Source organism: Microbulbifer maximicatervae (SeqCode), from assembly GCF_052467065.1.
On record NZ_CP174299.1, the window covers coordinates 1,527,501 to 1,642,843 of the forward strand.

Sequence of the window (115,343 nt, forward strand, 5' to 3'; positions counted from 1 at the left end):
TAACAAAAGCTACTCGGTACATGGTATCTGGGTAGTTCTTCGCAAGAATTACTCCTAGCAAATAGATAACCCCAGCTATGGCAAAAAGATATTCAAAAGCGACCACCAATCGCATTCGTCGCTCCTGGCGACGCACCCAATTCAGCACTGTAATTGGGATTTCTGCGCTAGTCTGTTGCCCCTTCCAGATACTTTCCAGCTCTAGCCACTGTTTTTCTGTGTCTGCTTCATTCATTTTTCACTTCCCAAAAGGCAGATATTGAGACGCTCTTTTGCCCGGTTGAGCCGCACTGCAATATTGGACTCGGTAATACCCAGAACTTCAGAGATTTCCGCATAGCTCAGGCCCTCCAGGCGAAGAGTCAATGTCTGCCGGAGTCCTAAGGGTAATTTCTGCACTGCACGAACCAGCTGTTCGGACTTGCGTTCGGCTACCAGTCGCTCTGCCGGGCCCGGCTGGCGGTCCTCAAGCTCCAGTAATTCATCATCACTCCCATGATAAGGTTTCCTACGGGTCAGCTCGGTCACACAGCGGTTATGTGCGATACGATATACAAAGGTTTTTAAGCTAGCATCACCGCGAAATGTCGGGAGAGCCCGCCAGAGCCCCAGCCAGATTTCCTGTAACAGGTCATCATGCTCGGCTTTTGATCGCACATAGCTATGTACCAGCCGGGAAACCCCTTCGGTATATTCCGTAGTCGCTTGTTGAAATAATTGATCCCGTAATTCCACCGGCCACTCCATCGTCTATGCAAATTACTGTACCGGCTTCAAATAAAACCTTACAAAAAGTTTCGCTGCTCTCGATTGGCAGTATGTGTCGGTTCTGGAACAATGAAGGAGCGTGGTAAGTCCATACTTGCGCTACACTGGCGCAAAACTGCCACCGGTAAGTAGGGTGTGCCTATGGCCAAGTCCATAAACGAAGACCAAAAACTCGATAACCAACTTTGCTTTAGCCTTTATTCTGCCTCCCTGGCAATGAGCAAGATGTACAAGCCTCTATTGGAGACACTGGGAATAACCTACCCCCAGTACTTGATGATGCTGGTGCTCTGGGAAGACGACGGAATCACCGCTACGGAGCTGAGTCTGCGGCTCGGCCAGGATAAGGGTGCCCTAACGCCAGTTATCAAACGACTGGAGAATCAAAAGCTGATCAACCGGCACCGAGACCCGGAGGACGAGCGTCGAGTCATTATCGAGCTGACTGATGCCGGTAGGTCGATGCAAAAAGAAGCTGCTTCAATTCCCACTCAGGTGCTGAATGCCTGTGGCTTGAATCCTCAGTCTGCACGGGCGCTAAAGACGCAAATAGAGGCGCTTCGCCAATATTTAGCGAACCCCTAATCTTTCCCTCTTTTTATCGCCCCACCATTAGCGGGGCCCCCGCTTTGGCTCCATTTGTTATAGCTATCGTCCTTATAGCAACATTTAATTATCGCAATAATAGTTATCACAATAACTTTATCTGGCGTCCAAGCTGAGGCGCTGTTTAGAAGCTGACTTAGAAATCCGGACTACTACCCCAAGCTCAATAAATCCAGAGGGAAAAGGACTGGACTCCATTCCAGGCGGCTTCTGACAGACAAACACACATCAATGAGGACAGGTTAATGCAAACAGTTTACACCGCAGTAGCAACCGCAAGTGGTGGCCGTGATGGCGAAGCTCAATCATCAGATGGAAAGTTAAGCGTCAAGCTCAGTATTCCCAAAGAGCTTGGCGGCCCCGGTGGCGATGGCACCAACCCAGAGCAACTGTTTGCTGCGGGTTACTCTGCCTGCTTTATTGGCGCTCTTAAGTTTGTCGCCGGTAAAGAGAAAGTAAAAGTCCCGGAAGAAACCACTGTGCGCGCTGAAGTTGGAATCGGTCCCCAGGGTAAGGGGTTCGGTCTGGATATTGACCTCTACATCGATCTTCCTGGCCTGGATCAGGCGACGGCAGAAAAAATTGCCAACACCGCTCACGAAGAAGTTTGCCCTTATTCCAATGCAACCCGAGGCAATGTTGATGTGCGCCTGCACATATCCGCTTAAGCAACCGGTAGAGAGTTGAAGGTATCCGTTATGAATGGCTTAAAAATTTCCAAGCTGGCACTACCCCTTTTCTTTACTCTTGGTATGACTTCTGCGTCTGCTTCTATTTCCCCTGGTGTTGAGCAAAATACCCAGGGGTTCCTTCAAGCACTGGCACAAGGTGGCGGCAAACCCATTGAGCAACTATCACCAAAAGCTGCCCGCGCCGTCCTGGTCGTAGCCCAAGAGGGTGCGCAATTGCCGCCCGCTGAAGTCAGCAAGAAAACCATTACGGTTAATGGCGAAAAGCTGGAACTGACTATCGTTAAACCGAAAAACACCCGGGGCCAGATTCCCGCCTTTATGTATTTCCACGGCGGAGGCTGGGTCTTGGGTGACTACCCAACCCACGAACGCTTGATCCGCGATCTGGTTCAACGCTCCGGCGCCGCTGCGGTGTATGTGGATTACACCCCATCTCCAGAGGCCAAGTACCCGACTGCAATTAACCAGGCTTATGCGGCTACCCAGTGGGTCGCGGAGAATGGCGAAAAGATCGGTGTCGATGGCTCCCGTCTTGCCGTGGCCGGTAACAGTGTCGGTGGCAATATGGCAGCCGTGGTTGCCTTGATGGCGAAAGAGAAAGGAACACCGGATCTGCAATTCCAACTGCTGCTCTGGCCGGTTACCGATGCCAACTTCAACAACGCTTCTTATAAGCAGTTCGCCCAGGATCACTTCCTGACACGGGATATGATGAAGTGGTTCTGGGATAACTACACTACCGACCCCAAACAGCGCAACGAGATCTATGCTTCACCTCTGCGCGCAAGCAAATCCCAGTTGGTCGGCTTGCCTCCCGCTCTGGTGCAGACTGCTGAGATGGATGTGCTGAGAGATGAAGGGGAAGCTTACGCCCGCAAACTTAACGAAGCTGGTGTGACCGTAACCGCTGTTCGCTATAACGGCATGATTCACGACTACGGCCTACTAAATGCCCTGAGTGACGTGCCCGCAGTGCAGGATGCTCTTGATCAAGCAGGCTCCGAGCTTAGGGAACACCTCAAGTAAAACTTAAAAGCCCTGCAATGCAGGGCTTTTTTTATTCAGGTACTTAAAGCAGCGTTTTAGCCACTGCCTCAATTTCTATCAATGTCTCTGGCGACGCCAGGGATGTGACTCCCACTCCCGTGATTGCCGGGCGAGTAGTACCCAAATATTTAGATAGCACGGGGACTATTTCCCCCAGATGCTCACTGACTTCTCCACGCACATAGATACGTAACTGCAAAAGATTCTCTACCGACGATCCGGCCTCATCCAATACTGTCAATAAGTTTTGCATGGCGCTTTCCGCCTGAGCACCAACCCCTATGTTTTTAACTTCACAATTACTATCCCAATCCACCTGACCCGATACAAATACCAAGCCTGTTTTAGTATCGACTCGGGCGTGGGATAGGCAGGAAGAACTGCCATCATAAAGTGAAGAAGGATTAATATTCAGAATACTCATAACAGACCTGTACGCTTTCTAGCTTTTGAAAAAATCATAGTAGAAAGGCAGCTTTGCCAAAGCTATGGAGTAAAGCTTGTTACGGATACAATCAGGAAGCCATTGACTTAGAAAACCGTTGGTGCAGATCATTGAGAATCCAACTTACCAATGGATCATTTTCCACTCGGGGATGAAAAGCGGCTACAACTTCGTAGCCAGGTGGATACTTGTCCAAGGTAATTTCCACCAAGCCCTCACAAGGCATCAACCTAGAGGGAATAAAGGCCAGGGTATTCGTCCTTTTCAAGAACTCCTGGGCTATATAAAAAGAGGGCGCCGAAACAACAATCTCTCTTTTTAGACCTTGCCCCTCTAGCCAACGATCGGCTGAACCGCGCAAGCCTCCAACCCCTGGCGATGTAATCACAAAATCAGATTGCATCAACTGATCAATAGGGACCAACTCATCTAAACTATACATAGGATTAGCCGATACACAGACATAACGCTCATTAAAGAGCACCTGTGTATTAATTCCATCAGGCACATACCCCGTCGATGTGAAAGCTAAGTCAATTTCTCCCTGATGCATTTTCTGGGTGAGCGAGACGCTTTCAATATTAGTGACAATAAATTTCACTTTCGGCGCATATTGCCTGACCCTTTGGATCAACTCGGCAACAACCACTTTTTGCGCGTAATCTGTAGCAGAGATCACCAGGGTCCGGGAAGTCTGGCTTGAATCAAGAGAACCCGGAGCGGGAATTTCACTGAGTAACATCAGCACCTGTCGAATCTGTGGCTCTATAAATTTTGCATAACTGGTGGGAGCCATCCCATGCCCAGTGCGCACAAATAGATCATCCCCAACTATTTTTCTAATCTTCTTCAGCTGCAAACTGACAGCTTGCTGCGAAACCTGCAGATGCTCTGCGGCAAGGGAGATACTTTCAACCCTGAATAGTATTTCCAGGGTTTTTAAGTGATTAATTTCAAGATCTTTGATCATATCAACTACAAAAGCGGAGCTTTCTGCCAGTCACTTACGGCTGTAGATAAAGATTAAAATAGTGGTTTCTAATACTGAAGTTAACGCGACCTCCAAAGCCATAGTGGCCGCGCTGTATTATTAAAAATACTCAGGGGATTTTTCTGGCCGCACGATTTGCAATTTGAAATCCCAGGCGGGCCGCGGTACGCGCACCATGATCCTCAATATCAAAATAGGGATTAAATTCAGCGATATCCGCCAAACAAACTTTATTGGATTCCAAAACGGTATCCAGCAAGACTTCCAGAAACTCCATGGAAACCCCCCTGCCAGAGGGGGCACTCACCGCTGGCATAACTGCTGCCGGCAATACATCCAGACATACCGTCAGATAGACAAAATCCACCTTTTCAATAAAGTCGCGGATTCGCGCCTGAACCGTATTCAGATTCCAGCTACTGATTTCACGATCCCGAATAACCTGGGCACCCAGCTCATCAGCTCTCTGGTAGAGAGCAGGTGTGTTGGCGTTATCCGCCGCACCCACACAGAGATAATTAAATTCGCGACCATTTATCCTGCACTGCTCCGCAATCTGGAAAAATGGCGTACCCGATGACCCCTTTGGCGCAGGTGTGCGTAAATCCAAATGCGCATCAAAATTGATAATACCCAGGCTGCTCTCGCGGTGATGCTCGCGCATCCAGCGGGCAATCCCCTGATAACTGCCAAAAGCAATTTCATGGCCGCCTCCCAATACCAGTGGAAAGTGACCGGCACCGAGCAACTCATTGATACGGGCACCCAATAGCGATTGGGCAGACTCCAAGTCTTCCCGCTCTACTCTGACATTGCCCGCATCGTATAAGGGCGCATCGAAAGTGGCCGGCAGGTTAGCCATGGCCAAACGCAATATTCTCGGTCCCTTGGCCGCGCCAATTCGCCCTTTATTTCGACGCACACCCTCATCAGAAGCGAAGCCGAGAACAGTCAGGCCGGGAGGGTCATCCAATTGCAAAGGAGAAATCCGCTGGTGCCAGCGCTCACCTGCACGTCCATCCTCAGAGTCGGTGCGACCACTCCATAACTGCATATCAGCAAGTTGTAACATCAATACCTCCGAGGAAGATCTTTATTGGCTTCAAGCCCCCACTTTGTAGGCAAGTTGAACCGGAATATCCATTGGCCGTGCGCAATATGCGCGCGCAAACCTTCGCACAGTGGGCTGTGGGAACTGTAAAGCCCCAACGCGAGAGCTGCCGATACTTTTGGAAGTAGACGATCAAGCAATGCCCTCTGCGAGTACCTTAAAATATGTCACGAAAAAGAAGCATTTAAGTTGCGCTTCTACAACACTAACGTGCCGCATTTTTCAACAGCACGTGTTGCATGTCGGTACTATACCGCAGACGCTGCAGGCTGCTCCATAGCTTTCCCTTTATGGGAACGGAAATTAACCCAAGCTCGAGTCCCAAAATGAGAAAGCAGGAGTACGATAAACATTGCTATTAACGTACTGGCCATACCAAGCTGCTGGGAACCAACTAACATTAATCCCCATCCAATTATCAACCACTGAGCGATATAGAACGGAGTTATGTTTTTACCCCAAAACACCATTACGTCAATGAGCCTTCTTTTCTTTACTTTGTTTAAGAGGAAATTACTAATCCAAAGCCAAAGGAAAGTATAGCCAATAAGCAGAATAATTAGACCTGGGCCACCTCTCATGTTTTCGGCAAAAAAGTATTGCGTATTCAACATGATTAGAAGGCCACCTATGCTCATTAGGGCTAAGCCAATCCATATGCTGTGTGAGAACAATGCATCTATATTTTTTGTATTTTTAAACCAGTAGCCAACTGCCATGCCTGCGAGGGGATAGGCAAGCCAGGAAAATAACGGGAACATTACCCCTTCGCGCTTATTGCCAAAAAACAACTGTAAAATTTCGTCAATAACAACGGAGTTACTGCCGATATCCCAGACGAGTGAGGAGCCGAATGCTACGATAGCTGCCGCAGCTAGCCAGTATATAGGATGAGGCAAGAAGTGCCTGACTAGTGCACAAATAGCGAGCGCAAGGCCAGCAAACTGAAAAATATCGACCATAAGAAATTCACTCAGCGGTGTGTATTCTCCCAGTTGTTCTTGTGTGACAAGGCCAAACTGTAAAGAAAGCCACATAGGCACTGTGCCACGGGCGAAATTAAGTAAATACCCTATTGCAAAAAGACCAGCAGCACGAAACAAATCCTGTTTCAGACTCGGCTTCGAACTATAGCCAATGAAAATCCCCATAATCAGCATAAATGCTGAAGCTGCCGGAGTTCCCGCAGATACCTGGATAGCAACACCAATAGCACTGTCTGCCACGTCTGTTCGTCCATAATGATATAAGACGTGAATAGCAATCATAAATAGTACGGCAATGCCTCGGGTCAGATCAAAGGCCAAAATACGAGGATTTTCTTGCGGGAGCACCAGTGCTCCTGAAAGTTTGGAATTACTCATTTTCAAGAGCTCCTAGCTGAAGAGTAATGAATTTAGTGTGCATTAACTGATATAGAGATATTGCAAAGGCAAGATGCACTTCCTGTGAAAATGTAAGATATACAATAATCCTTATCACTTATTTATCGGTTACAGCCCCCTGATCATTAATGTTAAGAGGGGACCGTTTATTTATTCCGATTGTAAATACAAAGCGGCACTCATGAACTAAAAATAAAGCCCACGATAGATGCTAAACAAAGATCAACATTCCAAATCTCGGATAATAATGGGCGCAAAAACCTTATAAAAATTGTTGATAATATTGTTACTCATTTAGCACCAACTTATCCTTAATTCCGATGTACATCCACCCTAAGAATCAACGTACCCGATTCTCAGTTGCATATCAGCAAGCTGTAATATCGCGCCCCTCCAGGAAAATTCTTGCAGGCTTTAAGGCGCCCACTTCATAAGCGAGTTGATCCGGGGTATCCATCGGCCAAAGAACAATATCTGCTCGCAGCCCCTCGCGCAGTACACCGCGAGAACAACACAAACCCAATGCCCGAGCGGCTGCACGGGTAACACCAGCGAGAGCTTCTGCCGGAGTTAAGCCAAACAGCTGACAACCCATGTTCATCATCAAACGCAGGGAAGCGATTGGACAACTCCCGGGATTAAGGTCTGTTGCCAATGCCATACAAACTCCTGCCTCGCGTAACTTTTCAATAGGCGGAACCTGGGTTTCGTGCAGAGTGTAGAAAGCTCCTGGTAGAAGCACTGCCACGGTGCCGCTTTCCGCCATCGCCAGTACATCGGCATCACTGATATATTCAATATGATCTACCGATAATGCCCCGGACTTTGCCGCCATTTCAGTAGCCCCTGTACGCGCCAACTGCTCGGCGTGCACTTTTACTGGCAGGTCCAGTTTTTTCGCTGCATCGATAACTCTCTGGCACTGATCGACAGTAAATCCAATCGTCTCGCAAAACATATCCACGGCATCAGCCAGTTGCTCGCGGGCTACAGCGGGCAATATCTGCTCGCAGATAAGGTCGATATATTCATCGGCACGACCGTCGTATTCCGGTGGCAGAGCGTGAGCTGCCAGACAGGTCGTTACTATTTCCACTGAGTTGTGTTGCGCCAGGCGTCTCGCGGTGCGCAATTGCTTTAGTTCAGTATCCAGGTCCAGGCCATAACCGGATTTAATTTCCACGGTTGTAACGCCTTCGGCCATCAGGGCGTGCAGACGGGGCTCAGCCAACTTATACAGGTTCTCGGCACTCGCACCCCTTGTCGCCCGCACGGTAGAAATAATACCCCCGCCAGAGCGAGCCACTTCTTCGTAACTCTCTCCCCCCAGGCGACGGGCAAACTCCCCTGCGCGATGACCTCCATATACGAGATGCGTGTGGCAATCGATCAGGCCCGGAGTTGCCCATTGACCTTCGCCATCAACAATGCGGTCTGGGGTGCACTCGGGCAGATCCCGGCGGGGACCAATCCAAACGATCCGACCTTTGGTTACCGCAATTGCAGCATCCTCGATAACACCGTAACCACCGGCAATGGATGGGTCCATTGTGGCGGCATTCAAATTGGTAATCAGCAAATCACAGCGTTCTGACATAAGCTTTTAGCGGCACGCTTTTCCTTTTAAACCATAGATGCTCGGCCCGATGACCGAAAAACCAGTAACGGGCAGGATACAGCTCCCCTCTTCGACTTGACAGCCCGCAGCAGGGAAACCATAGTAGCTGTAACTACTCTTGTATATACAACAATATACAAGCCACGGAAGCACTGTACCTGAGTCTATGAATACTGCAAGTGAACCCCGATACGCGGCCATCAAGCGCCATATCCGCCAACAAATTGAGTCTGGCGAGTGGCCAGTTCACTCCCAGGTGCCCTCGGAGAACCAACTGGCACAGCAATTCAGTGTGAGCCGGATGACCGCAAGGCGGGCACTCACCGAGTTAACCGATGAGCGCGTTCTGATGCGCTCCCAGGGGCTGGGTACTTTTGTCGCCGAGCCGGTGCCCGCCAGCTCACTGTTGGAAGTGCGCAATATCGCCGACGAGATCTCGGCCCGGGGGCACAGTTACAGCAACCGCATTCTGTTAGCTCAGCCCTGTGTCGCCAGCGCCGATGTAGCCCTGGCATTGGAAGTGCCCGAACAGGCAAAAGTGTTTCACTCCATTATTGTGCACTGTGACAACGGCTTGCCGGTGCAGTGGGAAGAGCGGTTTACCAACCCAGCCTTGGCTCCGGATTACCTGGACCAGGACTTCGCCCACACCACCCCCAACGCCTATCTTTCCAAAGTCGCACCGCTGACCGAGGCCGATACAACCGTCGAGGCCATAGCTGCGGAAGCCGCTATCGCCCACGCTCTGGAAATTGCCCCCGGAGATGCGTGCCTCCAGGTTTGGCGGCGCACTAAATGCAGTGCCGGCACCGTGAGCTTCGCGCGCCTGGTTCACCCAGGCAATCGATACCGCCTCGGTGCACAACTGAGATTCTAGTTATTGATTTATCCCGCGCGCCCTGGGAAAAGAAACAATCAAGTCCGGGACGTGTGAATTTTTTTACGAGAAAAATTGACGAGGAAGCTATGTCTACCGACAAACGCCACGATCCCAGCCGCAAAATCCGCGCGCCTCGCGGCAGTGAGCTCAATGCCAAAAGCTGGCTCACCGAAGCTCCCCTGCGCATGTTGATGAACAACCTGGACGCCGAGGTAGCTGAACGCCCGGAGGACCTGGTGGTGTACGGTGGTATCGGCCGCGCCGCGCGGGATTGGGAGTGCTACGACAAGATTGTCGAAGTGCTGAAGCGCCTGGAAGACGACGAAACCCTGCTGGTGCAGTCCGGCAAGCCTGTCGGAGTCTTTAAAACCCACGCCGATGCACCCCGGGTATTAATTGCCAACTCCAACCTGGTACCCCACTGGGCCAACTGGGAACACTTTAACGAGCTGGATAAAAAAGGCCTGGCCATGTACGGCCAGATGACTGCCGGCTCTTGGATTTATATCGGCTCCCAAGGCATCGTCCAGGGCACCTATGAAACCTTTGCCGCCGTCGCACGCAAACATTTTAATGGCGAAGCGAAAGGCAAATGGATTCTTACCGGTGGCCTCGGCGGCATGGGTGGCGCTCAGCCACTGGCGGCGACGATGGCTGGTTTCAGCATGATCGCAGTAGAGTGCGACGAAACCCGTATCGACTTCCGTCTGCGCACTGGCTATGTAGACAAAAAAGCCACCAGCCTCGACGAAGCCCTGCAAATGATTGAAGCCGCGATGGAAAAAGGCGAAGCCATTTCCGTTGGCCTGCTGGGCAACGCAGCAGATATCTTCCCGGAAATTGTAAAACGCAATATTCTGCCGGATTCGGTTACCGACCAGACTTCCGCACACGATCCTTTAAATGGCTACCTGCCCCAGGGCTGGACCATGGAATACGCTGCGGAGATGCGCAAGAAAGATGAAGCCGCAGTAGTAAAGGCAGCCAAACAGTCTATGGCGGTTCAGGTTGAAGCCATGCTGGAGCTGCAAAAGCGCGGCGCCGCAACCCTCGACTACGGCAACAATATTCGTCAGATGGCTCTCGAGGAAGGTGTGGAAAATGCCTTTGATTTCCCCGGCTTTGTACCCGCTTATATTCGCCCGCTGTTCTGCGAAGGTGTCGGTCCTTTCCGCTGGGCGGCCCTGTCCGGCAACCCGGAAGATATCTACAAAACCGATGCCAAGGTTAAAGAACTGATTCCCGATAATCCGCAGCTGCACAACTGGCTCGATATGGCCCGCGAGCGGATTCACTTCCAGGGACTGCCCGCACGTATCTGTTGGGTGGGCCTGAAAGATCGCGCGCGCCTGGCACTGGCATTTAACGAGATGGTAGCCAACGGTGAATTGGAAGCACCGGTAGTGATCGGCCGCGACCACCTCGACAGCGGCTCTGTAGCGAGCCCCAACCGCGAAACTGAAGCCATGATGGATGGTTCCGACGCTGTCTCCGACTGGCCGCTGATGAATGCCCTGCTGAACACTGCCTCCGGCGCTACCTGGGTATCTCTGCATCACGGTGGTGGCGTAGGCATGGGCTTCTCCCAGCACTCTGGTGTGGTCATTGTCTGTGACGGTACCGAAGCTGCGCGCAAACGTATCGAACGGGTTCTCTGGAATGATCCCGCCACCGGCGTAATGCGCCACGCCGATGCCGGTTACGAGATCGCAAAAAAATGCGCAAAAGAGCAGGGCTTGGACCTGCCTATGCTGAACGACTGATTTTTTACCGCAATAAAAATACCGCCGGCGGAAATCTTTTACAGCCCGAATAATTTTTATCGGGCTGCGCCGCCGGCGCCTAACAGGGTGTTGAAAAAGCCAACAAGCAACTTTTTCAAGCCACCTTTGCGGCAGGCGCTTTCGCACCGCCCGCGCAGGCTGTTTTTCAACAGCCTGCTAAGCAGTAAATATTTTTTGGTGAATGAATTTATGTATCAATTGGAAATCGATCCCGGTCAATTGAGCCTTGCGCAACTGCGCCGCGTAGCCCGCGAGTCGGTGCAGCTGTCCCTGGCGAAAAGCGCCTACCCCGCTATTGAAGCCTCTGCCCACACTGTTGCCCAGGTTATTACCGAGGGGCGCACGGTTTACGGAATTAATACCGGTTTTGGTTTATTGGCCAACACCCGCATTGAAAAGCACGACCTGGAAAACCTGCAGCGCGCTATCGTACTGAGCCATGCCGCCGGTACCGGCAACTTTATGAGTGAAGCCACCGTGCGTCTGCTGATGGTGTTGAAAATCAATTCGCTCGCGCGCGGCTTCTCCGGTGTGCGCCCACAGGTTATCGAAGCTTTAATGCAACTGGTCAATGCCGGTGTCTACCCCGCCATCCCTGAGAAAGGCTCTGTCGGCGCTTCTGGCGATTTGGCGCCGCTGGCTCATATGAGCGTGGTACTTCTCGGTGAAGGGGAAGTATTTATCAAGGGCGAGCGCAAGAGTGCTCACGAAGGCCTCAAAGCTGCGGGGCTAGAGCCCATTACCCTGGCTCCCAAAGAGGGGCTCGCCCTGCTAAATGGCACCCAGGCTTCTACCGCCTTTGCCCTGCTCGGCCTGTTCGCCAGTGAAGACCTGTTCGCCGGCGCCCTGGTAACCGGTGCTATTACCCTCGAAGCCGCCAAGGGCTCACGCCGCCCCTTCGATGATCGTATTCACAACGCCCGCGGCCAACAGGCTCAGCGCGACGTAGCGGCAATTTATCGGGACCTGCTCGGTGAAACCAGCCAGATCGGTGATTCCCACCAGTTCTGTGAAAAAGTGCAGGACCCCTACTCCCTGCGCTGTCAGCCCCAGGTAATGGGTGCCTGTCTGCAGCAGATGCGCTTCGCTGCCGAAGTATTGTTGGCCGAGGCAAATGGTGTTTCCGATAACCCGCTGGTATTTACCGACGAGGAAAATCCGGATAACTCCGACATTATTTCCGGCGGTAACTTCCACGCGGAGCCTGTTGCTATGGTCGCCGACAACCTGGCGCTGGCATTGGCAGAAATCGGCTCCCTGTCCGAGCGTCGTATGGCGCTGTTGATCGATAGCAACCTATCCGGCCTGCCTCCCTTCCTAGTGGAAAATGGCGGGGTGAACTCCGGCTTTATGATCGCCCAGGTCACCTCAGCGGCGCTTGCCAGTGAGAACAAATCCATGGCGCACCCAGCCTGCGTGGACTCACTGCCCACCTCCGCCAACCAGGAAGACCATGTATCCATGGCCACCTTTGCTGGCCGTCGCCTGCGGGATATGGCCGACAATACCTGTGGCATCCTGGCGGTGGAGCTACTCGCTGCCTGTCAGGGACTGGATTTCCGCGCGCCGTTAAAATCCACGGAAAAACTGGAGGCCGCCAAGGCAAAACTTCGCGCCCGAGTACCTTTCTATGACAAGGACCGCTACTTTGCCCCGGATATTGAAGAGGCAAAGCAGTTGCTGAGCAGCGGCGCCTACTTAGAGTCAATAAACCCCAACCTCCTGCCCAGCAGTCACTAGGTTAAAAAACCTTCATGGCTTGATTCGCGCATTGCGAGAGAACCATTTTTCTCACAATGTGCGAATTTTTAGTGGTTTCACCCGCCTGCCGACCTTACCTTTTTTGACTCCGAACAAGTGGGTCTATCAAATTGAAACTGAAGAGTTTCCATCAACCAATACAGACCTGCCTCGGTATTCAGCTTTGCTAGAACATTTACTCTGCCCCGTGATGATTCACGCGCCAAAAATGCTAGGCTGAATGTAGAAGTGTTACCCGCCAATAGGTGTGGAGGTCTTGATGAAACCGCTGCCCACTAGATTGCTGCGAGGCTCAGGTTGTGCGCTCGCCATCGCAGCAGGACTGGCTCTATCGGCCTGTAATGGAACATCCGGCTATCCCTGCGGAGGCAACGATTGTTCCGCCAGTTATTACGGATACAGCCCTTATTACAACAAGACGTATTACAACCTGCGTGGCCGCTATGCCCACTGCCACCCGGATGGCACCTGTCACAATATGCAGCACTGTAACTTCTACTGGGACGGCAACTTTTATCGCCTGAGACCGCCTGCGGTTGTAAATACCCAGTATCAAATTGTCGATCCACCGCCGCGCGCAAGACCTTACTAAGTCTGAGATTCTGTGCTCGCCTAGTTGGCGCGCCTAGGGGCTTGGCCCCTGCCGGGCCTCTCCGGGGGGAAATTCCACTTACCGGAGAAAGCACTATGAATAGAGCTGTAAAAACGGTGATTCTCACCGCCACGGTGTGCACAGCCCTAGCCCTGGGTGCCTGTGCCACCGATGGTTACTACACCACCTACACCAGTTACGGTGGCCCAAGTGGAGGGCAAGTCGCTTACACCTCCTCCTACGCTTATCCCTATGCCACGCCCAACTATTACGCTTCGAGTAATGTCTATTTAACTTCCTACAGGACACCGGTTTACCAAACCGTTGGTTTCACACCGGTGAATACCTATTATTACCGCGGTGGCTACGCCAGTTACCGATCCGCATCATTCCGCGGCCACCCTCGCTACCGGGCTCGCTATTACTATCGCGGAATGCCCTACTACAACCGTTTCTATTACCCTCGGTCGCCCCATGCCCGCTACCGGGCCCATCACCGAGGCTATAGAAGTTATCACCGCGGCGGTTATCGCGGCTACCGGGGCCATAGAGGCCACTATCGTGTTCGCGGTGGACACCATCGCGGTAGACGCTAACTCCAAGCTTTATTAGGTAACTAACCCCGCTGTAGCAAACCATCAAAAAACGCAGCGGGGTTAGTTAATCGCCAACCTCAATACAACCGTCCGTTTAATTAGCCTTCTCCCTCCAATATCACTGTCGCCACTTTTAACAAATTGGCGCGCTATACATCTCAATGACGGCTATTACCTCTACCCTGAATAAACAAGTTATTCGGGAATGCGTCACTCACACTACTCAAAGAGGTAACTGCGGTGCAGAAAATACTACTTATTCTGCTTGCCGTGGCCCTGGCGACAGGAGTTGCCGGTTGTTCGACAACCGCGCCCCAGGGAAGCCCAAAGTCATTAACCCTTGACGGGCAGAAGTTTCGCTGTGTTGAGCAGGAATTGGAGACCAAGGTACTAGTTAGATGTGTTCGTGCGGGGTAAGTTATTTGCACTGTGAAAATTTTTAATTTAATCGTTTGTATCAGGGCACGCGGACAATACGCAGGGTATCGGTGTGACCACCAATATCCTGTTGATAGCCCCGGGATATCAACACGAAGTCCCCTGAAATTAGCAGTTCCTGATCCAATAAATAAGAAATTGCTTTTTGATCTCGCAGCGGGCCGTCCATGTTGGATACATCCATTAATACGGGGTCAACGCCGCTGTAGAGGGCTACACGATTGCAGCACTTTTGGTGCCGACAAAAAGCGTAAATAGGAATTAATGCACATACTCTCGACATCAATAACGCAGTATTTCCAGTTTCGGTCTGGCAAATAATGGCTTTAATTTCTCGGCAATGATTCGCGATGATCATGGCGGCCATGGCGATACACGCATCACCCGCAGGGTAATCGCCGCGAAGGCTTTCCGGCGTGGAATAAATTTTACGGTGTTTTTCTGCCCCAAGAATCACTTCAGCCATATGCTTAACGGTTTCAATAGGATATTCACCTGCCGCTGTCTCAGCAGATAACATTACCGCATCAGTACCATCCAGTACTGCATTCGCCACATCGCAGACTTCTGCTCGAGTAGGTACCGGACTCGAAATCATCGACTCCATCATTTGTGTCGCAGTAATAACTACCCGATTGAGATAGCGGGCATAGCTGATTAAATGTTTTTGTACCCCCATTAATTCTGCATCACCAATCTCCACGGCGAGATCACCGCGCGCTACCATAATGGCATCACTGGCCAAGATGAGCTTCTCCAGGCGAGCATCATTGGATACCGCTTCAGCCCTTTCAATTTTGGCAATAATATGTGCTGTGCCACCCGCCTCTCTGAGTAACTTTCTCGCTTTGTGAATATCGCGAGCATCGCGAGGGAAAGAAACGGCTAAATAATCTACCTGTAACTCGGCGGCAACTTTGATATCCCGGTGGTCTTTTTCTGTCAGTGCCGGCGCAGTAAGGCCACCTCCCTGCTTATTTATTCCCTTTCTATCAGATAACCAGCCACCATTTTCAACTTCAGTTTTTAACGACAGACCAATAATTTTTTTGATGCGCAAACTCAATCGGCCGTCATCCAGTAACAGGCGGTCTCCCTCATTACAGTCTTCTGCGAGTGCTTCATAATCAACCCAGACACCTTCAGGACTGCCACTATCTTTATCCCAATCCGGGTCCAAAATAAATTCTTCACCTTTGCGCAGATATATACGCCCATCAGTGAATTTTCCGACACGAATTTTGGGCCCCTGCAAATCTCCCAGCAGGGCAATATGTCTGCACTGACGCTCGGCTTCCTCGCGGACAAATTTTGCCCGGCGCCTGTGATCATCAATTTTTCCATGAGAGAAGTTCAGGCGAACCATATCCACACCGGCCTTGATTAATTGCCGAAGTGTTTCTTCTTTATCGGTAGCTGGACCCAGGGTGGCAACAATTTTGGTGCGCCTGATCATATCGACGACCGTCCTTTAATCGATGGCCAAATACTATTTTTTTACATCAGTGCAAGCATAGCTTGTCACTGCTGTCGTCTCGTCACGGCAGCCAACAACTAAGCTTTTGTGAAAGCCGAAAAGTGGCTGGCTTGGGTGTGGGCTGGAGAAGGGTTTGTGTTTGGGAGTTATTCGTCGATGAGTAGGTTGGTACAAATATGGCTTCTGGGAGCCCTATTAGTTGTCGGCGGATGTCTAACAAACCGAATAGAAGAAGCCCAAGTTGTTCAATCTTCAGGCAGTATGGGAGCGGTCTGTGGTAAGAAGTGGCAGCTGGTACGCTTGCGCGTCAATGGTGGGGTGGTCGACATCCAGAGGCCTGCGGACTTTACCTTTGTGTGCAATCTCCAAGGCAATGTCATGGGGAGGAGTGGCATAAACACCTATCGGGGAGAGGTGCAGGTAACCGATAACGGGCAGTTACTTTGGGATACCTCCAGCTTTGTCTCTACCAAGATGGGCGGCCCCGAACCCTTGCTGCGGCAAGAACATGCCTACCTCGGTGCCCTCGCCGCCACTCGCCAGGCATTTACCAAATCGCGCGGGAATCGTTTGATACTTCGTGACCCCTCCGGTGATATCTATATAGAATACGTAAAGGCCGGACCTTGAACGCCGCCACAGAAGACCTGTAAATTTTTAGGTTAAATGTCGCAAAATCAATGAGAACGACATCATGCCACGTCGTGCTTTTTACTTACTACTGAGTATTATCGTATGCAACCTGGTGCTTGCAGGCTGCAGCACCCCCAATCCCCCTATTCCCCAACTCCAACGATCGGCTTGGTCTGCCTGTGAACACGAGTGGGTGCTATCGAGCTTGTACTACTCCGGGCGCACTTATGATTCAACCCTGAGCTGGAGCAGGTTTTGGCGGGATAGACCCTTTTTCAAATGCGATCAATTTGGTTACGTTAGGGGCAACAGTGGCACCAACCCATACCTGGGGCGCTTTTCTCTCACTAGCAGCGGTGCTTTCACCTGGGAGCGGATTCCCGCTATTGCGCGCATGGGGGGAGCACACCCCAGCGATGAACTGGAGATCGATTACCTCAATGCCCTGAGAAAGTCTGATTTGATTGTTATCGTGGGTAACAAGATGATGATCAGCAATACCGATGGCAGTGCCTATATTGAGTTTGAACAAGTAGACCGCAGCTACCGCCAGGCCCAACCCTATAAAAAAGGCGACCCATTGGGTCGCCAGAATGACAATCAAGAAGAATCAAAAAGATGAGCTTTAGGAGTCTAAAAAAGCACTCTTGAGGGGAAAGCCTCAGCGGCGCATCTTAATTTGCATAAGTGACAGAAAAGTTACAAAAGAACCTTAACGGCGTTTTTGATGTATCTCCAGATTCTCCTGCCGCTTGCGTTCACTCTTTCTCAGCAGCAGATAAGTCGCTCCCAAGCCCCCGTGTTGGGGTTGCGCACTGTGAAAAGCCAGTACTTCATGCAGCTGCGGTAACCAGTGATTGATACAGCTTTTCAATAACGCCGGCTGCTTACGCCCCTCACCCTTACCGTGGGTAATCAGGGCACAGCGCACATCCGCTTCAACACAATCACGGATAAATTCCATCACGGCCCTGCGCGCCATCTCCACAGAGTGGCGATGTAAATCCAGGCGCGCATCTATGCTGTATTTGCCCAGGCGCAAATTGCGATAGACCCCGTTTTGCACACCATCGCGCTTGAATTCCAACGGATCCCATGGCTCTACCAGATCAATATATTCACCGGACAGGGGGTTCATTTCCCGCTCTGTCAGGCGCGTGGCAGCGGCGCGGCGCTCCCGCAACATAGACTCAGATTGCTTCGGCTCCTTGCGCAAATTGACGCGGCGCTCCTGCGCCAGCGGTTTAACGTCTCCCATTTCACCGAGAGCGTCTTTAAATAATTTGCTGTCGCTGCTCACAAATACCCCCTGCCAGCGTCAGTCGAGAAATAAATCCTTGGTTAAATTGTCTGCATTGGCTGGATTGTGGGCATAACCGGTGAAATCCTTCACACCGCGCTCTGCCAACAGCTCTTCATCGATTAGCTGGCGACCGCTCAAGGCGACATCTTTAGTCGTCAGTATCTCGTAGGCCGCATCGGCCATAATCGAGGGCTTGCGGCTCTGCTCAAACATATCACGACTACCCACCGCAAATTCAATCGCGGCGGTGGCCACCAGTGTGCGCGGCCACAAGGTGTTCACGCTGATCCCCGCCTCACGCAGCTCTTCTGCCAAACCCAGGCTGAGAATGGTCATACCAAATTTTGACAGGGCGTAAGGAGCGAAGGGCCCCAACCACTTGGGCTGGATATTCAGCGGTGGGCACAGGCTGAGAATATGAGCGTTGTCAGCTTTTTTCAGATAGGGAGTCGCCAAGTGGGCGGTGAGATACACCGCGCGACTATTGATACTCTGCATCAGGTCGTAGCGCTTGGGTGGTGTCGACTCAACATTGGTCAGGTTGATCGCGCCCGCATTATTAATCACAGCGTCGATGCCGCCAAATTTTTCGGCAGCCTCCGACATAGCCTGCTCTACTCGCTGCTCATCGCGCACATCCACCTGCAGGGCCAGGGCATTGCCGCCGGCTTTCTCCACTTCCTCTGCCACCGAGAAGATGGTTCCCGGAAGCTTGGGATGTGGCTCTGCCGACTTAGCGGCAATCACGATATTGGCACCATCCGCCGCGCATTTAAGGGCAATCGCCCGGCCAATGCCGCGACTGGCACCAGTGATAAAGATGGTCTTGTCCTTAAGCGCCCCTGAATTGTTGGTCAGGGATACAAACTCTTCACTCATTTTTTTCAGCCTCCGGGGCAGTCACTGCCGGACTGTAAATTTCCTTGAAGATCGCCGGCATACGTTTTGGCTTGCCAGTGGAAAGCTCAATGCACACCATCCGCCATTCGGCCCGCAATACCAATGCCTTATCGGCGGCGCGAAACACCTGAAAGCGGCGAGTCATATTCAGACGCCCGTCCACCTCAGTGAGCCAGGTGCCAAACAGCAATTCCTCCCCCTCTCTGGCCGCCAGTATATAGTCATACTCGCCATGACGAATTGCCATTCCCCGGTCAAGCTGCTGATAATTCGTGACATCCAGACCCAGGGCTGCGCTGTGCGCCCAGGCGGTAGCCTCACACCAGCGCACATATTCCGCATTGTTGGCATGACTCAGACCATCCACATGTTTGGCGCCAACCGTCACTGTGGTGATAAATGGGTTTGGCAGATCCCACTGCATAAGCGGCTCCAGGTTTGTGCTGCGGTTGCGGAGGGATAGTCAGTAAAATGGACGCTATCCCCAAGGAGATTACAGATATAAAAAAAGGCCCCGCTAAGGGACCTTTTTATCGTGCCAGCTGGGCTAAAGCGAATTAAGCGTTCGCTTGAGCGCCCTCTGCTTCTTTCTGTGCCTTATCGAGGGCAGCAGCGAACAGAGCGTCGAAGTTCACCGGCGGCAACATCAGTGCCGGGAAAGAACCTTTAACTACGGCGTTATCGATCACTTCGCGAGCGTAGGGGAACAGAATTTGCGGGCAGGCAGTATTCAGGGCCTGGGCCAGCTGTTGACCTTCCAGACCTTTGATACCGAACAGGCCAGCTTGTTTTACTTCCACCAGGAAAGCGGTGTCTTCTTCCAGCTTTACGGTGATAGTCAGGGTCAGAGCCACTTCGTACAGATCGTCTTCGATCTTCGCGGTCTTGGTGTTCAGCTCCTGATTAACCTGGGGCTTCCACTGCTTTTTGAAGACCTCGGCACCCATCGGGGTTTCGAAGGAGAGGTCTTTCAGGTAGATGCGTTGCATCGCAAATTGTACTTGTGGAGCCTCTGCGTTTGCCGCTGCGCCATTTAATTCTTCAGCCATGTTACAGCCTGTTCATTATAAAAAGTTTATTGATGCCTTCCGTGAGAAAGACTCCGGTAATAACTCAACAGTTGGGGCCTCGATAAAACGTTTCAAGGCCCAGACCGGATAAATAGCAAAAATTGGGGACCGCATGTTGGCGGCCGCGTCAGTTTTCCGCTTATCCCGCTGCTTTCAGCAATTTGTCGAGTCGGCCACCGCGCTCCAACGCCATCAGGTCGTCGCAACCACCTACATGCTTATCGCCAATCCAAATCTGCGGCACCGAGCGGCGCCCCGCCTTGTCAGCCATTTCTGCGCGCAAGCCGGGATTATTGTCCACAGGGATTTCGCGATAAGCGACACCCTTGCTATCCAGTAGCTGCTTGGCGCGAATACAGTAGGGGCAGAAACGGGTGGTATAAATGACAACATTCTGCATGACAAAACTCCGTCAAACTGATACTTCAGGTTAACCTTTGCCTTTAACGACAGGCAGGTTCTGGTTAGCCCACTCGCTCATTCCGCCCTGCAGGCGACGCACTTGGAAACCTTTCTGTTTCAGCATGCGCCCCACCGGACCTGCGTGCTGCCCCATCTTGTCAGCGACAATAATGGTCTTGTCTTTAAACGGTTCCAGCTCGGCAATGCGCTCAGCCACATCCCCGTGGGGAATATGCAGGGAGTCGACAATATGACCGGCAGTGAACTCGCTGCGATCGCGAATATCCAGCACCTTGGCCCCGTCGCTATTGATCAGCTTGGTCACTTCATGAAGTGATGCCGGCTCGCCAGACTTGAATCGCTCAGTCAAAACAAATGCGTAAAGCAATGCCACAAGCAGGCCGACCAACAGCCACTGCTCAGCTAAAAAGTCGAGAAAATCCACTTCGCCCCCAAAATCCTCAAGTGGTAATCAATAGGGCGCTACGGCGCCCAATGCCGGCGGGAGTATACACGATCATGGCGAAATTCTAATCAACCAAATCCCTCCGCCCCAGCCTCTTTGTAATCCGGCTTAAGCTAAATAACATGGTGAAATACCAGCCCCACAGGTTAAAATCCGCGTCCGCAATTTAACCCTTGGAAGAGGAATACTGTCGCTATGGCCGCTACGCAAGCCCCGCAAAAACGCCCCCTGGTCCTGCTGATTCTGGACGGCTTCGGCCACAGCGACAATCCCGAGCACAATGCGATTCACGCAGCCAAGTCTCCGGTTTGGGACAATATCTGGTCGACCCGCCCAAAAACCCTGATCCAGACATCCGGGATGGCGGTGGGCCTGCCCGATGGACAAATGGGCAACTCGGAAGTCGGCCATATGACACTGGGTGCCGGTCGAGTGGTCTACCAGAACTTCACCCGGATCAACAAAGCCATCCAGGACGGCGACTTCTTCCGCAATACCGCTTACACCACTGCGGTCGATAAGGCTATCGCCAACAACGGCGCCGTCCATATTATGGGACTCCTATCCGAAGGCGGCGTACACAGCCACGAAGATCATATTGTCGCCATGATAACCCTGGCGGCACAGCGCGGCGCCCGCGCTATTTATGTACACGCATTTCTCGATGGCCGCGACACCCCACCGCGCAGTGCCGAACCCTCCCTGGCGCGCCTGATGCAGGTGTGTGACTCCGTCGGCAATGCCCATATGGCTACCCTGGCCGGGCGCTACTTCGCCATGGATCGCGACCAGCGCTGGGAGCGCACCGAGTCCGTTTACGACATGCTGGCCCTGGGTACAGCAGAGCACAGTGCCAGTGACGCCCTGGCAGGACTGACCTCGGCCTATGAGCGCGGTGAAAACGATGAATTTGTCGCGCCAACGGTGATTGGCGAGCCCGCTCCGATCCAAGACGGCGATGCCCTTATCTTTATGAATTTCCGCCCGGATCGCGCGCGCCAGTTAACCCGCGCTTTTACCGAGCAGGACTTCAGCGGCTTCGAACGCAAAGCCAAGCCGCAGCTGGCGGACTTCGTCATGACGACCGAATACGCTGCCGATATCCACGCCAGCTGTGCCTTCCCGCCAGAAAACCTGGTCAACTCCCTCGGCGAGTACTTGTCTGCAGAGGGCAAAACCCAGCTGCGCATCGCCGAGACAGAGAAGTACGCCCACGTTACCTTCTTCTTTAGCGGCGGCCGCGAAGAGCCCTACAACGGCGAAACCCGCGAACTGATCAAGTCACCGGATGTGGCCACCTACGACCTGCAACCGGAAATGAATGCGCCAATCGTCACTGACAAACTGGTAGCGGCGATTGAGAGCGGCGAGTACGACGCCATTATCTGCAACTACGCCAACGGCGATATGGTCGGCCATACCGGTGTTTTCGAGGCGGCAGTAAAAGCCGTCGAAGCCCTGGACCAGTGTGTAGAGCGCGTCGTAAACGCCGCTCTGGCTGCCGGCGGCGAGGTGCTGATTACTGCCGATCACGGCAATGTGGAAGAGATGTTCGACGCCAACTCCGGCCAGGTCAGCACCCAGCACTCCACTCTGCCGGTGCCTTTTGTTTATATCGGCGAGCGCAATGTGCAAATGTGTGACGGAGGTAGTCTGGCGGATGTAGCACCAACCATGTTAGCGTTGATGGATCTGCCACAGCCGACGGAAATGACCGGCCAAAGTTTGGTCAAAATGGACTGATGAAAACTCTCGTACTCTTCCTGATCACACTGATTTCCCTACCCGCCTGGAGCCAGGCAGAGGGAGATGAGCAGGCGCGCCTGGCGCAAATCAAGCAACGCATTGAGTCCCTGCAACAGGAACTCAATCAGGTGCGGGGCCAGCGCGACCAATTGCTCAAGGATTTGGAAGAGAACGAGAAAGATATTTCCGGGCTGCACCAGCGCATAGACAAGATCAAACAGGATATGCGCAGCCGCTCGGACAAGTTGCGCGAACTCCAGCAGGAACAACAGCAACTGCAAGAGTCGCGACGAAGTATGCAGCGGCGGGTCGAGCAGGAGATCGCCGCCGCATACCGACTAGGCCGACAGGAGCAGATCAAGCTCCTGCTCAACCAGCAAGATCCACAGAACGTCGCCCGCCATCTCCGCTACCACGATTACTTCCTCCAAGAACGCAGCCGCATCATAGACACTTACCTGGAAACCCTCACCTCACTGGAAACCGTATCCGCCTCCATTGAGCGCGAGCGCGAGACCCTGAAAGCGGAGCGAGAGCAACTGCAGAAACGCCAGAGCAAACTGCGCGTCGCACAGCAGAATCGCAAGGACACGCTGGATAAACTTGCGGCGCGGCTCTCCGATGGCAGCGGTGAACTCAAGCAGCTCCAAGGAGATCGCACACGCCTGCAAAAATTGATCGACGAAGTAGGTCGCGCCATCGCCTCACTGGTAAACCCCAGCGAGCAAAAGCCCTTTGCGCGCCAGCGGGGCAAGATGCAGTGGCCTGTTGATGGCCGCCGCGCCAATGCCTATGGACAGCGCCGCGCCAATGGCATCACTTGGAAAGGTGTCACCTTGCGCGCCAATGAAGGGGAGCCGGTGCGGGCAATCCACCGCGGCCGCGTGGTTTTCTCCGATTACCTGCGCGGCCACGGCATGCTGGTTATCCTGGATCATGGAGAGGAGTACATGAGTCTCTACGCCCACAACCAGTCCCTCACCCGCAATATTGGCGAGTGGGTGGAAAGTGGTGACACCATCGCTCGGGTTGGCAATAGCGGTGGACTCAGCCATAGCGGTGTTTACTTCGAAATTCGCCACCGGGGTAAAGCGCAGGACCCTACAGTTTGGTGCCGCTTCTGATCGGAGCTGGCACAGAGGGCATAATACGAGGCGTAAAATCCCGGGCATTTTCCACGCACCCGTTATAGAGCCCCCTCGCAAATCACAGCGATCGGGATTACACACCCGCCTAATGCTCTCCACTTCATCTCACGACTCCCGCCGCTGTGCTAATTAAATGAAAAAGCACCACGACGAAAAGCTGCGGAGTAGCGGCTTTTTTATCGCCAAAAGAGAATAAGAGCGGGAGCCAACCCAGGTGTAAGACCCCTGGGCTTATGACGACTAAGATCGTGACACTGTAGAATTTGGCGTCCGCTTAGAATCCCTGCCAATCTCTGCGGTCTACACTTTCGCAAAGCAGCGAAGAAATAAGGCAGAGGTCACAACAACATGTTTATCCCCAAGGCGCTGACAACCTTGATCGGCGCAGCCGCTCTGACAGCCTTGCCTTTAATGGGTTTGACCGACGGCGATAGCCATTCCCAGGTGGCTGCAGACACTGAAGCCCGCCTGCCACTGGAAGATCTGCGCAGCTTTGCCAAAGTTTTCGAGCAAATTCGCCAGGGCTATATCGAGGAAGTGGACGACCGCACCCTGCTGGAATACGCCATCAAGGGCATGCTGCAAGGCCTAGACCCGCACTCCTCCTACCTTGATCGCCGATCCTTTGACGATTTACAAGCCAACACCACCGGTGAGTTTGCCGGCCTCGGGATCGAGGTGGGCATCGAAAACGACCATATCACCGTCGTCACCCCCATGGACGACACCCCCGCCTCCCGCGCTGGCCTCAAGGCCGGCGATGTCATACTGCGCTTGTCGGGCAAATCCATGAAGGGCGTGAGCCTGGATGAAGCGGTGGAGTGGATGCGTGGGCCCAAGGGCAGCAGTGTCACCCTGACCATCGCTCGCAAAGGTTTTAAAGAACCTTTCGATGTAACTCTCAAGCGGGACACCGTGCGCGTGCGCAGTGTGCGCAGCAAAGTCCTCGACGATGGCTACGGTTATCTGCGCATCAGCCAGTTCCAGCTGGACACCGGCGCCGATGTGGCCGACGAGCTGATCAAGTTGCAGAAGAAAGGCGCACTGAAAGGGCTGGTTATCGACCTGCGCAACAACCCCGGTGGCGTGCTGCAATCCTCGGTGGAAGTAGCGGATGCATTTTTGGAAGAGGGCCTGGTGGTCTACACCGAAGGTCGCAATGAAGCCGCCAACCTGAGCTATTCCGCCGAGCCGGGCGATTTAACCGAAGGCGCTCCGCTGGTTGTATTAATCAACGCGGGCTCCGCCTCTGCAGCGGAAATTGTCGCCGGCGCCCTACAGGACCACCGCCGCGCAGTGGTGATGGGCACCGACAGCTTCGGCAAGGGCTCGGTCCAAACGGTGATCCCTATCAATAATGAACGCGCCATTAAGCTGACAACTGCGCTCTACTTCACTCCCAATGGCCGCTCAATCCAGGCCCAGGGCATCACACCGGATATCGTGGTAGAGCGGGTAAAAGTTACCCGCTTGGACGACTCTCCCAGACCCACTGAAGCGGATTTGGCAGGGCATCTGGACAACGGTAACGGTGGTGCCGACCGGACTTCTGAAGACCGCTCGAGAGAACAGGAAGAACGGGAAGACTGGATGGATCGCGACAACCAAATCTTCGAAGCCCTCAATGTACTCAAGGGCCTCAATCTCTACGCTCACAGGGACAGGGGTTTGCGCGAGCGCCTTGCCCGCGCAGACGAACAGCAGTAAGCAAAGTACGGCGGGCCCAGGGCCCGCCGTGCAAGACTACCCCACCATTACCTACAACCGCATTTCAATCCCTGCGTTGTGCATAAACGCTTTCGCTTCGGCAATGGTGTATTCGCCGAAGTGAAAAATACTCGCAGCCAATACCGCATCCGCACCGCCGTGCAATACGCCATCCGCCAGGTGCTGTAGATCTCCCACACCACCGGAAGCAATGACTGGCACTTGAACCGCCTCAGTAACCGCCCGGGTCAGGGCCAGGTCAAAACCGTTCTTGGTGCCGTCGCGATCCATACTGGTCAGCAGGATTTCACCGGCACCGTATTCGGCCATTTGCCGGGCCCAGGCCACAGCATCAATGCCAGTGGGCTGGCGCCCGCCATGGGTGAAGATCTCCCAGCGCCCCTCTCCCACCTGTTTGGCATCAATGGCTACCACAATACACTGGCTGCCAAAGCGCTCGGCGGCCTCGCGTACAAACTCGGGATTTTTCACCGCCGCTGAATTGATTGCAGTCTTGTCCGCACCGGCATTCAGCAGATTGCGGATATCTTGCAAGGTGCGCACACCGCCGCCGACAGTGAGGGGGATAAACACCTCGTGGGCCATTTTCTCCACGGTGTGCAGGATGGTATCGCGCTGCTCATGGGTGGCGGTGATATCGAGGAAAGTGACTTCATCCGCGCCCGCTTCGTTGTAGCGGCGGGCAATTTCCACCGGGTCGCCGGCATCGCGGATATCGACAAAGTTAACGCCCTTCACCACGCGGCCGTTGTCCACATCCAGACAGGGAATAATACGTTTCGCCAGAGCCATTATTTGTTCCGTTGGTCGCAAAGCTGCTGCGCTTCGCGCAGGTTCAACTTGTCTTCGTAGATCGCCCGGCCGGTAATCGCACCGTAGATTTCACCGGCATCCAACAGCTGTTCGATATCCTCGATGCTGCTGACACCGCCGGAGGCAATAATGGGCACCTGCACTGCGCGGGCCATTTCCAGAGTCGCCTCAATATTGACGCCTTGCATCATGCCGTCGCGGGCAATATCTGTATAAACAATAGAGCTGACGCCACAATCGGCAAAGCGCTTGGCCAGTTCTGTCGCCTTCAGCTCGGAGACCTCAGCCCAGCCCTCAGTAGCCACCAAGCCATCTTTGGCATCGAGCCCGACAATAATATGGCCCTCAAACTCGCGACACGCCTCTTCCACCAGCTTGGGATTTTTTACCGCCGCAGTGCCGATAATCCCCCACTGCACACCGGCATCCAGATAGCGCTCGATAGTGTGCAAATCGCGAATGCCTCCGCCAATTTGCACCGGTAAATCGGGAAACTGTTTGGCGATAGCAGTTACCGCTTCACCGTTCACCGGGTTGCCGGCGAAGGCGCCATTCAGGTCCACCAGGTGCAGGCGCTTGGCTCCCTCGTTCACCCAGTGCTGTGCTGTCGCCAGGGGATCATCGGAAAATACAGTGGCGTCATCCATCTCGCCCTGGCGCAGGCGCACGCATTGGCCGTCTTTTAAATCAATCGCGGGAATTACAATCATGTCTTTTCTTACGTCGGCAGTAATTTCAGTGTGATCGGTGAGCTGGGTTTATTGGGCCCGGCCGTTCCAGTGGACAAAATTCTTTAGTAGCTGCAAGCCAGCCTCAGCACTCTTCTCTGGGTGGAACTGGGTGGCAAAGATATTCTCCCTGGCAACTGCGGCAGCCAGAGGGACACCGTATTCAGTTTGCCCGGCAATATCCGGGTTTTCAGCAGCCGGCACATAGTAGCTGTGGACAAAGTAGAAACGGCTGCCATCGGCAATATCGGCCCACAGGGGATGCGGCTGCCGCTGCTGAACGCTGTTCCAACCCATATGGGGCACCTTGAGCCGTTCAGCACTCTGCGCCGAGGGAATGTTGTCGCCGAAGAATTTCACCGGCTCCGGGAAAATCGCCAGGCAATCAACGCCATTATTCTCCTCGCTGTGGTGCATCATAATCTGCATACCCACACAGATACCCAGCACCGGGGTGCCCGTACTGATGGCCTCTCGAAGCAGCGGCGAAAAACCCGCTTCGACAAACCCTGCCATACAATCCCGAATGGCACCCACACCGGGCACCACCAAGCGCTCTGCGCCCGCAGCCTGCTCCGGCGTCTGCGCCAGCACCACCTCGGCCTCCGGCGCCACCTTGTTCAGGGCGCTGGCCACCGAGTGCAGGTTGCCCATACCGTAATCGAGTACCGCAATCTTACCCATCACAAGACTCCTTTGGTGGAGGGCATGGTGCCGGCCATACGGGGGTCCGGGGTCAACGCCATACGCAGGGCGCGGCCAAAGGCTTTAAATACAGTTTCCACCTGATGGTGAGCGTTGTGGCCACGCAGGCAGTCAATATGTACGGTTACCAGCGCGTGATTGACGAAGCCCTGGAAGAACTCAAAAAACAGTTCGGTATCAAAGTTGCCGATCCTCTTCTGGGTGAAAGGCACATCCATAACCAGGCCTGGCCGGCCGGAGAAGTCGATTACTACCCGGGAGAGCGCCTCATCCAAGGGGACATAGCTGTGGCCGTAACGGGTCATCCCCTTTTTATCCCCCAGCGCTTCAGTAATGGCTTTGCCCAGGGTAATGCCAATATCTTCCACCGTATGGTGGTCGTCGATATGGATATCGCCATCGCAGCTAATGTCCATGTCGATCATGCCGTGGCGGGCAATTTGATCGAGCATATGCTCCAGGAAAGGAACCCCAGTCGCGAACTTGCCATGACCTTGGCCGTCCAGGTTAACGCTGACTTGAATCTTGGTTTCCAGGGTGTCACGGGTGACGCTAGCTGTACGCATCGAAAGCGATCCTTATTTGCACGATAAGACAGAGGGCGCAAATTATAGGATGAATGACATCCCCTGTGGCTCTCTAGTGTCAGATGAAACTTGATTCGTAATTGTTTAGCCCTATCATGCTCCGCATGGTTACTCTAAAGCGCCGAAAATCCCATTACTGGGCCAGCCTGTTCCTGTTACTCGCCGTAGTAGCAGCTCAGCCGCTGTGGGCGGAGCACTTTCACCTGGGCAATACCCAGGTAGAGATGTGTGACCTGTGTTGCATGCATTCACCTGCAGCACTCGGCAGCGAGCCATTGCTCGTACAGGCTGAGCCCCAAAGTCACTATGAACGGCCCTCTGCGCCAACCGCGCGCGATTGCCAGCCAGAGCGCCAGAGTGCGCGCGCCCCTCCCTTCTTCCTGTCACTCAGCTAACACCCAAAAACCGATATTTTTTTAATGAATGCCCGCGCTGGAGCGCGTATGGCATTGTCCGCCTGTGACAGGAATAAAAAACAATGACTAAGTTCAATACTTTGGCCCTGGCTATTGCCAGCTTGGCCGTGCCCGCTATTTGCGCCGCAGAAGACAGCAACAAACTGGAAGAAGTTAACGTCACCGTATCTCCCCTGGATAAGCCCGCCGACGCAGTAGCTGCGCCGGTATCGGTGCTCTCCGGCGAGACCCTGCGCAAAGCCGCTTCCGCCACCCTGGGCGAAACCCTGAAGAACCAGCCGGGAGTGGCCAACGCCTCCTTCGGCAGTGGCGTGGGCCTGCCGGTTATTCGCGGCCAGAGCGCCAACCGGGTGAAGATCCTGAACGACAACCTGGATGTCTCTGACGCCTCCAACACCAGCGCCGATCACGCTGCCAGTATCGAACCTCTACTGGCGGAGCGCATCGAAATACTGCGCGGACCGGCGGCACTGCGCTACGGCAGCGGCGCTATCGGTGGGGTGGTAAATATTATCGACGGTCGCATCCCCACTGAGGTACCCGAGGAAGTTGAAGGCGCGGTTGAGATGCGCCACGACACTGCCAACAGCCAGGATGCCTCGGTATTCCGCTTTACCGGCGGTGCCGGGCAGCTGGCCTGGTACTTCGACGGTGTCTATCGCGAAAATGACGATACCGAAATCCCCGGCCTCGCTATTGTCGAGCACGAGGAACACGAAGAGCACGACGAGGACGAAGGCGAGCACGAGGAAGAATTCAACACCGACGGCTACGTCGGCAACACCAACGCCCGCGCCCACAGCTACAGCGGTGGAGTTTCCTGGATTACTGAAAGTGGCTATATCGGTCTGTCAGTAAACAAGCTTGAGAACGACTACGGCATTCCCCTCGGCACTCACGAGCACCACCATGAAGAGGAGGAGCACGACGAGGACGATCACGAGGAACACGAAGAGCATGAGGAGGAGAGCGAAGTCGAAGCTGTGCGTATCGATATGGCGCAGACTCGCTACGACCTCAAAGGCGAGCACCGCTTCAACAGCAACTATTGGGACAAGCTGCGCCTGCGTATCGGCTATAACGACTATGAGCACGTAGAGCTGGAAGAAGGTGAACCCGGTACCCGCTTTACCAATGAAGCCTGGGAAAGTCGCTTGGAGATCACCCACGACAACGATAGTGAGTGGCGTGGTGCCTACGGCCTGCAATTGTCCGACAAAGACTTTGCTGCAGTGGGCGACGAAGCCTTTATCCAGCCCTCCCGCACCCGCAGCGCCGGCCTCTTCACCATGAAGGAACGCGAGTGGGGCAACTGGCACCTGGACCTGGGCGCGCGTATTGAGCTTGTCGATATCGATCCGGAGACCGCAGAGGATCGTGACTTCAATCTGTTCAGCACCAGTGCCACTCTGCAGTACTTCCTGCAAGAGCACCAACACATCAGCGTCGGCGCCACCCACTCCGAGCGCGCCCCGGTAGCCGAAGAGCTGTTCGCCGACGGTGAGCACCTGGCCGAGTCGCGCTACCTGATCGGTAACAGCGACCTGGACAAAGAACGCTCTTTAAACCTGGAACTGGGCTATCACCACCACAACGAAGCAGCCAGCGGCTGGCATGCAGCGCAGATTGAAGCCAGCGTCTTCTACAACCACATCGGCGACTACATCTATTCGCAGAATACCGGTCTTGAGTACGAAGAAGAGCTGCCCATCTACGCCTATGCCAATCGCGATGCCACCTTCTACGGTGCTGAAGCCTCGGTGAAATTTCCCCTGCGCAGCAACTTCTACCTAACTCTGTTTGGCGATGTTGTGCGCGCGAGCTTCGACGAAGATATCGCCGGTGAGAGTTCCGATGTGCCGCGCATGCCTCCCCTGCGCCTGGGTCTCGCCCTGGGAGCAGAGTACGACCAGTGGGGTTGGGAATGGCGCACAGTCGAAGCTGCGGACCAGGATCGCGCCGGCGCCTACGAAGAGGAAACCGACGGCTATACCCGCATGGACCTGAGTGCCCACTACAACTTCAACATCGGCAGCAGCGACGCGGTGATCTTCGCCAGCGCCCGCAACCTGCTCGACGAAGAAATTCGCAACTCCACCTCACTACTGCGCGACTACGCTCCTGAAGGTGGTCGCAGCGTCGAAGCCGGTGTGCGGTTTATTTTCTAATAAACACCTGCTTCAATGGCCCCGCAGCGCTTTCCCAGCCTCGCGGGGCTGCATCTCCTACAATTCCGGCATAACCTATTTGTAGAAGTGCGCGGGAACATCGAGCCGCGCTGCGGCGTCATATGCGTGACACCACACGACAAATACACAGGGACAATGCTCTCCATGGCCTGGATAAAGCGCACTTTTATCGCACTTTTAATCGTTTTCCTGCTACTCGCTGGCGCCGTCGCCTGGCTGTTAGCAGGACTCGACATCAACCAATACAAACCCCAGTTAGAAAAACTCGCTGCCAAACAGGGCATCTCCCTGCAACTGGAAGGTGATATCGGCTGGCAGCTGTGGCCCAAGCTCGGCCTGCAACTTGAAGATGTACAGCTGGCACCATTAAAGCTACCAAAACAAACTCTGGTGAAAGCAGAAAAAATTGCCATTGGCGTAGCCCTCAAGCCACTACTGCAACGCAAAGTAGAGGCTGAGGAGATAGTCCTGGTAGCTCCACAAATTGAGCTCACTGTCGACAAAGAAGGGCGCGGCAACTGGGAGCTGATCAGCGAGGCCCTGGAAGCGCAGAGCAAGCAACCTCCCAAACTCTCCATCCCCAAGGAACAGGAAGAACCTTCACAACAACAGGTCGACCTGAGCCTGCAAAAGCTGCGTATCGAGAAGGGCATGGTGCTCTACAGCGATGCCCAGACTAACAAAGAGTACAAAGTCCAAGACCTGCAGGTAAGCGTTATTAACCTGGTGCCGGGTGGCGAGCCGGGCAAACTCACTGCAGCAGCAAATCTTACCGGTAGCGACCTCAAACACCCGCTGAAGCTAAAAATTGATAGCACCCTCGCCCTGGATGAGGGCCTCAATGGGCTGCGCCTGCAACCGCTACAAGTAGACCTCACCTCTGAGAACAGCGCCAAGGCCAGCCTGCATATGCGCGGCTACCTGCGCAGGGACAGCAACACCCAGCCCTGGCGTATACAACTAAACGTCAACGCCAATGCCGACCCTCTGCGCCCCTGGTTTGAACTGACGGGCAGCGAAATCGATACCCGCGATAAAGCGGCACTGCAAAAGCTGAGTATCGAAGCGAGTGTGGAAGGCACAGAGCAAAAACTCGACCTGACACCGCTGCAACTGAAACTGGACGACGTCACCTTTAGCGGCAACGCCCAGTTGCGCAACGCAGAAATGCCCGGGCTGGACCTGAACCTGCGCGGCGGCGCCTTTAACCTGGATAACTATCTGCCCCCTTCGAACGAAGATGAGGCTGGAGCCGCTTCGGCGGAACAAACCGAGGGAGTGGAAGCACAGAGTGCGCAGGCTCCCGCCGCTGAAGGCAAAAAGCAGGGAGAGCAGGCGGCACAGAGCGATCAAACTGAAACCGCAGAAAAACCAAAGAGAACAGTAGCTGCCAAGCCGCCCGCGACAGAACCCCTGCCTCTGAGCGACCTGCGCGGCTTCAACGCCAATATCAGCCTGGCACTGGACCAACTGCAAGCCGCTGACCTGCAAATGGACAGCCCGGAAATCCAACTCACTGTAGATAACGGCCTCTACCGACTGCAAAAATTGAGCGCCGATATCTATGGTGGCCAGCTGAACACGAATGGCCAGCTCAACGCTCGCGCCCAGTCCGCCGAGGCGCAGATGCGCGGCGGTCTCACCAATGTGGATATCGGCAAGGTCCAAGCTGCCCTCTTCCCCAGTGAAGACGTCCAGCTGGCTGGGGAAGCCAGCGTTAACTGGAGTGCCAGCACCAAAGGTAAAACATCCACAGCCTTAGAGAAAAACCTGCGCGCCTCCGTTGAGGTTTCCAGTAAGGAAATGTCGATTTCTCCATTCAATCTGGAGAAAAACATGTGCCAGCTGTTTAGCTATGCGGAAAATACCGAAATGCCCACCCGGGACTGGCCCAACAGCACCGGACTGCAGGACCTTCGCGCCACCATCGCGGTGAAGGGCGACCAGGTAGATGTGAGCGAAATTCTCGCCGGTATCGAAAATATCGCCCTGACCGGTGACGGAGAGGTGGACCTGAAGAAACAGGACTTCGACTTCAAGCTCGGCCTGGCCCTGGTGGGCGAGAGCACCTCCGCCGACGGCTGTACCGTGCGCAACAAGCGCTGGCGCAATCGCCCGCTGCCGCTGCGCTGCAAGGGCGACTTCGACGATGTGAACATCAGCACCTGTAAACCCGACAGCCGCCGCCTCGACGACTTGCTGCGGGAAGAACTGAAGCACAAAGCCGAAAAGAAATATGGCGATAAAGTTGAAGAAAAGGTCGACGAACTGAAAGAAAAATTGAAAAATCTCTTCGGCCGCTAAGGCCCCGCTAAAGTGCACCGGGGTCCACCCGGTGCACAACTCCAGCGTTCAACCACAGATTCCAGCCCGCAGTATCCCCATGACCCCAAAGCAGTTCCAAAATGCCGTCCTGAAATGGTTCGACAAACACGGGCGCAAAGACCTGCCCTGGCAGCAGGACATCAACCCCTATCGGGTTTGGGTGTCCGAGATCATGCTGCAACAGACCCAGGTCACCACGGTGATTCCCTACTTTGAGCGCTTTATGCAGAGCTTCCCCACCCTGGAAAGCCTCGCCCGCGCGCCCCAGGACAAAGTCCTGGCTCACTGGAGCGGCCTCGGCTACTACGCCCGCGCCCGCAACCTGCACAAGTGTGCCCAGACGGTGCTGGAGGAATACGGCGGGGAGTTTCCCCAGGACGTAGAGGAACTGACCGAATTGAGCGGCATAGGCCGCTCCACCGCTGGCGCTATTGCCAGTATCAGTATGGGACTCAGGGCACCGATCCTCGATGGCAACGTCAAACGGGTGCTGGCCCGTTTTCACGCCGTGGAGGGCTGGCCCGGACAGACAGCGGTTGCCAATCAACTGTGGCAACTGGCCGAGACCTACACCCCAAACCAACGCGTTAACGACTACACCCAGGTGATGATGGACCTGGGTGCCACCCTGTGCACCCGCTCGAAACCACGCTGCGAGGAGTGCCCGGTGAAAAAATCCTGTGTGGCTCACGCCCAGGGCAATCCACAGGATTTCCCCGGCAAGAAACCGCGCAAGGAAAAGCCGGTGCGCAGCGCCACCCTGCTCTTGCTTGAACACAAAGGTGAGATCTACCTGGAACAGCGCCCGCCCAGCGGCATCTGGGGCGGACTCTGGAGCCCGCCTGAAGCCGACAATAGCAGCGACTGGCTCAAGGCAAAGCGCTGGCGTGCCAGTGACGTCCAAACCCTGCCGACCCTGCGACACACCTTCACTCACTTTCACCTGGATATTTCCCCGGTGTGGGTACAACTGAGCAAAGTCCCAGCACAGGTGGCGGAGAGCGGCGCTGGCTGGTATAAACTGCGGCGTTTAAACCGCCCTCGTGCGGCCCAGGAACTGGGGCTACCCGCCCCTATCGTCAAGCTGGCAAAACAACTACTGGCGCTGCAGGCTCCCCTGCTCACGCCGACCACTGCCGACTAAAACCAGGAGGAGTCCATGTCCAGAACCGTATTCTGCCGCAAGTACCAAGAGGAATTGGAAGGTCTGGATGCACCGCCCTTTCCCGGCCCCAAAGGCATGGATATCTTCGAGAACGTTTCCAAAAAAGCCTGGCTGGAGTGGATGTCCCACCAGACCATGCTGATTAACGAAAAGCACCTGAACATGATGGAACCCTCAAGCCGCGCCTACTTGAGCGAGCAGATGATGAAGTTCTTAAGCGGCGAGGAATACGACGCAGCCGACGGTTACGTTCCGCCGGAACAGCAGTAACACAAGGCCCCGAAGCTTCCCCGGCAAAGAAAAAAAACTTTTTTATAATCAAGGGGTTGACTCTGACCCGGGGAAGGGCTTTAATACGCGCCTCGCGACGCAGGGGAAGCCCAGCAAGATCGCAAAGCCCGGATAGCTCAGTCGGTAGAGCAGGGGATTGAAAATCCCCGTGTCGGTGGTTCGATTCCGCCTCCGGGCACCATTTTTAAACCCGCGCAAGCACACGCTTTCGCGGGTTTTTTATTATCCCTGTCATGTGCCAATAAACGCCAAAAACCACTAAAGTGTCCACATAGAAATTTTTTGGTCCAGCGCCGTTCCCCCCTCCAGTGGCCACAATTGCCCCTCTTCAGCTTTAGTGAACTACGGCTTCAAAAGTATTCATTCTGTGAAATCCTGGTTAGCTCTTAACCCCGCACCAGCTCAGGCCAGGGCCGCTAGTCTCATTTCATCAACTAAAAGAGTGCCAAAAATCGGCAGGCGTGGGGAGGAGTGACCGGCACTAATTTTTCTATACAAATAACAACCAGCAAGGATTAGCTGGGGGCGCCAACAACTATTTTTAATAGGGTTCTCCATTAAGAATACTGAGTTAGCACCCCCGTACATAAAAAAATAACTGATTAAAAAAAAGAAAAGTTAGTCCGCTCCATAGCAATAGATTCAGACAGATTGGTATCGACTGGCGCTATACATTTACGGATTAGTTAAACTTTGATGTAAAGGAAGAAAGTAGGAAATAATTAAATATAATTTATTAAGATATGCACCACTTCAAAGTAATTTACAAGCGGGATTAAAAGGCTGTATAAACTGAAGAAATTAAAACTTCCTTTTAAGCAGGCGTTCAAATTACACGGAGCAAGTATGAGCAACAAATTTATATCCAGCTGGTTTATTTCTTCTTTAGCGCATGACAATGTAGTAAAGGGAATGATTAGAAAGAAAGTCGAAAAACAGTACAATCAAAGAATTGTAGATATAGATGAGTTCTCAAACACCTTAAGAAAAATGTATGAAGACTTTGATGCTGATGGTTACGACGTAATTAATGTTGTTCCAATTCAGCAGGGGCAATCTGAGCAATCAATAGGGCATACTAAAGAAGTTTTTTCAGAGTCAACCTATCTCGGTGATGTTGGCTTCTCTATCACAAGAGGCGCGGTTGTTATAGGTAAGAAGCGAGATTAAGAGCTTTATCACTATAAACAATGCTTACAGTTAGGCAATAGGTCTTTGAAATTTTAATGACAGTCAAAGCATGAGGGAAAAATGCCAGAGATATGTAGATTTATGGGAATCGTAATTTATATGTACAGGGAAATAGGGGGAAAGCATCATTTCCCACATGTACATGTAGATTACTCAGGGAGAAAAGCAGTTTTTAATATAGCTACAGCTGAATTAATGGAAGGCAACTTCCCTCGCAGGGAAAAGAAATTAGTCGAAGCCTGGATTGAGCTTAGAAAAACCGAACTGCATACAAACTGGAATAAACTTAATGTGCCTACTGGCACTCCAAGCTTCTTTAAGATAGAACCACTGAAGTAAAGGTAAAATATGTCTGATTTAGAAAAATGGGTTATTAAGAGCTTTAATATTATAGGCGACTATACAATTGAATTACATTTTGCCGATGGAAAAAAGCAAACAATTAATTTTGAGCCAGTTATAGGTAAGGGATGGATGACCAGCCTTAAAGATCAGGCGTATTTCAAGAAAGTTAAACTTAATGACGGTGGCAATCTTGAATGGCCTGAAGGTCAAGATTTTAATCCAGAAGCACTTTATGACTGGCCTAGATTCGAGCAAGCATATATTGATGATTTAAACTCAATGTAGAGCTACTAAGCTTTTTTATCCAATGCAAAAGTGCCAGCACAAACTGGCACTTTAACTGAAACTAAGGGCAAGACTGTCACTAGCAAAGCGATTTTGATCCTTCATCAACTTCAATCCAAGCTCTACCTTCTTAGCTTTATCCTTCAGCACAGATTTTCTACTTTTTAATTGTGACTGAATATCTCTAATCTCATCTATCTTCATTTCGCTTTAAAATCCTTTTTACATGTATCTCAATAGGGTTTGTAAGCTTGCCTCTCGGCTCATTATCGACATCTTTTTTTGCAAGCTCTTTCAGCTCTTCTATCTCTGGACGTAGTTTTTTAAGAGATCTTTTTATCTCTTCTCGCCCTTCTTTTGTTGTTGGATCATGTTTCATAACAACCTTCTCTTTTTCATCTGTCCGGGCATCTTTTGATGGTAGTAGGTGCGAGGACCAAAACCTACTGACTTATACTAAAAAGGGAGAAGGAAAGAATACACCGCGCTTGGGACCCTATGAGGCATGGATGCCGATTAGGAGCTTACAGGGATGTATTCACAGCGTGTCTCGAGTGCGGTGTATTCTTTCCTTCCACCCGAGTAGTGAGCCTCTTCTAAATGGGCAAAAGGCTCAATTACCCATATTTCATCTGCACCGACAATATCAGCGAACAGGGTCGCGGCAGCAGAGATTACCGGAAGAGATCTCATCCCCAAAGGACTAGGCCTTACCGGTGTTGATTCAATAAAATCCAAGCGTACTTTTGAGCCGGCTCTAGAAGTTTGGCCATATGCCAGCGCACCCAATGTCCCAGCTGAAGTAAGAGCAATTTCAAACCGATTTGGCTTATTCTGATAAGATTTAAATAGCTCAACCCAATCCCAACCACCCCTATCTCTTCTATATCCTTTGCCCTGAAGGTTCTCCCAATTATTTGCAAGCTGGCAATCTCGCAATGTCACTCCTTTTGCGTTAACACCAAAATCATTTCGAATTTCTTCAAATACAATTTCCCGGATAGCATTATATTTCTGCTCCTTTACATTGTGATCATGGCGACGTGGATACACGCATACTCTCCTTTATATAATTAACCCATGGTGCTTCTTGCAGGGATAAGACTTACAAGTTTATCCAGGAGTATGAGGAGCTAGAATCATAAAGAAATTTAAAAAATAGTTTTATGACCACCTTGAGAACCAGACCTCATCCAAGTATACATACAATAATTAATAGGCTAATTACTTATACGCAACGTACGTACCATCTAAGTGTGTTTATCACTTTTATTTTCAGTTCAAGAATACAATTCTCCGCAATCAGGGAAAGCTATGGACTCACCCCCGCACGGAAGGTAAATGGAAAAAAACGTACAATTTATAATTCAATACGTGGTTAATAGGTTTATTTATGGGTATTTAAAAATACATTCCAGAAAAATTTAAAGACTTAACTGATTATAAGTGCCTGAAAAAATTATTGAAAATGGATAGGGAGGGTCACCAAAACAGCTCCTGAAGCACTCACACCATCTAAAGAAGATTTAAAAATATGAAGAAAAATGAAAATCTTGGGCTATTTAGCACAGTGCAAAAATAACAGCATAAACTGATGTCTTTGCTAATATGAGGAGACAATACCGTTCCTTCAATACTCCACCCCACTATATTGAATAGCGCTCAATTTTCTCCACTCAAACATCCAAAATATTTGACTACGAGAAAAATACTGCCATTTAGACCTGGCAATTTATTCTGCAAGCACCATTATTTCTTACTCTGTAGGCGCCGTAACTTGAAAGCCGTTTGCACTCTCATTCATCAAGCGGGCTCCACCAGCAATGTAAAGCTTACGCAGGCCCTCACTCTAGCTAAGTGGGCTTTGCTGTAATGGCTCCACCCTAACCCGTCGCTCAGGAGCAACAAGCCACTGCCGCAGCACGCAGTAATCCACGTCTCCAAATACCCCAACCTTCCCCAAAAATTTATGGTATTTTCTATCGCTTAAAACGGCGTCACAAAATCAAAATGCCTATTCCAAGTTATCAACAACTCTTCCGCCCGCTCTTAGCAGCCATAGAAGATGGCCGTGCTCACCAAATGGCCGACCTGCACGAGCGCCTAAGTACATTTTTTGAGCTAACCCAGGAAGAAATCCAGAGGCGTCTCCCCAGCGGCCGCCAAACCTATTTCCGCAACCGCCTCGGCTGGGCCCGCACTTATCTAGGCAAAGCAGGACTTATCGAAATCCCCGCACGCGGTAGCTGCAAAATTACCGACCGTGGCCGGCAAGCATTGGTCGACTGCCCTAATGCCATTAGCAACGCCTACCTGCGCCAATATCCGGAGTTTCTAGAATTCACCCGCGGCTCCCGTGAAACCGCTGATAGATCCCAGGCAACCACCACCGACAACGACCTAACCCCAGAAGAACGGCTACGCAGCGCCCACGCCGAGCTCAAAGACACCCTGGCAGACCAGTTGCTTACCCATATCAAGCAGTGCAGCCCGCAGTTCTTTGAGCGTTTAGTCGTCGACCTGATGCTCGCTATGGGCTACGGGGGAACCGCCGAAGACGCGGGCCTTGCCACCCAATACAGCGCCGATGGCGGTATTGATGGCATTATTAAGCAAGATCCGCTGGGACTAGACAGTATCTACCTGCAAGCCAAGCGCTACACCGAAAACACCATTGGCCGCCCAGAGATACAAAAATTCTGCGGCGCACTGGATATGTGCCGCGCAAAGAAAGGGGTATTTATAACCACCAGCCGCTTTAGCCAGGAAGCCCAAGCCTTTGTGGGCATGATTGAAAAGAAAATTATCCTGATCGACGGTGACAAACTCGCCGACCTAATGATCACCTATGGACTAGGTACTAGCGTCAAAGAAACCCTGACCCTACAAGCCATAGACTCCGATTACTTTAGTGAAGACGATTAATACGGGCTCAAGCAAGCCCCAACAATCGATGCAAGTACTGGCGAACACACCGAACAACCACAAGATTTAACCAATAGCCGTAACTCCATGACCAACAGCGAAGAACAACAGTTTCTCAACGACCTCGAGAAAAAGCTCTGGAATGCCGCCGACAAGCTGCGCTCCACCCTGGATGCCGCCCAATACAAACACACCGTACTGGGCCTGATCTTCCTCAAATATGTCTCCGATGCCTTCGATATCCGCCGCGATGAACTCAAGCAGCAGCTCACCGACGCAGACCACGACTACTTCCTCGACCCAGAGGACTTTGGCGGTGCCGACAGTGAAGAATACGCAGCAGAAATCGATATCGAACTGGAAGTGCGCGACTACTACCTGGAAACCAATACCTTCTGGGTGCCGCATCAGGCCCGCTGGCAGTTTCTGCAAGACAACAACAAGGCCGTAATCGGCGGTGCCGAACTCAGCTTTCAGGACGAGAAAGGCCAGGACAAAACCCTCAAAATCAGCTCCGTCGGCCACCTGATTGATAACGCTCTGGAGGCCATCGAAGCCGACAACCCCAAGCTCAAAGGGGTACTCGACAAGCGCTACACCCAGCTGCAAATCGACCAATCCAAACTGGGCGAGCTGATCGACCTGATCGCCACGGTGCCGTTCAACCACGCCAGCCTGAACAGCAAAGATATTCTCGGCCACGTCTACGAATATATGCTCGGCCAGTTTGCCTTGGCCGAAGGCAAGAAGGGTGGCCAGTTCTATACGCCCAAGTCTATCGTCAGCCTGATCGTGCAAATGCTCGAACCCTTCAAGGGCCGTGTATACGACCCGGCCATGGGTTCCGGCGGTTTCTTTGTGCAGTCCGAGCACTTTATTACCGAGCATCGGGGTAAGATTGGCGAAGTCTCTATCTACGGCCAGGAATACAACCACACCACCTGGCAGTTGGCTGCGATGAATATGGCCATTCGCGGTATCGACTTTAACTTTGGTAAAGAGCCGGCCAACACCTACACCAACGACCAGCACCCGGACCTGCGCGCCGACTTCGTTATGGCCAACCCGCCGTTCAATATGAAGGAGTGGGATACCGGCGTGGCCGAGGATGACAAGCGCTGGCAATACGGCAGGCCGCCGTCGGGCAATGCCAACTTCGCCTGGCTGCAACATATGCTCTACCACCTGGCCCCCAACGGCAGTATGGGCCTGCTGTTGGCCAACGGCTCCATGAGTTCCAACACCAATAACGAAGGGGAAATCCGCAAGCGCCTGATCGAGGCCGACCTGGTGGAATGTATGGTGGCCCTGCCCGGCCAGCTGTTTACCAATACCCAGATCCCCGCTTGTATCTGGTTTCTGAGCAAAAACAAAGGGGCGCGCACCTCCGCCGCCGGTAGAAAACTGCGCGACCGCCAAGGCGAAGTGCTGTTTATCGACGCCCGCAACCTGGGTTATATGAAAGATCGCGTACTGCGGGATTTCACCCAGGAAGATTTAAACCAAGTTACCGAGACCTACCACAACTGGCAGACCGGCGAAAACTACGAAGACGTACCGGGCTTTGTAAAAGCCGCTAAGTTGGAAGAGCTGCAAAAGCACGATTTTGTGCTGACTCCAGGCCGCTATGTGGGCGCCGCTGCGGAAGAAGATGATGGTGAGCCCTTTGCCGAAAAGATGGCGCGTTTAACCGGCCAGCTGAAAACGCAGTTTGCAGAATCGGATCGTTTAGAAGCGGAGATTAAAAAGAACTTGGCGGGGTTAGGTTTCGATGTCTGATTGGCCAGTTGTTACCATCGAAGAGATAACTTCAAAAGACAAGTATAGTTGTGTCGGTGGCCCCTTTGGATCATCGCTTTCAAGAAAGCATTACGTTGAAGAGGAAGCTGTACCTGTAATTCGTGGGACAAACTTGAATGGAGACAAATTCATAGACGAAGGTTTTGTCTATGTTAGCGAAGAAAAGGGTGACCAGCTCCATAGAAATATGGCATACCCAGGTGAAATTGTATTCACTCAGCGTGGAACACTCGGGCAAGTAGCGATCATCCCTAGAAACGTGAAACATGAACGTTACGTCGTATCTCAAAGTCAAATGAAACTCAAGGTCGATGATTCTTTAGCCGATCCCTACTACGTCTATTCTTTTTTCAGAACTCAAAAAGCTAAAGCGGAAATAGAAAACCGCGCGATCATAGGCGGAGTCCCTCATATAAATCTTGGTATATTAAAGGCATTCGAGATCCCCCTACCTCCTTTAAATATCCAGAAAGATATTGCAAAAAAGATTAAAGATTTAGACAAAAAAATCGAACTGAACCGCCAAACCAACCAAACCCTGGAACAGATCGCCCAGGCCCTATTTAAAAGCTGGTTTGTCGATTTCGAACCCACCCGCGCCAAAATCGCGGCGAATCAGGCCGCCCAGCTGCGCCAGCAAGGCCAAAGCGACAGCGAGATTGTAAACAAAATCCAGCAAGACCCGCGCTGGAGCAGCGCCCAGGCCGCCATCATCGCCCAAGGCAACCCCGAACAAGCCGCCATCGCCGCCCTTAACGGGGGCCAAACCTTCGATACCCTAAGCGAAGCGCAACAAAACCAACTTCAAACCACCGCTGCTTTGTTTCCGGATACGCTGGTGGACTCTGAGCTGGGTGATATACCAAAGAACTGGGAAGTAAAACCTCTATCAAAAGTGATCGAATTGATAGGTGGAGGCACCCCAAAAAAATCAGAGGCTAGCTATTGGAATGGCAATATCCCATGGTTCTCTGTCAAAGATGCACCTGCAAATGCTGACGTATTCGTTATAGATACAGAGTTAAAAATTACCGAGCTTGGATTAAAAAAGAGTTCTACAAAATTATTGCCAGAAGGTGTAACAATTATATCGGCTAGAGGCACAGTTGGACGTTTAGCCTTGGTGGGCACACCGACAGCAATGAATCAATCTTGTTATGGTGTTAAAGGAACGGAAGGTTTTGGACCTTACTTAAACTATTTCAACTTGAAACAAGCGGTATCAACTCTTCAGCAGAATACGCATGGAGCTGTGTTTGATACTATCACACGAGTTACTTTTGACACTGTATTTATTGTTGACTCCCATGAAGAAATTAAAGCAGCTTTTGAAAAAGTAGTGGCTGATAGCTTTGAAAAAATAAAAACCAATCTCTTTGAAAACGGTATTTTAGAGAACCTCCGCGATAAGTTACTTCCTAAACTTTTATCCGGGAAGTAGATATTACTCGTAATATGTTACCAGGGATGGCGCAACAAGTTATGGCTAAGCTAGAAAAAATAGAAATAACAAATATAAAAGGCATCTCATATAAGCTGTTCGACTTGCAATTATTTCCAAATAAACCCTCTATATTAGTAGCACCTAATGGATTTGGAAAAAGCTCTATAGCTTGCGCTTTCAAATCAATGAATAATGCCAGGGTTGATCTAGCCGACAGCAATCACTTTAACAAGGACACGACAAAAAGTCCTTCAATAGCGATCACGTATGATGGTACCAAATATATCGCCACAAACTCATCAAATGAAATTTCTAGCATTTTCGATATTTCAGTTATAAACAATCATGTAGTACCGGACGCAAAAAAAAAGAGAATTGGTAACTTCACCACAGTAAGCACATCCCTTAAAGTTACCTCTGTTGTTTTGATAGATAACATTCCTGCTAACGTTGCGTTTTCGTATAAATATACCAACATAAAATCAAGCTTTGGAAGTGGGGGAAAAGCTTTACCGAATGCGACACACTTGCTCTCAGACACTGACTTTCTTCGCCTTATAGATAGAGAAATCAACTTCACTGAATACACTAAAAAAAGGACATATATAAGACTAATAGAGCCTTTAGTTAATACTATAAATTCATACAAAGGAACCTCAGCTCAAATACGGGACTATATTAATGCCAATTTGATAAGCCAGTTGAGGGCTATAGGACCTCTAAAAGCTCTTGCAAGCCTTGTTCAAAAATCAAATGGACACACAGAAGTAGAGGCTTTTTTGATTGCTTGGCAGATAGCTTTTATATCAAATACAGCAAGTTTCAAGTCAGCCATGCAATATCAACTTTATATTGGAGAAAAGAAATTCTTTGATGACCTATTGTCATCAGCTGACACAACTAGACACAAGATTAAAACAAAAGAAGAGAAGGCAACCGGCACCAAGAAAAGACTTGTTGTGAATTTTCCCGATGCAGATGAAATCTCAAATGGACAAAGGGATATCCTGTCGTTTATTGCACAAATTCAACGCTCACTTAAAAAGTTAAAAAAACAAAATTGCATTCTGATCATCGATGAAATATTTGATTACTTGGATGATGCCAACCTTGTTGCCTTTCAATACTATGTGACGCAAGTAATAGATGGATTCAAGAAACAAGGACGGAGTATATTTCCATTACTGTTAACTCACCTTGATCCCGCATGCTTCAAGCACTTTTGTTTCAACAAACACCGTTTACAAACTAAACACCTAAATCGCAATACATCCTCATCGGAATCAGTATTTTTAAAGCTTGTAAAAAACAGAACTGATCCTTCTATAGAAGATGATTTAAGTAAACATCACTTTCATTATCACCCGACTGACAAAGACCTGGAAACAGATTTTACTAGGCTTTCGATGCGTAAAGCTTGGGGAAAATCCCATTCTTTTTATAGTGTTGTTTATAAGGAAGCCGAGAAATATTTAAAAGGTGCCGCTTTCGACGCGATCGCTGTACTGTTCGCGATTAGAATAAAAATTGAAGAGCTTGCTTTCGCAAGATTAGCTGGCCAAGCTCAAAAAGATGAATTTCTAGATGGTCAACACGGAACTTCTAATAAACTAGATTACTGTGAAAGCATAGGAGTTTCCATTCCTGAAACTCATTATCTATTAGGATTAATATACAACGACAATTTGCACTGGAACCCGTATCGTGATTATGAAACCCCTCTAATATCAAAACTAGAGAATTTTACGATCAAGAAAATGATTAGGGAGGTGTTTTCATGATCACGGAAGACCAACTAGAACAACTCTGCTTAGAATGGTTTAACGCCCTAGGCTACAACTATGCCTGCGGCTACGATATCGCCCCCGATAGCGATACCCCGGAGCGCAACGACTACCGCCAGATTATCCTGTACGAACGCCTGCTGAGCCAGTTGGAAGTTATCAACCCCCAGGTACCGCTATCCACCCTTGAGCGAGTCACCCAGCAGATCGCCACACCCGAAACACCCATCCTGATCAAAAACAACAAACAGTTTCACCAGTGGTTACAGGAAGGGGTCAAGGTCGAGTTTAAGGATAACAACGGCGAAGTAGTAACCGACTATGTGAGGCTAGTGGACTTCGCAAACACCGAGCGCAACGAATTCCTGGTGGTCAACCAGTACACCATTATGGGTACCAAGGGGAGCCGCCGCCCGGACCTTATCGTATTTATCAATGGCTTGCCGCTGGCGGTGATTGAGTTAAAAAATCCCGCCGATAGCAGCGCCGATATCTGGTCCGCCTACCAGCAGCTGCAAACCTACAAAGAAGAAATCCCCGACCTGTTTATCTTTAACCAGGCGCTGGTCATCAGCGATGGCCTCAACGCCCGCGTCGGCTCCCTCACCGCCAGCAAAGAGCGCTTTTTGCCCTGGCGGGTGGTCAATAACGAGCACGACAAACCGCACTTTGAGTATTTCTTAGAAACCCTGGTAAAAGGCTTCTTTAAGCCCGAACTGTTGTTGGACTATATACGCCACTTTGTGCTGTTTGAGCAGGACGGCGATCAAATCGTTAAAAAGATCGCCGGCTATCACCAGTTCCACGCGGTGCGCCAGGCGGTGAAAGCGACCGTGATTGCCGCCGAGCGATCAAACATGGTGGCCCAGCCCCGAGCGAACTATGCCGATAAAGTAATACCCGGTTCCGGCAAGGCCGGGGTGGTTTGGCACACCCAGGGCTCCGGCAAGTCCATCTCCATGGTGTGTTACGCCGGCAAGTTGCTGGCACAGCCCGCCATGAATAATCCCACCATCGTGGTGGTCACCGACCGCAACGATCTGGATGGCCAGCTGTACAACACCTTCTGTATGGCCGCCGATGCCCTCAAGCAGACCCCGGTACAGGCCGGCGACAGAGACGAGCTGCGCCAGATACTCGCCGCGCGCCAGTCCGGCGGTATCGTGTTTACCACGGTGCAAAAATTTGCCCTACTCGGCGAGGAAACCAGCCACCCGGAGTTGAGCCGCCGCCACAATATCGTCGTGGTCAGCGACGAAGCCCACCGCAGCCAGTATGGCGACAAGGCCAAGTTCAACACCAAAAAGGGCACTTACACCTTCGGCTATTCCAAGCATATGCGCGATGCCTTGCCGGCGGCCTCATTTATCGGCTTTACCGGTACCCCGGTCGACTCGGCCGATAAAGATACCCGCGCGGTATTTGGTGAGTATGTCTCCATCTACGATATTCAGGATGCCGTAGACGATGGCGCCACGGTGCCGATCTACTATGAATCGCGCCTGGCCAAGCTGGATATCCACGCGGCCGATATCGAGGCGCTGAATGAGAATGTCGAGGAGGTTATTGAGGACGAAGAAGATGTGGCCGAGCGGGAGAAAACCAAATCCCACTGGGCCACGCTGGAAAAACTCGTCGGCAGCAAGCCCCGGGTGGAGCAGGTGGCCAAAGACTTAATCCGGCATTTCGACAGCCGCACCGCCTCCATGCCCGGCAAGGCCATGATCGTGGCTATGAGCCGCGAGATCTGTGTCGACCTCTACGATGCCATCGTCGCCATCAAGCCCGAGTGGCACCACCCAGATACCGACAAAGGCGCGATCAAGATCGTGATGACCGGTTCGGCGTCGGACAAAGCCAAGTTGCAGCCGCATATCTACAACAAAGAAACCAAGAAAGCATTTGAAAAGCGCTTTAAGGATGTGAACGACCCGTTACAGCTGGTGATTGTGCGGGATATGTGGCTGACCGGCTTCGATGCCCCCATCTGCCACACCATGTATATCGACAAACCCATGAAGGGCCACAACCTGATGCAGGCCATTGCGCGGGTTAACCGGGTGTTTAAAGACAAGCCCGGCGGCTTGGTGGTGGACTACATCGGCATTGCCAATGAGCTGAAGCAGGCACTCAAGACCTATACCGGTTCTAACGGTAAGGGCAAACCCACCCACGACGCCCATGAAGCCTACGCCATTCTGCTGGAAAAGCTCGGCGTACTGCACGATATGATGCACGGCTTTGATTACAGTCAGTACGAGACCCAGGCCCTGCAACTGTTGCCAGGCGCCATGAACCATATCCTCAGCCTGAAAAACCCCGGCAGCGGCGAGCTGGATGGTAAACGGCGCTTTCTCGATGTGATGGCCGCGCTCAGCAAGGCTTACACCCTGTGCAGCACCCTGGAGGACGCCACGCCCTACAAGAAAGAGATCGCCTTCTGGGGTGCGGTGAAAAACGCCATCACCAAGTTCACCACCATCGACAAGCGCCGCACCGATGAGGAAAAGAACTCCGCACTCAAGCAGATTATCGACAATGCCATTGTCGCCGACGGTGTGGATGATATCTTCAGCATGGTGGGCCTGGACCGCCCGAATATCGGCTTGCTGTCTCCTGAATTTATGGAAGACGTCGCCAACCTTAAGGAAAAAAACCTGGCCGTTGAGCTGCTCGAACGGCTACTGCGCGACGAAGTAAAAGCGCGAATGAAAACTGATGTGGTGTCGGAGAAAAAATACTCCGACCGCATTATGGAAGCCCTGCGTAAATACCACAATCGCGCCATCGAAACCGCCCAGGTGATTGAAGAGCTGATCCAGATGGCCAAGGACATGGCCGACGATGCGCAGATGGCGGAAAACTCCGGCCTCAATACCGACGAAATCGCCTTCTACCGCGCTTTGATCCAAAACCAGTCGGCGGTAAAAGAGCTGGGGGATAACAATCTGCGCGAACTCGCCAAATACGTTACCCAGCAGCTGCGCAAATCCACCACCGTGGACTGGCAGGTGCGCGACAGCGTGCGCGCCAAACTGCGCAACCTGGTGCGCCGCGCACTGCGCAAATGGAAGTACCCACCGGATGGGGCAGATGAGGCGGTGCAACTGTGCTTAAAGCAGGCGGAGACCTTGAGCCATAGCTGGAGTGCTTAGGTCTATCACCCGGGTGAACCGGGGGTCTACGGCAAAGTGGAACCTGAAAAGGCTTATGGCAGCCTCTTGGGCAACGCCTCTTAAATAGGCGTAAGAAAAAGCGGCCAGAACATAGGAAAATTGGTGGGGGACTCTGAGCCAAGCAGCCTGTACTTGCCGTAATTATGATGAATATTGATTAACTAGTGAAAGGTCTGCCGTCAGGCAGTTCATCCTCTAGCATTCATCCTTATTACTGCTAACCTTGGGCCTGCAAAGGAATAAGAATAAAGGGAATCAAAGCATGGCCCAACCATTTCACCTTGAGCGTTTTGTGACGGCGCAAGAAAGCTCTTATGAAAGTGCCCTGAGTGAGTTGCATAGCGGCCATAAGCGCTCCCACTGGATGTGGTATATATTCCCCCAGATATCCGGCCTGGGGCACAGCGCAACATCCGAACATTTTGCAATTAAAAACCTGGATGAAGCCCGGGCTTACCTGGAGCACCCTGTGCTCGGCCCCAGGCTCAAAGAGTGCTGCAAGGAGTTATTGCAACTGAATAATTACTCCGCCTACCAGATATTCGGCTCACCGGATGATGTAAAACTTAAGTCATCCATGACGCTATTTTCTATCGCCGATCCCAAAGACAAGCTATTTGAAGAGGTGCTGGAAAAATACTATGAAGGACAGAAGGACCTTCGTACTTTCGAGATACTGAAGGTTCCTGTTCAACATTAGTTCGTACCCAAGTTAAGCGGTTTGGGTAGTCCCTTCCTCCAACCTATCGCTACCCAGCAACTTGTCCATTACCAAACAGGCAGTCAGGTCACCAGTGACGTTCACGGCGGTACGGCACATATCGAGAATCCGATCCACCCCCAGAATCAGCGCAATACCTTCCGGCGGGACACCAATACCGGCCAGAATTGTCGCCAGGATTACGATACCGACGCCCGGCGTACTGGGAGAACCAATTGAAGCGCCAACGGTAGTCACGGTGAGACCCACCAACTGTGCAGTGGTTAAGTCAATACCATATACCTGAGTTAAAAATACCGCAGCGATTACCTGATAGAGCGCCGTGCCATCCATATTCACAGTAGCGCCCAGGGGCACAATAAATTTGGCGATGGATGGTTTTACTCCCAGGGGACTTTCTGCAACTTTCATTGACAGCGGCATTACCGCAGCAGAGCTGGATGTGGAGAATGCCAGTAGCTGCACTCCGCTAATTCTCTGCAAAAATGTGATCGGGCCGACGGAGGTCACCAGGGAAACAATGATCAGGTAAAAACTGAGAAGAATAAGTAACCCCAGAATTACGGTGCCCACATACACAGACATTCCCAGAATTGCAGTGAGACCAACGCGAATGGCGATATCTGCCAGAAGGCCAAATACGGCCAGGGGTGCAAACAGCATGGCCCAACCAACCACCTTAAGTGCCACCTCCTGAATAATGCCAAAAGCGTATACTGCGGTTTCCCGCTGCTTTTGCGGCAACAGCATCACTGCAACACCAATAAAAATCGCGTAGACCACCAGCTGCAACATATTGCGCATGGCGATACTTTCATTGAGGTTGGCGGGAATCAATTCAGCAATACGCTCGGGAAGCGGTTTGGTCTCCATCACCTGGGGGGCGCTCGCAACCTGTAACTCAGTGGCGGCGCTGAGCAGGGACTCATCGATATAGTCGCCGGGTTGGATCAACTGGACCAGGATAATGCCGATAATCACCGCAACAGTGGTAGTGCCGACAAAGTAGGGAGCGATGCGCAGCCCGACCCGTTTAAGCTGACTGACATTCCCGCTGCCACTGAGCCCCAGGATGATTGAAGACATAATCAGCGGTATCACCACCATTTGGATCATATTCAGAAAGATGGAGCCCGGCAGCTTAAACCAGCTGGCCAATGCCGCACTGAGATCCTGGCTCACCAGCGCGGCCCCTTCAGGAGATAGCAGCAGGCCGACAGCTAGCCCCAGGATCATGGCGACCACTATCTGCATCCACAGGCGAGTGCGCACCAGCACACCGAGGGATTCCACCATTCGGATCAGATAGAAATTTGTACCATTGCTCATTGTTGGTATTCCGGATTACCTGAAATAGTTAGAGGCATTATCTCCCAGGGCCATTAAGGAAACCTGACGGTCAGATCAAGTCCTGGGCTTATAAGACAGTTATTCGACGCCATTTATTGATATCAATACCAAAGAGAGCGCTGAGGCTCTCTTCATCTTTCACTATTTAAAGCAACAATTGGGCCTGAGTTAACGCCTGGGTGGTCCGGGAGGTCCCCGGTGGGAGAAATCGCACTGGCTTTGATTGCCGGTCAGGGCACAACCTCTCTCCCCTTTTAGGCAATGCAAGATATCGTTTTCTGCAGCGAGGTTGGCGTGGTAGTGGTAGCCCAGGTCTGCAAACTCATGGCCACGACATTCGTCCAGGTCATCGGGCTCGCGGCCATCGGCATTCTCCCGCGCATAGATCAGGTAGCCATCTATGGCGACACCGACAATCGCTGCATGGCTTGCGGCAGACGGGTAGGCTTGGCTGCAACCCAGGGCAGCATGGTAGTGATAGCCCACATGGGGGTTTACATGACCACCACAGGCATCCACTGGCGCTAAGGTGTGTGCACCTAAAATTGCGCCGATAGGCGCGGCGATATCAAATTTAACCCCATTAAAAGCGACTCCATAACCGGAAAAACCATCGGGATTCTGCTTTGACTTGGCCTTCTCAGGCTGTACGGGGATCAGGTAGCGGGTATGAAAATCCGGGCCCATATAGCTGGCCAGGCACTCCACGCAGTAATTGTTGTATTGCGGTGCCACATCAGGCCGCGCGGCCATCTCGCAGGCCTGCTTCGAATCGGTAACCTTTATCGCCCCGGTTTTGGGATCATATAGGCTCCATTTTGGATCAGAGAAAAAGGTCGCGGCATTTTTAACGAAAGGTCCATCAATCGGCACTATCTGCTGCTTGATAAACATCATGCCGCCAGACGTAATTGGGTCGACAACATTGTGTGGGCACCAGGGCCCCATTTTATGTTTGGGTTCAGCCTTTACCACAATCATCCAGCATTGGGTCTTGCGCCCCTCAGAGAGGGTGCAATCCACTTTTTTAATTTCCTCAACCAGTGCGTCTTTGGCAAATAAGTGGGGGATACCCATTTGCTCGGTAAAATCGGTATGAGCGTAAACAGAAGCGCTTAAAAATATCAGCAGAAAAAATGCTGCACGCATGACGATCACCACTTGAATCCTTGGAATGCTCAAGTTTAGCAGCGCTGCCTCCCTCACTAATTAGTGGGAAATTGTTGTGCTAACAGGGTGCGAATCCACTTGTGCAAAGGGTCCTGACTGCTGCGGGTATGCCAGGCGGCAATCACATCAAACCCCGGGGGCTGTTCGACAATAGGCAGTGTTTTTAGTCGGGGATCAGGCAACAGTCGCGAGGGCAAAAAGGCAACGGTATTGGTAGAGGCAATGCACTCGGCTGCGGCAGCAAAAGAGGGGACAGACAGCACCACATTGCGCTCCAAACCAAACTGCTCAAACCAACTATCCGCCATGCCCCGCAGATCTCCCCTGGAAGGTGATACCACCAGCTGTGGCAAAGCCGCCAACTCTTCCATTTCCAAAGGCTGATTGGCGCTGTGCAGCATATCGGTGTGCTGACAACATACACAGACGTAGTGCTCTCGATACAACAACATGCTGGGGCTGTTATCCGGCACAAATCCCGGCGTGCTAAACACGAGATCCACTTCACCGGTTTGCAGTTGCTGGGCCATGCGATCAATCTCCAACTTAAGCACCACGACTTTTATATCTGGAGCCTGCTGACGCAGCTGCTTGAGGAGAACCGGCAGTACCACCCGCTGCTCAAAGTCCGTTGCACTGATGGTAAAGATGCCCCGATGCTGTGCCGGATCAAATTCATCCGTACGCAGCAGCGCCGCGACATTATTCAGGATCTCATCCAATTTGGGAGCCAGGCGCTCGGCCAGGGGGGTGGGAATAACACCGTTGCTGGTGCGAATAAAAAGCCGGTCATCAAAGATTTCCCGCAGGCGTTTCAATTGTTCACTGACTGTTTGCTGGCTCACACCCAGCTGGTCAGCCACCCGGGATAAGTTCAGTTCCCGCAAGATAGCGTTCATTAAGCGAAGTTGACGTAACTCCAGCCTCTCCAGTGGGTTCGCCCGATGATTTCTGCTCAAACCTGTATCACTCACAACTGTTACTTGGTTTTCATTGTATCCACGTAACCCTAGCATTGTGAGTAGATTGGCCCGTATGGCATCCACTTCGGTGGGGGGAGAGTTCACTATGCAAACCGCAGCCCGATCCTCCTTTCAGGATCAATTAGTTACAGCAATTATTCACTACGCTGATCCCAGTAGCGATCTGGTGTACGACAAGCGTTCAGAGGGCCCAGGGCCCGCCAATCTGGTCGAGAATGTTATTTCCCAGCAGGTTCACATCTACGATGGTCGCGCCCTGAAAACCGCCGGGGAGCGTTTTCGTATCGATACCCAGGGATTTGAGCTGGTACGCCCTATGCTCGGCATTAACCTGCGCCAGCTGGATGATGCGCTACACGCGCTGGACCAACCCTCAGGGAGTGGCCCCAGCCCTGAGGAGCGCGACCAGTTGATTCGCACCCAATGGTATCCAGCTATTGAATCCTGGATAGGCGCTCACCTGGGTGCAGCAAAGGTACTGACCTTTGACCACACATTGCGAGCCCAGCCATCGACTGATGCGACACCGGAGCTGAGCCGCAGTCGCCGATCCCCGGTGAAACTGGTGCACAACGATTACACGCCCTGGTCCGCAGAGCGCCAGCTAAAGGAAACCCTGGAGGCCCGGGGGTACAAGCCATCAGATTATCCGCGCTACCAGTTTATTAATCTCTGGCTGCCCCTATTGCGCCCGGTGCAGGAGTCACCGTTGGCAATGGTGGACCTGCGCACTGTCGCCGCCAGTGATTTCCACAATATGCGATTAATTTACCCGGAGCGAAAAGGGCAGATTTCGGTGTTGAGTTTCAACCCGGTTCACCGCTGGATTTGGTTTAGCGATATGCAGCCCGGCGAAGGCATTTTACTGCGGGTCTTCGATAGCCAGCACCGAGGCGATGTAACCGGTGTTCCCCACTGCGCTTTCGACCTGCCGGGAAGTGCAAGGGCACCCCGCAGAACCAGCTTGGAAATTCGCACTATTGTCCTGTTTGACCAATAACACCAACGCTTTTAAAAAAACACCCGGCCACTCAATAAAGTGGCCGGATTGAGTGAGACCTCATTATGGAAAATATACTTCGATCGATTGATCCACTAACCGGAGAGGCCATCGGATCGCTACCTGTCAGCAAGCCCCAAGATATTCAGGACATGGTGGAGAAAGCCCACAAAGCGCAGCTAGTGTGGTCGAGTAAATCTCTTCAGGAGCGAGTACAACTACTTCAGCAGGCTTACACAAAACTGAATGCGGAAGAGGGAGAGCTGGCACAACTTATCAGCCGTGAAATGGGCAAAGATGCCCGGCGAGCACAGTATGAAGCCGGCGGCGTAGTTCAAGGCGGTGCCTGGTTAGCGGGGGATGCCGGAGAGTCCCTGCGGACAAAACGCAGTGGCGGTAGCGAAATTCAATATCGGCCACTGGGCGTTGTTGCGGTTATCTCCCCCTGGAACTATCCACTGGCCATGGCCAATAACCTGATTGTTCCCGCGCTGGTCGCCGGCAACGCTGTGATTTTAAAACCTTCAGAAGAGTCGCCATTGGTCGCTGACTTATTGGTGAAAACACTCAATCAAACCCTGCCTCAGGACATTTTACAAATTGCTCACGGCGATGGCGCCACCGGTGAAGCCCTGGTGAAATCCCCCATCAATATGGTCGCCTTTACCGGATCGCGAACAACGGGCCAAAAAATTATGGCCAATGCCGCTCCGGCATTGAAACGCCTGGTTATGGAATTGGGTGGCAATGACCCGATGATCGTGTTGCAGAGCGCCAATATTCCCCAGGCTGCACAATTTGCCGTTGGCTCCAGTTTTGAGAATTCTGGCCAGATGTGCACCTCCACAGAGCGTATTTATGTGGACGAAAAAATTGCCGATAAATTCGAAAATGCCGTGGTGGCATTGGCGAAGCAATATCGTGTCGGCGGGTGGCAGGAGCCACAGGTGGATATCGGCCCCTTGGTTAATCACCGCCAACATCAAAAGGTAGTGGAGCATATCCACGATGCCCTGAATAAAGGCGCAAAGCTTCTTCTAGGGGAGCGCGATCCACAGGTGCCGTTTATTCCGCCCACAGTTATCAGCGGTATTCGACCGGGCATGCTGGTGGAAGATGATGAGACTTTTGGGCCTATCGTAGCCATCGACCGCTTTAGCTCAGTAGACGATGTGGTCGAGCGGGCCAATAACTCTGTTTACGGTCTCGGTGCGGTTGTGTTTGGTGAAAGCAAACAGGCCGAGCAAGTCGCCAGCCAGCTGCAAGCGGGAATGATTGGCATCAACCAGGGCGCCGGCGGGTCACCTTGGGTGGGCGCCAAGCAAAGTGGCTTTGGCTTCCACGGTGGAGCTGAAGGGCACCGGCAGTTTGCACAAATTACCGTTTTAAACCGCTAAGTCTTTTAAAAGTTTTTCTATAGAAGTACAGCAGATGTCCACGACTGAAAGTATTGATACTGTCACCCACTTGAATGACTTCTTTGTTATCGCCCGTGAACCCGGAGCAGAGCACCCGGCTCTACCCACCTGGGCTACTCGCAGTAAAAACCCGGCGGCCCTGGCCGAGCAAGCGCCACTGCCGGTTTCACGACGAGATATCGCCGAGGTACCCGGAGCCTTCCAATTGCTCAATGTCTTTTCAAAAGACGAGTGCCAACGGCTCATTGATATCACTGAAGCGGTGGGTTATTTACCGGATGCAGCCGTCTCCCTGCCCCGGGAGGTCCGCCACAACGACAACCTGACCTGGGTGGTTGACGAGGTTACAGAGCGACAGATCTGGCAGCGATGCCGAGACCTGGCGCAGGACTTAAATGGTTACTTTGGTGGAAGAGAGGCTGTCGGCATCAATCAGCGTTTCCGCTTTTATCGCTATGGTGAGGGAGATTTCTTCCAGTACCACACCGATGGCGCCTGGCCCGGTAGCCGGATTGACAACAACCAGTTGATCACCAATGGCTACCCCGATCGCTATAGTGAAATGACGTTTTTAGTACTGCTGAGTGAAGATTTTGAAGGTGGTGCAACCCGATTCAGGGTGAATGCAGATGACCCGCTAAAACAACCCAGTCGGGACTCTTTATTAGACATCGATGTCCGCACACCTGCCGGAGCCGTACTGTGCTTCCCCCATGGGATGCACCCCTTACACAGAATTCACAGCTCTACTCCAATCACCCGAGGAATCAAATATATTATTAGAACGGATATTCTCTTCCTGCAGGAATAAATTCTCCAAGACTTATCAAGAGTGAAAAGATGCTTCGGCTCACATCGAAGTATTAAGTGCTCCAGGCGCTAGAATTCCATTCGATTTCTACCTTGGAGCACATTCAGTGGAATTGCTTAATTATTTGGATAAACACTTCCTAACCAAAGAACAGCTTATTCAGGCTACTCAAATCAGCGAACTACAATTGCAGCGCTACCAGGATGAGGGTGTTATGCCAAAGCCCTCCTATAAGCTCAATATTCAATGGGACTGTGAATCCTTTTTTGGAGCCCACTCCGAAAAACAGGCAGTTGAGTACTTTGCAAAAGGCTATACCAGCTGGATCGATGTCATAGAGGCTAAGCAAGACTTTAACTCTATTTATCAGTGCTTTGGTGATCGATACATGGATAAAATAGCTCAATTGCGAAATTTAGGATACGAATCCAGCAACCCAAAATTTTCATCCGAAATTTCTCAATATATCGAAGAGGAATGGCAACACTTTATTGAGGGGACTTATGGATTATGTACTCGCAGTGGTCTGCCAGAAGATATAGCAGCAAAGGAGCTGGCTAGCACAGAAATCAATGCACTTCTTGCTCAAGATAATTTAAACCAAAAACAAATACATCGGCTTAATCGCTTTGTAGATCTTCTAGATGAAACCGGCGCATATTTTGCACCTCACGAAAGAAGTATAAGTTCAAGGCAGAAGCTAATTGATACGCCGCGCAGGAAATATAATTTAGATTGCTCTGTATCAAAAAGTAAATAATTATCCAATTACGGGGATAGGATCATCGATATACTCAGTCGAAGTTGCCCGCAGCAAAGGGTGGGCTGTCAGTATTTTCCCCGAGTACTCAATGGATGGTTTTAAGAAAGGGCTAAAATCTTCTGTCGCCGCCGCACAATTTAACCAGGATGCTACAAAATCTGGGCGATTGGGCGCAATCATGGGAAGTGACTTTTCATGGTAGCGCTTAGTGGCTGGGTGGGAGTCCAAAGTAATGATTGAGCAACTGAGTAAATTTCCCCAGATTTTATACAAACCACAAAAGAAAAAAGGTTCACCATAACTGAATTCTACCGGGTACTTGCCACCTTGGCTTTCCACCCAGGCGGTAGCGGGTATTAAGCAACGGGACTTGCGATATTCCGGTCTGGAGTCCAGTTTCTTCCAATTACTGTTGATGGACCAGTATTTTTTATGGGGCCGCCAAGTATCACCATGCCTTTCAAGATAGAGATGCCAAATGGCATTTTCTATTTCAGCAGAACCCTTCCGAGTAGTTACAATAGACACCTGCTGGGTGGGCCTCCGGCGTCTACCGTAAATCATATGTCCGGCGCCCCGAATGCCATAGGTATCGAGAAAACGCTCCATACCCGCATGATCACTGACATCAAAGACACTACACACCCAGAGCCTCCCACTTATCCCGCTGAACTGGTTTTTTCAGTATATTCGGACAGCCACCTTAAATTACTCTCGATCCCTCTCATCTGGCACAAGGTTAACTCCAATTCCTTGCGCAAATCCACTCCCACAGCAACAGAAAACCGACGTACGTACTTTTCATAGTTCAAAATACTAATCGCGTACATAGGGCGATTGTCATAACTGGACCTATAGCGGCAGATACGAATCGGTTCACTATCAAAAACTATAACTCTGGGGCGCATAATTAAACACCTACGACACTGTACAAAAATACAGTATATCTTCATTTGACGTGAACCTGTCAAGGAAACAGAAGACTGACGTCACTGTCACCATTACACGAACGCAATACTTTCCTTAGGAATTCGACATAAATAATTGGCGCGCCAGCCACCAAACAAAAAAATAAATAAATCTAAAATTATGATATAAAACAGAAAATAGATTCCAATTATATATTACAAAATTGAAATTAATTCCTATAAATTCGCAATTGGAACATAAAGAATGTCATAGGAATACTCTCCACTTAAAAGGTACACATAATGAAAATACGTAACATTTACGCAACAGTTTTATTTTCAGGATTATTGAGTCCATTTTCTGTTTGGGCTATTGACTGTGGAGATATTATTACAACACCAACCACTCTGGATAGGGATTTGCTCTGTGTGATAACGGAACAAAATGAAGTCGCTTTAACCATAGAGGGTCCTAGTGGAAGCCTGAATATGGACGGCTTTCAGCTTACCTGTGATGATGAAGAGGCAACGGGGCAGGCCGGAATACTGTTAACTGGTATTGGAGCCCAGGTATATGGTGGGATCATTGCGGCCTGTCGAGACGGGGTCAATGCGGAAGGGGAAGGCTCACACAGTATTTATTCTATGGAAATCATTGATACGATATTCGATGCCATCTACATAGAATCCAATAACTGTATTGCCAGGGATAATATTATCACCAACAGCGATCGCGGCGATGGCATAGAATTAAATGGTAACACTAATACCGTAACTCGAAATACCATAACGGGTATTGATAACTCGGGCATTGAATTAAGAGGATCCTTTAACAATATTAGTTTTAATGAGATAAGTGGAAGTGGCAATCAGGGAATCGAAGTAAATGGGCAATTTACCAATGTCTTCTCTAATATAGTGACCAACGGATTAAATGATGGTATTGCCGTAGGGGAAGGAGATGAATCTGACAATGCTGATTTTTCTACCATCTCACTAAATAACGTCTCAGGAAATTCTGGTTTAGGTATTCCGATTAGGCTTTCCTCAAATACTCTAGTAACTCAAAATACCGTAGAGAGTAATGGCGAAGGAGGTATCGGTATCTTTGTTGAGGGTAGTGAATTTAACAAGATTGTTCGAAATACCTCTCTCAATAACTCACCTTACGATTTGGAAGATGATACCGATCCGGGCGATTGCAGCGGCACCAATACTTGGGTCTTTAACACGTTTACCGCAGCAGAACCTGCATGCCTGGATTAAAATATCTATTGAAAACAGTGGGTAGCGAAAATGTAAAGTGTCTCGCTACCCATTGCTATCTACCTAACGATCACTAATTGGCCGCTATTTAATCTTAGAAGATCTCTCTTCATCCCTAAGCGTTAACACTTCATAGCCGTCACCGGTTACCAAAATCGTATGCTCCCATTGAGCCGATAGCTTTTTATCCTTAGTTACTACAGTCCAGCCATCTTTCTTAAGTTTAGTTTTACGATTTCCCTGATTGATCATGGGCTCAATGGTAAATGTCATTCCCTCCTGCAAAACTTCACCGGAACCAGGCCGCCCAAAGTGAAGAACCTGCGGGGCCTCGTGCATTTCCCGGCCAATACCATGACCACAATATTCCCGTACGACACTGAATCCGTTGCGCTCGGTATGGCGCTGGATTGCATTGCCGATATCACCAAAAGTAACTCCCGGCTTTACCGTGGCAATACCGGCCCACATAGCTTCATAGCAGGTGGTTACCAGTTTTCTGGCAATAGGGGTCACGGTACCGATGCTATACATTTTGCTGGAATCCGCAATATAGCCAGATTTCTCCAGGGTAATATCCACATTGATGATATCTCCCTCCCGCAGTAGCTGCTTATCGCTCGGCATGCCGTGACAGACTACTTCATTGACTGAGGTGTTCAGGGCGTAGGGATAATCATATTGCCCCTTGCTGGCGGGGCGGGCATTGAGTTCATTGACAATAAATTCTTCTACCCGCTCATTAATTTGCATTGTCGAGACCCCCGGTTCAATAAAGGAGTCCAGCATGGCAAATACACGGCTCAACAATTGACCCGATTGGCGCATTAACTCCTGCTCATCAGGAGTCTTTATTTTTATTTCACTCACGTGTCAGCTCTTCCAGGGTTAATGCCTGATTGCGCAGCAACTTCTTACACAAGTCGCTGTAGCTTAATTCCGGGTTCAGCTCCGCCAGCATCCCAATCTTGATCCAGTACTCCGCCTGGGAATTAATTGAACGGGCCATCACCGTGCTGGCCTTGCGAATCTCATCGTGTAGCTCATCGGAAATCTTGACGATGCCCATAACTATTACCTTGATATGTTTAATATACAAATTGTATACGCTATATATAAAGGCGCACAATAGATATACAGAATATTAATATGCAACTTATTGCATAGCTCGATAGGGGGCGCTATGGTTGAGGAATAAAAACAATAGTGGCGAGGCCATCATGACAGAGACCCCTGAGAAGAAGCGCAGTGCCCCAAAACCAAGCCGGCTGCGTATTGGTCGGCGCTATCGCCCGAGCCGCCTGGAGGGCAATTACGACGCCATTATCATTGGCTCAGGCATTGGCGGCCTGACTTGTGCTGCGATGCTCAGTGCCATGGGCAAGAAAGCCCTTGTCCTTGAGCAACACTACACTGCCGGGGGATACACCCACGCCTATGACCGCAATGGTTATGAGTGGGATGTCGGCGTCCACTATATCGGCGATGTGGGTGAACACCCCACCATGACCCGCAAGATCTTCGACTTTATTTCCAATAACCAGTTGCACTGGGCGCCAATGGACAGCACCTATGACCGCATCTGTATTGGCGATAAACAATACGACCTGAAAGCCGGCCGCCAGCAATTTATCGATGAGTTGGTCAGCCACTTCCCCGATGAGCGCGCGAATATCGAGGAGTACCTGCAACGGCTGAATGTGGTTGCCAAAGCCATGCAGCGACTGGCAATGGAAAAAATGCTGCCCTCCTGGTGTGGACCTTTTATTCGTCTGTGGAGAAAACTGCGCGAACCCGCCTGGCTCAATAAAACCACCCGCGAAGTTCTCAGTGGAATCACCAGCAATGAAAAGCTGATCTCTGTGCTGACAGGGCAGTGGGGTGATAATGGCATGACCCCATCCGAGGGCAGCTTTATTATTCACGCCCTGATCGCCAAACATTATCTCTATGGCGGTTACTATCCTGTCGGTGGCGCCAGCAAAATCTCCGAAACGATTATTCCCCAAATCCAGGCCAGTGGTGGAGATGTATTTACCTATGCCAAGGTGGAAACCATCCTGATGAATGGGGATCAGGTTCGCGGTGTAAGAATGTCCGACGGACATGAAATCGAAGCGCCATTAGTTGTCTCCGGCGCAGGGGTATTTAATACCTTCGAGAAGCTGTTACCGCGCAGCACCAGTGAGCGCATGGGATATATCCGCGACCTGGACACCGTCAACCGCTCCATGTCTCACCTATGTCTGTATATTGGCTTGGAGAAAACTGCGGAAGAATTAAACCTGCCCAAGACCAATTACTGGATCTATTCCAGCGATCAGTACGAAGAGGATATGCAGGCCTTTATCGACGATCAGGATAAGGAAATACCGCTAGTCTATATTTCGTTCCCGTCTGCGAAAGACCCCACCTTTACCCAGCGCTACCCGGGCCGCGCCACTATCGAAATTGTGGCACCGGCCAACTACGATTGGTTTGCCCAGTGGCACGACAAGCCTTGGGGCAAGCGAGGAGATGATTACGAGGACCTGAAGGAGGCATTTAGCCAGCGCCTGCTGGAGCATTTGTATAAGCACATGCCGCAGTTGCGTGGGGAAATCGATTACTACGAGCTTTCAACCCCGTTATCCACGGATTATTTCTGCTTCTATCCACGGGGAGAGATCTACGGACTGGATCACGATCCCAACCGCTTTGAGCAATCCTGGCTGAGACCCAAAAGCCGGGTCAAAGGGCTCTACCTTACAGGGCAGGATGTGATGAGCTGCGGCGTAGCCGGTGCAATGATCTCCGGTATGCTCACAGCGCAGAGTATTATTGGATTGCGTCAAACTGGAAAATTAATGAAGAAAATATTTTCCAACCAAGCCCCAAAGACGCCGGTAAATTCCAGTGAGGAACTGGGTAATGCCTCTAGCTGAGACACTATCCTAAGCTAGCTCTTCACCTGCAAGCTGTTCGGGGTTAGCGCCTCGGCAGTTTGCTGGGAACACGATCAAAATTTAGTACCCGGATCATCAGGCGGCGGTTCTCCCGCTTGCCTTTCTCTGTCTCATTATCCGCAATCGGATCAGTATCGCCGTAGCCCTGGGCTTCCATACGGTCAGCGGAGACGCCTCGCTCTATCAGGAAATGCTTTACCCAATCCGCTCTGCGCTGGGACAGGCTGAGATTCTCTTTCGCATCGCCGCCACTGTCTGTATGCCCCTCAATGGAGATTCGCATCTCTGAAAAATCGCGCATGATCACCAGCAAGGCTTCCAGATCGGCAATGGTTTCTATGCGGGGGGCAAAACCGCCGGGATCGAACTCCAGGCGCAGGCGGAATGTGTCCCCGATGGACCGGTTATTTCCCCGTAAAAACCTCACCAGCTCATCGGCAAAGGGGGCCGCTGCTCGGGCAGTCTTCTCACTGTCACCTGACTGTATTCCATCGACAGGTTCGAGCGTATATTTCTTTGGGGATTCGGACTGGTCACAGCCCACCAGAGTAAAGGCCAATAAGAATAGGCAACTGGCAGACAAGAATTTACCCGCCATAGGTACAGCTTCCGGTTTCTCGACGTCAAATTCAGTGTAGAACAGCGAAAGCGCTGATCAACCGGAAGTCTCGGCCACTGTGGCCATTAAATAAAGTTGAGAACTGCCATCATGTCTGTGACTACCCGGGCACCCTGCTGTTCAAGCTGGGGACCCCTTACTGGATGGGCACTGTAGCCAACCACGCGCATACCTGCAGAGACGGCCGCAGAGACACCGGCAATGGAGTCCTCCACTACCAGACAGCGCTCCGGCGCCACCCCCATGGCATCTGCCGCGTGCAGGAATAGCTCTGGCCAGGGCTTGCCCCGGGATACATCGTCGGCACTGAAAATCCGCCCGTCGAAATAATCGTACAAGCCGGTCTTATTCAGTGTCAGCTGCATTTTCTGGTGAGAGCCCGAGGAGGCCACGCAGCTGCGCAGACCCAGCTGTTGAAGTTGATCGAGCAGGCCTTCGATACCCACAACCGGCTGCAATTCCTGCTGGAACGCCTCGCGGATACGCCGCTCCGTATTGCCAAAATAATTATCCGGTAGTGGTCCGCCAAAGCGCTTCTCGATTTCCACCAAGCAGTCCCTGGCCGGGCGACCGCTGAATTGCTCGTCCAGCTCCTCGGCGGTGGTCTGCAAGCCCAGGCGATTCATTTCTTCTGCCAATATGCGACAGACGATGCTCTCGCTGTCTACCAGCACACCATCACAGTCAAAAATAATTAAATCGGTAGAAGACATGGGAACCTACATCGTTAACGCGCAGAGAGCAGCATCAGGCCGAGGATGACACCGATGACGCCGCTAATACGCAGGAAATTTTCATTGCCACGGGAAATTTTAACCGCTAATTCTTTGCCCCGTTCAAAACCAATTTGCAGCATATAGGCACCACTCAATAGCACCAGTACGCCGAGGGCATTGAACAAAATATACCAGTGGCGAGTGTCTGCAATTAGTAAAAGGATCAGGCCAATAATAATTCGCGCCCAGGCGGAGAGGGCATAGCCAGTTTCGTTAAGCCGTTCGCTGAGGCTTTGTGCCAGCTTCGGCTTGGCAATAATCGCCAGTGATAACACAACGATGACAATGCCCAACAACCAGATAAATGCTTTTATCATGCTCTTCTCTCCCTGAATACTCTCGAGTCCAATCCTTCAGTGACTTACAAATCACCCCATTGAAATTGCAATACCGACAATGCCGCTATCGGCGCTGTCTCAGTGCGCATCACCCTTGGTCCCAAACGCAGAGGCATAAAATCCTGCGCCAGTGCCGCATCGATTTCCACTTGCGATAGCCCGCCTTCTGGACCTACCAGTAGCAGGGCGGATTCCGGTGTACCGCGCTCCGCCTGCCATTGGCGCAGATCCAGCTCGGTGCGGTGATGCAGTACTAACTTGGCTTGGGGGTCAGCTTCAGCAGATTCACTCTGTAAATACTGCGCCAGCTTTATCGGTTCGGCAATCTCCGGCACCCGGTTGCGCTCACACTGCTCACAGGCACTGATAGCAATCTGGCGCCAGTGACCCAGTTTTTTCTGTAAGCGGTCCCCGGACAGCTTCACTTCACAACGTTCGGTAAACAGCGGCTGTATCGCCGCCACTCCCAGCTCAGTGGCTTTCTGAATCACCCAATCGAAGCGATCGCCACGGGAAATACCGATCGCCAGGGTCAGTGCCAACGGTGACTGGCGATCCTCTGCACAGTACTCTCCCGTGCGCGCGCGCGCCCGTTTGCCGATCTCGATCAACTCCGCCGTGTACTCACCGCCATTGCCGTCAAAAAGAACTAAAGGGTGGCCCGCATTCAAGCGAAGTACTTTTACCAGGTGACGGGAAGCCAGCTCATCCAGGTCTACTTCTTGATCGGAAGCCAGAGGCTGCTTGGAAAAAATACGCGGGATGCGCATGGGAGAATCCTATTCAAACACCATAAAAAAGCCGACAGGAATGTCGGCATTTTGCTGGCAGTTAGTTTAGGCATTTATACCCCAAAGGCGCAATGGTGAAGGCGATCCACCATTGTGCCTGGATACCCGCGCTACACAGTCTCCAATGAGACCGGGGTATCGTCTTCGACTGCAACTTTGTGCTTCGGGCGTAACTTCTCAATAACTTTGTACAGGTTGGGGACCAAGATCAAAGTCACTGCCGTTGCAAACAGAACGCCGAATGCCAGGCTGATCACCATCGGGATCAGGAACTGGGCCTGGATTGAACGCTCGAACATAATCGGTACCAGACCGATAAAGGTAGTAATCGAAGTCAGGATAATCGGGCGGAAACGATCCCGGCCCGCGTGTACTACCGCATCCATCACCGCCATACCCTGAGCGCGCAGCTGATTAATACGATCCATCAATACCAGATTGTCGTTCACAACCACGCCCGCCGCTGCGAGGAAGCCGAGCATCGACATAATGCTGATGTTGTGTCCCATCAACAGGTGGCCAACTAAAGCACCGAAGAACCCAAACGGCACAGCAGTAAGGATCAGCAGCGGCTGAGAGTAGGAGCGGAAAGCAATCGCCAGCAGCGCATAAATGCCGAACAGGGACAATACGAAGAAGGCCAGGATAGCACCGTTAAACTCTTCCTCTTCCTGCATTTCCCCAGCGGTTCTCAGGGAGAAACCGGGGAACTGGCGCTCCAGCTCAGGTACCAGGGTCTCGCGCATATCCTTAAGGATATCCTGCGCGCTGGAAGTATTTGGCGTTATTTCGGCAAATACCCGCACGGTGCGCTCGCGATCGTTGCGGCGAATCGTGGTATAGCCCGGCACGTAAACTGCCTCGGCCACCGCTGAGAAGGGTACCTCCCCATCGTTGGTACGAATACGGATGCGGTCCATCTGCTCTTCGCTGGCGCGCTCCTCCATGGGGTAGCGAACCATTACGCGAACATCTTCACGACCACGTGGGATACGTTGAACCTCCTCACCGTAGAAACCCTGACGAACCTGCCTGGCCACATCTGACAGGTTAATACCCATCGTAGTGGCGTAGGGTTTCAGCTGGATCTCAATATCGCGACGGGCACTGGTCAGGTTATCCCGCACATCATAAACACCGACATAACTATCCAGTTTTTCCTTAACCAAATCAGCAGCAGCGCGCAGTTCACCCATATCCCCTGAGGCAGTGCTCAGGTTCAGGCTCATACCATTACTGCTATTGTTGATGCTCGCATCAATATTCATGTCCTCGACGCTAGCCGGCAACTCGCCAATCAATTCGCGCCAGCGCAACGCTAAAGACTCGGAGGTGACATCGCGCATCTCTCCATCGGTAAGCTGCAAGGTTACATAAATATTGCCACGCCAATTGAAAACCAGGGAGTTTTGCAAGAAAGACTCACCCTTGTTCTGCTCCAGCATTCCCTCATCGGTTTCCAACTTATCAGCGGCAGTGAGTACCTGCTCCATTACCCGTTCAGCTTCACTGAAGGGTTCACCTGAGGCCATAGAAATTCGCAATTGCAATAAATCGGAGGGGACCTGGGGTGAGAATGAAGAGCCCACATAACCACTCTGGAAAACAGCGATCGACAAACCCAGTGCCAACATAAAGCTCATCACTGTGGTGCGGCTATTGCTAAGGGACTTTTCCAGCAAAGGTAGGTAGTACTTATCTCCAGCCGTCTTCATCGCACCGGCAAAACTTCTACGTACGTTTTGTAATTTAATTCCCAAAGTCGATTTGGCAGGTTTCTCTGGCTTCATGCCCACCAAGTGAGCCGGCAGGATCAACAGGGATTCCACCAGGGAGAAGACCAGACACAACAGTACCACCACCGGCAGGGCCAGCATCATCTGTGCGGTAATGCCGGGTAGAAACAGCATAGGGATAAAGAACACCATGGTGGAGGTCACGGCGAAAATTACCGGGGAAGCTACCTGCTTCACCCCTTGCTCAGCTGCAGCTAAGCCAGATTCACCTCTATCGTGGGCAGCATGCACTGCCTCCCCCACAATGATGGCATCGTCCACCACAATCCCGAGTATTAACAGGAAGGCGAACAGTGACAGCATATTTAGGCTGACGCCGGTCACCGGCAACAGCCAGAAAGCACCCAGGAAAGCGACAACAATGCCCACGGTTACCCACATGGCCAGTGCCGGGCGCAGGAACAGCATCAGCATGATAAACACCATGGCAAAACCGCTCAGGGCATTGGTAGTCAGCAGATTCATGCGGCCTTCAAATGCCTTGGAGAAGTCGAACCAGACATCCAGTTCCATGCCCGGTGGCAATTGCTCGCGAGTCTCCTCCAAGAACGCTTTGATTCGCTCAGCGGTTTTCACCACATCCAGGGGCTCGCCCTGAATAATGCGAAGGTTCATGGCTGGATTGCCATTAAAGCGGATGACGTTGTTGTATTCCTCAAAGCCATCACGCACTGTCGCTACATCGCGCAGCAACAATACAGAGCCATCGGCACGGCTAACTACGGGGATACGCTCGAAGTCTTCAGCGGTATAGGCCTGGCCACGAGTTTGCACCTGAATATCACCGCGGTCCGAGCGCACCATGCCGGCAGGCAAATCCAGGGAGGAGCGGCGCACTGCGTCGGCAACCTGGTTAAAGCTCAGGTTGTAACGGCGTAAATCCAGCTCGGAAACTTCAATGGATAACTCGTCTGGTCGATCACCCCAAACATCAACTCTGCGTACACCGGAAATCAGGTTGAGCTTATCACGCAAATCCAGGGTGGTTTCCTTGAGCTGACGCTCAGAAACTGGCCCACCAATGGCGATCATCATTAACTCGGCGTTGGCTTCAATCAAGCGAATAACGGGACGCTCAATACCGTCGGGAAAGGTGTTGATACTATCCACCTGAACCTTAATATCGTTGAGCAATCGCAGCTCGTCGTAGCCATCCATCGCCTGGATTTCAATAGAGGCACTACCCCGTCGGGAAGCAGAATTTACCTCCTTAATACCCTTTACTTCAGAGATAGCCTCCTCAACCCGAACGGTTACCTGCTGCTCCACCTCTGCCGGACCGGCGCCGGGGTAAGAGATGTTAACCTCTACAATTCCCAGCTGCAGCGTGGGAAACACCTCCCGGTCGATACTCATAAGGCCAAAAATTCCGCCGATGATTATCATAATCATCAGCAGGTTTGCGGCTTTGCTATTGCGCGCAAACCACGGGATGATTCCGCTCATTACTTGCCTCCCTGGGAAGCATTGCTAACACCACCGGCATCACCAGCAGCGGATACTGTAGAGGGATCTGCTGAATCCTCAGGAAGACTCCCCAGGCCCGCTGGCCGCTCATTGAGGGGGTTAGCGGTAAGTACCATACCCTCACGGGAGTAGCCCAAGCTTGAAACAATCACTCGGTCACCCATAGCAATATCCCCGCGGAGCCAGATTCTGTCACCGATGGTTTGCAACAGCTCAACAGTTTTGTAGATCAGCTGACTTTCGTCATTCAGAACCAACAGGTGATCTCCTTCATGTAGTGCCTGACGGGGCAGCTCCACAACATCATCAAAGGTTCTACCGGCAATATCTGCCTCAACAAACAGGCCATTCATCAGCGGTACATCCCCTTCATAGGGTTTCTGTACCTGGGCAACAGCAAAAATAAAGCGGCTGTTGGGATCGATACTCGCTTCGGTTCGCACCAATTGCGCACGCCACTCGTGTTCACGTCCAGCCACAACAGCTTTCAGACGCACAGCGGGGCCATTCTCAATAGTTTTACCCAGGGGAAGATCGAGCAACGCCAGTTGCTGGTCGGTCAGAGGGAGGCGGACTTCAGCGATACCGGTGCTGTGAATTTTTGCCAGAGGGGTGCCGGGGGTAATGTACTGTCCCAGGTCGACAAAAGTCTCAACTACACGACCTGCAAAGGGGGCTTTGAGTGATGTGCGCTCCAAATCCAGCTTTGCCTGGTCGCGGTCAGCTCTCGCGGCTTCCACTGCAGCCTGGGCAGCTTCGAGATGGGGTTTGCGCAGGAACAGGGCATTGGCCGCTTCAGATCCCAGGTCACGCCACTCGCGCTTAGCTTGCTTGGCATGGCCCTGCTCCTGAGCCAGGGTGGACTTGGCATTTGCCAGTTGCGATTCCGCGCGAGTGACCTGGTAGCGATAGTCTGCTTGCTCAAGCTGTAATAAACGGGCGTCTTTATTGAAGAAGCCACCGGGAACAAATGCCTCATCCACGCTTTCGATCACACCGCCGACTCGCGCGATCACATCGATTTCATGGCGGGCATGAACGGTTCCCTGGCTGGGTACCAATAGTGTCTGGCGACGGGGTTCTATATAGAGAACATCGGCCATTGGCGGTACCACCACCTCTGGCGGTTTTTCCTCCGGCTTCGGTTTCAATACAACCACCGCAGCAATAACAGCCACCCCGACTAACAATACAATGAATAACAGCTTGTTTTTACTCGAGACTTTCACAGGTACCCTCTACCCCGTTCCCTGACCTGAATTGGTCAAATTTTAGTTAGTACGCATTCTACTGGAGTTCGACGCACATAAGAGGCAATTTGGATGCAGACTGCCGCACAAGTTTGTGTCCTGCCGCAAACCTTCCTCGCTGCGCTCGGGTAACGCATAATGCCGACCCCAAATTACTCCTGTAAGGGCCCTCTCGTTTACCCGCCAAATACCACGGAAACTGAAAGGCTACTTACTGGTCCAACATCGCCCTTAACGGTACGAAATTTCCCGGAAAACGGATGTAAACATCAAATGCTGGATATCAACGTTCGCATCGCCGAAGAACTCAATGTCAGACCACAACAGGTTACCGCCGCAGTATCCCTGCTCGATGAAGGAGCCACAGTCCCATTTATTGCGCGCTACCGGAAAGAAGTGACAGGGGCCCTGGACGACACCCAGCTGCGCACCCTGGAAGACCGACTGCGCTATCTGCGCGAACTGGAAGAGCGCCGCGCTGCCATCCTGAAAAGCATCGATGAGCAGGGCAAGCTGACTCCAGAGTTGTCACAACAAATTAACAGTGCCGACACCAAGAATCGCCTCGAAGACCTCTACCTCCCCTACAAACCCAAGCGCCGCACCAAAGGGCAAATCGCCATTGAGGCTGGTCTGGAACCGCTGGCCGATGCACTGATCAACAACCCCTCCCTCGACCCCGCAGCCGAAGCAGAGCAATACCTCAACACCGACAACGAAGACGCCTCCCTTCACGTCAAAGACATCAAAGCCGCTCTGGATGGAGCCAAATTTATCCTGATGGAACGCTTTGCCGAAGACGCCGAGCTGCTGGGCAAGCTGCGTGAATTCCTCAAGCGCGACGGACAGGTGAAATCCAAACTGCTCGAAGGCAAAGAAGAGGAAGGGGCCAAGTTCCGCGACTATTTTGAATACGCCGAAGATTGGTCCAAGGTGCCCTCCCACCGCGCCCTGGCTATTTTCCGCGGCCGCAACGAGGGCGTGCTCGCCATCAGTGTGGGCCTCGCTGAAGAAGAAGGGGCCTCCCCAACCGCCAGCCATCCCTGCGAAGCCATGATTGCCCGCCATGTGGATATCACCGACGAGGGACGACCTGCAGACAAATGGCTCGGCGAAGTGGTGCGCTGGACCTGGCGAATCAAGCTGCTGACCGCACTGGAAACTGATCTGATGGGTGAGCTGCGTGAGAAAGCAGAGGAGGAGGCCATCAAGGTATTCTCCCGCAACTTGAAAGACCTGCTGCTGGCAGCTCCGGCCGGGCAAAAGGCCACTATCGGCCTCGACCCGGGCCTGCGCACCGGGGTCAAAGTCGCCGTGGTCGATGCCACCGGCAAGATACTCGATCACACCGCTATCTTCCCCAACCCGCCACAGAATCGTCACCAGGAGTCTGCAGCGGTTATTGCTGCCCTGTGTAATAAATACAATGTGGGCCTGATCGCCATTGGCAACGGCACCGCCAGCCGCGAAACCGACAAATTCGTCGGGGAAACCATTAAGCAATATAAGCTGACAGCTCAAAAAGTTGTGGTTAACGAAGCCGGTGCTTCCGTTTACTCCGCCTCTGAATATGCTGCGCGGGAATTCCCGGATCTTGACGTGACTATCCGTGGAGCCATCTCCATCGCCCGTCGCCTGCAGGACCCGCTGGCAGAATTGGTGAAAATCGAACCCAAATCCATTGGTGTTGGCCAGTATCAGCACGACGTTTCCCAGACTCAACTGGCCCGCTCATTGGACGCAGTGGTTGAGGACTGTGTAAACGGTGTCGGCGCTGAGCTGAACTCCGCCTCTGCACCGCTGCTGGCTCGGGTTTCCGGCCTGACTGCATCTATTGCCAACAATATCGTCAGCTACCGCGACCAGAACGGCGCTTTCAAAAATCGTAAGCAACTGATGGAAGTTCCGCGTTTAGGGCCCAAGGCATTTGAACAGGCCGCCGGCTTCCTGCGTATTAATAACGGTGAAAATCCGCTGGATAAATCCGGTGTGCACCCCGAGTCCTATATCGTGGTTAAACGCATTGCCGAAAAAAATAGCCGTGAAATTAACAGCCTTATCGGCGACTCCGGCTTCCTGCGCCGACTGAATCCGGCAGACTATACCGACGAAAAATTCGGTGTACCTACCGTTACCGATATTATCGCCGAACTGGAAAAACCTGGCCGTGACCCGCGCCCGGAATTCCGCACGGCCAAATTTGAAGAGGGCGTAGAGGAAATTAAAGATCTACGCCCGGCAATGGTACTCGAGGGGACAGTCACCAACGTTACCAACTTCGGTGCCTTCGTGGATATCGGTGTTCACCAGGATGGCCTGGTACATATCTCTGCACTCTCAGAGAAGTTCGTTAAAGACCCTCACGAAATCGTAAAAGCCGGTGATATTGTCAAAGTTAAAGTGATGGAAGTGGACGTTGCCCGCAAGCGTATCGGCCTTTCCATGCGTTTATCTGACGAGCCCGGTGAGCAGGGCAGTGGCGGTATCAAAAAGGGTGATCAGCGCGAAAACCGCCAAGCCCAGCGCTACAACAAGCAGCAGGGCAACCGCTCCCAGAAAGGGGGCCAAGGTAATGGCCGTGGCAGCATGGGTGATATTTTGATGGCTGCGATGAAGAATAAAAAATAAAACTTTATTATTCTTCATCAATGAAAAGGCCCCGGTGATAACCGGGGCCTTTTACTAGAGCAGTTTAGAACCGGTACACAACATCAGCAAATACTTCTCTTCCGATCGCATTATATTGACCGCGGTAGAAGTATGGCCACGTATCATAAGTCGGATCATTAGGAGGACGCTTATTTGTTAAGTTGCTAACACTTAGCGCTAATCCCAAATTATCAGAAACGCTATAACTCATATTTAAGTTATAAGTAGTCCAACTAGAAATACGTCCAGTTTCAGCATAATTGGGCAGACTGCCAATACGCGAAGCAAACAGGGTGGTACCAAAATCACCATAACGCCAAGTTAAAGCACCGCCAAACTTAGATCTTGGATCATAATTATCAAGTGCATCGAGCAGATCTTTGGGATCATCACCCGCGAATACAGTTTCCTCGTATTTTGTGAGGATCGTATAAGTCATTTCGAGTTCAAACTCACCAAAAGATTCTGTTAGGTAAGTATATTCAAAAGAAGTATCAATACCTTCCTGCAGAAGTTTTGACTGGTTGATTGGTGTGGTATTAATCCTTTCAAGCTCAAGGTCCTGATCAAGAGCATCATTTGTTACACGCTCAATTTTTGTATAAAGCGATTGGCAGTAGTCACTGTCACTATCCACTAGACCAAGGCGACACTCTGCCTCGTCACGCATTAACTCGCGCTCATCCTGATCAAGCACGATGTTATCCAGTTCAATCCGATACCAGTCAATCGCTACCTGAAGGTTATCCACAGGAGAGAAAACAAATCCGAAGTTAAGGTTCTCACCAGTTTCTTCTTGCAGTTCTAGGCTGCCTGAACGACTACCAGCAACTTGCTCTGCATCGCAAGTACCCCAATCTGCAGGATCAATTCCCTCATCGACTGTACACTTATAAAAATCTTCGACCGTCGTGAAATAGCCTGATTCTCCGGCATATAGGTAGTGCATATCGGGAGCTCGGAAACTCTGAGACCAGCCACCACGCACTGCTACCGTATCAGTAATGTCATAGCGGGTCTTAACTTGAGAGGAAACCCTTCCACCTACGTCGGAGTCATCATTGTAGTGATCGTAACGACTTGCTAAAGATACTTCCCAGTTGCTCAAGATTGGCAAAGAAAACTCAACACCTAATGCTGTGCGGGCTCTATCGCCACCACCTTCGGTGCCAGTAAGTCCCCACCAGCCCATACCATCCTGATTAAGGGTTCTATCATCCTGAATCATTTCATAGCTTTGATCGGCAAATTCAAATTGAACTGCGATCGCTGCCGGCATGCCCGAAGTCGGCATCTCAAACAAGTCACCTACGATATTGGCCGTAAACTGCTGACTTTCGGAATTCGCTTCAAGCTTTTTAAGGCCCATGAGTGCTTGCGCATCTTCACGAGACATCAAGTTATAAATGGAATTATCTGAATTACCGGATAGAATCCCATAACCCCATAAATCGGTTGTCCCTAAGAACCACTCATTAATTGCTTCTTCTTTAAAGCGCATTTGAGAGTCTTCGTAGTCGTAGGAACCATAGGTGTAGGCAACTTCCCAACGGAAATCTTTTTCAGCTATTGTCAGGTCGCCATTAAATCCAGCTGTAATATTCCAGGTGCTTTCATCATATTCGGAATCTTGGGATCCCGTTTCTGCCGGAGTGAAAATTTTCTGAAGATAAGTGTAATTAAAATCTTCATCTAAAGTGTCATCCCCCCACCAGAGTCGAAAGTTTTGATTCGTGGCACTGGAATTCCAATACATAGTATTTGCAAAGAACTCAATGCTATCAGTAACTTGATAGCGCCCATCTGCAAACAGGCTCCAACGCTCTCTGTAGTTTCTCAGGCTTTCCTCACCGTCTCCATCGTGTCCACAATAGTAGCCACGCTCAGGGCGGTATGAGTAGGTATAGCCAGTATTGGACGCGTCACAAACTTCTTCTGTTGGATCAATATAGAGAGTCTCGAATCGATCTAAAGCAAGAATGGCACGATCAGCGTACCTAAACTCTTCCGGTCGATCCATGTATGAATCCATGAAATCACGGTCTTTACCGAAAATAGGCTTCTGCTCTTGATACTCAGCGGTAAGAGTTACAGCTCCACGATCAAAGGTAAACCCTGTAACAGCCTGCAGCTTTGTTGAGTCACCACCACCTTCGGTGGTTGTACCTGCTTGCAGGGAAACAACGGTCTCATCAAGATCTTTCTTGGTGATAATGTTCACTACACCTGCGATAGCATCAGAGCCGTAAATCGCAGATGCACCATCTGTCATCACTTCAACATGCTCAACCGCAGCAAGAGGTATAGTTGCAAAGTTGAAGAAGTTACTTTGTCCATTATTTGGCGTCGGGTTGTCAGGTAAACGGCGACCATTTAACAGAACCAAGGTACGCCCTGATCCCATACCACGTAAATTCACTTGTTGCGCATTTGGAGTAAATGAGCTTGCATATTGCTCACCACCAACGCCTCCCGTGGACTGGGAAATTGAGCGCAAAACATCTGACAGGTTGGTAAAGCCACGCTCTTGAATGGCAGCACTATCGATAACGGTTATCGGGCTAGGACCGTCGTAATTAGTTCTGGGAATCAAAGATCCAGTTACAACGACTTCCTCCGTAACTTTCTCTTCTATACTCTCACTAGCGGTATCTTGTGCAAAGACCCCCCCAGAAATAGCTGAAAGTACAGCTACGCTAAGTATTTTCTTTTGCATATTTATCATCATTGTCCCCTATTTTACAAAAGGCTTAATTTTAGTTGCTTTTAAATCCGCCTATAACTAGCTAGGCATCTCCAATATGCTCATCAAAGAATTGTAATAATTTATTATATAACTCTTCCCTATTTTTATTTTTTATAAAGCCGTGTGCCTCCTTCTTCTTGGTCAGCCACTCATACTCATAATCAATTTCGTCAAGAGCTTTTCGCAATACTAAAGCATGCTTAAAGTGAGCCCTAATATCCTTTTCACCATGGACAATCATCAGAGGGGCTTTGAGTTTGTCTACGTTATATACTGGGGATCTCTCCAGCAAAGATTTCTTATCAGTACCAAGTGCATCACGCAGATAATTAATTCCTGACTGCCGCTGAGATATATCCCCCACTTCGAACATCATGTCCAAATCATATACCCCCACGTAACCAACAACACACTTATAAAGATCGGGCTCTCTTATCCCTCCCATAAGGGCTGCATACCCACCATATGATGCACCGTAGATGCAGATCTTGTCTTTGTTGGCAATCCCCGCATTAATCGCCCAATTAGTGGCATCAGTGAGGTCATCTTGCATTTCTGCTCCCCACTTACCATATCCGCTATACAAGAACTTTCGACCGTAACCGCCGGAGCCACGGTAGTTGATTTGAAGCACTGCATAACCTCGATCAGCCAGTAACTGTGCCTCGTGGTCAAAACCCCACTCATCTCTCACCCCATGAGGACCACCATGAGCGATGACAATCATTGGGTGTCCATTTGCCCTATCTTTTTTCGGAGTTGTCAAATAGCCCTGTAATTTTACACCATCTCTAGCTTCAATAGTAACGGCATCTACTGGAGACAGCTCAACATCTTTCAGCAATGGAAATGGATCAAGTATTTTCTTAACAGAATTTTTTTTAGGTTCATATAGATAAAATGCGGGGGAAAATTTATCTGTTTCAATTGAGGCAACTACTTTTGTCCCATCATCACTAGCACTAGTGATATTGACCAACGCACCCTTAAAAGCTGTGCTTAGATCCTGATGCCACTTTGAATAATGAGAGTTTGGGTCAACAATTATTGACTGAGGGTAATTAGGCATAATTTCAATCGAATAGAGACTTCCATTTCGATCAAAATTAAAAGAATTTATATCAACTTCAGGGTGGTTATAGAGTAACTTCGGCTCTTCTGATTCCAGATCCCATTTAACCAAACTACTAGTATCATTTAACCTGGTATCCAAAACATAAAAAGAGTTTTTTCCCGCAAATGAAATTGGCTCTACTGTCCCTTTAGAGTCATCTATAAATGAGTCAACTCTCTCCCATGCTGCTCCATCACTTTTCTTGTAGATATCAAAATAGTTTTCCTTATCGTCTGATCGACTGGCTTTAGCGTATATTGGATTTCCATCAATATCGACTACAACCTGAGAATTTTCTCCTGGCAGCCTTGAAACACGCTTGCTTCTTCCACTATAGACATCTAATTTAATTAAGCGTGCGCGTTTTCCATTACGAACAGTCATCAATACCTTATTTGGCTCTTTGGGTAAAAGGGAGCTAAGGACAGCGAAACCACTATCTGCCTGTAGAGTTGCACTACCAGAGCCTTTCCCTTGACCAAAAATAAATCCTTTATTTTTTCCCTTTACACTTAACCCTATCCACTCTCCCGTTGGAATAGGCATATCCAAGAAGCCATAATTTCTTATTAAACTTGCAATAATTCGATCGCTATTCGCCCAATAAATACTACCTACTGCATGGACTCCAGAAATATTTAACCTATTAATTATTTTTAAGTTGTCTGCATCGATAACAGCGAGTACACTCTCGCCATTATCAGTCCGCAATACCGCAGCGTAATGTTTACCATCTGGAGAAATTTGTAAATTCCCATATTTGGGCAGGTGCGCAAAGGCCTCTATTGGAGTTTCCTTTTGCGTCAAAGCCCAAACATTACAGGAAATCCCCAACAAAAAAATAAAAAATATACTACGGAAACTCATCCCTTACTCTCCGAGATCAAAAACAAACCCATTAAAATATTATCGGCTGCCAAAATCTGCCAAACCAAACCTGCATATTCCAAAGTTTTATAATAACGAATATTGGCTGATTAACTGATAGTTAAATACCCTCGCAGTTTACTTAACATATCCCCATCTAAAATTTAGAAAAAATCAAAAGAAACAAAACAAAACAATAGAAAACTTGATACAACCGTCCTAAAAAAGTGGCACTATCGTTAATAATTAACTTCTCTTTAATATACTTTATAACAGAAATGGTCGCCATATGATAATTAACATTATCGGCGATAATCAATTTAATTAAAATGAGGGAGATAAGCAATTGTCATAAATGACATAATATAAACAAAAGTACCAACTTTACTTTGGTTTCACAATAAATTTATGAATATCCCCCTTAAATAAGAAAGATATTTAAACAATGATAATTTCCATTAGTAGTATATAAAAATATGACATGCATCCATGCTTATATACCACCTGTGAGATTCAATCATTATTTCAGTGACATTGAATGAAATATACTTCCTCCTCAATAGAGCTTTTAGTTTTCCTATAAAATTCACTGGGCAGCGGGCTTACCCAACAACAACCTTCACTACTTTTAGGGTGGGCCAGCTCAATTTCTGTCGCGTGTAACAGCAATCGGCTAGATGCATTTAACGCAGCCTGATGTGCATAAAAAGGGTCACCTAAAATTGGATGCCCCATTGCCTGCATATGCACCCGCAACTGATGGGACCGCCCAGTAATCGGTTGTAACTGTAGTAAACTACAATTACTGGTCCGAGATATGACCTTCCAGTGTGTCGACGAAGGCTTACCTAGTTCAAAGTCTACTTTTTGACGTGGTCGATTTGGCCAATCACAAATCAATGGAAAATTGACTTCCCCTGAATCCTCCTCCGGATTTCCCCATACCCATGCGTAATAAGTCTTTTTAACTTTTCGATTTTGGAATAGTAAGCTCAATGCTTTATGGATTTCCGGGCCTCTAGCCATAACCATAAGGCCCGAAGTATCCATATCAAGGCGGTGGACTATTAAGCTCTCAGGGTAATATTTCTGGACTCGAACAGCTAAACTGTCTTTATGTGTAATTTCCTTTCCAGGAACACTCAAAAGCCCACTTGGTTTATCAACTACGACCAAGTGGGTATCTTCATATACTATTGAAGGAAATATGTGATCGGGGGGACAATATCTGCGTTTAGCTAGGTTTGCAAACATATCTAATACGAATAGCTTTAAAAATACTTAACGAAAAGGTCATTTATTACCAATATTTAACTGCCCAAGAATTTCCGTTGAAGCATTGACTTGATTCATCGTATAAAAATGCAAGCCCGGCGCACCACCTTCCAATAAAGTCTCACAGAGATCAGTGACCACCTCTAAACCTAGCTTTCGAATGTCCTCAGGATTGCTATAACTTTCCATACGTTTAATCAGCCATCTTGGAATCTCTGCACCACAATTTCGAGAGAAACGTACTAGGTTAGCAAAGTTAACTATCGGCATAATGCCAGGATAAATAGGGGCATCGATACCAGCTTTTTCACACTGATCAATGAAGTAAAAATAAGAATCTGGATTATAGAAATACTGGGTAAGGGCACTATTGGCCCCCGCCTCGAACTTGCCTTTAAGATAACGTATATCATCATCATAGCTGTTCGACTCCGGGTGAATCTCTGGATAAGCAGCTACCTCAAGATGAAATTGATCGCCGGTATGTCGGCGAATAAAGGCGACTAATTCATTCGCATAAACCAGTTGCGCCACCGCCCCCATGCCCGACGGCATATCACCACGCAGTGCAACTATTCGATTAATTCCCGCCTCTTTATATTCATTTAACAAACCCAGTATTGTCTCTTCATTATCACCACCAAACGACAAATGTGGGGCAATTGAAATACCATCTCGTCGCATATTGGTCACAATACTCGACGTTGTCTCTCTCGTGGTACCACCGGCACCATAGGTAACAGAAAAGAATTCAGGATTAAATGCCTGGAGCGCTTCGCGAGTTTTGTATAGCTTCTCGCGGCCCTCTGGCGTTTTAGGAGGGAAAAATTCGAAACTTATGCGAATGGAGTCTTTCATTATATTTCTCCAACCCCGCACAATTCAGGTGCCGGCGATACCGGCACCTTTTAGTTAGGGGTGATTAGTACTTATAACTTTCAGGTTTGAACGGACCTTCAACTGAAACACCGATATAGTTAGCTTGTTGCTCGGTCATACGGGTAATAACACCACTAAAACCCTCAACCATATAGCGTGCAACTTCTTCATCCAGGTGCTTGGGCAGTACTTTTACATACAGCGCTGAAGTTTTTTGATCTGCCGGTAAGTCGGCAAACTTTTCTTTGAACAAATGGATCTGGGCGAGAACCTGGTTGGCAAAAGAGCCATCCATGATGCGACTCGGATGGCCAGTAGCGTTGCCAAGGTTTACCAGGCGGCCTTCAGACAGCAGCAGCAAGTGATCATTGGTTTCGCTATTGCGAACTACCTTATGTACCTGCGGCTTAACTTCCTGCCACTCCCAGTTTTCACGCATAAAGGCGGTGTCGATTTCATTATCGAAGTGACCAATATTACAAACCACCGCACCACTCTTCAGGGCGGAAAGCATGTGGGCATCGCAAACGTTTACGTTGCCAGTTGTAGTAACAATCAGGTCTGTATTGGCCAGCAGCTGCTTGTTAATACCCTCAGCGGTACCGGTATTAACGCCGTCGATGTAGGGGGAAACCAGCTCAAAGCCGTCCATACAAGCTTGCATCGCACAGATCGGGTCCACTTCAGAAACCCGTACGATCATGCCTTCCTGGCGCAGGGATGCTGCGGAACCTTTACCTACGTCGCCGTAACCAATAACCAGCGCTCGCTTACCAGAGAGCAGGTGGTCAGTGGCGCGCTTGATGGCGTCGTTGAGGCTGTGGCGACAGCCGTATTTATTGTCGTTCTTGCTCTTGGTCACAGCGTCATTGACGTTGATCGCAGGAATCTTCAGGGTGCCTTCGCGCAGCATATCCTGCAGGCGGTGTACGCCGGTGGTGGTCTCTTCACTCACACCGTGGCAAGCATCGAGAAGTTGCGGGTATTCGCGGTGCAGCAACTCAGTGAGGTCGCCACCGTCATCCAAAATAATATTGGGTTGCCAGCCGGCAACATCGGCACCAATAGTGCGCTCAAGGCACCACTCGTATTCTTCTTCAGTTTCACCTTTCCAGGCAAATACGGGGATTCCGCGCGCAGCAATGGCAGCAGCAGCGTGATCCTGGGTGGAGAAAATATTACAGGAGGACCAGCGAACTTCAGCGCCCAGCGCGACCAGAGTTTCGATCAGCACTGCAGTCTGGATTGTCATGTGGATACAGCCCATGATACGGGCACCCGCCAGCGGCTGCTCTGCGCGGTATTTCTCACGCAGGGTCATCAGTGCCGGCATTTCACCTTCTGCAATTTCAATTTCACGGCGCCCCCACTCGGCCAGGGAAATGTCCGCGATTTTGTAATCTTTAAATTCAGTGCTCATTTGATTCATCGTTTTTGAGTCCAAAAATTATCTGCTTGCCGAGTGGTACCCAGCATATTTTGTGTGCCCGCGCTTTTGGCGCAGGCATGAATATTTATTTCTGAAACTTAGAGGCCGGCTTGGGAGCGAAGCGCATCCGCCTTGTCGGTTTTTTCCCATGGGAAAGCAGTAAAGCTCTCACTGCGTTCCTGGCCATTGCTGTCGATCCAATTGTAAGTGTGGGTAAACGGATCGCGACCAAAGTGACCATAAGCTGCGGTCAACTGATACATCGGGTGCAACAGGTCGAGGGATTTGGAGATGGCGTAAGGGCGCAGGTCAAAGTTTTCGCGCACCAGCTCTACCAGCTTATCCTCTGGTACCAAACCGGTTCCAAAAGTATTAATTGCTACGGAAGTCGGCTCGGCGACACCGATGGCGTAGGAAACCTGAATCTCACAGCGCTTGGCCAAGCCTGCAGCGACAATGTTCTTAGCCACATAGCGACCTGCGTAAGCGGCAGAGCGGTCAACCTTAGAGGGGTCCTTACCGGAAAACGCACCGCCGCCATGGCGAGCGGAGCCACCGTAAGTATCGACGATAATCTTGCGCCCGGTGAGACCGCAGTCCCCAACTGGCCCGCCAATAACAAAGTTGCCCGTCGGGTTGATATGGAACTTGGTGTCTTTATGCAGCCATTCCAGCGGCAAGGTGTTGTGAACAATCAACTCCATCACTGCATCGCGCAGATCTTTTTGGCTGACATCCGGGTTGTGCTGAGTTGAAAGAACAACCGCATCGATCGCACAGGGGCGACCCTGTTCGTCGTAACGGAAGGTCAGCTGGCTTTTTGCATCGGGACGCAACCAGGGAAGCAGACCGGATTTACGCACTTCAGCCTGACGCTCAACCAGACGGTGGGAATAGTAGATCGGTGCAGGCATAAAGGTGGGGGTTTCGTTGGTCGCATAACCAAACATTAACCCCTGGTCCCCAGCACCCTGGTCTTCCGGCTTAGCGCGGTCTACACCCTGTGCGATATCCACAGATTGTTTACCGATCACATTGATAACACCACAGGTCTCACCGTCATAACCCACGTCAGAAGAGGTGTAGCCGATATCGGTGATAACTTTACGCACCAGCTCTTCCAGGTCTACCCAGGCAGAGGTGGAGATCTCGCCGGCAATAACTGCAATACCGGTTTTCACCAGGGTTTCACAGGCTACCCGCGCCTGCTTGTCACGGGCCAGTAGAGCATCCAATACAGCATCGGAAATCTGGTCGGCAATTTTATCCGGGTGCCCCTCAGATACGGATTCTGAGGTAAACAGTCTGTATTCACTCATTTTGAGGTCTCCATTGTCCCGCCGCAGCGGTTGAATATCTTTTAACTTCAGGCTATGCCTGACAAACCCCCGTCAGGGCTTAATAAACTCTCTTATCTGGATCTGAAAGCCATTGCGCAGGGCGCTGTAAATACTGCGCCCATCTTGCAAGCCGGCAGTCGCGGCCCAGTCACTCAACTGCTCTGGAGCAAAACCCAGCCATAAATCTCCGCAGGCCTCTCTGGCCCAGTCCTGGCTGTGTTCCTGCAATTCTGCAATTAAAAGCTGCCCGCCCTTTTTTAGGGCGCCGTGCAAATCATGAAAAATTTGTGCCGGGTCAGGAGTGTGGTGGAGCACCATGTTCACCACGATGGTGTCGGCACTGGCCGGCCGTGCCGCAGCAGCGCGAGTATCGCTACAGACAAACTCGATATTTTTAATACCCTGTTCATCGGCAAAAGATTGGGCCCGCTCCAACATTGCAGAAGACAGATCCAGTGCTGTCACTGTCGCGAAACGCTGAGCCAACTCCTGTAGAAATTCACCTTCTCCAGGCCCAACTTCCAAGGCATGACGACCAGGTTTGAGCAGCTGAGCCACCTGTGGTCCGTATACGTCATAGCTGGCAATCAATTCCTGCTGCTCGCGAAAGCGGTTGCCGTAATCGGCAAAGAAACGTCGCGATGCTTCCGCTCTCTCTTCAGAAATCCGGGATACCGCCTGCACCCGCACATCGGCCAGAGGCAAATGATCCAGGTTTGTAAATAGCTGTGCCAGCAGTGGAGTAGCTGCAGTGCGCCGGTAGAAAAGGTTATTACCTTCGCGGTGCTTGTTTACCAGACCTGCCTGGGCGAGCACTTTCAAGTGATGACTCAGGGCCGGTTGGCGCAAATCAAAGATTCGGCACAGCTCTAAAACACTGTAAGAATCCTGGCTAAGCAGGCGCAATATTTCGAGCCGCAGGGGATCTCCGGCGGCTTTCAGGGTCAAGGCCAGCTGAGGAATTGCCTCGGCTGGACTCAGTTCGGGTGCTGGCTCATTTTCAGACATGGGGCGAAGTCTAGCAGGGGAGCACACCTATATCAAAATGTTTTGATATAGCTTTATTAAATATTTTTGATATAGATGTTAATGGCGCCGCCTAATGCATAGAATTAGAAGTTTGTTGCTGCACTCAACAACAAATCCCCAACCAAAGCTTTGCGCGGGGCCGCCCTTTACGGGAAAATACGCCACCATTTTGTTGTTGCGGGAATCTGCCGGCAGAGCAGCGCCGCACCCTAGCTAAGAAACCAGAGAGCTCTTCTTATGTCTTCTACTCCCTCTCGCGCTGAAAAGGCCAACGCCATTCGCGCCCTGTCCATGGACGCGGTCCAAAAAGCCAAAAGCGGCCACCCCGGTGCGCCCATGGGTATGGCGGATATCGCCGAGGTGCTGTGGAATGACTACTTAAAGCACAACCCGGCCAACCCCAGCTGGGCCGATCGCGACCGCTTTGTACTGTCCAATGGTCACGGCTCCATGCTGCTTTATTCCCTGCTGCACCTGTCCGGCTATGACCTGCCGATTGAAGAGCTGCAGAACTTCCGCCAACTGCATTCCAAAACTCCGGGCCACCCCGAATACGGTTATGCCCCTGGTGTAGAAACCACCACCGGCCCACTGGGCCAAGGCATCACCAACGCTGTTGGTATGGCAATGGCAGAAAAGATCATGGGTGCCCAGTTCAATCGCCCCGGCTACGAGCTGGTAGACCATCACACCTATGTATTCCTCGGCGATGGCTGCCTGATGGAAGGCATCTCCCACGAAGCCTGCTCCCTGGCCGGGACTCTGGGCCTGGGCAAGCTGGTCGCCTTCTATGACGACAACGGCATCTCCATTGATGGTGAAGTGGAAGGCTGGTTCACCGACGACACGCCCAAGCGCTTTGAATCCTACGGCTGGCACGTAATCCCCAATGTGGATGGCCACGATTCCGCCGCTATCAAAGCCGCTATTGAAGAAGCTCGCTCTGTTACCGATAAGCCCACCATTATTTGCTGCAAAACCGTGATCGGTTTCGGCTCCCCGAACAAACAGGGGCGCGAAGAGTGTCACGGTGCACCGCTGGGTGACGAAGAGATCGCCCTGGTTCGCGAAACCCTTGGTTGGGCCCACGGCCCATTTGAAATCCCCGAAGATATCTACGCTGGCTGGGATGCCAAAGCCAAAGGTGAAGCCCAGGAAGACGAGTGGAAAGATATCCTGGCCGATTACCGCGAAGAATTCCCGGAGCTGGCAGCCGAATTTGAGCGCCGCATGAGCGGTGAACTGCCCGCAGATTTCCTCAGCAAAGCAGATGAGTACATCAAAGCCTGCCAGGAAAATGCAGAGAAGATCGCCTCTCGTAAAGCCAGCCAAAACGCTTTGAACGCCTACGGCCCGCTGCTGCCCGAATTCCTCGGCGGCTCCGCCGACCTGGCTGGCTCCAACCTCACTATCTGGTCAGGCTCCAAAGGCGTCAGCGCCGAGGATGCCTCAGGCAACTACATCTATTACGGTGTGCGCGAATTCGGCATGAGCGCCATTATGAATGGTATCGCTCTGCACGGTGGTTTCGTGCCCTACGGCGCTACCTTCCTGATGTTTATGGAATACGCCCGCAATGCTGTGCGCATGGCCGCACTGATGAAGCAGCGTGTGGTCTTTGTCTACACCCACGACTCTATTGGCCTGGGAGAAGACGGCCCGACTCACCAGCCGGTAGAACAGCTCAGCGCCTTGCGCGCCACTCCGAACCTGCACACTTGGCGCCCCTGTGACGCCACTGAATCCGCAGTGAGCTGGAAGATGGCTATCGCGCGCAAAGAAGGCCCCAGCACCATGGTCTTTAGCCGTCAGGGCCTGGCTCCTCAAGATCGCGACAGCGCACAGCTGGCTCAGATTGAGCGCGGTGGATACGTACTGTCCGACTGCGAAGGTGCTCCTGAAGCCATTATTATTGCCACTGGCTCCGAGGTAGAGCTGGCGATGGCGGCCCAGGAAAAACTGGTTGGCAAGAAAGTTCGCGTTGTTTCCATGCCCTGTGCCGAGTTGTTTATGGAGCAGGAAGAGGCTTATCGTGAGTCCGTACTGCCTTCTTCTGTACGTGCACGAGTAGCTGTAGAAGCGAGCCACAAAGACTACTGGTATAAGTTTGTCGGTTTCGATGGCGCTATTATCGGTATGGAAACCTTTGGCGAATCTGCCCCTGCCGGCGACTTGATGCGCTACTTTGGTTTCACTGTGGACAATGTGGCTGAAGCGGTAGAAAAACTGCTGAAGTAATACTGTTCTCTCCACTGAATATCATTTAGGTATCAACCCCGCGCGGCACTGGCTCAGCGCCGCGCGGGGACGCTTAGCTGACATTTTTTCTCCTGCCTAAAGTTGTGCTATGACCACTAGAATTGCCATCAATGGCTACGGCCGTATCGGCCGCTCCGTTTTACGCGCACTCTATGAGTCTGGCGCCCGTGACAGCTTACAAATAGTTGCCATCAATGAACTGGCTGACTGCGACACCATTGCACACCTGACAAAGTACGACTCTGTCCACGGTCGCTTCTCAGGCGAAGTTTCCGTGCATGAAGATGTCCTTGAGGTTAATGGAGATTCTATTGCCGTTACTCATTGCGAGCGATTAGAAGATCTGGATTGGTTGCGGGATCAGGTAGATATCGTACTGGAATGTACTGGCAGCTTTAAGCAGCGACGGAGCGCAGAGCTGCACCTTGCCGCAGGAGCCAAGAAAGTACTATTTTCCCAACCCGCCAGCCGGGATGTCGATGCCACGATTGTTTACGGGGTAAACGACCATATTTTAAATGGCAAAGAGCAAATAATTTCGGCAGCCTCCTGCACAACTAATTGCAGCGTGCCAGTGATTGCTGCTCTGGATAAGGCCTTCGGTATAGAAGCTGGAGTCATTACTACCATCCATTCTGCAATGAATGATCAACCAGTAAGTGATGCCTATCACCATACTGATCTGAGAAAGACACGTTCAGCAGTAAGCTCGGTTATTCCTGTTGATACGGCTTTGGCCCGGGGTATTGAGAGAATATTACCTAACTTGGTCGGCAAGTTTGAGGCACAAGCCCTGCGAGTGCCCACAGTCAACGTTTCCGCGATTGATTTATCCGTTTCACTGCAAAGAGAAGTCAGCCGGGAAGATATTAATGCCCTATTAAAATCAGTTTCTAAATCTGAATTTAATGGTGTGTTAGGTTTTACCCAAGAACCTCTCGCATCCTGTGATTTTAATCACGATCCCCGATCCGGTATCATCGATGCAAGCCAAACTCGTGTAGCCGGTAATCGATTAGCCAAGATTTTGATTTGGTTTGATAATGAATGGGGATTTGCGAATCGGATGCTGGATTTAGTAAAGATAATCTAAAAAGCATCCATACTCCACCCTATTGAAAATTACTGATACAACATTAAGACTTAAGACATTCGAACCAAAATAATATTTTTCATTCCATATACTTACACTAAATATTTATTTAGAATAATCAATTTATTTATTAAATTACTTTTTCTTGAAAAGTGTACAAGGATTTGTTGTGTTTATTTTCTCTAGTTTAAATAAGTTATCAGGCTTCATCCTTATAACAGCAATTCTTCATGGTTGTGGAGGAGGTGGTGGTGGCGGCTCTAATGACAGCAATGAAACTAACAGTAGTACTGGAAGCTCAAACGACAGCACTTTTCCAACTGCAACAATTGATTTCCCACATATTGATGGGTTAGTTACAAGGCAAGGTAATATTATAATAAGAGGCTCTGCAAGTGATAATGAGGCTGTAGAAAGTGTATCAGTAAATGGGGTGCCCGCAGATTCAACTTCTGACGTTAATTTTAGTAGCTGGCAAGTGGAAGTACCTCTAGATAGCTTTGGAGAAAATACGCTGACCGTAAAAGTAGAAGATATTAATGGAAATATCTCACAAGCTGCGGCAACTAGAATAGTTAGTGTTTATATACCTCATAAATATAATGCTTGTGGGGAAATATCCTACGATCAAGAAAACCACAGGGTAATCGGTAGCTATCCTGACATTGTAGAAACTGACTTAAACACAGGCAATCAAACATACACTCCATTTGATTTTGATATTTGGAGATCCAGTTACAACACTCTAACAAAACAACTATATGGAATGGACTATGATGGCAACATAGTACTACTTGATTTATCTAACCTCATACCAATTACTATTTCTGAACAAAATACAAATGAAGTTAGTTTAACAACTGGAGAAATCACGATAGATAGCAGCAATAATATGCTCTACATATCTGATACAGATTACGCTTCTAATTGGTATATAGCTAGCGTAGATTTAGTCAGTGGAACCAGACGGATTATTGCTGACCAATCGACAGGTAGCGGAGCAGATTTACAGCACATATTGGGTATAGAAGCCAGGAATGGAAAACTTTTTGCCATTACCAGAAATAGAAGTATTCACCCAAACGTAGATTATTTTATAGAAGTTGACCTAAATACCGGTGACCGATCCATAATTAGCGGTGGTACTTATGGGTCTGGCTATCCTCTAAACTTGAGCATGGGCTTTACAGTCGATGACATTGCAGAATTCGCATATATTGGTGACTTTTATGATGAGTTAATAGAAGTGAATATTACTACAGGCGAAAGGAGGCTGGTCTCTGAAAGAGAGACTTATCTTAAGGACAACTTAGTTTTTGAGCAAAACTTCCACTTAGCTGTTGACCGCACTACGGAATCAGTTTATTTAAATTGTTCATCACATCAATTAATATCTATTGATATTGAATCAGGTGTCCGAAAACAGATAACAAAATCTAAAAGAGGTGATGGACCTCCTATAAGAAATGCTTCATCTGCACGATTTGATAGCATCAATAATAAAATACTAATCATTAACAAAACCACCCAAACTTATATGCCAGAGATAATGGAAATTGATCCCATAACTGGCGATAGAAAAATAATTGTTAGTGATATTATAGGGTCTGGAATCTCAGTGGGAAACTATTACGATTTTGCCCTGGGTAACAAAACTGGACGCATTTTCATCGCCTCCTCCTGGTATGACCCTGACAGCTTTGAAACTTTTGATTACATTGTAGAAGTGGATAAAGCTACAGGTAACAGAACTATAATTTCTGGATCTGGGTACGGCAGCGGCCCTGAATTTAATAATCTATTAACTCTCGAAATAGATGAAGAAAAAGAATTACTCTACGTTCTTGATCATTATACTGATGCCTTATTAAGTGTCGATATTTCAACTGGAAACCGAACTATTATCAGCCAAGCTGGAGGGATTGGTAGTGGCATCGATTGGACACTGCCAACATACATGGCACTGAGCTCAAACAAGAACTTTGCTTATGTTACTGAACAGTCCTCGAATTCGATTTACCTTGTAAATCTCACAACAGGACATAGGGAAATATTTTCAAGTGACGATGTAGGCGAAGGCCCATCTTTAGCCGGACCAACTCAAATACGATTTGACTCTACCAGAAATAAACTAATTGTCGAAAGTTATGAAGTCTCTGGTTATCAACCAATGATTTATGTAGATGTTGAAACAGGAAATCGTGAATACAGGTACTCAAGTAATGCCAGTACCGATAACAGAGCTATTATAGATCCCGAAACAGGATTAACCTATATTTCATCCTGGCTTGGAGAAGTAAGGGTTTATGATTACGAAACCTCACAAGCACTGATAATATCTAAATAATTTATCCAATATAAAATATTGCGCCTATCCACTCTAGGTAGGTGCATATCAAACCTCCGGCTTGACAACTTGGACGAACAAATAGAGCAAAAACTGCTGGCAGCATACATGCAATTTATTTGATCTCGAAGCTTATTTTTGAAAAAATAATTTCTCAAATCATCTTAATCAACCTTGGTTTAAAGTAATAATTTAAACTCCCTCACACTACAAGCATGATCATCTCTCAGCACCACAAAAAATCACTGTGGCAACCTTCACTCAACTTAGCTGACCTACTATTCAGGCCACCCATTACAAATTGAAGAGGCACGCATGTTACATTATTAAAATTCAAAATTCTTTAAGAAATACTGTCGAATGGGAGCATTATTTTGTTTTACCCTTATCTCTCAGGATAAAAATGGGTGGGAAAATAAATATCGTTTTTTAAGCTCTCTAAAATCCTTTCACGACCAAACAGATCTAGGCCATTGTCAAATGGTACTTATCTTGAAAGCTAACCATACGACTTACCGCGTCTTCAACCATAGCCAGCAATGCTCCATCACACCTTGCCTATAACAGGATCATTTTCTCAGTCAGCTATCCGATTCACCCGGCCAATAACAGCTTGCAGTCTGCTGAGAGCTTAATTCTTTCCAAGTTAGGGCGGCTATTTGTTGCCTCTCGTCATCAGTCACTTTCTATGCCTTGCACCTTAGCTCCGCAAGCTTGTATATTTGCCCTGAGTGGTATCCTCGTAAGCCTATACTGCATCGCAGCTCCCGGCTGAACGTCGAGTGATGCCTCACTATCAATTTTGCTATTGTTTTCTGGGGGTGTCCGGATTTTCTTAGGCTATAAATCTAGTATCATTCGTTCTCATTCAGCTGGTAGTAGCTAATCAGTACCTTTTTCCAAGTCAAGAGAGGTGCTGACTCTACCAGCCGAGCTCCCCGTACTTACTATCTGAAATCAAGGCATATTAAAAGTCATTTTCTTTAAAAACGGTTTAAAATTTAAGCGTCGTCATATATGCAAGCCTCAGCATCAAAAGCAATTACTTTTTTTTGCTTAGTATTTTTCTGCCTATATTCAGTAGCCAACTGCAACAAACTCTGCTCTCTACCTTCCTTGTCAAGCTCACCCAATCTTTCAGCTGCATTATAAAAATCCTCCCAACCATTACTATCAATATAAAGCTGACGAAAAGCTGGAACTAAAGATTCATATTCTGCAGCCAAAGCCAAAGTAGCATTATTGGTTTTCTCTATATAAGCCTGGTAGCGCGCTGGGTAAGACCACTCTGCTGCCATACGCCAATAGCAACGTCTCAATCGACTCAGAATTTCCTCCTTTTCTTGGCGCTTGTCCTCATCCGGCAAGTTGGATTGGTAAACTGGTTGAAGCTCTTTACGCGTCGCTGTCATTAACTGTCGTACCGCCAGTGCCTGAGCCTTAGTCTCCTCAGCAGAACTCGAGAGACCTTGGCTACGAAGCCAATCAGGTAAAGCAATTTCGGAAACTGCTGTAGCAAAGCTCTCATTAAAACGGGTATCACCCGGCACATAAACTCTTCTGTGGGCCAACTCATGAAATAAGAGTCCGGCCAGTCTCTCCGGTGTCCAATTCACAAAGCTTGATAACACAGGATCGTTAAACCAACCCAGGGTGCTGTAGGCCGGAACGGCTCCAAGGTAGACATCGTAACCCTGGTTACGCAGGCTATTTGCTTTGGCAATAGCCGCTGATTTGCGGAAGTAGCCCCTATAGCTAGCGCAACCGGCTATGGGGTAACACCATCGTTTGGGGCTCAGGGAAAACTCTGGTGCAGCCAAGACATTCCATATGGGGTATTCATCATCAAGCTGGACATAGGAACTATAGGCTTGCCCCACTGGTAGCTTTAACTCCTGTGCTGCATAGGCACGGATTTCCTGAACGAGTTGCAATTGCTTCTGAAGCTGATCATTAGCATTGCCATCTTGAACCAGCTCTTCAATCGGCTGCCGGGCGGAGAGTATCCGCAATTGACCGCTTGCAGCCTGGAAGTAATAGCCCGCAGTCTCGCACCCGTAGAGCCCTAACAATACTAATGCGAGCAGCCAAACTCTGGGGCGCGCTAAAAACCTAAGATCAGAAATACTGATATACACTCTTTTTCCTATTAGTATTTTTCTTAGAGAAACCCACCAGTCAAACGATTCCATGTGCAAAAGGTTATTCCATGTCACCAGTGGCAGCCGTCTTAACAGTATTTGCGCTGGTTTTAGGTGCTGTTGCCTGGTTGCGACTGCTATTTATTGGTTTTAGTCGCGACCCCTTGTCGGGGCTGATAGCACTATTTATGCCACCTTTGGCGCTTTTACTGCTTCTGCCTGAAAGGCGAGAAAATAGTGATCTTTATTCTTTATGTGGCGTGTCCTTACTCTGCCTACTTGCAGCCCTGGCCCTGCTTTGACCAACCCGTCGTTCTTACGATAAGTCGATCCAGCTTGATTTAGGTCAAGAGATTTCCATTACAGCTCCCTAGACTGCATAGGTGAAGCATTAGCCTATTTGGAGAGAAAAATGGATGCTTTAATTGACCTGTTTACCAGCTTTTCTGGCCTTCTCAGCTTGGCCGTTATTGCCTTTATATTCCTGATGGCAGCGTTTTTCGTTCGCTTGGTTCGCAACAATGTTGAAAAAGCTGTTGCCGAGCAGGAACGCATCGCAGCACAAGCAACCGGTTCCAATAAATAGCTAGGCTTCCATCGTTGCTGTAAGCAACCAAGCACAAGGTAGTTTAGCGTTTATCTCTCGATCTGGTATCTAATAGCGGGCTTTCTACAGCCGGTAGGGTGGTCAACCTCCCTGCAGCTGGGAAGTAACCGTGTCATCAAGCTTCTTGTCATGGAAGAGATGGAGTTGATGCTACTGAGAAGAGAGTGCGGCGTTGTACCCGTATCGCTAGCGCTCTCAGGTGAGTAATCCTATCGAGAGCGCAGCTGCAATACCTCAAGCACTGCTTGTGAAGCTAACCGCTGAAAGCCCAGTGGTGACTTTTTTATACCTCAGGTAGCAGGCTTATCTTTGGGTGAAGACTTCATCCAACGCCCAAATAAAATGCCAATCTCAAACAATAGCCACATGGGGAAGGCCAATAAGGATTGGGAAATTATATCTGGCGGTGTCAGTAGCATCCCAATTAAAAAGCATCCCACAATCACATAAGGACGCTTACTTGCCAGGGTCTTGGCATCCACTACCCCACTCCAGATCAGTAGGACTGTCGCGATAGGGATTTCAAAAGCAAAACCAAAAGCAAAGAAAAGCTTCAGCACCAGATCCAGATAACTGCGCATATCTGGCATTACCTTAATATCTTCTGGAGCAGTTCCAACAAAGAAATCAAACAGAAGGGGAAAGACCACAAAATACGCAAATGCAATGCCGATATAAAAAAGTGCGACGCTACTAATTAATAATGGAATAGCAATACGTTTTTCATTTTTATATAACCCCGGGGCAATAAATGACCAAACTTGGTAAAGCACAAAAGGGATTGCAATAAAAAAAGAAACTATAAAGGTCGTTTTGAACGGAGTAAGGAACGTGGAAGTCACCTCTGTAGCGATCATTCCAACATCACCCGCCAAACGCTCCTGTAGAGGGTGGGCAATAAAATTATAAATTTCAGACGCAAATGGCATCAAGCAGACAAATAAGACCAATACGACTAAGAGGATTCGCAATAGGCGATCACGCAGTTCGATCAGGTGGTCGATAAAAGGCTGATGTTTATCTTGGGACTGATCGCTCATGACTGGCTATCTTTTTCCTGTTGCGATGTTTTCTTCTCGCCTTGTTTTTCTTCTTCATCTTCATCTTCATCGATGTTTTCAGGATGGTCCGGGTTTAAATCCGGGTCCCCAAAATCATGCCAATGCTCTGGGTATTCCGGATCCTGTAACTCCTCGGCAGTTTCATCCTGTTCTGGCAAATAATCCTCCTGCTCCGCACGAGGATGAGCAGGTTCTTCTATCGCCTTTTCAGGCTTTGGTGCCTCAGGATGATTTACTCCAGCTGCCTGTTTTTCTACTGGTGTCCCTGCAACTTGTGGTTTTTCAGGCTGATTAAGCGCGTCGTGAACTTCCTTATTGGCTTCGCTAAAGGTTTGCTCCATCTCACGACGACTCTCCTCAATCTCACGCATAATGCGCTCATTGTGAAGTTCACGCCGTATATCATCGGCTCCAACCTCTCGCTCCAATTCTTCACGAGCACTGTGCAAGGTCCGCTTCAAACCGGACCACCAGCGGGAAGTGGTACGCACCGCATCGGGCAGTCGCTCAGGGCCAACCACCAACAGGGCCACGGCAGCAACTACCAATAGTTCTAAAAAGCCGATATCAAACACAGAGTGACACTCGCCTTAGTCGTTGCCGATTATTTGTCCTGGGACTGTTTATCTTTATTTTTGACAGTACTGTCTTGGCCTGGCTTCTCTTCCTCATCGTGCTTGAGACGCTCGACATCTTTGTCTTCATCAGCATCCTTGGATTTGTCTTCATCCTTAACCGCTTTGCGGAAACCCTTAATTGCGCCACCCAGATCGCCTCCGAGGTTTTTCAAACGCTTGGTTCCGAACAGTAGCAAGACTATGACCAGGACAATCAACAACTGCCAGATACTAATTCCACCGAATCCCATAATTGTCTCCATTACATTCAATAGGATGGCTTGAGTTTCTTACCGGGCACTCCCGCCATCAGGGGTGGTGCCACAAGTGATTCAAATTTTACTTAGTTCGCGCAGCTTTCTCTTCCAGGCCAGAAAGACCAAATCGGCGCCCAAGCTCTCGAACCACGTCCTGAGAATCAGCGCCCAAGTGAGATAGCATGACCAGCGAGTGAAACCATAGGTCCGCTGTCTCGGCAACCAGGTCTCGATTATCGCCACTACTCTGTGCGTCTTTTGCTGCAAGAATAGCTTCAGTGGCTTCTTCACCGACTTTTTCCAAAATCTTGTTCAGGCCTTTGCTATGTAGACTGGCCACATAGGATTCAGAAGCATCACTGCTATTTTTACGGCTTTCCAATACCGCATCGAGCTGTTGCAGCACATCTTTCATAATTGTTTCACTTATAAATGGACTTCGGGTCCTGAATCACCGGCTGATTCACCTGCCACTCTTCATCTTGAAGGAGGTGATAGAAACAACTACTGCGTCCGGTATGACAGGCGATTCCACCTTCCTGCTCGACCAACATTAATACGGTGTCACCATCACAATCCAGACGCAATTCACGCACCTTCTGCAGGAAACCAGAGGTTTCGCCCTTGCGCCACAGGCCCTTGCGGGACCGGGACCAGTAGACTGCGTAACCCTCACTGGCAGTGAGCGCCAGCGATTCCCGGTTCATCCAGGCCATCATCAACACCCGCCCGGTTTTGAAATCCTGCGCAATCGCAGGAACCAGGCCATCACTGTTCCAGCTGACTTTATCGAGAAAACCGGCCTTTGCTTGAATTTGAGTCAATGTCTAACAATCCTTAGAAGTTCCAGTGTAGGCCGAAGCGCCCTAGGGCCACAGCAGTAGCACTAGTGCAGCAACGCCCAGTACCCAACCCGTCGGCGGCAACTGAGCCAGCCATTCCGGCTTACTGACAGCGATGGCGCCAACGCCCAACACAACTCCGGCGACCCGCCGAATATATTGGCGCAAGCCTCGGCGTTGCGAGCCCGCCAACTGCTCGCCAATTACCTCTAACTGGGGCGCCAGTTCCCGCGACTGCTCCAGAGCTGAGTACACCAGCTGTGGCATCTGCGGGAATTTCTCAAGCCACTCCGGACCGTAGCGCTTTATCTCACCCACAATTGTTTTGGGGTGGATTCGATCGCGCATCCAGCGCTCTAAAAATGGATGAGCAGTCTTCCACAGATCCAGCTGCGGATAAAGCTGTCGACCCAAACCTTCGATATTCAACAGAGTCTTTTGTAACAGTACCAGCTGTGGCTGCACCGCCATATCGAATCGGCGCGCAGTTTGGAACAGACTGATCAACACCCGAGCGAAGGAAATCTCTCCCAGGGGTTTTTCAAAAATGGGCTCACAGACCGAGCGAATAGCGGACTCAAAGGCATTGATCGGCGTGTCGGAGCGAACCCAACCACTTTGCACGTGCAGCTCCGCCACCATACGGTAATCGCGGCGGAACATCGCCAGGAGATTGCGCGCCAAATAGTACTGATCTTCCCGTGTCAGGCTGCCGACGATTGCGGTATCAATCGCAATATATTGCGGGCGTTGCGGGTGCTCCCTGGAAACGAAAATGTTGCCCGGGTGCATATCCGCATGGAAGAAGTTGTACTCGAATACCTGCTTAAAGAAGATCTCAACACCGCGCTCAGCCAGCAGCTGCATATTGGTGTCCTGGGCGCGAAGCTGGGCCAGGTCGGTGACCGGGATACCGTCGATACGCTCCAACACCAGGACATTTTCGCGGGTGTAATCCCAGTGCACTTCGGGGATATACAACAGCGGGGAGTTGGTAAAGTTGCGGCGGAGCTGGGTGCCGTTGGCCGCTTCACGAGTTAGGTCCAATTCACCTTCAATCGTGTGCCGATAGTCCTCAACCACCTCCACCGGGCGCATGCGGCGCCCTTCGGGCACAAAGCGTTCAATTCCACGGGCGATCACCCCCAGGAGTTTCAAATCTTCCTGGATTACCTCATCAATGCCCGGGCGCAGTACTTTGACGACCACTGATTCGCCGCTCTTTAATTCAGCCGCATGCACCTGTGCAACTGAAGCCGCTGCCAGTGGCTGCTGATCAAATTTGGCGAAGACCTCATCCACCTTGGCACCAAGGGCTTCTTCGATCAGAGCCGTGCACTGGTCACTGGGGAAGGGCGGCACCTTGTCCTGTAAATAATCTAATTGCTCGACAATATCTGGCGGTAGCAGGTCGGGACGAGTGGAGAGAAGTTGGCCGAATTTAACGAAAATGGGCCCCAGCTCTTCCAAGGCTCGGCGCAGCCTTTCGCCCCGTGGCATCTTGGACTGCGGCAGCAACTTCACCGGAAGCAGCAATCCCCGCAACCACAGTGGGCGCTCCTCGGCTGGCAATAATTGATCGAGACGATAGCGCAGAAAAACCCGCGCAATTGTGAGACTTCGACGAACTGGCAAAACTACTCGGCCTCCCTGCGGGAAAATTGTTCTTCCAGCAAGCGTACGCGCGCCTCGAGCCGTTCAGCAGCTAGAGAGGCCTCAGCCAGGTCTTCGACAAATGCTTCGAACTGGGCCTGGGGTGGAGTCAGCTGCCACTCCTCACTGATAGCCTCTGCCGCCACTTCAGGCGCTCGATTCAGGTTGCCTCCCAACCAGCGGGCAGCATCGCGCAGGACATTGCCAATTGAGTGGGCGGGAATATCGCCAACCACTTGCGCCAACGGCGCTTCCCAATCGATATCCAGGTCACTCATGATCCATTGCAGTTCTGCCAGCAGGGCACTGGAGCCGCTCACTGACACCCCCAGTCCGGCAGGAGTTGCATCCGGGTCTTTGATCAGGCGTACAAAAGACAGCGCTGAGCCGCTCAACTGGGTGGTAACTTCCCCCTCCCAGTGCTGGCGCACCCGCACCTGGTCACCCTCGATACACAGGCAAAACTGTAGTTGCGGGGCGGTTAAATCCAGCGCCATGGTTTTCCCATCCAGTGCGGAAAGGCGCTCGCGTGTCGCCGGGTCATACTGGAGAGCAGCATTAATTGTGGTTTCCAGCGCGGCATCAAAGCCCGCGCGAAAAGTGGGGTCGCTCATGGCGGTTTATGGCCTCGTGCCTGCGCTCAGAGAAAAAATGGGCTTATGCAGTTTCTTAGGGCTTGATGCCCCGATGCAAAGCGACAATTCCGCCGGTCATATTGTGGAATTCACAATCGACAAAACCGGCATCCGCCATCATCCCCTTGAGGGTTTCCTGATCTGGATGCATGCGGATACTCTCCGCCAGGTAGCGATAGCTGTCCGCATCATTGGCAACCAGTTTGCCCATAAATGGCAACAGGCGGAAAGAGTACTGATCGTAGACTTTCTCCAACAGCTTCGACTGGGGCTTGGAAAACTCCAGCACTAACAATCGGCCACCGGGTTTCAACACGCGCAACATGGAGCGCAGTGCCAGGTCCTTATCGGTGACATTGCGCAGGCCGAAAGCGATCGTGATGCAATCAAAGGTATTGTCCGGGAATGGCAGGTACTGGGCATCCGCCTGCACCGGCACCACGTTGCCGGCGATTCCCCGGTCGAGCAGGCGATCGCGACCCACTCGCAACATCGATTCATTGATGTCCGCCAATACTACCTGGCCGCTGGCACCCACAATACGGGAGAAGCGCGCGGTGAGGTCACCGGTACCCCCGGCGATATCGAGAATACTTTGGCCCCGTCGGGCCCCGGATAATTCGATGGTGAAGCGCTTCCAGAGGCGGTGAACACCTCCAGACATCAAGTCGTTCATTACATCGTAACGGGCTGCTACAGAGTGGAACACTTCTGCCACACGACCGGCCTTTTCTTCCACCGGCACTTCCTGGTAGCCGAAGTGGGTGGTCTTGCGATCCTTCATGCTATGCCTGCTGAGCGAAAACTTTAAAAGGCCATTGTACATTGCCGGGGCCAGTGGGGCACCGCTTGAAATCAAGCAGAGCAGAAACCACTAAAATTTAGTGGGATCACCCGGGACTGTTCTATGAGCTACCAATTCCAATGTGACTCTCCTTTTCCCGAGCAAATCAAATCTATCGCCCAGGCAGAAGTAACGGCGGCAAACGGATACTTGCGCCACAACGGAGGGGAAACTGCCGTCCACGAACTGCGCAAACGCTGCAAGAAAATTCGCGCGCTACTGCGCCTGGTCCGCCCACAAATCATTAGCACTTTTCAGCGTGAAAATACCCACTACAGAAAATTGGCAAACACTCTGGCCCACACCCGCGACCTCACAGCACTGCGCATCGCTTTACTGGGATTGGCACCACCACATCACTTTCACCGGTTACACCATCTCCTCGACGAACTGATCCAGGCAGAGCAAAACCACTCAGCAGTTCAAGAGGCATTGAAACTCCTCGATAGAGGTCAAATGAGAATTCCATCGTGGCCGCTTGAACAGCTCGGCTGGCATGATGCGGAAGCCGGTTACCTGCGCGGCTACCGAAAAGCCGCAAGTGCATGGCGTAAAGTACGCAGGCACAAAAATGCAAACCGCCTGCATCTATTGCGTAAAAGAGCCAAGGATCACTGGTACCAGAGCCGCTTATTGAGGAAGCGTTATCCGCTCACTGTGGGCGAGCACTGCAAGTCACTAAAGGAGTTGGGAGAAGTTCTGGGTGACTGGCGTGATCTCCATTTGCTGGCACGGCTGGTAATCACTCAGGGAGGCAAGCTGCAAAGTGAGTTTGGTACGGTGCTAAAAATTATCCGGCACCGACAAAGCCTACTAATGAAAAAGACCGAAGCACTCTGTGGGGCGCTTTTCTCCAAGCCTCAATTCAAGATCTGACCGGGGGAAGTGTCGATGTGGATAAACATGCCATCCACACCGACAGCTGATGGAATTACTGTTCCAATAATCCGCCAGCGCGCGCCATTACGTGAAACAGGAAGTTTTGTTCGTTGGTGCCGCTCACCAGGTGCGCACCCGGTCCGCGCGCCCAAACACCCACATCCTCACCCGCGTGGGATTCACTGCTCATGGGAATCAGGGCATCCTGCTGGTAATCCAGGGCAGCAGTATCTGTGCTCACCAGGCTCGGACGCGCTCCGCTATCACCGGCACTGTAGCCCGGGCCATTGGCATAGCTCAGAGTCGTGTAGGGCAGGCCATCTTCCGCCAGGGCATGGGAGGTTTCCGCTTCGCCACTGCCGTCATTGCCAATCACTTTTCCGAGAATCGGGTTACCGCGAGTGGGGTAGCCGGCGATAGTCATCACGTGGCTGTGGTCCGCAGTAACAACTATCAGGGTGTCTTCTGCACTGGTATTATCCATGGCGTACTGAATCGCTTCGGCAAATTCCACCGCATCGGTCAGCGCGCGATAGGCGTTGCCGGCGTGGTGACCGTGGTCGATACGACCGGATTCCACCATCAGGAAGTAGCCGTCCTCATTTTTCTGCAGCATCTCGAGACCTTTAGCGGTCATCTCTGACAGGGAGGGCTCGCCGGCTTTGTCGTCCTCGCGAACAGCCTCGAATTCCATATGTGAGGAATTAAACAGGCCGAACAACTTGTCAGTTGCAGAAGCGTCTACGGCTTCAAAAGCGGTAGTGTCTTCAACGTAGGCAATATTATTTATACCGTCGTCGTAACGGGCCTTCCACTCATCCACTAGGTTGCGCCCATCTTCACGGCGCCCCGCTTCACCTTCGATATCGGTAATATCACTGGGCAGGAAGTTGCGACGGCCACCGCCCATCACCACATCGATACCATCACCGGCTTCAAACTCTATCAGTTGAGCGGCGATATCGGTGCAGCCATCCGGGGCTGCTTCCTCCCAGCCGCGCTCAGGCACCTTGGCATAAGTAGCCGCCGGGGTGGCGTGGGTGATACGCGCGGTGCTAATAATACCAGTGCTCTTGCCCAGGTCTTCAGCCAGCTCAATTGCCGTCGTCAGCGGGTACTCAAGACTGGCAGCACAATCGCCGCGCGCAACATTTTCGGCAACGCTCAATACACCGGCCTTGGTTTTAACCCCGGTTACCAGTGCGGTCATAGTGCCGGCAGAATCCGGGGTTTGCTGGTTGGTGTTGTAGGTTTTGACCAGACCGGCAAACGGCATCTTCTCAAAACTCAGCTGGTATTCCTCACCATCGAGGCCCTGCTGCTGACCCGCCAGGATACGGGCGGCGGTCACTGTGGAGATACCCATGCCATCACCAACGAACAGGATAATGTTCTTGGCGGCACCGGGGGTGTTGTTGATTTCTACAGCGCTCGCCTCTTCGATCGCCTGCTGGGCTTCCTGGAACCAGCTGCTGTTGCTCTGCGCAGAGGAAACACCGACATGCTCCTCTTCGGGTAATTCCACTACGTCGTCAGAGTTTGAGTTGTCGTCGCTACAGGCGGTGGCCAGTAGGGCGACAGAGAAAGCCAGTACTGTTTTCTTAAAATGTCTCATGGTGAATTACCCCCAGTTATTCTTCTGTCAGCGACAGGTCGGTCGCAGCAGTCATCACGTGGAAGACTGCACTCTGCTCCAGGCTACCTTGTACCCGCTCGGCGCCGGCGCCGATAGCGTGCAAGCTGATATCCTCGCCCGCATGGCTCTCAGACTCCAGGTGCACCATTGCTTCCTGGTGGAAGCCCGGCGCTTCGGTATCCACGCCGGAGAGATCCTTGCGTCCAGTATCGGCGGCGATATCGTAGCGCTCATCCGCGTCGGTATTTTCACCTAAATCGGCATAACCCAGGCCATTGGCATAGCTCAGGGTGGTGTAAGGTTTACCGTCCGCAGCAAGACCTTCTTCCGCTTCTGCGGCACCGCTGCTGTCATTCTCAACCACTTTACCGAGTATCGGGTTACCGCGAGTCGGATAGCCGGCGATAGTCATCACATGGCTGTGGTCGGCGGTCACCAAGATCAAGGTGTCTTCAAGATCCACTTTATCCAAAGCAACCTGTACCGCATCCGCAAAGGCGATGGCATCGTGCAAGGCGTTATAGGCATTACCGGCGTGGTGGCCGTGGTCGATACGCCCGGACTCTACCATCAGGAAGTAGCCATCGCTGTCTTTTTCCAACAGCTCGATGGCGGTATCAGTCATCTCGGCAATGCTCGGCTCATCGCTGTCCTTGGCAATGCGGTCCGCATCGTAACTCATGTGGCTGCTGGTGAAGAGCCCCAATAACTTATCGGTGGAGACAATATCGACGCCCTCCAGCTCGGAGCCACTCTCTACGTACACAGCGGTCTGCTCGCCGTCATAGCGCTCCAGCCATTCACTGGTCAGGTCGCGGCCGTCTTCACGTCTACCGTCGTTGTCGGTGGTAACAAAGTTGCGGCGGCCACCGCCGAGCATGACATCGATACCGTCGCCGGCAGACACCTCAACCATCTGCGAGGCGATATCGGAACAATCACCCTCGGCGGAATACTCCCAGTTGCGCTCCGGGCTGCGCGAGTAAGTGGCTGCAGGCGTGGCATGAGTCAGGCGCGCGGTGGAAACAATTCCGGTGGCCTTGCCACGGCTCTCCACCATCTCCAGGAAGGTATTTAATTCCTTACCCTCAGTGCTGGCGCAGTCAGCACGCAGTGCATCGCCGTCGATATTAATTACACCGGCGCGGGTTTTTACTCCGGTCATCATCGCGGTCATGGTACCGGCAGAGTCCGGGGTCTGCTGATTGGTGTTATAGGTTTTGATCAGTGCGGTATGCGGAAACTCTTCGAAGGAGAGCGCATTTTCTTCGCCGCTCTCACCGACAAGCTGGCCTTCAAGGATACGGGCGGCGGTTAGTGTGGAAATGCCCATTCCATCGCCGACGAACAGAATTACATTCTTCGCAGTTTTTGCCTCGCGGGAAAGCGAAGCGCGCTCTTCCAATCGGTCAGCACTTTCCGTGTACCAGGCACTATTGATTTGGTAGTCGGGCAGGGTTGCCGCTGAAACAGCGGAAGCGAGAGGAATCAGACAAAAGGCGCTCAGTGCGCGGACAATTGTTTTTGCCATGGGGGCCTCCGGAACTCGTTAATTTGGCGAGCATTAGAGTTCCAAAATGTGACAAAAGAATTACGCGCCGGTTACGTTGTTAATATCTTTGCTCTGAAAATCAATGAATATCAAAGAACTACCTAGAAGCGACAATATTTGGTGCAGCCGTACCAAAAGTTAATTATTTCGGTAATAAATTATTGAGAAGAGTGGGGAGATATTAAGAGAGAGAAAGGTGGAACCGCCCCCTGGGGAGCGGTTGTCATTACCGATCAATTTGCCACTAGCCGATAAACTTCACCACACTCTCATCCGGGTCGCGGCCCTGGCCGGCATCGCGCAGACGCTGAAGGTAAGCCTCCCAGTTGGACGAATAGTTTTCAGCTAGTTCGTGCAAATACTCCCAGGTAAAAATACCGGTGTCGTGGCCATCGTCGAAATCGATTTTTAGCGCATAGCGGCCAGCCGCCTCCACCGTATCAATACCCACATGCATTTTGCCACTGACCAGCACCGGTTCACTGGCACCGTGGCCACGCACCTCGGCGCTGGGGGAGTAGACGCGCAGATACTCTGCCGGCAAGGTAAATTCAGCATCGCCAAATACCAGATGCAGGCTTTTCTCTGCGCGATTTAATCGGATTTTTTGCGGTTTCATTGATTTACAAAATAAAACGCGACAGGTCTTCGTTCTGGCTCAACTCGCCCAGATGGCTGTCCACATAGGCGGCATCAATGTTCAGCGAAGTATTGCCATCGCCCGCATCAAAGGAAATTTCCTCCAGCAAGCGCTCCAATACCGTATGCAAACGGCGTGCACCGATATTCTCGGTGCGCTCATTCACCTCGAAAGCCACTTCCGCGATGCGGCGAATACCGTCTTCACTAAATTGCAGTTCCAGCCCCTCAGTGGCCAGCAATGCTTTTTGCTGCTCGGTAAGGGAAGCGGACGGCTCGGTGAGGATACGCTCGAAATCTGCGGAGCTCAGCGAATTCAATTCCACGCGAATGGGCAGGCGACCCTGCAACTCGGGAATCAGGTCCGAGGGCTTGGATAGGTGGAAGGCGCCGGAGGCAATAAACAGGATGTGATCGGTTTTGATCATGCCGTACTTGGTGTTAACCGTGCTGCCTTCAATCAGTGGCAGCAGGTCGCGCTGTACCCCTTCGCGGGAAACATCGGCACCGCCGCTCTCCTGACGCTTGGCAACCTTATCGATTTCGTCGATAAACACGATGCCATTCTGTTCGGCAGCGCGGATCGCACGGGTCTTAACATCTTCGTCGTTGACCAGCTTGGCCGCTTCCTCGTCGGTGAGCTGCTTGAGGGCCTGCTTGACCGGCAGCTTGCTCTTGCGAGTCTTGCCCTGGGACATATTGGAGAACATGCCCTGGAGCTGGTTGGTCATCTCCTCCATACCGGGAGGGGCCATAATTTCTACGCCCATGGGCGCAGCGGCCAGATCCACCTCAACCTCTTTGTCATCGAGATCACCTTCGCGCAACTTCTTGCGGAACAGCTGGCGAGTGCTGGAATCCTTATCGGTGGGCTCGGTGGAGCGCGCCGGCGGCAGCAGGGCATCGAGGATGCGCTCTTCTGCGGCGTCCATGGCGCGCTGCTCAACACCAGCCATAGCCTGCTCGCGTTCCTGCTTCACTGCCATCTCGACAAGATCGCGGACAATCGACTCCACATCCCGACCGACATAACCCACTTCGGTAAATTTAGTCGCCTCTACCTTGATAAAGGGCGCGTTCGCCAGTTTGGCCAGGCGGCGGGCAATTTCCGTCTTGCCCACGCCGGTAGGGCCGATCATCAAAATATTTTTCGGCGTGATCTCGGCGCGCAGGTCCTCACTAACCTGCATACGGCGCCAGCGGTTGCGCAGCGCAATGGCTACCGCACGCTTGGCCTCCTGCTGGCCGACAATATGGCGGTCGAGTTCGTGGACAATTTCTCTGGGTGTCATTTGGGACATACAAATTCCTGCAAAAATTCTTGCGGGGGCCTAAACAGCCCGCCAGCCGGTCACTCTAGGGTGTACCCGGTAATCAATAAGCCAGTTCTTCGATGGTGTGGTTCTGGTTGGTGTAAACACAGATATCGCCGGCGATCTTCAGCCCCTGCTCCACAATAGAGCGGGCATCCATATCGGTATTGTCCAGCAGCGCGCGGGCTGCCGACTGGGCGAAGGGGCCACCGGAACCGATAGCAATCAGGTCGTCTTCCGGCTGAATCACGTCGCCATTACCGGTCACAATCAAACTGGCAGTGGAATCAGCTACCGCCAGCAGGGCCTCCAAGCGGCGCAGGGCGCGGTCGGTACGCCAATCTTTGGCCAACTCCACAGCGGCGCGGGTCAGCTGGCCACCGTGGGCCTCAAGCTTGGCTTCAAAACGTTCGAACAGGGTGAAAGCGTCAGCAGTACCACCGGCAAAACCGGCAATAACCTTATCTTTGTACAGGCGGCGCACCTTGCGCGCATTGCCTTTCATAACGGTGTTGCCCATGGACACCTGGCCGTCGCCGCCAATCACAACTTTGCCGTTGCGGCGACAGGATAAAATAGTAGTTCCGCGATACTGTTCCAATGGAGACCTCTCGGATTGCGCGTGTACTCTGGCAGCGGGCATCGAGGCGCCCGCGCCGGGGAATTGTCTTCAGACTAGGTAAGTGAGGACGGTTCGCGCCGATTTCAATAAGAGAGGTCACAATTACTGAGTGGGGCAACACACCTTAATAAACGGAATTGATGGTCACTGGGTCGCCGAGCGTTTTAGCACCAGCGGCATCAGGCGATGCTCAGCCAGTGTCTGGCGCGCTTTGGCCATCCGGGAGCGGTTGCTGTAAGGGCCCACCAATACCCGGTGCCAGGTACCCCGGTTATCGGTGGCCGATTCCACTTTGACATCCAGATTGGCCAGGGTCAGCTCAACGCGCAGGCGCTCCGCTTCAGAGGCATCGCGAAACGACGCCGCCTGCAGGATATATACCTGTGCCGGGGTACTGCGATCGGGTTCCGATGAGCTACTGTTCTGGGAACTGTTGGTGGAGTCACTGCGGCGCGCCGGTTGTGCCACTTTGGGCGGGGGTACCGTGACTTCGTTTTCTTTTAATTTTGTATAAAAATCAAAACGCGGTTGAGGCGATGTTTCCTCTCGCTGCTGCACCGCCTTTGGCTTAATGCTGCTTATTCCTTGGCTGTCCTTGTCCATGCCCTGAAGAAACAGTACGGCCACCGCAAAGCCACCGACAAAATTCCCCAGGACAAACCAAACCCATGCGGGTTTGCCTGCGGCTTTTTTACTGCGGCGATTACTGGTGCGACGGCTCATCGAAAATTTCTTCCCTGCAAGGTTTTAGCGGTTTGTGAATTGTACCGCCAATTTAGTGCCAGGCGCGTAACCCAGCGCATATTCACGATAATTCCTGCGCATCCATATCCACAGCCCAGCGCAGGCGGCGATTTTTATTGCCCTCCGCCCAGGCACACACTCGCGCCAGCAGTGGCTGTAAGTGGGCTCGGTTTTGTGCGGTGACCTGAATATAAAATCGGAAGCGCCCGGATTTGCGTTCCAGTAGTGCCGGCACCGGCCCCAGATATTGGATCTGTGGCGATGGGGGTGCCAGGGACTGCATAAAGAGTCGCGCATTTTGTAGAAACTCTTCAGCCCAACCAGGCTCTTCACACTCCGCTCTCACCAGTGCCATAGCACTCGCGGGAGGTAACTGTGCAACCGTGCGATCCCTCAGTAACTGGCGCGCAAAAGCGCCATAGCCTTTTTCCAGCAGCAATTGTAAAAGCGGGTGCTCGGGAAAGCGGCTCTGAACCAATACCCGCCCACTGAGACTGCCGCGCCCCGCACGGCCCGCCACCTGTTCCAGTAACTGACCGGTACGCTCTGGCGCGCGGAAATCTGCACTGAACAAACCGCCATCGGCATCCTGAATCACTACCAAAGTGACCTTGGGCAAATGGTGCCCCTTGGCCAGCATCTGTGTTCCTAACAACAGGCAGGGCTCGCCCTCTCGCGCCGGTGCTAACAGTTTATCCAGCGCCTGTTTGCTCGCCGTGGTATCCCGGTCCACACGTATCACCGGGTAGTCGGCAAAGCGACGGGCCAGTAATTCCTCGCTGCGTTCCGTGCCGGCACCCAGGGCCGAGATCGAACGGCTGTGACATTGTGGACAGCTATCAACCAACGGGCGGCGGTAGTCGCAGTGGTGGCAGCGCAACTGGCGTTGCCGCCGGTGCATAGTCAGCTTGCTCGAGCAGTGCGGGCAGTCCGCCAGCCAGCCGCAATCATCACAAGTCAGCGCAGGGGCAAAGCCGCGCCGATTGATAAACACCAGGGCCTGCTCACCCCGCGCAAGTGTATCGCCGATATGGCGCAGCACCTGGGGAGAAAATCCCTCTTCCAAAGGCTCCCGCAGTGTCGGTACTACGTGAATTTGCGGCGGCTTGGCATCACCGGCTCGATAGCGCATACGCAGGTGTTGATAGCGCCCATTCAGAGCGTTGTGCAAGGTTTCCAGAGAAGGCGTGGCCGAACCCAAAACCACCGGCACATTATTATTGCGCCCCAAAACCACGGCCAAGTCCCGGGCCGAATAGCGCACACCGTCCTGCTGTTTAAAAGAGGCATCGTGTTCTTCATCGACAATCACAACGCCGAGCCTGGGCAGGGGCGTCATAATGGCTGAGCGGGTGCCGATCACAATATCTGCCTGCCCACCCGCTGCCGCCAACCAGGATTGAGCGCGCTCGCCGTCGGCCAAGCCAGAGTGCAGCGCTGCGATACTGTGCTTGGGAAATCGTGCGGCAATACGCCTCAGCGTTTGCGGCGTAAGTCCAATTTCCGGCACCAGTAACAATGCTTGGCGGCCACTATCCAGGACCCGCTGCATCAGGCGCAGATAAACTTCGGTCTTGCCGCTGCCGGTAGTGCCCTCCAGTAGTGAGGCAGAGAAGCCGCTGCAATCGATACTGTCGAGCACCTGTTGCTGTTCGCTGTTCAGCTCCGGAGCCGGTGTACTCTCTGCTGCGGGTAGCGGCGCCGGTACGGTAGGGCCTGGAATCCACTCCACCAGGCCGCGATCCTGTAGGGCGCGGATCACGGGGGTATTGTGGCCGAGGGTCTTAAGGTGGGTTCGGCTCTGCTTGCCATCACTCAACAGCAACTGGAACAGAACCTGCTGCTTGGGAGCGCGCGCCAGTGCAGTTTCCGGTAAGCCCTTTCCCTCTGTCGTGAGCTGAAGCCACTGCTCCGCCCAATGATCAGACGGCTTGCCTTTGCGCAGTGCCACGGGCAGGGCAGCGGCGTAGACCTCGCCGAGGGGCGCCTGGTAATAGTCGGCAATCCAGGACAGCAGCTTGCGGCTGCCATCACCAAACAGAACCTCCGAATCCACCAGTTCCAGCGCAGGCTTCAAACTGCTGTGCGGCGACTCCTGCACTATATCCAACAATACTGCCACCAACTTGCGCCCGGCAAAGGGCACCCAGAGACGCTGGCCGGGCCGCAGTGACTCCGGCGACAGTCCCTCTGGCGGCAAATAGTCAAACAAGCGCCTCAGGGGCACGGGCACTGCCAGCCTTAAAATGACTCTCTGTTGGACTGACTCCTGCACCTGGCCCCCACTCACTCAAGCAAAAGGCGCTAGTGTAATGGCAGATGTGGCAAGTTGCAGGGCTTCGTCGGGGATAATGACTGTTAAGGAGCCTCTGAATAACTCCGTAAGGCCGAATTGGCGACTTACGCGTCACAGAGGAATTAGTGGGACCAATTGTTATCAAAGCTGTTGTGCAATGCTAACAAGTGGCCATCCTCAGTTATTTCGCCACCCAATTGTGCTTGAACCGCGACATTAATCTGATAGTATGCGCCGACTTTTTAAACAGCCTGGAACCATACTGGTTCCTGCACCAATGACGATGCCGTGCTCGGCAAAAGATCGAGTGGCGGTTTCGAAAAGAGGCAATCATGAAAGCAGATATCCATCCTAACTACACCGACATCTCCGCTACCTGTTCCTGCGGCAATGTTGTAAAAACCCGTTCCACTCTGGGCAAAGACCTGCAAATCGACGTTTGCTCCCAGTGCCACCCTTTCTACACTGGCAAGCAGAAGCAGGCTACCACTGGTGGTCGTGTTGACCGTTTCAAGAAGCGTTTCGGCAGCCGTATCGGCAAATAATCCGGGCTCTTCGCTCGAGTGGGTCCGCCGCTTGCGGCAGGGTCCATTCCAAAAAGGCACCTCGCACTGTGATGGTGCCTTTTTTGTATCTATTCATTCCCCATCATATCCAGCAGCCGTAAGCGTCTGTGTACAAAATCAAAATCGACTTGAATCGCTTAACCTTACCGCTATTGGCGACCATTTTATCCTTATAAATCAAAATATTGCGGCTATTTATCCCGAAAATCGTCGATAAGCACGATAAAAATAGAAGTCCGTACCACATATTGCAGATTTTCACGCTTGTAGCGCCAAGCTTCCCTCGGTTATTCTCTGGCCCCCGCAGTAACCGGGATAACACTTAAGTGTTGTCCACAGTATTCGAGAGAAAAGCCCCCAAATGACGGATTCATTGCGCCAGGCAGCGCTCGATTACCACGCGCTCCCCAGTCCCGGCAAACTTTCAGTAGAACTGACGACCCCTGCCGAAACCCAGGAAGACCTGTCCCTGGCTTACAGCCCCGGCGTCGCCGAACCGGTGCGAGAAATTGCCAAGGACCCAGAAGCAGCCTATCGATACACCGGCAAAGGTAATCTGGTAGCAGTTATTTCCAATGGCAGTGCCATTCTCGGTCTCGGCAATCTGGGCCCGCTGGCCTCAAAACCCGTGATGGAAGGCAAGTCACTGCTGTTTAAACGCTTTGCCGATATCAATTCAGTAGATATCGAAGTTGATGCCAGCAGCCCGGAACAATTTATTCAGACCGTGGCCTCAATTGCCAACACCTTCGGCGGTATCAACCTCGAAGATATTAAGGCGCCCGAGTGCTTCCATATTGAAGAGACCCTGATCGAGCGCTGCCCGGTACCGGTTTTTCACGACGATCAGCACGGCACCGCCATTGTGACCGTTGCCGGTATGCTCAATGCTCTGGAGATTCAGGGTAAGAAAATTAGTGAAGTGCATATGGTCTGCCTGGGCGCAGGTGCCGCTGCGACCGCCTGCTGCAAACTGCTGCTGGCTGCCGGAGCGCGCAAAGAGCAGATCACCATGCTCGACAGCCGCGGGGTTATCCACTCGGGTCGAACGGATATCAACGCCTATAAAGGTGAGTGGGCGCGGGATACCGATATGCGCACCCTCGACGATGCCATCGCCGGTGCGGATGTATTCCTCGGGGTATCCGGCCCAGACCTACTCTCCGCCGAGCAGCTACAGCGCATGGCCCCAAAACCGGTGGTCTTCGCCTGCTCCAACCCCAACCCGGAGATTAAACCCGAGCTGGCTCACAGTGTGCGCGACGACCTGATTATGGCCACAGGCCGCTCCGACTACCCGAACCAGGTTAACAACGTCCTCTGCTTCCCGTTTATTTTCCGGGGTGCCCTGGATGTTCGCGCTGCGCGCATTAATGAAGAGATGAAACTGGCAGCGATCGAGGCGATCCGCAAAATTGCCCACCTGCCGGTGCCGGATTCAGTGCGCGAAGGTTATGGCGGCATCGAACTCAGCTTCGGGCCCAACTATATCCTGCCCAAGCCAACCGACCCGCGTTTACTACCTGAAGTGGCTTCGGCCGTAGCACGAGCCGCCGTAGACAGTGGCTGTGCGCGCCTGCCCTACCCGGACAACTATCCCCTGGAAACCCTGTAAAGATCACAGATTTCCTCACTTAACCCGTTAGAGCAGGCATTTACCGCTTTCGCTCTAACGGAGTTCTTGAGCCATAAAGCCCCCGTCGCTAAACTGCCTTTCTGTCACAGCATCAAAGTTGCCCAACATAATGAGTCATGTGTACGTGCTGACCAATCAGCACCAGCAGTTCCTGAGTAAAAGCGGCGAATGGACCGATGGCCGCGAGCCGAACAAACTGTTTCGCAGCGAGCATAAAGATGTCGCTATCAACCAGATGTTCGAGGCCAATACTCGCAATGTGAGCCTACGCATTGAATTGCTGCTGTGCGAACTCAGCATTAAGGGGCACCCCCAGATCCCCGAGGAAGCTCTAGCACCGGTATCAAGTGATGAGAGTCAGGGTGACCCTGAAATCACCCCCTCAATACCTGAGGAACTGCCAGAGCAGGCCAACCCGGAGATAGAACCCCAGCCTGCGCCTGAAGTCGCACCGGAAGAAGCGCCTGAGGTTGCCCCGGAACCAGCGCCCGCTGAAACGCCCGCACAGCCTGACGAACACAAATCTGAATCCGCCGCCTGAGCGCCAGAACATTCAGCACCGGCACAGAGAGTCGCCCGAGATGGCAGCGATAAAGAAGCGTTCCGGTAGTACCAAGGAGATTCGAGTGCCCATTTCCCACCTGGCCGCGCTATCGCAAGCCAAACCAGCCCAACTGCTCAAAGGCATCCTCCGCGGTGTCGAGAAAGAGAGCCTGCGTGTCGCTCCCGATGGTGCCCTTGCGCAAACGCCGCATACCACAGCACTGGGCTCCGCACTTACCCATGAAAGTATTACTACCGACTTCTCCGAGGCCCTACTGGAATTTATTACGCCGCCAGTAGCGACCCCAGAGGAAGCGTTACAGGTATTGGACCGTATCCACCGCTACACCTACAACCAGATCGGTGACGAGCGCCTGTGGGTTAACAGCATGCCCTGTGCGATTGGCGAAGATAAAGATATTCCCGTTGCCCGCTACGGCAGCTCTCACAGCGGCACAATGAAAACTATTTACCGGCTGGGCCTGGGGCTGCGCTACGGCCGAGCCATGCAGACCATTGCCGGTATCCACTACAACTTTTCGCTTCCTGAAGAGTTCTGGCTGTGGCTGCATGAAATCGAAGGCAGCAGTGAGGATTTAAAGAGTTTTAAAACCCGTCGCTACTTCGATCTAATTCGCAATTTCCGCCGCAATTACTGGTTGCTGATTTACCTATTTGGCGCCGCACCTGCGGTATGCGCTTCTTTTGTCGATGGCCGCGAGCACAATCTTGAGCCCTTCAATGGGGATGACCACACTCTGCACGTGCCCCACGCTACGTCCCTGCGTATGGGCGACCTGGGCTACAACAGCAACGTGCAGCAGTCACTGGTGGTTTGCTACAACGACCTGCGCAGCTATTTATCGACGCTCTGTTCAGCGATCAGCAGTTCCTACGGCCCCTACCAGGAAATGGGGGTTAAAAATGAAGGCGGCGACTACCAGCAATTGTCCACAGGCATACTGCAAATCGAGAATGAGTTTTACTCACCGATCCGCCCCAAGAACCCCGCCAAACGGGGCGAAACAGCGCTGTCTGCCCTGGATAATCGCGGTGTCGAATATGTTGAGGTGCGCTGTCTCGACCTGAACCCCTTCGCCCCCCTGGGAATTGATGCCCAGCAGATGCGCTTTCTCGATAGCTTCCTATTGCACTGCCTTCTCACCGACAGCCCCAAAACCAGTGATGCCGATTACCGCAGTACCCAGGAGAACCAACAGCGTATCGTCTACCGGGGTCACGAACCGGAACTAACGCTGTTGGATAACGGTGGCGAGCGCAAACTGAGCGACTGGGCCACCCAGTTATTGGAAGAGGTCGACTCAGTGGCAGAACTGCTGGATAACGCCTGGGGCGGCTCGCAATACCGCGGCTCAGTGGGCGTGCAGAAGGCCAAGGTGAAAGGGGATATCCTCACACCGGCACAGCAGATACTGGCAGAGATGCGCGAACAAAACATTACCTTTTCCCAGTGGGCTATGGATAAAGCCGAACAGCACCGCCGCTACTTCCTAGAGCGCCCCCTGGACAGCAACTATCTGCAAGACTTCTTACAGCAGGCAGAAACCTCACTGCTCAAGCAAAAAGAAATTGAAGCGCAGGATAGCGGTACTTTTGAAACATTCCTGAGCCGTTACTATGCCCAATACAACTGTTGCCAGGACTAGCGGCTGATACAGTGCCGCAGCCTGAGCGAGGCTTATGAACTATCTGGCACACCTGTTACTGTCCGGGCCCAAACCGCGCTGGCGACTGGGCGGGCTCCTGGGGGACTTTGTTAAAGGTCCCCTGGATGACAGTTGGCCAACGGATATTGAGCATGGTATTCGCCTGCACCGTCGCATCGATGCCATCACCGATGCTCACCCGGCCTACCGGGATGCCCTGGCACAACTGGACCCGCGCTGGCGTCGCTATGCCGGTATCGCACTGGATATATGGTTTGATCACCTGTTGGCAGAAAACTGGCAGCAGTGGCACCCTGAAGCGCTGGATGAGTTTTGCCGGCGCTGTTGGAGAGACTTTCATTTCGACAGCCGGTATATTCCGCCACGCGCAATGGCATTTATTGAGCGCGCCGAGCAAATTAAACTGCTGCAAAGTTACCGCGAGGAGCGGGTAATCGAGCTGACCCTGGAGCGGGTTGGGCAGCGGTTACGTCGCCCGGTAGCACTGCAGGAGCTACTGCCTGAACTTATCGCCGGGCGGAACAAACTGGAAAGCAATTTCAATAAACTATTAACCGACTTGAATCTCGAAGCGAACCGCTTTCGACAGCACTATTCAGGACCCGAATTACCATGACCTTACCCAACCCGCGCATCACTTTTCTTTTGGTCTTCCTAATGGTGGCCTTTTTACTCGGCTCCGCCTTTTATCTCGAGTACGTGCAGGGGCTGGAGCCTTGCAAATTGTGTATTACCCAGCGGGTAATGCTATTGGGTGTTGGTATAGTTTCGTTGATCGCATTCCTGCACAACCCTGCCACCATTGGCCGTCGCGTCTACGGCCTGCTGGTATCCCTGTGGGCAATGGGCGGTCTCTACTTTGCCGGTCGCCAGCTGTGGCTGCAAAGCCTGCCGGAAGACCAGGTACCGGCCTGTGGTCCAAGCGTCAGCTATATGATTGAAGTTTTCCCGATGGCCGATGTGCTCAAGGCGCTGCTGAGCGGCGATGGCAATTGTGCTGAAGTACAGTGGACCATGATGGGCCTGAGCATCCCCGGTTGGGCCGCTATCGGTTTTGCCGGTCTGATCCTGTTCGGTGGCTGGCAAGCATTCCGCAGAGCTTAACAATCTCCGGAGGCTTTACCGGCCGCCATCTCCTACATGTCAAAATCCACGCTGCACAACATACTCGGCTGGCTGGGGGGAGCTGCCATTCTGGTTGCCTGTACCTGGCTGGGCAATTTCACCAGCTCAAGCCTGTCACTACCCATTCCGGGATCTGTCATAGGGATGCTGATGCTACTGGTGATTCTCGTGTTCAATGGTGGGGCTCCCGCAGGCCTTGCCAAAGTCAGCTCACAACTGCTTTACCTATTGCCGCTGTTATTGCTACCGGCGGCTGTCGGGGTATTTTTTTTCCAGGGCCTGACTCTATCCGACTGGCTAGCCCTTATCGCCGCTATTGTGATTGGCACACTGATCAGTATCGCTATTTGCGCACAGCTACTAAAAAAACTGCTGATTCGCTCTGGGGGTAATGGAAAGTGAATGAATTTCTGGCGAACCCAGTCTTTGTATTGCCCTTGAATGTCATAGCTTTTCTTATCGGCGTTACCCTTTACCGGCGCTACAAGACTGTTCTGCTGCACCCTATTATCAGCGCTAGCATTTTGACCGCAATAACATTGAGTGTTCTCCATATCCCCTATGAGAGTTACCAGGGCTCCAGTGCATTACTGTACAGCTTGCTAGGGCCAGCAGTTGTTGCCCTGGCTGTCCCTCTCAAACAAAACCTAGTGATTATCCGCAAAGCCGGCTGGCCGCTACTTGTCACTATTTTTGTGGGTGCGATTTTGGCCCCGGTTATAGCAGTATTAATCGCCTTGGTATTTGGCGCGGGCAAGTCAGTGCTATTGGCGTTGAGCGGCAAATCTATTACCACACCCATCGCATTGGCCCTGGCGGAAACAATCCACGCTTCTCTCAGCCTCACTGCAGCTATTGTGGTCTTGACCGGGGTGGTCGGTGCTATCGCTGGCCCAGCTCTAATGAGTAGGCTCAATATTCACGATGAGCGTATTATTGGTATCGTACTCGGCATCAATGCCCACGCGGTTGGGACCGCACGAGCATTAGAAATCAGCGCCCTGTGCGGCGCCTGTGCAGCATTGGCGATGGGTTCCTGCGGTGCGCTCACAGCGCTGATTTTGCCGCTCATTATCAGTGGTTAAAACACCCTAGATTTGCTCCACCGAAGATCGCCGCAGGCATCGTTGTATTCTGGCGTAGATCACACTCTGCACCTTGCCGTCGGCGGGGGAATCTCCTATCTTCTTAGGGCCTTCGGGATCAGCAATAAAGCTGGCTATCACGGCAACAGTAACCAAAGGATTCTTGGAGATGCTGGAAAATTGTAAATCTGCGCGCGAGCGCTGGGGTGGCGTCAGTGAAATCATTGACCGCTGGCTACAGTCCCGACAAATCCTGCTGGTAAGTTACTACCATCTATCTGAGAAGAAAGCGTTTAACGATGGGGATTCGGAGACCGAGAACGGTGTTCGCCATCTTTGCCAGTTGCTGGTGGACTACGTCTCTGCGGGACACTTTGAGGTATACGAACAGCTCATACTGGAAGGCCAGGCTTTTGATGATAAACAGGGGCTGCAACAAGCGCGGGAACTCTATCGGGATATTGATGTGACCACTGATGTCGCTGTCGATTTCAATGATAAGTACCAGGAAACCGACGATCTATCCAGCCTGAACCCAGATTTGTCACAGCTGGGGGAAGCACTGGAAACCCGCTTTAGTTCCGAGGATCGAATGATCGCACTTTTGCACACAGCCCATAAAAACCAGCTGGTCTAAAAAACTGAATTCATCACTGTAAAGGCGATGGGAAGCCGGCGCCTTTAATCGAATATTTTTGCTGTTGATTTTTCAGGGTAAAAAATAAAGGCGCCCATTGGGCGCCTTTATTGAATCCAAAGTAGTAAATTTAATTACTCGCTTTTGGGCTCTTCTTTTTTCTCTTCTTTTTTCTCGGCGCCATCTTCCTTGCCAACATTGGCTTTGTGCAGCTCCACTTCAAAAATCAGCGTTGCATTAGGGCCGATCTTACCGCCTGCACCACCCGGGCCGTATGCCAGCTCGGAGGGGATGTAAAGCTCCCACTTGGAACCCTCTTTCATCAGTTGCAACGCTTCGGTCCAACCCTTGATAACACCATTAACTGGGAACTGGACCGGCTCACCACGGGCGTAGGAACTATCAAACTCTTCACCGTTAATCAGCGTTCCCTTGTAGTCCACTTCAACAGTGCTGTTCTCGCTGGGCTGACCACCGGAACCCTCAGTAATCACTTTGTACTGCAGGCCGGAATCAGTGGTAACAACACCATCTTTCTTGGCATTCTCTTCGAGGAAGGCTTTTCCTTCCTGCAGGTTTTTATCAGCAGACTCTTTGAACTCTTTCTCTTGCTGGGCAAGCATTTCCTGCTGCTTCTTCTGCATTTGCTCTTGGAAGGCAGCGATCGTTTGCTGCTTTTCTTCTTCAGTCAAACGGGATTCATTGCCGCTGGAAACATCCTTAAGAGCCATCATCACCACTTGGGGATCTAATTTCACATCCTGAGCTTCAAGGCGCTTCGCCATATCTTCGGCAATGATGTAGCTGACCTTCTTCTCCTGGGTGTCCAGGGTAACTTCTTTTTCCTGCTTGGATCCCTGTTCGTTACAGCCGGTCAGCGCCAGGCCAAGGGCAATTGCTGCAGCCAAAGGGTATTTATTCATGGGTGTTGTCTCTTTGTCCGTATTGCGTTGAATGATTCGCGCTTGACCCTGGGTCAATGCCTGCGGCGGCTTATCAAGTAATCCTGATTCGGCCCTTAGCCTCCAGGCGCACCTTTTCCGCCAGTCCGCTCAAGTCTAACCCAAGGCGACTGCAAGTGCATACCGATGACGCGCACACTGTGCAGGACACCACATTCCACCTTAAGGTTCCAGGGACCAGCGAGAAAAAAATACATTTACAGCACTATTTTCGCTGCTTACGGCATACATTTTTTTTAAAAACAGCGCTATTATCGACCAGTCGCCGGTTATTGTTCCGGACTGTTTGAGGTGCTTTTCAGTTTCAGAACAATTTACAGTGTTCAGATCCCAGATTTAAATATGTCTATTACATATAGATCTGATCCGTACACTGTCCGGATGTTCCAATTGATAATAAACGTCAGGACATTTACTCATGGCTGCCAAACAAAGAGCTGTCAATTCAGTCGCAGAACTGGAAGCACAAATTTCCAAGCTAACCGTCAAGCTGGACAAAGCCCGCAACAAGAAAGTTACCGATGCCGGCAAAAGTGTTTTAAAAGCCGGAAAAGCACTGACTTCCGCAAAAGAAAAATTAGCTAAAGCGAAAACCAAACTAGTAGACGCTAGAACTGCAGCCAAGACACGAAAGACAGCTGCCACTCAAAAGCGTATAGAAACCGCCAAGGCCAATGTAGAAAAGCATAACGAAGTACTCCAGCAAGCAAAGGCATCACACGCCGAAGCAAAGGGTACTGAGTCCCAGGCAAAAGCCGAGCTGAAAGCTGCCGAAGCTGTACGTAAGGCCGGTGTAAAAGCAGAAAAACTGCTGAACAAATCCAAGCCAAAAGCCCGTAAAGCTACCACCTCAAAAAAAGTAGCCGCTCCTAAAGCAACCGCAGCAAAGAGCCGCACTAAAGCAAGCACTACCAGCACCACCAAAGCAGCGAAAAAGACAGTGGCAAAAAAAGCCACAGAAAAGAAAACTAGTGCCAAGAAAGCGCCGGCAAAAACCGCCGCTGCCACTAAAGCTGTAAAGAAAACTCCCGCAAAGAAAGCCTCCACAGCTGCGAAAAAAGCGCCAGCCAAGAAAGCTTCTACTGCCGAGAAAAAAACTCCAGCGAAGAAAGCTCCAGCTAAAACTACTGCTGCCAAAAAACCAGCGGCGAGCAAACCCTCTACGGAAGCCAAGCCTGCAACAGTCAAGCCAAGCGCAGAAACTCCGAAGGTGAAGACTGCCAGCAAGCCAGAAACCGTAGAGAAGCCCAAAGACGATTCAAAAACCATGGCTCCAGCTGAGCAGCAGAAACCGGTGGATACTCCGCGCCCAGCAGCAACGATTACTCCTAGCACCCCGGCAAACAGCCTGTTTTCTTCGGAGCAACCCAGCGGCGAGTAGTCTCGGGACTCCTCGCAGCCAGATACCGTGTTGCTTAATTGAGCTCTGTACTTTTCACGACTGTATTACCGGCGACCCCAGAAAAGTACAGTACCCAGAGGGGTGTAACAGTGGCTTAACCCGCTGCCCCCCTGTGAGCCAAGTAGCTTTCGATCAGGCCCGCCCAGCGGGCCTGATCTTTTTGCTGCAAACCATATTGCTGGGATGCTAGCTCCAGTGCAGAACGA

The 115,343-nt window shown here is 51.4% G+C and carries 110 protein-coding genes and 1 tRNA gene (2 of these 111 cut by a window edge); 52 read left to right on the forward strand and 59 right to left on the reverse strand.

Annotated elements, in window-relative coordinates; genetic code table 11:
* Together ACJJI1_RS06725 and ACJJI1_RS06730 are read right to left on the reverse strand one after the other, a co-directional pair.
* Positions 1-235 carry the beginning of a hypothetical protein gene (locus tag ACJJI1_RS06725; protein ID WP_444911753.1) on the reverse strand. 353 nt of this gene lie to the left of the window's left edge, so 235 of the gene's 588 nt are visible here — the first part of the coding sequence; its start codon is at positions 233-235; its stop codon lies beyond the left edge, outside the window.
* Complete coding sequence (locus tag ACJJI1_RS06730) at positions 232-735, reverse strand: RNA polymerase sigma factor (protein WP_444911754.1); 504 nt, start codon at positions 733-735, stop codon at positions 232-234. The genes ACJJI1_RS06725 and ACJJI1_RS06730 overlap by 4 nt, the downstream gene beginning before the upstream one ends.
* Positions 736-909: 174 nt before the next feature.
* On the opposite strand from ACJJI1_RS06730, the gene ACJJI1_RS06735 reads away from it, so the two are divergent.
* From ACJJI1_RS06735 to ACJJI1_RS06745, 3 genes are all read left to right on the forward strand, one after another.
* Positions 910-1,353, forward strand: coding sequence for a MarR family winged helix-turn-helix transcriptional regulator (locus ACJJI1_RS06735; protein ID WP_444911755.1), 444 nt, complete (start codon positions 910-912; stop codon positions 1,351-1,353).
* A 266-nt stretch (positions 1,354-1,619) separates the two neighbouring features.
* Positions 1,620-2,042, forward strand: coding sequence for an organic hydroperoxide resistance protein (locus ACJJI1_RS06740; RefSeq protein WP_444911756.1), 423 nt, complete (start codon positions 1,620-1,622; stop codon positions 2,040-2,042).
* Positions 2,043-2,072: 30 nt separating this feature from the next.
* Positions 2,073-3,092: an alpha/beta hydrolase gene (locus ACJJI1_RS06745; protein ID WP_444958919.1), complete on the forward strand. Its 1,020-nt coding sequence runs from the start codon at positions 2,073-2,075 to the stop codon at positions 3,090-3,092.
* 43 nt (positions 3,093-3,135) lie between these two features.
* On the opposite strand, the gene ACJJI1_RS06750 is transcribed toward ACJJI1_RS06745, so the two are convergent.
* The 5 genes from ACJJI1_RS06750 to hutI form a co-directional block, all read right to left on the reverse strand.
* Complete coding sequence (locus ACJJI1_RS06750; RefSeq protein WP_282930788.1) at positions 3,136-3,537, reverse strand: RidA family protein; 402 nt, start codon at positions 3,535-3,537, stop codon at positions 3,136-3,138.
* A gap of 91 nt (positions 3,538-3,628) precedes the next feature.
* The gene (locus ACJJI1_RS06755) at positions 3,629-4,528 is read right to left on the reverse strand and encodes a LysR family transcriptional regulator (protein WP_444940453.1); all 900 of its coding nucleotides are present in this window, start codon (positions 4,526-4,528) and stop codon (positions 3,629-3,631) included.
* A gap of 130 nt (positions 4,529-4,658) precedes the next feature.
* Positions 4,659-5,621, reverse strand: coding sequence for a formimidoylglutamase (gene hutG, locus ACJJI1_RS06760; RefSeq protein ID WP_444906918.1), 963 nt, complete (start codon positions 5,619-5,621; stop codon positions 4,659-4,661).
* Positions 5,622-5,908: 287 nt separating this feature from the next.
* Entirely contained in the window at positions 5,909-7,024 is a 1,116-nt protein-coding gene (locus tag ACJJI1_RS06765) for a heparan-alpha-glucosaminide N-acetyltransferase domain-containing protein (protein ID WP_444958920.1), read from the reverse strand.
* 388 nt (positions 7,025-7,412) lie between these two features.
* Positions 7,413-8,642, reverse strand: coding sequence for an imidazolonepropionase (gene hutI, locus ACJJI1_RS06770; RefSeq protein ID WP_444958921.1), 1,230 nt, complete (start codon positions 8,640-8,642; stop codon positions 7,413-7,415).
* Positions 8,643-8,829: 187 nt separating this feature from the next.
* On the opposite strand from hutI, the gene hutC reads away from it, so the two are divergent.
* The 6 genes from hutC to ACJJI1_RS06800 all read left to right on the forward strand — a co-directional run bounded on the left by hutC (position 8,830) and on the right by ACJJI1_RS06800 (position 14,693).
* Entirely contained in the window at positions 8,830-9,540 is a 711-nt protein-coding gene (hutC, locus tag ACJJI1_RS06775) for a histidine utilization transcriptional repressor HutC (protein ID WP_108734924.1), read from the forward strand.
* Positions 9,541-9,629: 89 nt separating this feature from the next.
* Complete coding sequence (gene hutU / locus ACJJI1_RS06780; RefSeq protein ID WP_444906916.1) at positions 9,630-11,306, forward strand: urocanate hydratase; 1,677 nt, start codon at positions 9,630-9,632, stop codon at positions 11,304-11,306.
* Positions 11,307-11,516: 210 nt separating this feature from the next.
* Positions 11,517-13,067 (forward strand): histidine ammonia-lyase, encoded by a 1,551-nt coding sequence (gene hutH, locus ACJJI1_RS06785; protein WP_444915217.1) that lies wholly within the window; start codon positions 11,517-11,519, stop codon positions 13,065-13,067.
* Between the two features lie 280 nt (positions 13,068-13,347).
* The gene (locus ACJJI1_RS06790) at positions 13,348-13,680 is read left to right on the forward strand and encodes a hypothetical protein (RefSeq protein WP_282930781.1); all 333 of its coding nucleotides are present in this window, start codon (positions 13,348-13,350) and stop codon (positions 13,678-13,680) included.
* 95 nt (positions 13,681-13,775) lie between these two features.
* Positions 13,776-14,276 carry a hypothetical protein gene (locus tag ACJJI1_RS06795; RefSeq protein WP_282930780.1) on the forward strand — a complete coding sequence of 167 codons (501 nt, stop codon included), beginning with the start codon at positions 13,776-13,778 and terminating at the stop codon, positions 14,274-14,276.
* A 240-nt stretch (positions 14,277-14,516) separates the two neighbouring features.
* Positions 14,517-14,693, forward strand: coding sequence for a hypothetical protein (locus tag ACJJI1_RS06800; RefSeq protein ID WP_413663747.1), 177 nt, complete (start codon positions 14,517-14,519; stop codon positions 14,691-14,693).
* A 40-nt stretch (positions 14,694-14,733) separates the two neighbouring features.
* Here the strand turns inward: ACJJI1_RS06800 and pyk are convergent, their stop codons facing one another.
* A complete protein-coding gene (gene pyk, locus ACJJI1_RS06805; RefSeq protein WP_282930778.1) occupies positions 14,734-16,170 on the reverse strand; it encodes a pyruvate kinase in 1,437 nt (478 codons plus the stop codon).
* 177 nt (positions 16,171-16,347) lie between these two features.
* Between pyk and ACJJI1_RS06810 the strand changes: the two genes are divergently transcribed.
* Together ACJJI1_RS06810 and ACJJI1_RS06815 are read left to right on the forward strand one after the other, a co-directional pair.
* Positions 16,348-16,821 (forward strand): META domain-containing protein, encoded by a 474-nt coding sequence (locus ACJJI1_RS06810; protein ID WP_413663749.1) that lies wholly within the window; start codon positions 16,348-16,350, stop codon positions 16,819-16,821.
* 64 nt (positions 16,822-16,885) lie between these two features.
* Positions 16,886-17,446: an META domain-containing protein gene (locus ACJJI1_RS06815; RefSeq protein WP_282930776.1), complete on the forward strand. Its 561-nt coding sequence runs from the start codon at positions 16,886-16,888 to the stop codon at positions 17,444-17,446.
* A 90-nt stretch (positions 17,447-17,536) separates the two neighbouring features.
* Here the strand turns inward: ACJJI1_RS06815 and smrA are convergent, their stop codons facing one another.
* The 6 genes from smrA to ACJJI1_RS06845 all read right to left on the reverse strand — a co-directional run bounded on the left by smrA (position 17,537) and on the right by ACJJI1_RS06845 (position 20,944).
* A complete protein-coding gene (gene smrA, locus ACJJI1_RS06820) occupies positions 17,537-18,082 on the reverse strand; it encodes a DNA endonuclease SmrA (RefSeq protein WP_444959364.1) in 546 nt (181 codons plus the stop codon).
* Positions 18,083-18,142: 60 nt separating this feature from the next.
* Positions 18,143-19,006 (reverse strand): SDR family oxidoreductase, encoded by an 864-nt coding sequence (locus ACJJI1_RS06825; RefSeq protein ID WP_282930774.1) that lies wholly within the window; start codon positions 19,004-19,006, stop codon positions 18,143-18,145.
* Positions 18,999-19,451: an acyl-CoA thioesterase gene (locus ACJJI1_RS06830; RefSeq protein WP_444895739.1), complete on the reverse strand. Its 453-nt coding sequence runs from the start codon at positions 19,449-19,451 to the stop codon at positions 18,999-19,001. The genes ACJJI1_RS06825 and ACJJI1_RS06830 overlap by 8 nt, the downstream gene beginning before the upstream one ends.
* Before the next feature lie 133 nt (positions 19,452-19,584).
* On the reverse strand, positions 19,585-20,076 hold the full coding sequence (gene secB / locus ACJJI1_RS06835) for a protein-export chaperone SecB (protein ID WP_282930772.1): 492 nt from the start codon (positions 20,074-20,076) through the stop codon (positions 19,585-19,587).
* A gap of 160 nt (positions 20,077-20,236) precedes the next feature.
* Positions 20,237-20,497: a glutaredoxin 3 gene (gene grxC, locus ACJJI1_RS06840; protein WP_282930771.1), complete on the reverse strand. Its 261-nt coding sequence runs from the start codon at positions 20,495-20,497 to the stop codon at positions 20,237-20,239.
* A gap of 30 nt (positions 20,498-20,527) precedes the next feature.
* Entirely contained in the window at positions 20,528-20,944 is a 417-nt protein-coding gene (locus tag ACJJI1_RS06845; RefSeq protein ID WP_282930770.1) for a rhodanese-like domain-containing protein, read from the reverse strand.
* A gap of 216 nt (positions 20,945-21,160) precedes the next feature.
* On the opposite strand from ACJJI1_RS06845, the gene gpmI reads away from it, so the two are divergent.
* The 3 genes from gpmI (at position 21,161) to ACJJI1_RS06860 (ending at position 25,566) form a co-directional block, all read left to right on the forward strand.
* A complete protein-coding gene (gpmI, locus tag ACJJI1_RS06850; RefSeq protein ID WP_444958922.1) occupies positions 21,161-22,708 on the forward strand; it encodes a 2,3-bisphosphoglycerate-independent phosphoglycerate mutase in 1,548 nt (515 codons plus the stop codon).
* A complete protein-coding gene (locus ACJJI1_RS06855) occupies positions 22,708-23,835 on the forward strand; it encodes a murein hydrolase activator EnvC family protein (protein ID WP_444958923.1) in 1,128 nt (375 codons plus the stop codon). The genes gpmI and ACJJI1_RS06855 overlap by 1 nt, the downstream gene beginning before the upstream one ends.
* Positions 23,836-24,207: 372 nt before the next feature.
* Complete coding sequence (locus ACJJI1_RS06860) at positions 24,208-25,566, forward strand: S41 family peptidase (protein ID WP_413663753.1); 1,359 nt, start codon at positions 24,208-24,210, stop codon at positions 25,564-25,566.
* A gap of 51 nt (positions 25,567-25,617) precedes the next feature.
* Here the strand turns inward: ACJJI1_RS06860 and hisF are convergent, their stop codons facing one another.
* From hisF to hisB, 4 genes are read right to left on the reverse strand one after another with little or no spacing between them, the layout of a single operon-like run.
* Complete coding sequence (gene hisF / locus ACJJI1_RS06865) at positions 25,618-26,379, reverse strand: imidazole glycerol phosphate synthase subunit HisF (RefSeq protein ID WP_444958924.1); 762 nt, start codon at positions 26,377-26,379, stop codon at positions 25,618-25,620.
* A complete protein-coding gene (gene hisA, locus ACJJI1_RS06870; protein ID WP_413663754.1) occupies positions 26,379-27,110 on the reverse strand; it encodes a 1-(5-phosphoribosyl)-5-[(5-phosphoribosylamino)methylideneamino]imidazole-4-carboxamide isomerase in 732 nt (243 codons plus the stop codon). The genes hisF and hisA overlap by 1 nt, the downstream gene beginning before the upstream one ends.
* Before the next feature lie 48 nt (positions 27,111-27,158).
* Positions 27,159-27,812 (reverse strand): imidazole glycerol phosphate synthase subunit HisH, encoded by a 654-nt coding sequence (gene hisH, locus ACJJI1_RS06875; RefSeq protein WP_444940440.1) that lies wholly within the window; start codon positions 27,810-27,812, stop codon positions 27,159-27,161.
* On the reverse strand, positions 27,812-28,399 hold the full coding sequence (hisB, locus tag ACJJI1_RS06880) for an imidazoleglycerol-phosphate dehydratase HisB (RefSeq protein WP_282930763.1): 588 nt from the start codon (positions 28,397-28,399) through the stop codon (positions 27,812-27,814). Before hisB ends, hisH begins: the two co-directional genes overlap by 1 nt.
* Positions 28,400-28,515: 116 nt before the next feature.
* On the opposite strand from hisB, the gene ACJJI1_RS06885 reads away from it, so the two are divergent.
* The 9 genes from ACJJI1_RS06885 (at position 28,516) to ACJJI1_RS06925 (ending at position 36,627) form a co-directional block, all read left to right on the forward strand.
* Positions 28,516-28,815 (forward strand): hypothetical protein, encoded by a 300-nt coding sequence (locus tag ACJJI1_RS06885; protein WP_444958925.1) that lies wholly within the window; start codon positions 28,516-28,518, stop codon positions 28,813-28,815.
* Between the two features lie 83 nt (positions 28,816-28,898).
* Positions 28,899-31,004, forward strand: a complete 2,106-nt coding sequence (locus tag ACJJI1_RS06890) for a TonB-dependent receptor (protein WP_444958926.1) — start codon at positions 28,899-28,901, stop codon at positions 31,002-31,004.
* Between the two features lie 165 nt (positions 31,005-31,169).
* A complete protein-coding gene (locus tag ACJJI1_RS06895; RefSeq protein ID WP_444958927.1) occupies positions 31,170-33,329 on the forward strand; it encodes an AsmA family protein in 2,160 nt (719 codons plus the stop codon).
* 79 nt (positions 33,330-33,408) lie between these two features.
* Entirely contained in the window at positions 33,409-34,494 is a 1,086-nt protein-coding gene (mutY, locus tag ACJJI1_RS06900) for an A/G-specific adenine glycosylase (RefSeq protein WP_444942574.1), read from the forward strand.
* 15 nt (positions 34,495-34,509) lie between these two features.
* Entirely contained in the window at positions 34,510-34,785 is a 276-nt protein-coding gene (locus ACJJI1_RS06905; RefSeq protein ID WP_282930759.1) for an oxidative damage protection protein, read from the forward strand.
* A 126-nt stretch (positions 34,786-34,911) separates the two neighbouring features.
* Positions 34,912-34,987, forward strand: a tRNA-Phe gene (locus ACJJI1_RS06910).
* Between the two features lie 665 nt (positions 34,988-35,652).
* A complete protein-coding gene (locus ACJJI1_RS06915) occupies positions 35,653-35,976 on the forward strand; it encodes a hypothetical protein (protein WP_444895732.1) in 324 nt (107 codons plus the stop codon).
* 102 nt (positions 35,977-36,078) lie between these two features.
* Positions 36,079-36,336: a DUF4160 domain-containing protein gene (locus tag ACJJI1_RS06920; RefSeq protein ID WP_444958928.1), complete on the forward strand. Its 258-nt coding sequence runs from the start codon at positions 36,079-36,081 to the stop codon at positions 36,334-36,336.
* Between the two features lie 9 nt (positions 36,337-36,345).
* On the forward strand, positions 36,346-36,627 hold the full coding sequence (locus ACJJI1_RS06925) for a DUF2442 domain-containing protein (protein WP_444895730.1): 282 nt from the start codon (positions 36,346-36,348) through the stop codon (positions 36,625-36,627).
* 51 nt (positions 36,628-36,678) lie between these two features.
* Here the strand turns inward: ACJJI1_RS06925 and ACJJI1_RS06930 are convergent, their stop codons facing one another.
* The 3 genes from ACJJI1_RS06930 to ACJJI1_RS06940 all read right to left on the reverse strand — a co-directional run bounded on the left by ACJJI1_RS06930 (position 36,679) and on the right by ACJJI1_RS06940 (position 37,680).
* Positions 36,679-36,831, reverse strand: a complete 153-nt coding sequence (locus tag ACJJI1_RS06930; protein ID WP_444895729.1) for a hypothetical protein — start codon at positions 36,829-36,831, stop codon at positions 36,679-36,681.
* Entirely contained in the window at positions 36,818-37,006 is a 189-nt protein-coding gene (locus tag ACJJI1_RS06935; protein ID WP_444895728.1) for a hypothetical protein, read from the reverse strand. The genes ACJJI1_RS06930 and ACJJI1_RS06935 overlap by 14 nt, the downstream gene beginning before the upstream one ends.
* A gap of 137 nt (positions 37,007-37,143) precedes the next feature.
* Positions 37,144-37,680, reverse strand: a complete 537-nt coding sequence (locus ACJJI1_RS06940) for a hypothetical protein (RefSeq protein WP_444895727.1) — start codon at positions 37,678-37,680, stop codon at positions 37,144-37,146.
* Between the two features lie 957 nt (positions 37,681-38,637).
* On the opposite strand from ACJJI1_RS06940, the gene ACJJI1_RS06945 reads away from it, so the two are divergent.
* The 6 genes from ACJJI1_RS06945 to ACJJI1_RS06970 all read left to right on the forward strand — a co-directional run bounded on the left by ACJJI1_RS06945 (position 38,638) and on the right by ACJJI1_RS06970 (position 48,456).
* Positions 38,638-39,552 carry a restriction endonuclease gene (locus ACJJI1_RS06945; protein WP_444958929.1) on the forward strand — a complete coding sequence of 305 codons (915 nt, stop codon included), beginning with the start codon at positions 38,638-38,640 and terminating at the stop codon, positions 39,550-39,552.
* Positions 39,553-39,639: 87 nt separating this feature from the next.
* Positions 39,640-41,331 (forward strand): class I SAM-dependent DNA methyltransferase, encoded by a 1,692-nt coding sequence (locus ACJJI1_RS06950; RefSeq protein ID WP_444958930.1) that lies wholly within the window; start codon positions 39,640-39,642, stop codon positions 41,329-41,331.
* The gene (locus tag ACJJI1_RS06955) at positions 41,324-42,793 is read left to right on the forward strand and encodes a restriction endonuclease subunit S (RefSeq protein ID WP_444958931.1); all 1,470 of its coding nucleotides are present in this window, start codon (positions 41,324-41,326) and stop codon (positions 42,791-42,793) included. The genes ACJJI1_RS06950 and ACJJI1_RS06955 overlap by 8 nt, the downstream gene beginning before the upstream one ends.
* Before the next feature lie 41 nt (positions 42,794-42,834).
* Positions 42,835-44,577 carry a hypothetical protein gene (locus tag ACJJI1_RS06960; RefSeq protein ID WP_444958932.1) on the forward strand — a complete coding sequence of 581 codons (1,743 nt, stop codon included), beginning with the start codon at positions 42,835-42,837 and terminating at the stop codon, positions 44,575-44,577.
* Entirely contained in the window at positions 44,574-47,735 is a 3,162-nt protein-coding gene (locus tag ACJJI1_RS06965; RefSeq protein WP_444958933.1) for a type I restriction endonuclease subunit R, read from the forward strand. The genes ACJJI1_RS06960 and ACJJI1_RS06965 overlap by 4 nt, the downstream gene beginning before the upstream one ends.
* Positions 47,736-48,018: 283 nt before the next feature.
* Complete coding sequence (locus ACJJI1_RS06970; protein ID WP_413663762.1) at positions 48,019-48,456, forward strand: DUF1810 domain-containing protein; 438 nt, start codon at positions 48,019-48,021, stop codon at positions 48,454-48,456.
* 12 nt (positions 48,457-48,468) lie between these two features.
* Here the strand turns inward: ACJJI1_RS06970 and ACJJI1_RS06975 are convergent, their stop codons facing one another.
* The 3 genes from ACJJI1_RS06975 to ACJJI1_RS06985 form a co-directional block, all read right to left on the reverse strand.
* Complete coding sequence (locus ACJJI1_RS06975; protein ID WP_444958934.1) at positions 48,469-49,806, reverse strand: dicarboxylate/amino acid:cation symporter; 1,338 nt, start codon at positions 49,804-49,806, stop codon at positions 48,469-48,471.
* A gap of 189 nt (positions 49,807-49,995) precedes the next feature.
* Entirely contained in the window at positions 49,996-50,976 is a 981-nt protein-coding gene (locus tag ACJJI1_RS06980) for a YHYH protein (RefSeq protein WP_444958935.1), read from the reverse strand.
* A gap of 56 nt (positions 50,977-51,032) precedes the next feature.
* The gene (locus tag ACJJI1_RS06985; RefSeq protein WP_444958936.1) at positions 51,033-52,064 is read right to left on the reverse strand and encodes a LysR family transcriptional regulator; all 1,032 of its coding nucleotides are present in this window, start codon (positions 52,062-52,064) and stop codon (positions 51,033-51,035) included.
* A gap of 1 nt (position 52,065) precedes the next feature.
* On the opposite strand from ACJJI1_RS06985, the gene ACJJI1_RS06990 reads away from it, so the two are divergent.
* The 4 genes from ACJJI1_RS06990 to ACJJI1_RS07005 all read left to right on the forward strand — a co-directional run bounded on the left by ACJJI1_RS06990 (position 52,066) and on the right by ACJJI1_RS07005 (position 55,969).
* Positions 52,066-52,980 (forward strand): CmcJ/NvfI family oxidoreductase, encoded by a 915-nt coding sequence (locus ACJJI1_RS06990; protein ID WP_444958937.1) that lies wholly within the window; start codon positions 52,066-52,068, stop codon positions 52,978-52,980.
* Positions 52,981-53,045: 65 nt separating this feature from the next.
* Positions 53,046-54,377, forward strand: a complete 1,332-nt coding sequence (locus ACJJI1_RS06995) for an aldehyde dehydrogenase family protein (protein WP_444958938.1) — start codon at positions 53,046-53,048, stop codon at positions 54,375-54,377.
* A gap of 34 nt (positions 54,378-54,411) precedes the next feature.
* Positions 54,412-55,209 (forward strand): prolyl hydroxylase family protein, encoded by a 798-nt coding sequence (locus ACJJI1_RS07000; protein WP_444958939.1) that lies wholly within the window; start codon positions 54,412-54,414, stop codon positions 55,207-55,209.
* A gap of 106 nt (positions 55,210-55,315) precedes the next feature.
* Entirely contained in the window at positions 55,316-55,969 is a 654-nt protein-coding gene (locus ACJJI1_RS07005; protein WP_444958940.1) for a DUF6058 family natural product biosynthesis protein, read from the forward strand.
* Here the strand turns inward: ACJJI1_RS07005 and ACJJI1_RS07010 are convergent, their stop codons facing one another.
* Both ACJJI1_RS07010 and ACJJI1_RS07015 read right to left on the reverse strand, forming a co-directional pair.
* Positions 55,970-56,617: an SOS response-associated peptidase family protein gene (locus ACJJI1_RS07010; protein WP_444958941.1), complete on the reverse strand. Its 648-nt coding sequence runs from the start codon at positions 56,615-56,617 to the stop codon at positions 55,970-55,972.
* A gap of 14 nt (positions 56,618-56,631) precedes the next feature.
* Complete coding sequence (locus ACJJI1_RS07015) at positions 56,632-56,880, reverse strand: hypothetical protein (protein ID WP_413663771.1); 249 nt, start codon at positions 56,878-56,880, stop codon at positions 56,632-56,634.
* Between the two features lie 303 nt (positions 56,881-57,183).
* Here ACJJI1_RS07015 and ACJJI1_RS07020 point away from each other — a divergent pair, with 303 nt between their 5' ends.
* A complete protein-coding gene (locus ACJJI1_RS07020; RefSeq protein ID WP_444958942.1) occupies positions 57,184-58,146 on the forward strand; it encodes a right-handed parallel beta-helix repeat-containing protein in 963 nt (320 codons plus the stop codon).
* A gap of 84 nt (positions 58,147-58,230) precedes the next feature.
* Here the strand turns inward: ACJJI1_RS07020 and map are convergent, their stop codons facing one another.
* Positions 58,231-58,974 (reverse strand): type I methionyl aminopeptidase, encoded by a 744-nt coding sequence (map, locus tag ACJJI1_RS07025; protein WP_413665901.1) that lies wholly within the window; start codon positions 58,972-58,974, stop codon positions 58,231-58,233.
* Positions 58,975-59,008: 34 nt separating this feature from the next.
* Positions 59,009-59,215: a ParD-like family protein gene (locus tag ACJJI1_RS07030; protein ID WP_413663773.1), complete on the reverse strand. Its 207-nt coding sequence runs from the start codon at positions 59,213-59,215 to the stop codon at positions 59,009-59,011.
* A gap of 151 nt (positions 59,216-59,366) precedes the next feature.
* Here ACJJI1_RS07030 and ACJJI1_RS07035 point away from each other — a divergent pair, with 151 nt between their 5' ends.
* Positions 59,367-61,070, forward strand: coding sequence for a phytoene desaturase family protein (locus tag ACJJI1_RS07035; protein ID WP_444940421.1), 1,704 nt, complete (start codon positions 59,367-59,369; stop codon positions 61,068-61,070).
* A 43-nt stretch (positions 61,071-61,113) separates the two neighbouring features.
* Here the strand turns inward: ACJJI1_RS07035 and ACJJI1_RS07040 are convergent, their stop codons facing one another.
* From ACJJI1_RS07040 to ACJJI1_RS07065, 6 genes are all read right to left on the reverse strand, one after another.
* Complete coding sequence (locus ACJJI1_RS07040; protein ID WP_444958943.1) at positions 61,114-61,689, reverse strand: OmpA family protein; 576 nt, start codon at positions 61,687-61,689, stop codon at positions 61,114-61,116.
* Between the two features lie 86 nt (positions 61,690-61,775).
* Positions 61,776-62,423 (reverse strand): HAD family hydrolase, encoded by a 648-nt coding sequence (locus tag ACJJI1_RS07045; protein WP_282930693.1) that lies wholly within the window; start codon positions 62,421-62,423, stop codon positions 61,776-61,778.
* 14 nt (positions 62,424-62,437) lie between these two features.
* Complete coding sequence (locus ACJJI1_RS07050; protein WP_282930692.1) at positions 62,438-62,803, reverse strand: hypothetical protein; 366 nt, start codon at positions 62,801-62,803, stop codon at positions 62,438-62,440.
* A gap of 44 nt (positions 62,804-62,847) precedes the next feature.
* The gene (locus ACJJI1_RS07055) at positions 62,848-63,594 is read right to left on the reverse strand and encodes a 16S rRNA (uracil(1498)-N(3))-methyltransferase (protein WP_444958944.1); all 747 of its coding nucleotides are present in this window, start codon (positions 63,592-63,594) and stop codon (positions 62,848-62,850) included.
* Positions 63,595-63,725: 131 nt separating this feature from the next.
* On the reverse strand, positions 63,726-66,857 hold the full coding sequence (locus ACJJI1_RS07060) for an efflux RND transporter permease subunit (RefSeq protein WP_444958945.1): 3,132 nt from the start codon (positions 66,855-66,857) through the stop codon (positions 63,726-63,728).
* The gene (locus ACJJI1_RS07065) at positions 66,857-68,107 is read right to left on the reverse strand and encodes an efflux RND transporter periplasmic adaptor subunit (protein WP_444918566.1); all 1,251 of its coding nucleotides are present in this window, start codon (positions 68,105-68,107) and stop codon (positions 66,857-66,859) included. Before ACJJI1_RS07065 ends, ACJJI1_RS07060 begins: the two co-directional genes overlap by 1 nt.
* A 294-nt stretch (positions 68,108-68,401) precedes the next feature.
* Between ACJJI1_RS07065 and ACJJI1_RS07070 the strand changes: the two genes are divergently transcribed.
* Positions 68,402-70,756 (forward strand): Tex family protein, encoded by a 2,355-nt coding sequence (locus ACJJI1_RS07070; RefSeq protein WP_444959365.1) that lies wholly within the window; start codon positions 68,402-68,404, stop codon positions 70,754-70,756.
* Between the two features lie 64 nt (positions 70,757-70,820).
* Here ACJJI1_RS07070 and ACJJI1_RS07075 read toward each other — a convergent pair whose 3' ends face one another.
* From ACJJI1_RS07075 to ACJJI1_RS07105, 7 genes are all read right to left on the reverse strand, one after another.
* The gene (locus ACJJI1_RS07075; RefSeq protein WP_444958946.1) at positions 70,821-73,502 is read right to left on the reverse strand and encodes a TonB-dependent receptor domain-containing protein; all 2,682 of its coding nucleotides are present in this window, start codon (positions 73,500-73,502) and stop codon (positions 70,821-70,823) included.
* A gap of 61 nt (positions 73,503-73,563) precedes the next feature.
* A complete protein-coding gene (locus tag ACJJI1_RS07080) occupies positions 73,564-75,504 on the reverse strand; it encodes an alpha/beta hydrolase family protein (protein WP_444958947.1) in 1,941 nt (646 codons plus the stop codon).
* 525 nt (positions 75,505-76,029) lie between these two features.
* The gene (locus tag ACJJI1_RS07085) at positions 76,030-76,680 is read right to left on the reverse strand and encodes an RluA family pseudouridine synthase (protein ID WP_444958948.1); all 651 of its coding nucleotides are present in this window, start codon (positions 76,678-76,680) and stop codon (positions 76,030-76,032) included.
* 117 nt (positions 76,681-76,797) lie between these two features.
* Positions 76,798-77,637 (reverse strand): methylenetetrahydrofolate reductase [NAD(P)H], encoded by an 840-nt coding sequence (gene metF / locus ACJJI1_RS07090; RefSeq protein ID WP_444958949.1) that lies wholly within the window; start codon positions 77,635-77,637, stop codon positions 76,798-76,800.
* A 64-nt stretch (positions 77,638-77,701) separates the two neighbouring features.
* Positions 77,702-79,078, reverse strand: a complete 1,377-nt coding sequence (gene ahcY, locus ACJJI1_RS07095) for an adenosylhomocysteinase (RefSeq protein ID WP_369974263.1) — start codon at positions 79,076-79,078, stop codon at positions 77,702-77,704.
* A gap of 107 nt (positions 79,079-79,185) precedes the next feature.
* Positions 79,186-80,406 (reverse strand): methionine adenosyltransferase, encoded by a 1,221-nt coding sequence (gene metK, locus ACJJI1_RS07100; RefSeq protein WP_282930687.1) that lies wholly within the window; start codon positions 80,404-80,406, stop codon positions 79,186-79,188.
* A 72-nt stretch (positions 80,407-80,478) separates the two neighbouring features.
* Positions 80,479-81,435 (reverse strand): metalloregulator ArsR/SmtB family transcription factor, encoded by a 957-nt coding sequence (locus ACJJI1_RS07105; protein ID WP_108734975.1) that lies wholly within the window; start codon positions 81,433-81,435, stop codon positions 80,479-80,481.
* Between the two features lie 258 nt (positions 81,436-81,693).
* Here ACJJI1_RS07105 and tkt point away from each other — a divergent pair, with 258 nt between their 5' ends.
* The 3 genes from tkt (at position 81,694) to ACJJI1_RS07120 (ending at position 87,155) form a co-directional block, all read left to right on the forward strand.
* Positions 81,694-83,694, forward strand: coding sequence for a transketolase (gene tkt, locus ACJJI1_RS07110; protein WP_444958950.1), 2,001 nt, complete (start codon positions 81,694-81,696; stop codon positions 83,692-83,694).
* Positions 83,695-83,803: 109 nt separating this feature from the next.
* Positions 83,804-84,808 carry a type I glyceraldehyde-3-phosphate dehydrogenase gene (gene gap, locus ACJJI1_RS07115; RefSeq protein ID WP_444958951.1) on the forward strand — a complete coding sequence of 335 codons (1,005 nt, stop codon included), beginning with the start codon at positions 83,804-83,806 and terminating at the stop codon, positions 84,806-84,808.
* 169 nt (positions 84,809-84,977) lie between these two features.
* Entirely contained in the window at positions 84,978-87,155 is a 2,178-nt protein-coding gene (locus tag ACJJI1_RS07120) for a hypothetical protein (RefSeq protein ID WP_444958952.1), read from the forward strand.
* 1,001 nt (positions 87,156-88,156) lie between these two features.
* Here ACJJI1_RS07120 and ACJJI1_RS07125 read toward each other — a convergent pair.
* The gene (locus ACJJI1_RS07125) at positions 88,157-89,293 is read right to left on the reverse strand and encodes an aminopeptidase (RefSeq protein WP_444958953.1); all 1,137 of its coding nucleotides are present in this window, start codon (positions 89,291-89,293) and stop codon (positions 88,157-88,159) included.
* Between the two features lie 71 nt (positions 89,294-89,364).
* Here ACJJI1_RS07125 and ACJJI1_RS07130 point away from each other — a divergent pair, with 71 nt between their 5' ends.
* The gene (locus ACJJI1_RS07130; RefSeq protein WP_444958954.1) at positions 89,365-89,598 is read left to right on the forward strand and encodes a hypothetical protein; all 234 of its coding nucleotides are present in this window, start codon (positions 89,365-89,367) and stop codon (positions 89,596-89,598) included.
* Positions 89,599-89,708: 110 nt separating this feature from the next.
* The gene (locus ACJJI1_RS07135; protein ID WP_282930681.1) at positions 89,709-89,882 is read left to right on the forward strand and encodes a DUF3149 domain-containing protein; all 174 of its coding nucleotides are present in this window, start codon (positions 89,709-89,711) and stop codon (positions 89,880-89,882) included.
* A 311-nt stretch (positions 89,883-90,193) separates the two neighbouring features.
* Here ACJJI1_RS07135 and tatC read toward each other — a convergent pair whose 3' ends face one another.
* The 8 genes from tatC to ubiE all read right to left on the reverse strand — a co-directional run bounded on the left by tatC (position 90,194) and on the right by ubiE (position 95,752).
* Positions 90,194-90,943: a twin-arginine translocase subunit TatC gene (gene tatC / locus ACJJI1_RS07140; RefSeq protein WP_413663789.1), complete on the reverse strand. Its 750-nt coding sequence runs from the start codon at positions 90,941-90,943 to the stop codon at positions 90,194-90,196.
* Positions 90,940-91,539, reverse strand: coding sequence for a Sec-independent protein translocase protein TatB (tatB, locus tag ACJJI1_RS07145; RefSeq protein WP_444906878.1), 600 nt, complete (start codon positions 91,537-91,539; stop codon positions 90,940-90,942). Before tatB ends, tatC begins: the two co-directional genes overlap by 4 nt.
* Before the next feature lie 29 nt (positions 91,540-91,568).
* The gene (tatA, locus tag ACJJI1_RS07150; protein ID WP_444892350.1) at positions 91,569-91,832 is read right to left on the reverse strand and encodes a Sec-independent protein translocase subunit TatA; all 264 of its coding nucleotides are present in this window, start codon (positions 91,830-91,832) and stop codon (positions 91,569-91,571) included.
* A gap of 88 nt (positions 91,833-91,920) precedes the next feature.
* Positions 91,921-92,253, reverse strand: coding sequence for a phosphoribosyl-ATP diphosphatase (locus ACJJI1_RS07155; protein ID WP_282930677.1), 333 nt, complete (start codon positions 92,251-92,253; stop codon positions 91,921-91,923).
* Between the two features lie 7 nt (positions 92,254-92,260).
* Positions 92,261-92,653 carry a phosphoribosyl-AMP cyclohydrolase gene (gene hisI / locus ACJJI1_RS07160; protein ID WP_282934621.1) on the reverse strand — a complete coding sequence of 131 codons (393 nt, stop codon included), beginning with the start codon at positions 92,651-92,653 and terminating at the stop codon, positions 92,261-92,263.
* Positions 92,654-92,704: 51 nt separating this feature from the next.
* Positions 92,705-94,315, reverse strand: coding sequence for a ubiquinone biosynthesis regulatory protein kinase UbiB (gene ubiB, locus ACJJI1_RS07165; RefSeq protein ID WP_444906877.1), 1,611 nt, complete (start codon positions 94,313-94,315; stop codon positions 92,705-92,707).
* A 2-nt stretch (positions 94,316-94,317) separates the two neighbouring features.
* Positions 94,318-94,947: a ubiquinone biosynthesis accessory factor UbiJ gene (locus ACJJI1_RS07170; protein WP_444958955.1), complete on the reverse strand. Its 630-nt coding sequence runs from the start codon at positions 94,945-94,947 to the stop codon at positions 94,318-94,320.
* Positions 94,948-95,002: 55 nt separating this feature from the next.
* Positions 95,003-95,752, reverse strand: coding sequence for a bifunctional demethylmenaquinone methyltransferase/2-methoxy-6-polyprenyl-1,4-benzoquinol methylase UbiE (gene ubiE / locus ACJJI1_RS07175; RefSeq protein ID WP_108734987.1), 750 nt, complete (start codon positions 95,750-95,752; stop codon positions 95,003-95,005).
* A gap of 123 nt (positions 95,753-95,875) precedes the next feature.
* Between ubiE and ACJJI1_RS07180 the strand changes: the two genes are divergently transcribed.
* A complete protein-coding gene (locus ACJJI1_RS07180; RefSeq protein ID WP_444958956.1) occupies positions 95,876-96,688 on the forward strand; it encodes a CHAD domain-containing protein in 813 nt (270 codons plus the stop codon).
* A gap of 55 nt (positions 96,689-96,743) precedes the next feature.
* Here the strand turns inward: ACJJI1_RS07180 and ACJJI1_RS07185 are convergent, their stop codons facing one another.
* From ACJJI1_RS07185 to ACJJI1_RS07215, 7 genes are all read right to left on the reverse strand, one after another.
* Positions 96,744-98,306, reverse strand: a complete 1,563-nt coding sequence (locus ACJJI1_RS07185) for an alkaline phosphatase (RefSeq protein ID WP_444958957.1) — start codon at positions 98,304-98,306, stop codon at positions 96,744-96,746.
* 16 nt (positions 98,307-98,322) lie between these two features.
* Positions 98,323-99,858, reverse strand: coding sequence for an alkaline phosphatase (locus ACJJI1_RS07190; protein ID WP_444958958.1), 1,536 nt, complete (start codon positions 99,856-99,858; stop codon positions 98,323-98,325).
* 265 nt (positions 99,859-100,123) lie between these two features.
* A complete protein-coding gene (locus ACJJI1_RS07195; RefSeq protein ID WP_413663796.1) occupies positions 100,124-100,498 on the reverse strand; it encodes a gamma-butyrobetaine hydroxylase family protein in 375 nt (124 codons plus the stop codon).
* A gap of 4 nt (positions 100,499-100,502) precedes the next feature.
* Complete coding sequence (gene hslU, locus ACJJI1_RS07200; RefSeq protein WP_282930670.1) at positions 100,503-101,819, reverse strand: ATP-dependent protease ATPase subunit HslU; 1,317 nt, start codon at positions 101,817-101,819, stop codon at positions 100,503-100,505.
* 73 nt (positions 101,820-101,892) lie between these two features.
* A complete protein-coding gene (gene hslV / locus ACJJI1_RS07205; protein WP_108734993.1) occupies positions 101,893-102,432 on the reverse strand; it encodes an ATP-dependent protease subunit HslV in 540 nt (179 codons plus the stop codon).
* A gap of 165 nt (positions 102,433-102,597) precedes the next feature.
* On the reverse strand, positions 102,598-103,176 hold the full coding sequence (locus ACJJI1_RS07210) for an SPOR domain-containing protein (RefSeq protein WP_444958959.1): 579 nt from the start codon (positions 103,174-103,176) through the stop codon (positions 102,598-102,600).
* Between the two features lie 82 nt (positions 103,177-103,258).
* Positions 103,259-105,472 carry a primosomal protein N' gene (locus tag ACJJI1_RS07215; protein WP_444958960.1) on the reverse strand — a complete coding sequence of 738 codons (2,214 nt, stop codon included), beginning with the start codon at positions 105,470-105,472 and terminating at the stop codon, positions 103,259-103,261.
* A gap of 353 nt (positions 105,473-105,825) precedes the next feature.
* Between ACJJI1_RS07215 and rpmE the strand changes: the two genes are divergently transcribed.
* The 9 genes from rpmE to rsd all read left to right on the forward strand — a co-directional run bounded on the left by rpmE (position 105,826) and on the right by rsd (position 112,773).
* Complete coding sequence (gene rpmE / locus ACJJI1_RS07220) at positions 105,826-106,038, forward strand: 50S ribosomal protein L31 (RefSeq protein ID WP_108734996.1); 213 nt, start codon at positions 105,826-105,828, stop codon at positions 106,036-106,038.
* A 382-nt stretch (positions 106,039-106,420) separates the two neighbouring features.
* A complete protein-coding gene (locus tag ACJJI1_RS07225) occupies positions 106,421-107,674 on the forward strand; it encodes a malic enzyme-like NAD(P)-binding protein (protein WP_108734997.1) in 1,254 nt (417 codons plus the stop codon).
* Positions 107,675-107,804: 130 nt separating this feature from the next.
* Positions 107,805-108,236 (forward strand): hypothetical protein, encoded by a 432-nt coding sequence (locus ACJJI1_RS07230; RefSeq protein WP_444958961.1) that lies wholly within the window; start codon positions 107,805-107,807, stop codon positions 108,234-108,236.
* Positions 108,237-108,276: 40 nt separating this feature from the next.
* Entirely contained in the window at positions 108,277-109,905 is a 1,629-nt protein-coding gene (gshA, locus tag ACJJI1_RS07235; RefSeq protein ID WP_444958962.1) for a glutamate--cysteine ligase, read from the forward strand.
* Positions 109,906-109,939: 34 nt separating this feature from the next.
* Positions 109,940-110,542 (forward strand): acyl carrier protein phosphodiesterase, encoded by a 603-nt coding sequence (locus ACJJI1_RS07240; protein WP_282930664.1) that lies wholly within the window; start codon positions 109,940-109,942, stop codon positions 110,540-110,542.
* Positions 110,539-111,030, forward strand: coding sequence for a disulfide bond formation protein B (locus ACJJI1_RS07245; protein WP_444936976.1), 492 nt, complete (start codon positions 110,539-110,541; stop codon positions 111,028-111,030). Before ACJJI1_RS07240 ends, ACJJI1_RS07245 begins: the two co-directional genes overlap by 4 nt.
* Before the next feature lie 36 nt (positions 111,031-111,066).
* A complete protein-coding gene (locus ACJJI1_RS07250) occupies positions 111,067-111,453 on the forward strand; it encodes a CidA/LrgA family protein (protein WP_444958963.1) in 387 nt (128 codons plus the stop codon).
* Positions 111,450-112,136: an LrgB family protein gene (locus tag ACJJI1_RS07255; RefSeq protein ID WP_444958964.1), complete on the forward strand. Its 687-nt coding sequence runs from the start codon at positions 111,450-111,452 to the stop codon at positions 112,134-112,136. The genes ACJJI1_RS07250 and ACJJI1_RS07255 overlap by 4 nt, the downstream gene beginning before the upstream one ends.
* A gap of 169 nt (positions 112,137-112,305) precedes the next feature.
* Positions 112,306-112,773, forward strand: a complete 468-nt coding sequence (gene rsd, locus ACJJI1_RS07260) for a sigma D regulator (protein WP_444936973.1) — start codon at positions 112,306-112,308, stop codon at positions 112,771-112,773.
* A 134-nt stretch (positions 112,774-112,907) separates the two neighbouring features.
* Here rsd and bamJ read toward each other — a convergent pair whose 3' ends face one another.
* Entirely contained in the window at positions 112,908-113,696 is a 789-nt protein-coding gene (gene bamJ / locus ACJJI1_RS07265; RefSeq protein ID WP_444895676.1) for an FKBP-type peptidyl-prolyl cis-trans isomerase, read from the reverse strand.
* 457 nt (positions 113,697-114,153) lie between these two features.
* On the opposite strand from bamJ, the gene ACJJI1_RS07270 reads away from it, so the two are divergent.
* Positions 114,154-115,116 (forward strand): histidine kinase, encoded by a 963-nt coding sequence (locus ACJJI1_RS07270; protein ID WP_444958965.1) that lies wholly within the window; start codon positions 114,154-114,156, stop codon positions 115,114-115,116.
* Between the two features lie 115 nt (positions 115,117-115,231).
* On the opposite strand, the gene ACJJI1_RS07275 is transcribed toward ACJJI1_RS07270, so the two are convergent.
* Positions 115,232-115,343: the final stretch of a TIGR02444 family protein gene (locus tag ACJJI1_RS07275; protein WP_413663807.1), read on the reverse strand. The gene runs 383 nt beyond the window's last position; the window shows 112 of its 495 coding nt (coding positions 384-495); its start codon lies beyond the right edge, outside the window — the gene reads right to left on this strand; it ends in the stop codon at positions 115,232-115,234.

Bases quoted from the DNA above. Each gene is read 5' to 3' on its own strand.
- hutH (WP_444915217.1), top strand. From the start codon at position 11,517: ATGTATCAATTGGAAATCGATCCCGGTCAATTGAGCCTTGCGCAACTG.
- ahcY (WP_369974263.1), bottom strand. From the start codon at position 79,078: ATGAGCACTGAATTTAAAGATTACAAAATCGCGGACATTTCCCTGGCC.
- ACJJI1_RS06795 (WP_282930780.1), top strand. From the start codon at position 13,776: ATGAATAGAGCTGTAAAAACGGTGATTCTCACCGCCACGGTGTGCACA.
- gshA (WP_444958962.1), top strand. From the start codon at position 108,277: ATGGCAGCGATAAAGAAGCGTTCCGGTAGTACCAAGGAGATTCGAGTG.
- ACJJI1_RS07190 (WP_444958958.1), bottom strand. From the start codon at position 99,858: ATGGCAAAAACAATTGTCCGCGCACTGAGCGCCTTTTGTCTGATTCCT.
- ACJJI1_RS07270 (WP_444958965.1), top strand. From the start codon at position 114,154: ATGGCTGCCAAACAAAGAGCTGTCAATTCAGTCGCAGAACTGGAAGCA.
- ACJJI1_RS07045 (WP_282930693.1), bottom strand. From the start codon at position 62,423: ATGTCTTCTACCGATTTAATTATTTTTGACTGTGATGGTGTGCTGGTA.
- ACJJI1_RS06895 (WP_444958927.1), top strand. From the start codon at position 31,170: ATGGCCTGGATAAAGCGCACTTTTATCGCACTTTTAATCGTTTTCCTG.
- hutG (WP_444906918.1), bottom strand. From the start codon at position 5,621: ATGTTACAACTTGCTGATATGCAGTTATGGAGTGGTCGCACCGACTCT.
- bamJ (WP_444895676.1), bottom strand. From the start codon at position 113,696: ATGAATAAATACCCTTTGGCTGCAGCAATTGCCCTTGGCCTGGCGCTG.
- ACJJI1_RS06975 (WP_444958934.1), bottom strand. From the start codon at position 49,806: ATGAGCAATGGTACAAATTTCTATCTGATCCGAATGGTGGAATCCCTC.
- ACJJI1_RS06815 (WP_282930776.1), top strand. From the start codon at position 16,886: ATGCCACGTCGTGCTTTTTACTTACTACTGAGTATTATCGTATGCAAC.
- metF (WP_444958949.1), bottom strand. From the start codon at position 77,637: ATGAAAGACTCCATTCGCATAAGTTTCGAATTTTTCCCTCCTAAAACG.
- smrA (WP_444959364.1), bottom strand. From the start codon at position 18,082: ATGGGAGACGTTAAACCGCTGGCGCAGGAGCGCCGCGTCAATTTGCGC.
- ACJJI1_RS06890 (WP_444958926.1), top strand. From the start codon at position 28,899: ATGACTAAGTTCAATACTTTGGCCCTGGCTATTGCCAGCTTGGCCGTG.
- hisA (WP_413663754.1), bottom strand. From the start codon at position 27,110: ATGATTGTAATTCCCGCGATTGATTTAAAAGACGGCCAATGCGTGCGC.
- rpmE (WP_108734996.1), top strand. From the start codon at position 105,826: ATGAAAGCAGATATCCATCCTAACTACACCGACATCTCCGCTACCTGT.
- ACJJI1_RS07020 (WP_444958942.1), top strand. From the start codon at position 57,184: ATGAAAATACGTAACATTTACGCAACAGTTTTATTTTCAGGATTATTG.
- ACJJI1_RS06955 (WP_444958931.1), top strand. From the start codon at position 41,324: ATGTCTGATTGGCCAGTTGTTACCATCGAAGAGATAACTTCAAAAGAC.
- ACJJI1_RS06860 (WP_413663753.1), top strand. From the start codon at position 24,208: ATGTTTATCCCCAAGGCGCTGACAACCTTGATCGGCGCAGCCGCTCTG.
- ACJJI1_RS06990 (WP_444958937.1), top strand. From the start codon at position 52,066: ATGCAAACCGCAGCCCGATCCTCCTTTCAGGATCAATTAGTTACAGCA.
- ACJJI1_RS07240 (WP_282930664.1), top strand. From the start codon at position 109,940: ATGAACTATCTGGCACACCTGTTACTGTCCGGGCCCAAACCGCGCTGG.
- ACJJI1_RS07015 (WP_413663771.1), bottom strand. From the start codon at position 56,880: ATGCGCCCCAGAGTTATAGTTTTTGATAGTGAACCGATTCGTATCTGC.
- hutC (WP_108734924.1), top strand. From the start codon at position 8,830: ATGAATACTGCAAGTGAACCCCGATACGCGGCCATCAAGCGCCATATC.
- ACJJI1_RS07185 (WP_444958957.1), bottom strand. From the start codon at position 98,306: ATGAGACATTTTAAGAAAACAGTACTGGCTTTCTCTGTCGCCCTACTG.
- grxC (WP_282930771.1), bottom strand. From the start codon at position 20,497: ATGCAGAATGTTGTCATTTATACCACCCGTTTCTGCCCCTACTGTATT.
- ACJJI1_RS07195 (WP_413663796.1), bottom strand. From the start codon at position 100,498: ATGAAACCGCAAAAAATCCGATTAAATCGCGCAGAGAAAAGCCTGCAT.
- ACJJI1_RS07180 (WP_444958956.1), top strand. From the start codon at position 95,876: ATGAGCTACCAATTCCAATGTGACTCTCCTTTTCCCGAGCAAATCAAA.
- ACJJI1_RS07070 (WP_444959365.1), top strand. From the start codon at position 68,402: ATGCTGGATATCAACGTTCGCATCGCCGAAGAACTCAATGTCAGACCA.
- hisH (WP_444940440.1), bottom strand. From the start codon at position 27,812: ATGGGTAAGATTGCGGTACTCGATTACGGTATGGGCAACCTGCACTCG.
- ACJJI1_RS06750 (WP_282930788.1), bottom strand. From the start codon at position 3,537: ATGAGTATTCTGAATATTAATCCTTCTTCACTTTATGATGGCAGTTCT.
- ACJJI1_RS06735 (WP_444911755.1), top strand. From the start codon at position 910: ATGGCCAAGTCCATAAACGAAGACCAAAAACTCGATAACCAACTTTGC.
- mutY (WP_444942574.1), top strand. From the start codon at position 33,409: ATGACCCCAAAGCAGTTCCAAAATGCCGTCCTGAAATGGTTCGACAAA.
- ACJJI1_RS06945 (WP_444958929.1), top strand. From the start codon at position 38,638: ATGCCTATTCCAAGTTATCAACAACTCTTCCGCCCGCTCTTAGCAGCC.
- secB (WP_282930772.1), bottom strand. From the start codon at position 20,076: ATGGCTGAAGAATTAAATGGCGCAGCGGCAAACGCAGAGGCTCCACAA.
- metK (WP_282930687.1), bottom strand. From the start codon at position 80,406: ATGAGTGAATACAGACTGTTTACCTCAGAATCCGTATCTGAGGGGCAC.
- ACJJI1_RS07170 (WP_444958955.1), bottom strand. From the start codon at position 94,947: ATGAGCGACCCCACTTTTCGCGCGGGCTTTGATGCCGCGCTGGAAACC.
- ACJJI1_RS06920 (WP_444958928.1), top strand. From the start codon at position 36,079: ATGGGAATCGTAATTTATATGTACAGGGAAATAGGGGGAAAGCATCAT.
- ACJJI1_RS07225 (WP_108734997.1), top strand. From the start codon at position 106,421: ATGACGGATTCATTGCGCCAGGCAGCGCTCGATTACCACGCGCTCCCC.
- ACJJI1_RS07040 (WP_444958943.1), bottom strand. From the start codon at position 61,689: ATGGCGGGTAAATTCTTGTCTGCCAGTTGCCTATTCTTATTGGCCTTT.
- ACJJI1_RS06995 (WP_444958938.1), top strand. From the start codon at position 53,046: ATGGAAAATATACTTCGATCGATTGATCCACTAACCGGAGAGGCCATC.
- ACJJI1_RS06965 (WP_444958933.1), top strand. From the start codon at position 44,574: ATGATCACGGAAGACCAACTAGAACAACTCTGCTTAGAATGGTTTAAC.
- ACJJI1_RS07130 (WP_444958954.1), top strand. From the start codon at position 89,365: ATGTCACCAGTGGCAGCCGTCTTAACAGTATTTGCGCTGGTTTTAGGT.
- ACJJI1_RS06790 (WP_282930781.1), top strand. From the start codon at position 13,348: ATGAAACCGCTGCCCACTAGATTGCTGCGAGGCTCAGGTTGTGCGCTC.
- ACJJI1_RS06905 (WP_282930759.1), top strand. From the start codon at position 34,510: ATGTCCAGAACCGTATTCTGCCGCAAGTACCAAGAGGAATTGGAAGGT.
- ACJJI1_RS06745 (WP_444958919.1), top strand. From the start codon at position 2,073: ATGAATGGCTTAAAAATTTCCAAGCTGGCACTACCCCTTTTCTTTACT.
- tatA (WP_444892350.1), bottom strand. From the start codon at position 91,832: ATGGGATTCGGTGGAATTAGTATCTGGCAGTTGTTGATTGTCCTGGTC.
- ACJJI1_RS06950 (WP_444958930.1), top strand. From the start codon at position 39,640: ATGACCAACAGCGAAGAACAACAGTTTCTCAACGACCTCGAGAAAAAG.
- tkt (WP_444958950.1), top strand. From the start codon at position 81,694: ATGTCTTCTACTCCCTCTCGCGCTGAAAAGGCCAACGCCATTCGCGCC.
- ACJJI1_RS06970 (WP_413663762.1), top strand. From the start codon at position 48,019: ATGGCCCAACCATTTCACCTTGAGCGTTTTGTGACGGCGCAAGAAAGC.
- hutU (WP_444906916.1), top strand. From the start codon at position 9,630: ATGTCTACCGACAAACGCCACGATCCCAGCCGCAAAATCCGCGCGCCT.
- ACJJI1_RS07155 (WP_282930677.1), bottom strand. From the start codon at position 92,253: ATGAAAGATGTGCTGCAACAGCTCGATGCGGTATTGGAAAGCCGTAAA.
- tatC (WP_413663789.1), bottom strand. From the start codon at position 90,943: ATGAGCGATCAGTCCCAAGATAAACATCAGCCTTTTATCGACCACCTG.
- ubiE (WP_108734987.1), bottom strand. From the start codon at position 95,752: ATGAAGGATCGCAAGACCACCCACTTCGGCTACCAGGAAGTGCCGGTG.
- ACJJI1_RS06930 (WP_444895729.1), bottom strand. From the start codon at position 36,831: ATGAAGATAGATGAGATTAGAGATATTCAGTCACAATTAAAAAGTAGA.
- hslU (WP_282930670.1), bottom strand. From the start codon at position 101,819: ATGTCCCAAATGACACCCAGAGAAATTGTCCACGAACTCGACCGCCAT.
- ACJJI1_RS06765 (WP_444958920.1), bottom strand. From the start codon at position 7,024: ATGAGTAATTCCAAACTTTCAGGAGCACTGGTGCTCCCGCAAGAAAAT.
- ACJJI1_RS07035 (WP_444940421.1), top strand. From the start codon at position 59,367: ATGACAGAGACCCCTGAGAAGAAGCGCAGTGCCCCAAAACCAAGCCGG.
- ACJJI1_RS06925 (WP_444895730.1), top strand. From the start codon at position 36,346: ATGTCTGATTTAGAAAAATGGGTTATTAAGAGCTTTAATATTATAGGC.
- ACJJI1_RS07060 (WP_444958945.1), bottom strand. From the start codon at position 66,857: ATGAGCGGAATCATCCCGTGGTTTGCGCGCAATAGCAAAGCCGCAAAC.
- pyk (WP_282930778.1), bottom strand. From the start codon at position 16,170: ATGATCAGGCGCACCAAAATTGTTGCCACCCTGGGTCCAGCTACCGAT.
- ACJJI1_RS07135 (WP_282930681.1), top strand. From the start codon at position 89,709: ATGGATGCTTTAATTGACCTGTTTACCAGCTTTTCTGGCCTTCTCAGC.
- ACJJI1_RS06935 (WP_444895728.1), bottom strand. From the start codon at position 37,006: ATGAAACATGATCCAACAACAAAAGAAGGGCGAGAAGAGATAAAAAGA.
- hutI (WP_444958921.1), bottom strand. From the start codon at position 8,642: ATGTCAGAACGCTGTGATTTGCTGATTACCAATTTGAATGCCGCCACA.
- ACJJI1_RS07050 (WP_282930692.1), bottom strand. From the start codon at position 62,803: ATGATAAAAGCATTTATCTGGTTGTTGGGCATTGTCATCGTTGTGTTA.
- ACJJI1_RS07250 (WP_444958963.1), top strand. From the start codon at position 111,067: ATGTCAAAATCCACGCTGCACAACATACTCGGCTGGCTGGGGGGAGCT.
- ACJJI1_RS06980 (WP_444958935.1), bottom strand. From the start codon at position 50,976: ATGCGTGCAGCATTTTTTCTGCTGATATTTTTAAGCGCTTCTGTTTAC.
- ACJJI1_RS07000 (WP_444958939.1), top strand. From the start codon at position 54,412: ATGTCCACGACTGAAAGTATTGATACTGTCACCCACTTGAATGACTTC.
- ACJJI1_RS06830 (WP_444895739.1), bottom strand. From the start codon at position 19,451: ATGCAGTGGGATCTGCCAAACCCATTTATCACCACAGTGACGGTTGGC.
- ACJJI1_RS07230 (WP_444958961.1), top strand. From the start codon at position 107,805: ATGAGTCATGTGTACGTGCTGACCAATCAGCACCAGCAGTTCCTGAGT.
- rsd (WP_444936973.1), top strand. From the start codon at position 112,306: ATGCTGGAAAATTGTAAATCTGCGCGCGAGCGCTGGGGTGGCGTCAGT.
- gpmI (WP_444958922.1), top strand. From the start codon at position 21,161: ATGGCCGCTACGCAAGCCCCGCAAAAACGCCCCCTGGTCCTGCTGATT.
- ACJJI1_RS07055 (WP_444958944.1), bottom strand. From the start codon at position 63,594: ATGCGCATCCCGCGTATTTTTTCCAAGCAGCCTCTGGCTTCCGATCAA.
- hisF (WP_444958924.1), bottom strand. From the start codon at position 26,379: ATGGCTCTGGCGAAACGTATTATTCCCTGTCTGGATGTGGACAACGGC.
- map (WP_413665901.1), bottom strand. From the start codon at position 58,974: ATGCGCCAATCGGGTCAATTGTTGAGCCGTGTATTTGCCATGCTGGAC.
- ACJJI1_RS07210 (WP_444958959.1), bottom strand. From the start codon at position 103,176: ATGAGCCGTCGCACCAGTAATCGCCGCAGTAAAAAAGCCGCAGGCAAA.
- ACJJI1_RS06885 (WP_444958925.1), top strand. From the start codon at position 28,516: ATGCTCCGCATGGTTACTCTAAAGCGCCGAAAATCCCATTACTGGGCC.
- ACJJI1_RS06825 (WP_282930774.1), bottom strand. From the start codon at position 19,006: ATGAGTGAAGAGTTTGTATCCCTGACCAACAATTCAGGGGCGCTTAAG.
- gap (WP_444958951.1), top strand. From the start codon at position 83,804: ATGACCACTAGAATTGCCATCAATGGCTACGGCCGTATCGGCCGCTCC.
- ACJJI1_RS06810 (WP_413663749.1), top strand. From the start codon at position 16,348: ATGAGTAGGTTGGTACAAATATGGCTTCTGGGAGCCCTATTAGTTGTC.
- ACJJI1_RS07245 (WP_444936976.1), top strand. From the start codon at position 110,539: ATGACCTTACCCAACCCGCGCATCACTTTTCTTTTGGTCTTCCTAATG.
- ACJJI1_RS06960 (WP_444958932.1), top strand. From the start codon at position 42,835: ATGGCTAAGCTAGAAAAAATAGAAATAACAAATATAAAAGGCATCTCA.
- ACJJI1_RS07075 (WP_444958946.1), bottom strand. From the start codon at position 73,502: ATGATAAATATGCAAAAGAAAATACTTAGCGTAGCTGTACTTTCAGCT.
- ACJJI1_RS07080 (WP_444958947.1), bottom strand. From the start codon at position 75,504: ATGAGTTTCCGTAGTATATTTTTTATTTTTTTGTTGGGGATTTCCTGT.
- ACJJI1_RS07030 (WP_413663773.1), bottom strand. From the start codon at position 59,215: ATGGGCATCGTCAAGATTTCCGATGAGCTACACGATGAGATTCGCAAG.
- ACJJI1_RS06855 (WP_444958923.1), top strand. From the start codon at position 22,708: ATGAAAACTCTCGTACTCTTCCTGATCACACTGATTTCCCTACCCGCC.
- ACJJI1_RS06740 (WP_444911756.1), top strand. From the start codon at position 1,620: ATGCAAACAGTTTACACCGCAGTAGCAACCGCAAGTGGTGGCCGTGAT.
- hisB (WP_282930763.1), bottom strand. From the start codon at position 28,399: ATGCGTACAGCTAGCGTCACCCGTGACACCCTGGAAACCAAGATTCAA.
- ACJJI1_RS06755 (WP_444940453.1), bottom strand. From the start codon at position 4,528: ATGATCAAAGATCTTGAAATTAATCACTTAAAAACCCTGGAAATACTA.
- ACJJI1_RS07105 (WP_108734975.1), bottom strand. From the start codon at position 81,435: ATGTCTGAAAATGAGCCAGCACCCGAACTGAGTCCAGCCGAGGCAATT.
- ACJJI1_RS06915 (WP_444895732.1), top strand. From the start codon at position 35,653: ATGAGCAACAAATTTATATCCAGCTGGTTTATTTCTTCTTTAGCGCAT.